Origin of the sequence: Arenibacter nanhaiticus (genome assembly GCF_900141935.1) — a bacterium.
GTDB classification, from domain to species: domain Bacteria; phylum Bacteroidota; class Bacteroidia; order Flavobacteriales; family Flavobacteriaceae; genus Arenibacter; species Arenibacter nanhaiticus.
The window spans coordinates 1-92,980 of record NZ_FQYX01000015.1 but is presented as its reverse complement, the minus strand read 5'-3'; the positions used below and the strand labels follow the sequence as shown (position 1 = coordinate 92,980).

Sequence of the window (92,980 nt, the reverse complement as noted above, 5' to 3'; positions counted from 1 at the left end):
GCAAAGGCATCCGTTCCCTCTGTCACCGTCACATTGGTATAGGTAAAGGCTATTCCGGTTCCTCCCACGGCATCGTCATCCAGGATATTCCCAGTAGCGGTGTTGGTGGCGTTCCCATCCACAAACCCTATTCCCAGGTTCGATTGTATGTTGGACAGTTCTACGGTAAATGCCTCGCTTGGCTCTATGATGGCATCGTCCATGATCGGCACCTGAATTTCGTAGGACTTTATCGTCGGGGTAAAGGTGATGGTGCTAGTAGTAGTTAAGTAATCACTAGGATCCAAGGCGGTTCCATCGATAGTGGTATAGTCCACGGAAACGTTTTCCGAAATATCCCCGGTCAAGGTCACTTCAAAGATGGCAAAGGCATCCGTTCCCTCGGTCACCGTCACATTGGTATTGGTAAATGCAATTCCGGTTCCGGCTATGGCATCATTGTCTATGATATTTCCTTTAGCTTGTGGGGTATTGATTCCTATGAGAGAGGTAGATAGATTACTTAATTTTACAAAAAAGTTTTCCGTCGGCTCAATCAAAAGATCATCAATGATGGGCACGGTAATGTCTTTTGTCTCTCCATCGTTTCCAACAAAGGTAAGTGTGTCATAGGTCAAGGTATAGTCATCTGGTTGAACGGCAGAACCATTATCAGTGGTATAATCTAGCGTAAATCCTCCTTGCACGTTTCCACTTAGTACAACTTTAAAGGTAGCAGTACCGGCATCTTCGTTTACGGTAATATCTGTATTTTTAAAGCTGACCCCTGTTCCTGCGGTTGCATCGTTGTCTTTAATAGTACCCCTTGCCTGGGCGGTATTTATACTAACAATAGCAGGATCTATATTGGAAAGGTTAACAACAAATGTTTCTGTAGGTTCTATCAGTGTATCGTCTATTATAGGAACTTCAATAGTATGAAATTCATTGTCATTACCTGCAAAATTTAATTTTCCCGATTCTGCAGTATAATCACTGCCGGCCATGGCAGTAACATTTTCGGTAGTATAGTCTAGTGTAAATCCGCCAAATACCTGTCCAGTAAGACGTACTGTGAAAATTGCGGTTCCGGCATCTTCGTTAACGATAACATTGGTGTTGTCAAAACTAATTCCCGTTCCTGTAATGGCATCGTTATCTATAATGTCAATATTGGCCTGATTGTCTAGAAAACTAATGTCGCCAAAACCGGAGATACTATTTAGGTTTACTAGGAAGTTTTCCGTGAATTCAATGATATTATCATCGATTACCTCTAAACTGATATTTTGCACCGTTCCGTTAGTTGAATTTGCGGGAAAAGTAATTTGTCCTATAGCTTCAACATAGTCGTCGACCTTTATTGCGGAACCATCGGCAGTACTGAAATTGATGGTAAAAGGATCTTGGGTTTTTCCAATTAAAGTTACTTGAATGTTGAAAATTCCGGTCCCTTCATTAATCTCCATATCGGTGATAGATATGGTTGCGCTGTCATTATCTATAATAGTACCCGTTCCGGTGGCTTTATTGATAGGGATTTCTGTGGTAGATAAATTTGAAAGGTCTATTGTAAAGGTTTCATCATCCTCTACAAACTGGTCTTCTTTTATAGATACAGAAATTGTCTTTTTTTCTCCATGGTTTCCTGAGAAGGACAAAGAAGTAATGCCTATAGCAGTAAAATCATTGGGAGCTATGGCAGTCTGGTTTACCGAATTATAGTCAACATTAAACCCTCCAGAGACCCTTCCGGTAAGCGTTACGGTAAAGACGGCGGTATTATCTGCTTCATCAACGGTCACATCATTTATCTTTAATCCGATCGGATCTCCATTTTCTGTCACATAGATATATTGCGTATGTACCGTTTCATTACCTGCGCAATCAGAGGCCGTCCAAGTTCTGACAATCGTATATGTAGTGCTTGTGCTGTCACCAATATAGGTTTCTACCAGCGTTACAGAAACATTGTCATCACAGTTATCATTGGCACTCAAGGTCGGAGGACTTGGAATATTGTCAAATGCCGCTGTAGAATCCTCGGGAAGAGGGGTGTTAAATGTTGGTAAGGTAGTATCTATAATTCTGAAATTTTGATAAGATACTGCAAATTCTTCCCCTGAATCAAGGGTGTTATTATTATTAAGGTCATCAAAAAGTGTATAGGTTCTATTGATTATTAAACCTCCAGTACATAAATTACCATTTAGGATGTCCGATTGATGCATAATTAAATTACCGCATGGATTTTCAGTGATGTCAGTAAAGACATTTTCCGGATCTGTGAAAGGTGAGGGTAAATCAGAAACATCGCATCCTTCTATATTTTGTTCTGATGAATCAAGGTTGGGAGTAGCAAAAAACTCACAACATTTAATTTTGGTAACGCTGGTATTAATGGAACATCCTTTTGAATCTGTAACGGTAACATCATAATTTCCGGGTAAAACCCCAAATAAATCTTCATCAGTAGAAGTAAATCCGTTAGGCCCCTTCCAATCATAAGTGTACGGAGCTGAACCACCAATAGCTTCTAGGTCAATGTAGTTTTCAGGAGTACAGAAAGCTTCCGCTATTGCATGTAATGGTGGTATGATAATTAAAGATCCTTCTTGAAATCCACATTTAGGGTGTGGACTTGCATCAGCTATAGGACAACCGCCATCTGGTGGTACAGTCCAAGCGACCAATATGTTATCGACTTCCAATTTGGAGCCACATATATAAGAAACTTGACCATATTTTATTGTTTGTATCCCATTTCCACCTTTATCCACAGGGATACCATTTAAAACCTTGTCTTTAGGAATGATTGGTCCACCACATTCAGTAAAAACTGAAGTAGTTGAACTACCGTCTGGAAGGGTTGTTGTAAGATCGCCAAAAACCGCCAAGGAGGGCCTAACACTATTTGTGTTGTGACGAACCGTAATGAGAAGATCTACTACGAGGATATCCCCAGGGGAACAGGTAGTACATTCTTCACTGCTTAACTGGGCGCTTATAAGCTGAACATCATTTGATGTACAATCTTGTCCCTCTGTGACATGGCTTCTTAAGTCTGCCTGTTGAGCAAAGCTTAGGGAAGTCAAAAGGAAAAATCCAAGAAAGAAGAGTTTTCCTAATGTTCCTGAACAACTTGATTTTTTAAAAGCGAATATTGAAATTGAATGTTCCATAGTTCAGACTGCTTTAATGCTGCTGAAGAAGATTATGAAACCTATTGACAAGGTATACGAAAAACTACAATGTGGTAGAGCGTAAAAGTTTTATCATAGGCTATACTTCTTCTGAATATTGTAATTAGCGTTAGTGGTTTAGGGTGTATTCGGATTAAATTTTAAACCAAAACAAGTTAAATGCATTAAGGAATGGAAAATTTTACGCTATGGGTTGGGCAAAAATCGTTAACGAACCTAAAAAACGATTAAAGTATGAAAATACAGGATTAATAGTAAGGTGTTGTTATTTAGGTGGTTGTGTATAGATGAAATGCCCTTTTTTATAGATGTAAGGCAAAAAGCGCACTTTTTTCTTAAAATCAGCATGGAATACTAACAAGAAACATTAGTTTCCCAAAATATATATGTTTTTGAGAAAATCATTACATTTGGTACTTAACAAGAAATCAAAAGATGAGTTCAAAAAAAGGAAAAATACAGGAGGCAATTGATGAGAAATTGTTAGACGAAAGAAAAGTGTTTTTATGGGGTATGGTCGATGATGATTCTGCAAAACACGTTATAGATCGTTTATTGTATTTAGATATGCAGAACGATAAAGAGATACAATTGTACATAAACAGCCCGGGAGGGTACGTAACCTCTGGCTTTGCCATGTACGATACCATTAAATCCCTAAAAAGTCCAGTTTCAACGATTTGCTCTGGTTTGGCTGCATCTATGGGGTCCATATTGTTATCGGTAGGGCAAAAAGGAAGACGTTTTATTCAGCCTCACGCCCAAGTAATGATACATCAGCCTAGTGGAGGTGCTAGAGGACAGGCATCGAATATTGAAATACAAGCTAGGGAAATTATAAAAACTAGAGAACTCAGCGCAAAAATCCTAGCAGAAAATTGTGGGCAGGATTTTGAAAAAGTGATGAAAGATTTCGATAGGGATTTCTGGATGAACGCAGAAGAATCTATTGCATATGGTATTGTAGACGGAGTCTTGGAATAAGATATTATAAAAAAGCACCACTTAATGAAAAATTTAAGTGGTGCTTTTTGAAAAATAATAAACTAAAGCCTTTTTCCTGTCGCTAGCCGATATAATAATCCAATAACCGCCAGGACTAGCAAAATGTGGATAAGATTGCCTACGGCTTCGCCGAATCCAATATAACCCACTAACCAACCAATAATTAACAATACAATAAGAATCGAAACGATATCTCTCATAATAGGGTGTGTTTTAGGTTCTTATAAATGTAAGAAAAATAAGGTGACATTTGCCTAAAAAGCAAAAAGTCCTTCACAGTATAAATGTGAAGGACTTTTTTATATATGGACGCCGAAGCGGTGTACAAGATATGTACGGACGAATCCTTGATTTTGGATGTTAACATTTAAAATATATTTTTCATGAAGATTGTGATGTTATGCTAGCTTTTCCTCGATGTTACTTAATTTTAGTACTTTTATGGCTTTAACCATAAGATTTCTCCTTTTCACATTATTATGACACAAACTCCCAAAACAATTGCCATTATCGGTTCCGGATTAGTTGGTTCTTTATTGGCAATTTATCTTCGGAAGCTAGGACACTCTATTACTGTATTTGATCGTAGACCAGACATCCGAAACGTAAAATTTTCTGGCCGTTCCATTAATTTGGCTATGAGTAATAGGGGTTGGAAGGCCTTGAGGGAGGTCGGTATAGAAGGTCAGATCAAGGAATTGGGGATACCCTTGGATAAACGTGCTATTCATGTTTTGGGACAAGAGGAATATTACCAAAAATACGGCAAAGAAGGAGAGGCTATCTGGTCTATCTCTAGAGGTGTATTAAACCGTAAAATGATCGAACTGGCCGAGAATGAAGGTGTGACGTTCCGATTTAACGAAAAGGTGTGGGACATTAACTTGCCAGAAGGAAAAATATATACGGGAGCGACAGAAAAAGGGGCCTGGGAAGAATATACCTATGATATCGTTTTTGGATGTGATGGGGCATTTTCGCGTGTGCGCCATAAAATGCAGCGCCGAAGCAGGTTCGATTATTCCCAAGATTTTATAGATGTTGGCTATAAAGAACTCACTATCCCCCCTAATGCGGACGGCTCACATAAATTAGAAAAGAATTCTTTTCATATTTGGCCTAGAGGAAAGTTCATGTTTATCGCAATGCCTAATTTAGACGGTAGTTTTACATGTACCCTGTTTTTGCCTTTCGAAGGTACGGAGTCTTTTGAGAGTATTAATACTAGGGAAAAGGCAGAAGAGTTCTTCGCTACCCACTTTCCTACTGCTGTTGATAAGATAGAGAATTTAGCCGAAGACTTTTTTGCGAATCCAACCAGTGCACTGGTCACGATGAAATGCTATCCATGGACCTATTGGGATAAAGTAGCCTTGGTGGGCGATTCGGCCCATGCCATAGTTCCTTTTTACGGACAAGGGATGAATGCAGGTTTCGAAGATATATTTGAGCTAAATAAGATTATAGCACGTTATGGGGACGATTGGGAAAAGATCTTTGAGGAGTACCAAAAGGAGCGGAAACCCAATGCCGATGCCATTGCTGAACTGAGTTATAGAAATTTTATGGAAATGAGCAGTAAAACGGCAGATCCCAATTTTTTACTACAGAAAAAAATCGAAAAGGCATTTGCGAATAAATATCCCGAAAAATGGATTCCATCCTATTCTAGGGTTACCTTTTCCGATCAGCCTTATGTTGATGCCCTAGCCATTGGGGATGCCCAAGAGGAAATTATGAAACAAGTGATGCAGCTGCCCAATATAGCCGATATTTGGGATAGTAAGGAGGTTGAAGATACTATTTTGAGACTGCTCTAGAAACATTAAATTAAAGGGTTGTAAAACAAAAAAGCCATCTTATTAAATAAGATGGCTTTTTTGTTTTAATGGGCTGATTTTTCTATAATTTAGAAAAGTAAGCCTGCATTTTTTCTTGCTCTTCTTCAGCTAAAACAGGGTCTACCAAAATTCTACCACTGTGTTCGTCACTGATTATTTTTTTGCGAGAAGCAATCTCTACTTGTACCTGAGGAGGAATAGTAAAGAAAGAACCTCCAGAAGCACCTCTTTCGATAGGAACTACTGCCAATCCGTTCTTTACATTATTACGGATTCTTTTGTAAGCTTTTACTAAACGATCTTCTATTTGCGTTTGAAATTCTTCAGATTTTTTTAGAAGCGCTATTTCTTCCTTTTCAGTTTCTGCCAAAATATTGTTCAATTCACTCTTCTTGTGTTTTAAGTGTGAATCTCTTTCGCTTAAACGTTCTTTAGTCGAAGAAATAATTTCTTTCTTTTGTTCTATTTGAGCCTTAAACTCCTTAATATTCTTCTCAGCTAATTGAATTTCCAATTCTTGAAATTCAACCTCTTTGGTTAAAGAGTTAAATTCCCTGCTGTTACGTACATTCTTTTGTTGTTCAGCATATTTTTTAATTAAAACCTTGGCCTCGTCTATAAGGTTCTTTTTGGCTGTAATTTCGAAGTTAATGGTCTCAACATCAGTTTTCAACTTATCGAGTCTTGTTTTAAGGCCAAGAACCTCGTCTTCTAAATCTTCTACCTCTAGGGGTAATTCCCCTCTAACGTTTCTTATCTCATCAACTCTAGAATCGATTAATTGCAAGTCATATAATGCTCTTAACTTTTCTTCTACCGTTGCTTCTGTCTTTGTTGCCATATTTAAAAATACTTGATGGGATTTGTTTTGCTCTCCGATAGAGAGATTGCAAAATTAGCAATTTTTTTTGTAAGAAAGTCAACTATGAGATTTTTTGTAAATTGCTCTGTTTCATAGTGGCCAATATCGGCCAATAGAATTTTGCCTTCTGCTTCGTAAAATTGGTGGTATTTTAGGTCCGCCGTAATGAAAATGTCAGCGTTTGTGGCCTTTGCCGCTGAAATGGCAAAAGAGCCGCTACCACCTAATACCGCAACTTTCCGTATATCCCTTCCTAGGAATTCTGAATGTCGGATGCAAGAAACATTCATTTTTTTCTTAATAAAAGCAAAAAAATCGGCTTCAGACATGGGTTTATCCAAGTATCCGACCATTCCCATGCCGATATTTTGGTTGATATTTTCTAATGTCTGAATTTCATAAGCGACTTCTTCATACGGATGATTGTTAAAAAGCGCCTTTAAAATTTTCGTTTCATTGGCCTTGGGGTAGGTGATGTTTATCTGTGACTCTTCTTCGTAATGTGTGGCCCCTATTTTTCCCTTTACAGGATTGGCATCCGAGTTCGGTTTGAAGCTTCCTACTCCTTGAGTAGCGAAACTACAATGACTATAGTTGCCAATATTACCGGCTCCAGCATCGAATAGAGCTTGTTTTAAGGCGTTTTCATTGGATTTGGGCACATAGGTAGTCAGTTTTTTTATGGTCCCTTTCCGGGGTATTAAAATGCTTGGGGTCTTTAGCCCTAGTATTTCACAAATTTTAGCGTTAACACCCCTGTGGCTGTTGTCCAATGCCGTATGCATACTGTAAATGGCAATGTTGTGCTGAATCGCTTTTATCACCACCCGTTCTACGTAATTGGCGCCGTTGAGTTTTTTTAAACCATTGAAAATAATGGGATGGAAACTTACGATTAGATTACACTTTTTAAGAATGGCCTCGTCTACTACCTTTTCCAAAGTGTCCAAGGTTACCAATACTCCGGAGACCTCGGTCTGCATGTCTCCAACCAATAATCCTACGTTGTCAAAATCTTCGGCATATGGTAAGGGAGCTAGCTCTTCAAGGATGTCAATAACTTCTTTTACGATCATTTTTCATTTTTATAGTATATCAAAGATAAAATATTATAATTTCGTTCTAATGCAGCTATTGAGAAAATTATTATTCCCCGTTTCGTTCGTCTATGCCATGGTGGTATACATCCGAAATTATCTTTACGATATAGGAGTTTTTACCTCCTCAAAATTTAAGGTCAAGACAATATGTGTTGGTAATCTGAGTGTTGGTGGTACCGGGAAAACCCCTATGATAGAGTTTTTGGTATCTCGTTTAAAACAATACCAAAAAGTAGCGGTGTTAAGCCGTGGGTACGGACGGAAATCTAAAGGTTTTGTATTGGCAAAGCCCGGTGTTTCCGTAGAGACTCTAGGTGATGAGCCCTTTCAGATCTTTAAAAACTTCCCGGAGATTGCACTAGCCGTTGATGCGGATAGATGCAACGGGATTTCTATTTTGGAAAAAACAATAGAAGTTGATGTTGTCTTATTGGATGATGCCTATCAACACAGGAAAGTAAGTTGTGATTCCTATATTTTGCTAACAGCCTATTCTAATTTATATGTAGACGATTGGTATATGCCTACAGGTAGTTTAAGGGATAGTAAGAGGGAGGCGAGGCGCGCCAATATAATAATAGTCACCAAATGTCCTAAGGATTTAAATACTGCCCAACAGCAGTCAATCGTGAAAAAATTGAATCCGAGAGAGCATCAAAATGTGGTGTTTAGTTATTTAGACTATAGCAACGACCTAAAAGGCGACAATGACATAATGCAGCTGGAGGATGTTAGAGGTAAGAAGATTACCTTGGTTACCGGTATTGCAAATCCGAAGCCATTGGTAACTTATTTGACCGAAAACAAAGTACAACTAGAGCATTTGGCTTTTAGGGATCACCATTTTTTTTCAGACAAGGAAATTGCCCTTATGAATACAAAAGACATGGTGCTTACAACCGAAAAAGATTATGTTCGGCTAAAAGGAAAAGTAACCAACCTTTATTATATCGGAGTTACCCATAAATTTATGAACAAGGGAGAACAACAGCTTTTAGAAGAAATCAGGAAACACTAGTATTGTTTTTAGTGTCAAAAATGTTCTCGCCAATTTTCTGATAGAATACCTCTGGCCTAAATGGCTTGGTGACAACATCATTAACACCAGCGGCAAAAAAACTTTCCAAACTATCGTCTAAAGAGATTGCGGTAAGGGCAATTATAGGAATTAATCGATTAAATTTTCTTATTTCAATCGTGGCTTCATCACCACTTATTCCAGGCATATGGATATCCATTAAAATACCGTCATAATAATTGTTTTTTACCATATCAATGGCTTCCATGCCGTTGTTGGCAATATCACAAGTAATTTCCTTCTTATGGAGCATTTTTTTGGTGATAACCTGGTTTATTTTGTTGTCTTCTACAATAAGCATGTGTAATCCTTTAAAATCATAATCTCTTGATACGTTTTCAAAGGGGGTGTTATCGTTTAGATCCTTGTTGCTCTTTAGCGCGATTTCAAAGAAAAAAGAACTTCCCTCTCCTAAATTGCTTTTAAGATGAATTTTACTGCCAAATTGCTTTAATAAGCTCTTAACAATAGTAAGCCCAAGTCCTGTACCTCCATATTCCCTGTTTATTTGAACGGAGCCTTGCTCGAAGCTTTCAAAAATCGTTTTCTGTCTATCCGGGGAAATTCCTATTCCATTGTCTTTTACCTCGAAATAAAGAATGGCTTCATCCTTTTCTTTCTTAACCAATTTGCTGATGACCTGCACCTCTCCATTTTTGGTAAACTTAATGGCATTCCCTATAAGGTTGATGAATACTTGAGATAATTTTAAAGGATCGCCTAAAAGATGGGAAGGTATATTATTGTCAAAATCTAATTTGATCACCGTGTTATTTTTCTTGGCGCTTTGTTGTAAAGAATTGATCACCTCCCACAATATTTTTTGAATGTTAAAATCAATTTTTAATGCTTCGGACTTTTGGGCGTCAATCTTATTTATTTGAAGTATATCATTTATAAAATTCAATAAGTAATCCCCAGAATATTTTAAGGACTTTAGGTGTTCTTTTTGACTGGGGCTTGGGTTTTCTTCCAATAACAAGTGGGTCAGTCCGGTGACAGCATATAGAGGAGTCCTTAATTCGTGACTTACGGTCGACAAAAAGTTGGTTTTGGCTTCCATGGCCTGAACGGCGGCATCGGTAGCAGCCTGTAATTCGCGGTTCTTGGTTTGCAAAAGATCGTTGGTCTTCACTTTTATCTGGTTATTTCGGTACAAGGATACCGCCAGTAATGAGATGATCGTTAAAAATGCCGAAGTTAAAATAGCAGTAATCTCCGATCGGTTGGCCGATTTGTTAAGATCTTCAATTTTGGCTTCCTGTTTTTTAATCTCCTCGTTCATGATCGTGAACTGTATCTTTTCGGCTGTTTTTTCCTCAGCTTTTATTTTTTCGATTGTTAAAACGGAATCCTTAATATTTACAATGTTGTTTGTGTGGGAGAGTGCGGTTTGAAAATTGCCGATATTTCGGTTCGCTTCACTTAAAAGCCTGTTGGCTTCTATCATTTCCTCATAAAATCCATGTTGTTTGGTTAAGGACAAGGCATTTTCTGCATTCTTGAGGCTTTCTTCAATTTGAGCTGTTGAGAAATAAACCTCGGCCAGTTTTAGATAGGAAATAGTGGTTAAGTAGTCTTTTTCATAAATATCCGAGTTGACAAGAAGGGAGTTGAAATTCTTTATGGCATCATCATATTTTTCCAATTTCATAAAAATGATCCCTTCCAAATAAAGAATATGATTCAATAGATTGCGGTCGTTGTTAAGCTTTTGTGCTTCGTACAACTTGGATTTGGCAAGGAAATTTTTTCCTAACCGATAAGACCTGATAGCTTCGATGTATTTGTGTACCGCATTCCCATAAGGATAAGCAATATCCTTTAAGAGCGATTGAGCTCTTTCCCAGTAAAATTTAGAAGTGTCATCTTTATTCATTTTTGAATAAAGAATGGCAAATTTATGGTAGCAATCTATTAATGATTTGGTATCCTCGTTTTCATTGGCAATAGTAATGGCTTTGTTAAGGCTTTCTAAAGCGAGGATTGTTTGGTTTCTATTTCCGTAGTCCCTTGCTTGATCAAAATAATATTCGATAGTATTGGTTTCCGTAGGCGGCATATCTTGAGAGTGGCCCATGCTTGGAAATAGCAGCACAGCCAATAATAGCATTGCACACGGTTTTATATGTTGAAATATTATTTTCAAAGGTATTTCTTCCTAATTAATAGGTTTATGATGTCTACGAGCCTACTGCTGTAACCAGACTCATTGTCGTACCAACCAATGATCTTTACCATTTTTCCAATCACCGAGGTCATCAAAGAATCAAACGTACAAGAATAATAACTATTGTTTATGTCAATAGAAACTATAGGATCTTTGGTGTAATATAGGATGTTTTTTAATTCCTTTTGTGAACTTTGGTAAAAAGCTTCGTTTATTTCTTCTATGGAAGCAGATTTTTTTACGTTAAAAGTGATATCTGTCAAGGAGCCATTTGGGACGGGTACTCTAATGCCACAGCCTCCAATTACATCGGACAATTCAGGGAAAATCCTTGTCAAAGCCTTGGCTGCACCTGTGGTCGTAGGGACTATAGATTGTGCCGCTGCTCTAGCGCGTCTTAGGTCCCTATGAGGCTGATCGTGCAAGCTTTGGTCGGTAGTATAGGAATGGATAGTAGTGATGTAGGCTTGCTCAATTCCGCATAAGTCCTTTATGACTTGTATCATTGGGGCAGCATTATTGGTAGTACAAGAAGCTGCCGATATAATATGATCTTCCTTATTTAAGGTGTCGTCATTTATACCGTATACAATCATTTTTAGGTCGTCTTCCTCAGGAGGAACGGAAAGGATCACTTTTTTGGCGCCATTGTCGAGGTGATACCGGAGAATATCCTTTTTCTTAAATTTCCCCGAACATTCCACAACAATATCTACTTGGTGATTAGACCAAGGGATGTCTTTTGGACTAGCAAAATTTAGAAGCGCAATGGGGTGGTCATCAATGATGATATGCCCCTTGTCGTGTGTTGTTTCCTTTTGGAAAACACCGTGTATGCTATCGTATTTTAATAGATGGGATAGGGTGTAGCTGTCCGCTACATCATTTATGGCAACCACGTTTAAATGTGGTTGGTTGCTAAGCAGTCTAAAAAGCGTACGTCCTATTCTACCAAAGCCGTTTATGCCTATGTTGATTTTCTTCATTTGACCAAGAGCCAATCCTTCTTTTCTTTAAAAGAGAAGCCGACTATAATTAAGACGTATAAATAAATTACTCAATATGCTTGTGAGCCTTATAGGACGACCGTACCAAAGCACCACTTTCTACATGCCTAAAACCTAATTTCAGACCTATTTCTTCATATTTTTTGAATTGCTCCGGCAATATAAATTCTTTTACCGGAAGGTGTCTTTTAGACGGTTGTAAATATTGCCCAATGGTCACCACATCTACATTGGCTCGTCTAAGGTCTTCCAAGGTTTCTATGACTTCTTCTTCCTTTTCTCCAAGCCCTAACATAATACCCGACTTGGTCCTGTTGGCACCATTGTCTTTTAGGTATTTTAACACCCCTAAACTTCGCTCGTATTTAGCCTGTATGCGTACTTCTCTAGTCAGTCGTTTTACTGTTTCCATGTTATGGGAAACAACTTCCGGAGCTACAGCTATTATACGGTCCAAATGCGTTTCTATGCCTTGGAAATCGGGGATTAAGGTTTCTAAGGTAGTCGTCGGGTTCATTCTTCTAATGGCCTTCACGGTTTCTGCCCACATAATAGAGCCCATGTCCTTTATATCATCGCGGTCTACAGAAGTAATAACGGCATGTTTAATGCTCATTAATTTTATAGATCTCGCAACTTTTTCGGGTTCTTCCCAATCTAGATCTTCTGGGCGACCTGTTTTAACTCCACAAAAACCACAAGAACGGGTACAGATATTTCCTAAAATCATAAATGTGGCCGTTCCTTCCCCCCAACACTCTCCCATATTGGGACAACTGCCAGAAGTACATATGGTGTGAAGGTCGTATTTATCTACCAGTCCCCTTAGTTGGGTGTATTTTTTGCCAGTTGGAAGTTTAACACGAAGCCATTTTGGCTTGCCCTTAGGAGGAATTACACTTTCAATCGTTTCAGTACTCATAGTGTGATTTTGTGCAAATATACAAAATGGTAAGAAGTAAAAATACGATTTGACGGCAAAGTATGGGAAAGCTTTCTCCTGTTACTTTTGGTTGGTAATTACTTCGGCCAATAATTTTTTGGCCCTTAGGAGTTTTACCTTGATATTGTTGATGGGTTCGCCCAATTTCTCGGCGATTTCAGCATAAGAAAGTTCGTGGAAATAGCGCAGGTTTATGACTTCCTGGTAATGGGGCTTTAATTTTTTTATATACCCCAGTAAAGCTGCTAAATTTTGTTCGGTAATAAGGCTGTCTTCAGCTGAAGGAGCATCGTCCAAAGCTTTTTGTACCACATCATTGTTCCGGCCTTCACTGCTTTCTAGAATATTCCGTTTCCTTTTTCGAATAAGGTCTACATGAAGGTTTTTGGAAATCGTTATCAGCCAAGTCTTAAACTCGTAAGAATCATCAAAGGAATGTATTTTGTCAAAAGCCTTTGAAAAGGTTTGTATGGTAATGTCTTCGGCATCATTCTCGTTTTTGGTTCGGATTAACTGAAACCCATAAACGTCGTTCCAAAAATAGTCCAATAGACTACTAAAGGCTATCTGATTTCCCTGTTTAGCTTTATCAATAAGTTTGTGAAGAGTTTCTTCGTTTTTATCCAAAATAAGGGTTTAGAGGAAACTGGAATTTAACGTATAATATCGGTTGCGTCGTCTTTTTTACAATCCTGTTCGGTGGGGAGTTTACCACAAAATCCACATGCTTCGCCTTCTTTGTTCAAAAACGGATTTTGGCTAGCACAGGTCCCGGCAAATTTACCGTCTTTTTTGGACCAAATTTTGATGGCGATACCTGCAAAAGCAAGTGCCAATAAGCCAACGGTCAAAAGTAATAATTTCATATCCTTGCAATTGTTTGTGCAAAGATATGAAATTTATAAGCTTCCAAAAAGGTTTGGGAATTCTTTAAGTGGATAGAATTTAGTAGTCAATATTGGCCACTATATTTTCTGTGGTAGGGGTAGAATTACCTCCGCTAGGCTCAATGGTAATGTATCCGATAGCGTTTTCGCCATAGGGGAGGGGCATAAGCTTCTCGCTGTCATTCGCTTCTTGAATGATTCCTAAATTGATCATTTGCCCATTGACTTCTGCCCACATTTGATAGCATTTGTTTTCTGGTAAATTAGGTAATTTACTTACGTTGATATACGATAGCTTCTTAACGGGGTTAACGTAGGCTACGGCCTTTAGTTCTTTTGCTTTTTCATTGCCGTGAACCTTAAGACGTTTGGTCCTGGGATTGTTGAGGACAATAAATTGGTTCCTTACCTCTTCCAACTGTAACCTCATGTTTTCCTCCAAGGTTTGAATCTTGTTGTTTACGATATGATTTTCTTCTTGTAGACTTTGATTTTGGTTCCAAAAGAAATAGGAAGCACCGGCAAATACCAAAGCCGAAAAACTTGCCGCTACGGCATATTGATAGAATTTTGTTCGTCTAACATTGTCGGATTTTACCCTGTTAAGAATTCTTTCTTTCAATCCTTCCGGGGGGGATATAGCATGCAGTTTGGCGAACATTTCAAGGTTTTCCTGAAGTTCATTGTAGGTTTTCCTAACCTCGGGGTGCATTGCAATATATCGTTCTACTTGCATGGACTCTTCTTGGGTAGTGTTGCCAAGTAGATACTTCTCTAGAAGGTCTGTGTCCAAAAATATTCGGATTTTTTCTTTCATTACTATTTTATTCTTGCCTTATTCTATCTGTAAATAAGCCCTGTAACTTGCGGGAACCTTTTCCCAACCTAACAGCGCAGTAAGTTTTATTGTGTTAGTAAACGCACAAGAAACGCCAAGGCGACCGAAGCTCCATATATTTTTCTTAATTCCCTTAATCCAATTTTCAATCTAGATTTTATAGTGCCCAAGGGTATGTTTAACTCTTCGCTGGCTTCTTGTTGGGTCATTCCTTGAAAAAATAAGGCATCTAATACTATTTGATACTTAAGGTCTATTTTTTCCAGATTTTCTTGAACGTCGATTAAATCGGGTTTTATGCCTTCACTTCCAAGACTATATACGTCGGAAATATCCATTTGGATCTCCTTTTCGGATTTTGTGTTGGCGCTTCTAAGTTTATCTATGGCAGTGTTACGGGTTATTCTAAAAAGCCAAGTAAAAAGTTTAGCCTTGGTGGGGTCGTAGGAGTCGGATTTTTTCCAAATTTTCACAAAACTTTCCTGCAAAATATCTTGGGCTAAGTCCTCATTGCGTACTACTTTGAAAGCTACCCCGTAAAGGGTGTCACCATAGTGTTCATACAGTAACGAAATGGCTTTTTCATTGCGTTCTTTGAGAAGTTCGGCAATATGGTTTTCAAGTAATATGCTCATACCTAGGGTGGTTTTACCAAAAGTTTAATTCCAATCATCCAATACGGAAATTTTACCGTATATAAAGGTGTGCTAAGCTTTTAGGCCAAGCTTGGCATCATAGGTTCACTCAATTAATCTACAGCTGGTAACTGTGTATTAATTTTTAGTTAGATTGGTTTGGTATAGCCCTTGTATGATAAAGTTCAGGGGCTATTTTATTATATTAACTTCTGGGTTGATACGTATTTTGAATCTTTCCATTACGGCTGTCATAATCTTGTTTGCCAAAGCTATTATTTCGCCTCCGCTAGCATTTCCATAATTGACTAAAACCAAGGCTTGGTTTTTATGAACTCCCGCATCGCCAAATTGTTTTCCCTTAAATCCACACTGCTCTATGAGCCAGCCGGCTGGGATCTTATATTGGTTTTGCGATACTTTATAAAAAGGCGCCTCAGGCCAATTTATTGTAAATTTATCAAATTCTTGTTTGTTAATTATCGGATTTTTAAAGAAACTTCCGCTGTTGCCCAGTTCTTTAGGGTCCGGTAACTTGCTTTTTCTTATCGCTATTACGGCATTTGATATATCCTTAATACTAGGATTGTCGATATTCCGTTGTCGAAGCTCGGACTCTATAGCACCATAAGCTACGTTTTTCTTATGGTTTCTTTTGGTGAGTTTAAAGCAAACAGAAGTAATGACAAACCGTCCTTTTCCTTCGTTTTTAAAATAAGAATCACGGTACCCAAATTGGCAAGCTTCCCTATCAAAGGTACTCAATTTTAAAGTGGCTATTTCTAAAGCTTCACAACTTATAAAGGAATCTTTTAATTCTACCCCATACGCTCCGATATTCTGTATGGGCGCAGTTCCGGTGTTGCCAGGTATCAGGGAAAGATTTTCTAGGCCGCCATAATTCTGGTCCAAGGTCCAAAGTACCATCTCGTGCCAATTTTCCCCAGCATTAACTTTTAGGATAACGTGGTCGTCATCTTCAGAGATAACCGAAATACCTTTAATATTGATATACAATACCACGGCATTTATATCTTGGGTAATCAATATGTTGCTGCCTCCGCCTAGGATGAAAATATCGTCATTCCGATATAATTGCAGGGCCTGTTGTAGTGCTTCCATAGAGGATACCTCAAGGAAGCACTTAGCTTTGACATCGATTCTAAAAGTATTGTACTCTTTTAAGGAAAAATCTTTTTGAACCCTCATTAAGACTTGTAGGCTTTTAACGCTTCTTTTATGATGTAAACGGCCCGTATTAATTCTTCTTTTTCCAATACATAGGCAATTCTTATTTGTTTGGTTCCCAGTCCTTCCGTTGCGTAGAATCCGGCTGCCGGGGCAACCATTACGGTTTCTCCGTCTACATTAAAATCTTCTAACAACCATTGAGCAAAAGTGTCTGAATTGTCTATGGGGAGTTCGGCAATACAATAAAAGGCGCCTTGCGGCTCTGCTACTTTAATACCTTCTATCTTCTTGAGCTCGGAGATCAAGACATTTCTGCGGGCCACATATTCCTTCTTTACGTCATCAAAATACTCCTGTGGGGTATCCAAAGCCGCTTCACTAGCAATTTGGGCGTAAGTAGGTGGCGATAATCTGGCTTGTGCAAATTTTAGCGCCGTTTTAACGAACTCCTTGTTTCTTGAAACCAAATACCCTATCCGGGCTCCACACATGCTATATCTTTTGGATACACTATCTACTATAATAGCATTCTCCTCAAGACCCTCTTCCTGTAAGATAGAATAGTGTTCCTTTCCGTCATAGGTGAACTCTCTGTATACCTCGTCGGCTATTAAAAATAAATTATGCTTTTTTACGATCTTGGCCAGTTTTTTTATCTCTTCTCTGCTGTAGAGGTAGCCAGTAGGGTTCCCTGGGTTGCATATTAGGATAGCCTTGGTATTTGGCGTAATTAATTTTTCAAACTCTTCAATGGGAGGGAGGGCGAAATTGCTTTCTATATGAGATACTACCGGTACTACCTTAATCCCGGCAGCGGTGGCAAAACCATTGTAGTTGGCATAAAAAGGTTCCGGAATAATAATCTCGTCTTCCGCATCGGCTATGGTGCCCATGGTAAAAGACAAAGCTTCGGAACCACCTGTGGTAACGATAATATCTTGTGCCAATACATGAATATCGTTCTTGGCGTAATATTGGGCTATTTTTTCTCTATAGGTGTCAGAACCTTCTGTGCGGCTATATGCTAAAATATCCATGTCACAATTCTTTATTGCATCTATGGCTATTTGCGGCGTTTTAATGTCTGGCTGACCAATGTTAAGGTGAATGACCTTAACGCCTCTTTTTTTAGCTCCTTCAGCAAAAGGTACTAATTTTCTTATGGGGGATTCGGGCATTAAAAGCCCTTTACGTGATATTGTAGGCATATGGGTTGGAATTTTAAGCAAAAATGGGAAATCGTCATGGACTATCCAATATATATCCTCCCTTTTTGATGTCGTAATTATTGTTAATGTTTGTGCTTACGCAAAAAATAGTTCGTAAATTTAAGATAATCAGTCGGTAAAAATAAAGCACACATGAATATTTTAAGGTATTTAATTTACCTTATTTGGTGTCTTCCCATACTGCTGCCGGCACAAGAATATAAATTGCCCCGTGGAGAAAGATATCAGAAGGTTAAATTCAAATTAGTGAATAACCTCATTGTCCTTCCCGTGGAAGTGAATGGGGCTAAGCTCTCGTTTATTCTTGATTCGGGGATTTATAAACCTATTCTTTTTAATATATCAGATAAAGATTCTGTTCAGATTAATAATGTATCCGAAGTAACCATTAGGGGACTTGGGGATGGAGAACCTATCAGTGCCCTAAAGTCTTCTAATAATGTCTTTAAAATAGGCAAGAGTGTTAATTGTGATCAATTGCTGTATGTAGTGATGGACAAGGATATTAATTTCTCGCCTAAACTAGGAATGGCTATTCACGGGATTATAGGATATGATCTTTTTCGGGATTTTGTGGTTAAAATTAATTATGGTGCGCAAACAATTAAATTGTACGATCCGGAAAGCTATACCTCTCAAAAAAAATCGAAAAGCGAAACGCTGCCCTTGGTCGTAGAAAATAATAAGGCATATATAAAGGGTACAGTATATGTAAAAGACAATAAACCTATTCCTGTTAAACTGTTAATAGATACTGGGAGTAGTGATGCTGTTTGGCTTTTTGAAAATGATAGTAAAGGTATGGGCCTGCCCGAAAACAGTTATGAAGACTTTTTGGGGCAAGGATTAAGCGGAAAAGTTTTCGGAAAAAGAACTAAGATCGAAGGACTATCTTTGGGAAGATTTCACTTAAAGGATGCCAAAGCGGCCTTTCCTAATATGCAATATTTTAGCATTCTTGGAGCCATGGGCGATAGGGATGGCAGTTTGGGAGGTGAGATTTTAAAAAGGTTTTCCGTAGTATTCGATTATCACAATCAACAAATAAGCCTAAAAAAGAACGGCTTTTTTAAAGCCCCCTTCGATTTTAATTTAAGTGGATTGGATATTCAGCATAACGGTGTTCGCTACATTGCAGAAAGTATTACCGATGGTAGAGGGGTGGTTATAAAGGATGAAGAGTCTTTCGGGGATGTACAGATATTGTTCGAAGGAAAAACCAGACTTAGTTTGGTGCCCGAAATTGTGGTTTCTGGGATAAGGGCCGGTAGTCCTGCCGAAGAAGCAGGGCTAAGAGAAGGAGATATCATCCTTTCCGTCAATGGTAAAAAAATCTATGATTACAAGCTTCAAGAAGTTATAAAAATGCTCAACAATAAGCAAGGGAAACGTGTTAAGGTGCTTATAGAACGGTATAATAAAGATCTGCTCTTTAGTTTTGTGTTAAGGGATATGTTTAAATAAAAAAAGCCCGTTTGTACTGTTACAATAACAGTATAAACGGGCTTTTAAAATAGATTTTGGATTATTTGCGGCTAGGTTCTTTAATGTCTCCTTTTATTTTTAATACAATTGTTGGAGTATCCGCATTCGAAATCACCGTAATGGCTTTTCTGATAGGGCCTACCCTGTTGGTGTCGTATTTTACTTGAATTTCACCTTTCTTTCCAGGTAAAATTGGAGCTTCCGGTTTTTTAGGAATGGTACATCCGCAGCTAGAACTTACTTTGCTTATGATTAAAGGAGCGTTTCCTGTATTAGTAAATTCGAACACCCGAACACCATCACTTCCTTTGGCAATCTCACCGTAATCAACGGTTTCAGTTTTAAATTTAATTTTAGCGCCATTTTCTTGGGCGGTAAGGCCAAATCCTAATAGCCCAATAAATAAAACTAGTACTATTTTCTTCATTATTTTTAGTTTTGGGTGAATTTCAAAAGTAAATGTTTTTAATGAACCCTCAAAATCCTTTTGTTATGTTATAACGTTACTTATTTTTGTTTCGTATTTCTAATTGGACAAAAACCATAAGGATTACCTCGAGTTTAACTTTTATATTGCAATCATTTTAGTAATCGCCCTGTTAGGGTAAACAAAAACTGTTCCAAACAATGGAAATTCCTTCAAAATACGAACCTCAAAAAGTTGAGTCCCAATGGTATGACTATTGGATAAAGCATAATTATTTTCATTCTACCCCAGATGAAAGGGAGCCTTATACCATCGTAATTCCGCCTCCAAATGTTACTGGAGTCCTTCATATGGGACATATGCTGAACAATACCATACAGGATGTTTTAATCCGTAGGGCGCGTTTGATGGGTAAAAATGCCTGTTGGGTACCCGGCACCGACCATGCTTCTATAGCCACTGAAGCCAAGGTTGTAGCAAAACTTAAAGAACAGGGAATTAATAAAGCAGATATTTCTAGAGAAGAATTTCTAGGACATGCATGGGATTGGACCCATGAGTATGGCGGCGTAATTTTGGAACAATTAAAAAAACTTGGCTGTTCTTGCGATTGGGATAGAACAACCTTTACCATGGACGACAATATGTCTGCTTCCGTGATAAAAGTTTTTGTCGATTTGTTTAATAAAGGCCAAATATATAGAGGGTACCGAATGGTGAACTGGGATCCAGAAGCCAAAACGACCCTGTCAGACGAAGAGGTCGTTTATGAAGAAAGACAGGGATTACTATATTATCTGTCATATAAAATAGAAGGCTCTGATGAGACGGTTACCATCGCAACGACCAGACCTGAGACCATTTTGGGAGATACTGCTATTTGTATAAACCCTAAGGATGAAAGATATGCCCATTTACGTGGCAAAAAAGCTATTGTACCAATTTGTAATAGGGTTATTCCGATTATCGAAGACGAATATGTGGATGTAGAGTTCGGAACCGGTTGTTTAAAAGTAACCCCGGCGCATGATATTAACGATAAAGCCTTAGGAGATAAACATCAATTAGAGACCGTTGATATCTTTAATGACGACGCAACCCTAAATAGTTTTGGTTTGCATTACGAAGGCCAGGACCGTTTTGTGGTTCGTAAGGCTATCAGTAAAGAACTAGAAGAAAAAGGCTATTTAGTAAAAACAGAACAACACCTTAACAAAGTAGGGACTTCGGAAAGAACAAAGGCTGTCATAGAGCCAAGATTGTCCGATCAGTGGTTCTTGAAAATGGAAGAATTGGCAAAACCTGCCATTAAAGCCGTTTTGGAAGATGGAGATGTAAAGTTGTTTCCTAAGAAGTTCGAAAATACTTACCGTCACTGGATGGAAAATATCCGTGATTGGAACATTTCTCGCCAATTGTGGTGGGGGCAACAAATACCAGCCTATTATTTTGGCGATGGTCAAGAAGATTTTGTGGTGGCAGAATCTAAGGAAGAAGCCTTGGAACTGGCCAGAAAGAAATCTGGAAATCCGACTTTAGCCGCTGATGAACTGCGACAAGATGAAGATGCCTTGGATACCTGGTTCTCTTCTTGGTTATGGCCAATTAGTGTTTTTAACGGTATCATGGAGCCCAATAATAAAGAAATAGAATACTATTATCCTACCAATGATTTGGTGACAGGACCGGATATTTTGTTTTTCTGGGTCGCTAGGATGATTGTTTCTGGTTATGAATATCGCGATGAAAAACCTTTCCAAAATGTTTACTTGACCGGACTGGTTCGGGATAAGCAAAGGAGAAAAATGTCTAAGTCGCTAGGGAACTCTCCAGACGCCTTAAAATTAATAGAGGATTATGGTGCCGATGGGGTGCGTGTGGGATTACTATTAAGTTCGGCAGCAGGAAACGATTTAATGTTCGATGAAGCCCTTTGTCAACAAGGAAAGAATTTTGCCAATAAAATATGGAACGGTTTCCGACTCCTAAAAGGATGGGAAGTTGCCGACCTTCCACAACCAGAGGCTTCGAAACTTGGTATTGAATGGTATCAAGCAAAGTTTAATAAGACCTTGGTTGAAATTGAAGATCACTTTAGCAAGTACAGGATTTCTGATGCGCTGATGGCGATTTACAAATTGGTCTGGGACGATTACAGTTCTTGGTTGTTGGAAATCATTAAACCAGCTTATCAGCAACCGATAGATAAGATTACTTTCGATGCCGTGATCGAAATTTTTGAAGGTAATTTAAAACTATTGCACCCGTTTATGCCTTTCTTGACGGAAGAGGTATGGCAACATATAGCTGAGCGTAGCCCTGAAGAGGCATTGGTAGTGGCAAAATGGCCCGCCCCAGAAGCTGTTGACGAACAACTGATAGCCGAATTTGAGCATTCAACAGAGGTTATTTCAGGGATCAGAACCATAAGAAAGGAAAAAAATATCCCAATGAAAGAGTCGCTAGAACTTTCCGTGTTGAACGAAGGGGACTTTACCAATCGATGGGATGTGGTGATCGCTAAATTGACCAATGTTTCTGAAATTACTTATGTTTCCGAAGCGGTAGATGGCGCCCTGTCTTTTAGGGCAAAATCTAATGAGTATTTTATACCTATGGTCGGAGCTATTGATGTAGAGGCCGAAATAGAAAAGATAAAAGAAGAATTAAAATATACGAAAGGCTTTTTAATGTCTGTGCAAAAGAAGCTTTCTAACGAGCGTTTCGTAAGTAATGCGCCAGAGCAGGTCATTACCTTAGAACGTCAGAAAGAAGCCGATGCCTTGGCTAAAATAGAAACTTTGGAAAAGAGTTTGGCAAGTTTAGAGCAAGCATAGCCTATAAAAGGAAGTCGTTGACAAGTAAATTGAAGCAGACTTGCTTCTTTTATTTAAGAAAGCGAGGCCCCTAATGAAGAACTATTGTTAAGGGGACTTACAAATTTATAAGCCTAGTTGCCAATTTTAAAAGCAACTAGGCTTAAATTTATCTAGTAATTTAATGCAGAACGGTTGTCCCTAGAAAAGGAGATCGAAGAATTTCAGCGGAAAAAGGAGAAGGAAAATGAATTTTTCAAGGAAAAACTAGCACAACGACTCAGTCAGGAAACCGAAAAAATTCAACTTCAGACCAAAGAGAGCTTTGAGCTCGAACGGAAGGCACTTCAGGAAGAAAGCTGAAAATAGACTGCTGAAAACTCAGGAATTAGACCTCCTAAAACGAGAAAACCAATTAAAAGAACAGGCCGAGGAATTACAGCTCAACATGCAAAAACAACTTCTAGAAAGACAAAAAGAGATAGAAGAGAAGGCTAGGACCAAGGAACGGGAATCTATGACCCTAAAATAAATAGAGTGCCAAAAGCAATTGGATGATCAGAAAAAACTGATCGATGAAATGAAACGAAAGGCCGAACAAGGTTCCATGCAAATGCAGGGAGAAATTCAGGAATTGGCCCTAGAAGAGCTCTTGCGTACAACCTATCCGTTCGATGAGATCGATGAGGTAGCTAAAGGGGTGCGTGGTACCGATTGCATTCAAACGGTGGTGAATTCTTTGCAGCAATCTTGTGGTACCATCGTATATGAAAGTAAAAGGACCAAAAATTTCTCTAACGATTGGACCGATAAGCTCAAGCAGGACCAAATAACATGCAAGGCCGATATAGCGGTTATTGTTACCGAAACCTTTCCCAACGGTATGGACCGATTTGGAGAGAAAAATGGGGTGTGGATCTGTGGTTTCCACGAAGTGAAGAGTGTTTCTTTCGTGTTACGGGAAATGTTGGTGAAAACGCAAGCGGTGAAATCATCCGATGAGAACAAAGGCGATAAAATGGAGTTGCTTTATACCTATTTGACCAGTAATGGGTTTGTTCAAAATATTACAAGGATTGTCGAGAATTACGACGGTATGACCAACCAGTTGAATTCGGAAAAAAAGGCGATGCACAAAATTTGGGCTTCTAGGGAAAAGCAGGTATGGGTAGTTCAAGAGAATATATCGGCACTCTTTGGCTCTATAAAGGGCATTGCCGGTAAAGAATTGGCTACTGCTTCGGTCTTGGAATTGCCAGATACATCCTTTGAGGAATAGGGAGTACAAGCTTTGCTAAACAAAACCCAGCGCACTGCAAGTACCTTTTATTGGGAGCTGACAAATGAAGAGGGAGAAGCGCATTTTTTCCCAATAATAGGTACCTGTAGCTGAGCTTGGGCATAATGGATTATTTAGAGCTTAGGGCTTCTTTTTCAAACGAAATGCCATCCCAACCAGTCACCATAAAATTGCGAATATTCTGGTGGTCGGTACCTGTTGGATTTTTTAAGACATCATTTCTGTAATAAGAACCAAAACAAGCCAAGGTTTCCTCTTTGCTTAATTTGTGATGGGCGCCAAAAGAAAATATCTTACAGGAACCAGAATTTTGGCCGGCTTCGTTCACTAAGGTGCCATTGGTAAAGGAGGTAGGTCTAAAATTAAAATACTTCTCAATTACTTCTAATGTGTCGCTAAAAACGATCTCTTCTGGATTCGTTTTTAGTTTGGTAATAAATTCATGAACCGTCATGGCTTAGTGGATTAAAATTTAACCGCTAAAATTAAGATATCCCGAACAATTTAAGCCTTGGTTCGAGAATTATTTATGCCCTTTATTGCGCTAGTTTTTCTATCTTTAAGAAAAACAGAGATCTATGAAAGCTTTATTGTTCAGTTGCTTGTTTTGTACTTTGATGCCTCTTACGGCTCAAGAAGTAAAAGTCGAAATTCTTCCTGCAGAAATTCAAATTAAAACCGCTGTATTGCCGGCTCCTGATGCCGATAAGGATGGGGCAATGGTGTATGGTTACAATGCCGAGGGAACCTTGGTGGTGCTCCGGAAAGGAAGCAATAACTTGGTTTGTATTGCCGATGATCCAAGGAAGGATGGTATCAACGTGGCTTGCTATTCTAAAAAATTAGAGCCCTTTATGGCCCGTGGCCGCGAATTGAACCTTCAGGGGAAATCTTCCGAAGAAAGGGAAGCAATTCGGGAAAAGGAAGTGGCACAGGGCAGCTTAAAAATGCCAGATGTACCTAGTATGTTGTATGTGTATTATGGAAAGTCGTGAGATTACGATAAAACTACCGGACATCTAAATAATGGCAACTTTAGATATGTGATATACACTCCTTTTGCAACGACGGAGTCTACCGGTTTGCCGGCAAAACCCCATGCTCCAGGCATGCCGTGGTTGATGGATCCAGGAACGTATAGGGCGCATATTATGGTAGGGCCTTTTAATTAGTTTTAGGTCAATTCTTGCTGAGGTGATGTGCGGCCTTGGCTAGATAGCCATGCTCAAAAGGCTAATGGTCGCTTTGGTGTGTGCTTTAAAGGACACTGGTAAATCCAACCAATATTAAGTGTACCTTTGCCGGGTTTTAAATTTACAGATAATCATAGGGATATGGGTAGTAACGACCTGAAAGAAGAGCTGACACAGCAGTCACAAAATATTAGCTCGGAAGAAATAGATCATTGTATTTTCATTTTAAATAAATTGGTAGCTACCGGCTATGAAATTTTAGAGCTTCCAGAAGAAAAAAGAGTGGCTTTGCTAACAGCTGCCGGAAAACTCTCCAGACCTAGTAAGCACGAGTTTAAGCAGCGCAAAAAAGATGCTGCCAAAGCTGCCAAGAGAAAAATGATAGAGCGCGATAAGCACGCTCGTAAAGAAACCGGAATAAGGAGTGCCAGAGAGGCAGCGGTTTTTGTGGCCCCTAAATTATTGACGGCCCCAACACCGGAACAATTGGAGGGACGCGAATTGGAATCCCCAAGAAATTGCTATGTCTGCAAGACGGTCTATACTAAGTTGCATCATTTTTATGATACCATGTGTCCCGAATGCGGCGATTTTAACTATGCCAAACGCTTTCAGACGGCCGACCTTACCGGACAGGTTGCCATAGTAACCGGTTCTAGGTTAAAAATAGGATATCATATCACTTTAATCTTGTTGCGTTCCGGGGCAACGGTGGTAGCTACTACCCGTTTTCCGGTAGATGCCGCCTTGCGCTTTTCGCGTGAAGAAGATTTTCACAAATGGGGACATCGGTTAAAAATCCATGGCCTCGATCTAAGGCATATTCCAAGTGTGGAAATCTTTTGTAATTTCATTGAACAGCAGTATGACCGATTGGATATATTGATCAATAACGCGGCACAAACCGTAAGAAGACCGGCAGGATTTTTTCAGCACTTGATGAAAAATGAAGAAATGCCCTATCAATCCTTGCCTAGTTTTGCCAAGGAGCTTTTGGCAGATCACAATTTTTGCCTGAATGAATTAAATGCCTTGACAAAGGATACGGCCAGTCCACAAAACAATGCCTTGCCTGTTACTTGGCATGCGCCAGAACCAGGGATTGGGATTAGGGCTTCGGCAAAATTGTCGCAGATACCGTATAGTTTCGATAGTTCGCTATCGGTAAAAGAGGTGTTCCCAGAAGGCCAATTGGATGCCGATCTGCAACAGGTAGATTTAAGGAAAACCAATAGCTGGCGCCTAAAGTTAGGGGAAATAGAAACCCCGGAAATGATAGAAGTGCAATTGGTGAATGCGATTGCTCCTTTTGTCCTTTGTAATAGGCTGTCTAAGCTGATGCGTAAGGAGAATACCGGGAAAAAACATATTATAAACGTATCGGCCATGGAAGGTAAATTTCACAGGTTCTTCAAGGAAGACCGCCATCCGCATACCAATATGGCCAAGGCGGCCCTGAATATGATGACGCATACCTCGGCCTTGGATTTTGCCAAAGACGGTGTGTTTATGAACGCCGTGGATACCGGATGGGTCACCGATGAGGATCCTGCGGAGTTGTCTAAAAGAAAAGTAGAAATCCACGATTTTCAACCGCCCTTGGATATCGTCGATGGTGCCGCAAGGGTGCTCGATCCTTTAATTGACGGAATCAACACCGGGAAACATTGGTGCGGAAAATTTCTAAAAGATTATATGCCAATAGATTGGTAGCCGTTGACTAGATTCTTTGAAGCTATTTTATTAAATTTGATACAATAGCTCACTGGATTATGGAAGCCTACGCAAAAGCCTTGTTATATGCCATACCTTTTTTTGTGCTTTTACTGAGCATGGAAATAGGGTATGGCTTTTTTGTTAAGAACCAGAAACACCGCCTTATGGATTCGGTTTCCAGTATTAGCGCTGGCCTGACCAATATTATAAAAGATTCTCTGGGATTGGCCGTCATTGTTATTTCCTACCCCTTTTTAGAATCACATTTGGCCCTCGTTACCGTAGAGGCTACATGGTTGGTGTGGGGCATTGCATTTCTGACCTTGGATTTTGCTGGTTATTGGAACCATCGGTTGAGCCATAGGGTGAATATATTTTGGAACCAACATGTAATTCATCATAGTAGTGAGGAATTTAATCTGGCCTGTGCCCTGAGGCAACCGGTATCTAATTTAATAGGATACTTTTCCTTATTCTTAATTCCAGCTGCCATTTTTGGCGTTCCATCTGTGGTTATTGCGGTGTTGGCGCCAATACATCTGTTTGCACAGTTTTGGTATCATACCCAACATATAGGTAAAATGGGGTGGGTAGAGTATGTCCTGGTGACGCCTTCCCAACATAGGGTACACCATGCTATTAATCCCGAATATATCGATAAGAATTTAGGACAGATACTCTGTATATGGGATAGGATGTTCGGTACATTTCAGGAAGAATTAAAGGAAGTTCCACCTCAATATGGGGTGTTAAAACCGGTAGCCACTTGGAATCCTTTCCGAATAAATTTTCAGCATTTTTGGCGACTCTCCCAAGATGCCTGGCACACCCGTAAGCTTTGGGACAAATGCCGGATATGGTTTATGCCTACCGGTTGGAGGCCTCTAGATGTTCAGGAAAAATATCCGGTGACCATTATTAATGACGTATACCGATTTAATAAATATCGGCCGGTGGCTTCTAACCTCCTAAAAGGGTATGCGGTTTTTCAGTTGTCCGTTGTTCTGTTGCTAATGATGTTTATGTTTTTTAACTACTCGGAAATTGGTTTTAACGGCCTTCTTTTATACGGTGGATTCCTGTTTTTTAGCATTTATGGGTATACCGCCCTAATGGATAGAGATAAATATGCGCTCGGCTTAGAGACTTTCCGCGCCGCGCTAGGAATTGGAATTGTTCTATATTCCGGGGATTGGTTTGGGATAAATACCCTTGTGCCTTCGGCGGCTTTGGCGGTGTTGGCTTATTTGGTGCTTACTGTGGTAGGGGCCGTTTATTTTACATACCTCGAAAAACATATCGGTTTGGATAGTTCTAAGGGGTAGTGGGGGGTGGAGTAATAGGTGGTATACTGCGTTCCTTACTGCAATAAACAAGAATAGCCTTGTGGCGCTTGTAATGTTCTTAAAATTAATGCCTTGGATTATTATTTTTTGGGCGTTCCCCTATAGGGTCGCTCTTTCCGCTGTATCTTTTTTAGAAGTCCTATGGCCTCCTAAAAAAGGATGCCGCTGCAATAGCTAACGCGGGGTGTCAATAAGCAATTGGGAATTATGTTCGTTTATAAAATAGGTTGACCATCCGAAAGCCATGTTCATACATAGATATTAAGGCTTTTTAAAGGTCATGTGTAATTCGCAAAATTGATTTTGTATGCGCAACTAGTTTTCGGACATGTTTATTTCAAATTCCATTCATCATGACTTTAAATCGTGCTTCCCCTTTCTCGTTGGCCATCCGCTACTTGTTACATTTTCCCATTGGTTCATTAAATACGCGTTAGGGACCGCGGCGGCATCCCCGAAGCGAAGCAAGGGATATAGCCAAGGGCCCGCCCGACGAAGGAGGGAACGCCCAAATTAATAGGCTGAATAGACATAGGGGAGGTAGTATGTAACTGCTGGAGTATGATAAACAGCACATAAAAAAAGCAAGAGTGGAGTTACTCTTGCTTCTTAATTTCTTTTTTGACCAGGAGAATGTATTTTTCCATAGCTTCTTCAATGCTGACGTTTTTAGCCTGAATTAAGGCATTTGCTTTAAAGGCATTGATCAAGGGTGTTTTACTTCCCGGGTGACTAGAATTTCGACTGGCAATTTTAAAATATGCGTACAATTTTAATAATAAGTCTGCTGGTAAAGGATCTGTGTAGCCATTGACAAAATTGACCGCTTCTAAAAACTCTTCTTGTAATTTATCAGTCTTCATTTTCCTTTTTAATCCTAGTAGTTGCTATACACGTTTTGGCGCCAATAACCTTCTGGTTTAACTTAACCGTAATGGCAGCGTCCAAAGGTAAGAACAAATCTACTCTTGAACCAAATTTAATAAACCCGGCATCGTCTCCTTGTTGAACACTTTCGCCTACTTCGGCATAGTTGACAATACGACGCGCCAAGGCACCGGCAATTTGGCGATAAAGGACATCTCCAAATTTAGGGGTATTAATAACGACTGTTGTTCTTTCGTTTTCCTCGCTGGCTTTTGGGTGCCAAGCCACTAAATACTTTCCAGGGTGGTATTTGGAGAATTTTATCTGTCCACTAGCAGCATATCTTGTGACATGTACATTAATAGGGGACATAAAGATAGAAACCTGAATACGCTTGTCTTTAAAATATTCGTTTTCCTCAACTTCTTCAATTACAACTACCTTGCCATCTACAGGAGCCAAAATGTCATCGAAGGACTTGACAGGCTTGCGGGTGGGGTTTCTAAAAAATTGTAGAATTAGAATTAAAATTACTAAAGCTAAAATTTGAACGCTCATTTGTAACCAGGGGAGGGTTATAAATTGGTTTGCCAACAATACAGTAACAGCCACTAACAAAAAGGTAGTGATAATAATTCTTTGGCCTTCTTTATGAAACATGGGTAAAAATAATTAAAGTTAAATATGCAAATGGTGCAGCAAACACCAAACTATCCAATCGGTCGAGCATTCCTCCGTGTCCCGGTAAAATAGCTCCGCTATCTTTTACTCCTGCGGCCCTTTTAAACTTAGATTCAATCAGATCGCCCAAACTACCCGTTAGCACAATGACAGAAGCGAGTATTAGCCATTGAATAAGAGAAATGTTGGTTTCGTACTTAGACATAAAATAGGCGCCAATCAGCGCAAATACAAAGCCCCCCACAGTGCCTTCTATAGTTTTCTTTGGGGAAATAGAGGGGAATAATTTATGTTTCCCTATGCTTTTTCCCACCAAGTAGGCAAAGGTATCGTTTATCCAAATAAGAATGAACACTCCCATGATTAAAAACTGGGCAAAATCATTATCCTTATAAGGTATCATCGTTAGGAAAATACAGCCTCCGCCAATATAAAATAGGCCAATGAAAAATTTTTGGATGTTTGTAAATAACTTGTCCTTACCAGAAAACAGGTAATACAATAGTATAAAGTTAACGCTAATTGTAGTCAGCATCAGTAGGTTGATCAGGATTTTGTCCTGAACAAGGTAGATGTAGGCCCACCATAGGGCTAAATATGCGACAAAAATATAGTAGCCTCTTAATTTAACCATCCGTTTATACTCGTACAAACAAATAAGGCCGAAGGTCATAAATAAAAAGTCAAATGCATCGGAGCTTAGGAATATAGCAGAAAGCAGTAAAAACACATATACTGCACCCGTAAGTAGGCGCCTTAAAATTTCTCTCATGTTATAGGTCTTCCAGAAGTAATAGATAAAGATTTTTAGAACTACTTCCGTAAGTTAAGAAATCATCTGAATTATCGGGCGTGGGCTGGAAATGTTTAATAGTCGTAATATTTGTTGGAATAGAATTCTTGTATTTCTTTTTTATAATCTTTAATCCTTCTCCAATGTTTTCTATCATTTGGCTGGTCGTAGCAAAGACAATTAAATTAGAAGGTAAATCGTTCAGTTTTCTTTCCCTTAATTGGTTTTCACTCACTAAAATAGAACCGTTTTGAGCTATTAAATGCTCGCAGGTTGTGAAAAATACATCGCTTTTATTAGGCTTATCGGTGAAATTAATATCTTGACTGGAAAATTTTTCTATCAATCTTGGATCCATTGAGAAGAATGTCTGGTCTTGCCATTCGTTCTCAATGATTATTTGGTCCAAGGTGCTATAAATTTCTTCAATAGAGTCGCAATAAATGAACTTTCCGCCGTTTTGTTTAAAATTCATAGTGAACTTTTCGTCAACTGGGATGTCCAATGCGGGCATATGCATGCCTCTAGTTTCCACAGTTTCTTTGGGAACTTTCTTTTTTCCTCCCCCGAAAAGCATATTATATAATTTCTTCAAAATTAAAAAGAGTTCTTATTAAGTACTCATAAACCATTAAAAACAAATAAATTACTGGTTTATTTTTCAGGTTCTGATTCAGTTTCCGATTCGGTTTCCGATTGCAATTGCTCTTGCTTGGATTTTTCTTCCAATTCTGCTTCAGCTTCCAATTGATCTTTTTCAAAAGGTCGTTTTCCGAAAATCTTTTCCAAATCGTCCTTAAATATAACTTCTTTTTCTAACAAACGCTCTGCTAGCTCTGTAAGTTTATCTTTATTGTTCGATAATAACTCTATAGCTCTTTTATATTGTTCTTCAATAAGCTTAGAAATTTCCTTATCAATGGTCAAAGCTGTCTGTTCACTATACGGTTTAGAAAAGCCATATTCGTTCTGACCTGAGGAATCGTAATAGGTTAAGTTTCCAATTTCATCATTCAGGCCATAAATGGTGACCATGGCTCTTGCTTGTTTGGTTACCTTTTCTAAATCGCTCAATGCTCCTGTAGAAATTTCGTCAAAAATCACTTTCTCTGCAGCTCTACCGCCCAAGGTAGCACACATTTCGTCCTTCATTTGATCTGGACGCACAATTAAGCGTTCTTCTGGTAAATACCAAGCGGCTCCTAAAGATTGGCCCCTAGGTACAATAGTAACTTTTACCAATGGAGCGGCGTGTTCCAGCATCCAGCTTACCGTAGCATGTCCTGCTTCATGGTAGGCGATGGTCTTTTTCTCTCTTGGTGTTATTATTTTGTTCTTTTTCTCTAATCCACCAACAATTCTGTCTACGGCATCCAAGAAGTCTTGTTTGCTAACAGCTTTCTTTTCTTTACGGGCCGCAATCAAAGCCGCTTCATTACAGACGTTGGCAATATCGGCACCAGAGAAGCCTGGAGTTTGTTTCGCCAAGAAATCTACATCTAGGGTTTCTGATGTTTTAATAGGTCTTAAATGAACCTCGAAGATCTCCTTGCGTTCTCTGATGTCTGGTAAGTCTACATAGATCTGTCTATCAAATCTACCAGCTCTCATCAAAGCCTTGTCCAAAACATCGGCACGGTTGGTGGCCGCCAATACAATAACATTGGTATTGGTACCAAAACCATCCATTTCTGTCAATAATTGGTTAAGGGTATTTTCTCTTTCATCGTTAGATCCGGTGAAATTGCTCTTTCCTCTAGCTCTACCGATGGCATCAATCTCATCGATAAAGATAATAGCAGGGGACTTGTCCTTTGCTTGTTTGAACAGGTCTCTTACCCTGGAAGCACCGACTCCTACGAACATCTCGACAAAATCTGAACCAGAAAGGGAAAAGAAAGGTACTTTAGCCTCGCCCGCAACAGCCTTGGCCAGTAAGGTTTTTCCTGTTCCCGGAGGGCCTACCAATAAAGCTCCTTTAGGAATTTTACCACCTAATGAGGTGTATTTATCTGGGTTCTTTAGGAACTCTACGATTTCTTCGATTTCTTCCTTTGCGCCTTCAAGACCCGCAACATCTTTAAAAGAAGTTCTGGTGTCTGTCTTTTCGTCAAAAAGTTTTGCTTTAGATTTACCTATGTTAAAGATCTGTCCGCCTGCACCACCACCGGCACCACCAGACATTCTACGCATAAGGTATAACCATATCCCAATAATAAGTACAAATGGCAATAGGGTGATAATAAAGTCAGTCAATAAGTTAGATTCTGACTCAAAAGTCACAACGGTTCCAGTTAGCTCATTGTCTTCCTTGATCTTATTGATCGTTTGTTCAAAAATGGCCTGATCCCCATAGTTGACAATATATTGTGGGGATGCCGTAGCGCTTAATGAAAAGGGCTGGCCAGAGACATCTTTATGTACATCTTTTGCCAAGGCTTCTTCCGTTAGGAAAATTTTTGCCTGATGGGTGTTTATGATCGCCTGGATCTTGCTAATATCCCCATTTCGAAGATATTCCTGAACTTCGGAAATACTAGCTTTTTTGGTGTTGGTGAAATTACCGCTACCAAAAAATTGAAAACCAATTAATAAAATTGCTATTAAACCATAAATCCACCAAGTGTTGAATTTTGGCTTATTTGGAGTTGAATTGTTGTCTTTTGCCATTATATGTTTTTACTGATTGAAACTACTTTCAATGGAGGTTACTTTGGCATCGCCCCAAAGTCCTTCAATGTCATAATAAGATCGCGCATGTTTTTGAAACACGTGCACGACGACATTTACATAGTCCATTAATATCCATTCGGCGTTATCGGATCCTTCAACATGCCAAGGCTTGTCATGGATAGCCTTGCTTACTGTTTTTTGGACGGAGCCTACTATGGCGTTTACGTGGGTGTTGGAAGTACCATTACAAATTATAAAGTAGTCACAAACCGTATTTTCAATTTCTCTTAGATCAAGTATATTTATATCGTGCCCTTTAACATCTTCTATTCCAGTTAAAATTAAAGCAATTAACTCATCTACACTACTTTTTCTATTTTGCATTCAAAAAATTTAATTTTTACAAAGTTATTGTTTTTTTGTTTTTTTAACTATTGTTTTTAACAATAGATTATAGAATTTTCCATAAGATTGTACATGCAATTAATCAAACTTAGTGCCACAGATTCGACAAACGCCTTTTTAAAGGAATTGTTGTCGGTACAAAAACAGGCCGATTTTACTGTAGTTACTACGGATGCCCAATTAAATGGCAGGGGGCAAATGGGCACAACTTGGGAGGCAGAGCCTGGTAAGAATTTAACTTTTAGTGTGTTAAAGAACCTTGAATCGCTAAAGGTTGCCGACCAGTTTAATTTAAACATAGCGGTTTCCATAGCTATTTATGAGGTGCTAGCGCAGTATCAGGTGCCAAATTTGAGGATAAAATGGCCTAACGACATTATGTCAGGTCATTCCAAAATATGTGGAATTCTTATAGAGAATATATTATCTGGCCACAATATACAGTCGGCTATTATCGGAATTGGTCTAAATGTAAATCAATTAGAATTTAATGCCCTGCCAAATGTGTCGTCCTTAAAGTTATTGATGGGGGTGAATTTTGATCTAGAAGAATTATTGTATGCCATTGTAGCAAAATTAAAGGCGCTTTTTATAGCTTTAGAACAAAAAGGAGGCGCTAAACTGAAGCCCTATTATGAAAGTCTATTGTTTAGAAAAGACAAGCCCTCGACCTTTAAGGATGAAAATGGGGAGCTGTTTATGGGCTTTATTAATGGAGTGTCCGATTCTGGAACGCTTATAATTCTTTTGGAGGACAATATAAAAAAGGAGTTTAATTTAAAAGAGGTAAGGCTTTTATATTAAACTCCTGAAATTACTTAAGAAATAGCTACGCTGTTTAAAGCTTGCTGAGATTGTCCGATAAAGTTCCTATGAAATTAGTGATAGGCGATTTAATCATCATAGCCATCATAGGGTTAAAATCGCCTTCAAAGCTAAGGGATACTTCGCTTTGGTTGGCATCGATCTCCTTAATGTCCGCAGTAAGGGTAAATGGCAGATTTTCGCTGGCCGCACCCAATACCACCTGGGAGTTTGGAGTTTCTTGTTTTTTTTGTAAAACAATCTCCGGCATCCCTTTTAAGGCAAAAAGAAATCTGTTTTCGTTCAAAATTTCAAATTTGCTAATATTTTCAGGCATCAATTTTTCGAAATTTTTAATATCACTAAGAAAATCAAAAACTTCTTTGCTGCTTTTTGATACCGTTTTAATGGGTGTTTCTAAATGCATAATGTTATTGTTTCCAGGTTGAAGGATTGCTTTTCCACTCTAAAAGAGTATTTAATTGCTCTTCCTTAATGTAGTTGGTGTCCGAAGCTTGTTGAATTAAATGCTCGTAATCGCTTAAAGTATGTAAGTCTAAATTGCTGTTTTTAAAGTTTTCGTTCGCAACATCAAAACCATAAGTAAATATGGCAATCATTCCTTTAACGTTGGCGCCACTGTTTTTTAGGGCTTCAACGGCGTTTAAACTGCTTTTTCCGGTACTGATCAAATCTTCTATGACCACTACGTTTTGGTTGGGCTCTAAATGCCCTTCTATTTGATTTTGACGACCATGGGATTTTGGTTCGGGCCTGACATATACAAAAGGCAAACCTAAGTATTCGGCTACCAACATCCCAATTCCGATAGCTCCCGTAGCAACTCCGGCGATGACATCGGGTTTTCCATATAGGTTTTCCAGCTGTTTTGCCATTTGCTCTCTTACGTAGTTTCTTATTATAGGATAAGAGAGAATAATCCTATTATCGCAATAAATTGGAGACCTCCATCCTGAAGCCCATGTAAATGGATTTTCAGGATTCAACTTTATTGCATTAATTTGTAGCAGAAGTTCTGCTGTTTTTTTCGCAGTGTCTTTATCTAAAATCATAACGCAAATGTATAAAGTTTTTGTTAATGAGTCACCTTTGATTTTAACAAATAAGCTGTCAGACGCTGCAAATAATAAATATTTTTTATTAAACGGGGCTGCTATTAATGAAGCCATAGATTCTTTGGTGAATAAAAAAATAGGTCAGGCTTTTGTTTATCATCCTAACCATGAGGAGATTTTGAAGAAATTTTCCAAGAAAATACCGATTGTAGTGGCTGCGGGAGGGGTGGTAACCAACAAAGAAGGCAAAGTTCTTTTTATCTATAGGAACAATAAATGGGACTTGCCCAAAGGAAAGCTCGATAAGGGTGAATCTATTGAGGAGTGTGCTATTAGGGAAGTTGAGGAAGAAACTGGCGTAAAAGGCCTGAAAATCGAGAATTTCCTTAGAACTACCTATCATTTGTTCAAACGCAATGGAGTATATAAGTTAAAAGAAGTTCATTGGTTTGCGATGAATACTACTTACAAAGGCGAACTTACCGGTCAGCTTGAAGAAGGGATCGAAAAAGTAAAATGGAAAGGACCTAAAAAAATAAAAAAGGCTTTGGAAAATTCCTATGCCAATATTAGGATTCTTTTCGAAGATTAAATTTTTATTCCTTTAAAATCCGGTATATAGGGTATTGCATATGTGCCGGTTCATAATATGGTGACTGTTTATATATCCAGTCTAGTTGGGAGTACCAGCTATTTGCAAAGAGGCTGTCATTTTCTTTCTTAGTGAAAAAAACCTCTTTTAGTTGTGGGTCTTCTTTTAAGAGCTCGGAGGCTACATCCTCGAATACATAAGGCGAAAATCCTTCCTTTTGTTGCAGGATGGCATCGAAGAAATTCCAATTAAAAAAAGAATCGGTTGCCTCTGGTTCTAGGGTTTCTAGTAAATAGCGCATCCCTTTTTGATTGGTCGGTACTATAATATCACCGGCAGAAAAGGTTATTTTTTTGCGGCTAGGGGTTATTTCGGTATTGTAATGTGGGTAGTGACCTTCGTAAGGCTGGTTGTAGGTATTATACTTTTTGATTTTATAAGCCTCAACGGTGATACTGCTGTCTTTTTTTAAGGTTTCAAAACTTATTTGGTTTACCCTAAATAGTTCAAGAATCTTATCCAGGCCCTTTTTTAGGATATAGGCCTTGGGGATTTTTACCGTCTTGGTAGGGGTGAAATAATTTTGATACTCGACTTCTTTTGTAAAAGGTTTGTCCCGGTTGTATTTAAGCCTGGGAAAACCGGTGACTTCGCTAGGGATGATATCGGCATCAAAACCTTTGAACCGAAGGGTGGTGCTTTTGGTGGTATCAATTGCCCATTGTAGCGGGTAGTCTTGTTTTTCTAGGTAAGCGTCAAAGGTTCTCTCCCTTAACCGTTTTATTTTATTAGTATCGCGATCCGCAATCTCCAACATCTTTGTCATCAGCACATAGGTGGCTTCTACTCTTTTGGGGTAAGGCTTAAGCATATGCGTCTCGACCATTAACCCTAGGGTATTCCACAGGCTTGTATAACCGGTAGAATATCGTGGGTAATCCATGAACTGCGAAAAGCCTTTTTCAGGTACTTCATTAAATACGTTGACGTAGGGTGTTATATCCCATTGCGCTTTAGCCAATGATTTTTCAAGGGAAGGCATCATCTCCTTGTGGATGTATTCGCCCAATACTCCGTCCAATTTATTGTGTTGAGTGAAAAGATGTGTGAGGGTATATTGGTAATCGGCGCCATTACTTACATGGTTGTCAATAAATATGTCGGGTTTTGTCATGTGAAAAATGGTAGCAAAACTGTGCATATTTTTGGTGTCCGTTTTGATAAAATCGCGATTCAGGTCGTAATTGTTGGTATTTCCCCTAAAGCCATAAGATTTGGGGCCGTTTTGGTTGGCCCTTGTAAAGGAGTTTCTCTTTAGTGCCCCACCAATATTGTAAATAGGAATGGTGACGACCACAGTATTTTTTGGAGAGGTGATTTTTTTTAGGGCCAAATCCCTGAAAAGCATCATAGTGGCATCAATACCATCACTCTCTCCGGGGTGTATGCCGTTATTGATTAAGATTACAGTTTTGGTTTTGCCTATTTTTTGGAAGTTAAACTCCGATTCTGGGTTAAAAGTCACCATATGTAGCGGTAAGCCGCTATCTGTACTTCCTACTGTCCGTATGCCAACTTGGGGAAATTCTTTCGCCAGCGCTTTATAAAAGGCTATGGTTTGGTCGTAAGTGGCCGTTTCTTCGCCCTTGCTTTGTTCAAAAACAGTTTTAAAAGTAGTGGTCTCCTTAGTGTCCTTTTCGTTGCAAGAGGAAAAATGAAAAAGTAAACATAGGGAAAGGAGGAGTCTCTTCAAAGGTGGGGTGTTTATGTGTTGGTATATCTAAATAGCTTTGGTGATTTCTTCAATTTCAGATCTTCGGATGGGTTTGCTATTAAAGGCAATGCGATGATGGGTCAAAGATTTAAAATTTTCCGATTTTTCTTTGTCGTACTGGTCAATAGAGGAAGTAACAATATTGATATTGATGTTTTTGGAGATAGGCAAGGAGATAAACGCCTCTAAAAACTCCCAACCGTCCATTACAGGCATATTAATGTCCAAGAAAATCAACTCTGGTAAATGGGAATTTTCAATGATTATTTTCCTGATTTCATCAATGGCAGTCTGACCGTTTTTAAACTCAAATATGTGATGACAAACTGCTACGGAATGTAATATTTTTTTTATTCCATACACGGTTATTGGGTCGTCATCAATAATGAAAATTGTATTAATGTTCTTCATTAAAGTATAAATTAAAGGTGGAGCCAATATCTATTTGGCTTTGTGCGTTAATTTTACCTCCCATGGCTTCTATTTGGTTTTTAACAATAAACAAACCTAGTCCTTTGGTACTGGTATTATTGTGGAATGTCTTGTACATGCCAAATAATTTATGGCCATTTTTTTTCATATCAATGCCCAAGCCATTATCTTCAATTTTAATCTGAGTATAATTTTGAACATAATTGACACTAATTTTAATAACTGGGGCTATATGTGGCTTTTTAAATCTAACGGCATTGGTTAAGAGGCTTAAGATTATGGAGTCAAAATAAGAAGGAACCACATTTATAAAAACACCATCTGGAATTTCACAGATCACAGTTGCTTTATTTTCATCCAATAAGGTAGAAATATTTTTTAAAATTGAATGAATCTTTTCGTTTATATTTATTTTTTTCTTTAACAAGATTTGCTCACTGCTAATAGTCACTATGTCATTCAGGTTGTGAAGGGTCTCCATTAGGTTGTCCGAAGATTCCCTTAGCATCTTCATGATTCTTGCCTTTTCTTCTTCATCTTCTTCATTGGTCAGGAAATCGAGCAACATGGAAAAATTTGCCGAATGGGACCTTAGGTTGTGAGAAACGATATGGGCAAAATTAATGAGTTTTTTATTTTGTTGGGTAGTGACGTGATTGAGGGTTTTTAGTTCCTTTTCCTTCTTTTTAAGGTCGGTAATATCCATATTAATGCCTACTAAACCGGTGATTTCACCATTTTCGCCCTTTAAGGGAATTTTAGATGTTAAAAAGGTCGAAAAGTTTCCGTCAGCATGCTTATGGACTAGTTCAGTATTCAAAGATGGGGTTTGGGATATCATGACCTCCAAATCGTGTTCACGATATTTTTGAGCCGTTTCTTTATCGAAAATATCAAAATCGGTTTTCCCGATAATATCAGAATCGCTATGAAATCCGCAAAATTCCAGTTCGGATTTATTGGCTAAAATTTTTCTGAATTTTGTGTCCTTGATATGAACTTGTATCGGAATATTATTGATTAAGGTCCTTAATAGACGTTCATTGGCTTTGGTTTTTTGTTCCTTGTGTACAAAGTCCGTAATATCTTGGGTTAACACGATCAATCCGGCATATTTTCCACTTTTGTAAAATGGCTTTCCGGAAACCATTACCCATTTTAAACACCCCTTTGCGGTGATAATCTGTAATTTTTCGTTCCAAGACGTTTTGTTTTCCGTCGCAGAATAGATGGCCATAGAAATGGTGTTCCTGTCGTATCCCGGCTTGAAAAAATCGATGATATTGTTCAGGTCTAATTCAAAATGTTCATCTATTTCCAAGATGTTTCTGAAGACCTGACAGCCAATGACCGTTTCTTGGTTTTTTATATACTCCCAATTTCCTATTTTTCCTGAAAGAGAGGTTTCTTGAAGCAGGAATTCTAACTTTTCCTTTTCTAACTCACTTTTTAGTCTTTGCCCCACATCTTCGGTTTGAACGATGGCGCCAATAGCATTCTCATGTTCATCGAACCAAGGGGAATAAGACCACTCAATATATCTTTCCTTAAAAGTATGGTCTGTGTATAGCTCTATGTTGGGTTGTGGCTGTTGGCCGCGAAAACATTCTTTTAAGGAGTTTAAGGTAGTGTCTTCTAATTTTTTAAAAAGTTCTTGAAGGGTTTTGTCAACAACTTCACCCTTGTTAAAATTTAATTCTTGAGTCCATTTGTCGGCCGCAAACACTACCTTAAAATCCTTGTTTATAAAGGCTGTTGGTGTAGGTAGTTGCCTGATTAATATGTTGTCATTGGCTTTGAGGGGGGATCTCAACATGATTAATGGTTTCTGTAAAATTAGTTAGAATTTATAAATAATTGGAATTCTTTGTTGTGAACTCAATATAATCAGTGGTTTAGTGATAAATTACACAAAAAGGGGTGTTTTTTTTAAAAAAAAACTTTATAGACAATAGCCCTGGTTCTAAAATTCATTTCCATCGTACTGAATCTGGGACCAGTCCGGTATAGTCGCCATTATTTCTAATAACATCCCTAACGATGGAAGAACTGATGTATGATTTTCCCGAGGAGGTCAGCAAAAATACGGTTTCTATTTCGGATAGTTTTCTGTTGGTGTGTGCGATGGCTTTCTCAAATTCGAAATCCGCAGGATTTCTCAATCCTCTGAGAATAAAGCCAGCATTGATTTTTTTACAAAAATCTACCGTTAAGCCCTCGTAGGTAAGGACCGATATTTTTGGTTCGTCCTTAAAAGCTTCGGTGATGAATTTTTTACGTTCTTCTAGGGTAAACATATATTTTTTATCCGAATTGATGCCGATGGCAATCACCAGTTCATCAAAAAGAGTAATGCCTCTTTGAATAATATCGGCATGTCCTAAGGTTAACGGATCAAAAGAACCTGGAAATACTGCACGTCTTATCATTGATTTTTCTTTTTAGGGCGAGCACCTGACACTGGAATTGAGCTTGGTGAAAGGTGGTCATACGCATTGTTCCAAATAATGAACAATGCGTATTGGTTTGGTTTTAATATCCTAAAGTTAATTATTTTGTTCCAAAGCTTCCCAAATAGCACTTTCAAAAAGCTCAGACATAGAAATACCGGCGGCCTGTGCCTGTTGTGGCAAGATACTTTCGGTGGTAAGGCCGGGGGTGGTATTCATTTCTAACATATAGGGTTCGTCCTCTACGAAAATAAATTCACTTCTGGAGAACCCGCGCATTTTTAAGCGCTCGTACGCTAATTTAGCTATGTTTGTCACTCGTAAGGCTTGTTGGTCGCTTATTCTTGCCGGGGTAATTTCCTGTGATTTCCCTTCATATTTGGCAGCGTAATCAAAAAAGTCGTTTTCCGATACAATCTCCGTGATAGGCAGCACTTTGGTCTGACCTTGGTATTTGATGACCCCTACGGACACCTCGGTGCCATTTAAAAAAGCTTCAATAATGATTTCGTTATCTTCGGCAAAGGCCTTTTCAATGGCTTTTGCCAGCGCTTCTTTTTCATAGACCTTGCTTATTCCAAAGCTACTGCCGGCCTTATTGGCCTTAACAAAGCACGGGAGGCCCACAGCTGCTATAATTTCGTCCTCCCTAATTTCATCTCCAAGATTTAAGTAGTAGGACGCGGCAGATTTTATTCCATATGGTTTTAAAACACTCAGCAAGTCTCGTTTGTTAAACGTTAGGGATGCTTGATAATAATCACATGAAGTTTGTTTGATGCCCAAAAGTTCAAAATATGCCTGCATGAGGCCATCTTCCCCGGGCGAACCGTGGATAGCATTAAAAACACAGTCGAATTTGATGGATTCAGTGGGGGTGTCTACCGAAAAATCGTCCTTGTTTACGGGGTGTTCGCGATCGTTCTCATCTACATACACCCACTTTTCCTTTAAAATATGGATTTTGAAGGCATTAAATTTTTCTTTGTTTAAATGGTCGTAAACAACCTGGCCGCTTATTAGGGAGATTTTGTACTCGCTAGAGTAGCCGCCCATTATGATCGCAACATTTATTTTCATAGTTCTGTTAAGGGTAAAATCAATAAACAAATATCATGTGTTCAAAGTAAAGAAAAAGCATTCGGTTTTCTATCTTTGCCAGACTATAAAATATAACATGGGAAATTTTTTTAAATTTTTATTTAGTAAATCATTTTTTGTGCAATTGGTGCTAGCCCTAATTGTAACGGTCGTTTTGGTGATAGGTGCCATGCAGTGGTTGAAAAATTCTACCAATCACGGGGAATTTGTGGAGGTCCCGGATCTATCCAAAATGTCGATCAGTGAAATGAGATCGGTAGTCGAAAAGGCAAAATTGAGATATGAAGTGTTGGATTCTGCTAACTATAATCCCGATTATCCGCGGTTTTCTATTATAGATCAAAATCCCCCTGCCGGGAACAAGGTCAAGGAAAACAGAAAACTATACATCACCGTAAACCCTTCGGGCTACCAAAAAGTAAGTATCCCCAATATTATTCAAGTTACCCAAAGGAACGCAAGCGCTATGCTAAAAGCAGTAGGATTGGAGGTAGAGCGGGTGAGCTATATTGATAAATTGGGAAAAGATATGGTGTACGAAATTAAATATAAAGGCAAGAGTATTTCTCCTGGGGATAAATTGCCCAAGACCTCAAAAATAGAATTGGTTTGTGGGAACGGTAATATTGCCGGAGATATCCCAGTAGAAACAGATTCACAATAGCATATGGATACATTAGATGATAGGGATTTAAATGAAGAAGAACTTTTTGAGCATTTTAGTTTTAGTGCCTCTAAAGGTCAGGAACCCCTAAGAGTAGATAAGTTTTTAATGAATTTTATTGAAAACGCTACAAGAAATAAAATTCAACAAGCGGCAAAAGATGGTAATATTTGGGTTAACGGATTAACCGTAAAACAAAATTACAAGGTAAAGGCTGGAGATAATGTACGGGTCATGTTTGCGCATCCTCCACACGAGATGTTGCTGGTGCCAGAAGACATCCCGATAGATATTGTTTATGAAGACGATGCTCTGATGGTGGTTAACAAACCAGCCGGAATGGTAGTGCATCCCGGACATGGCAACTACTCTGGTACATTGATCAATGCCTTGTTGTTTCACAGCGCCAATTTACCCAAGAACAGCGACGAACGCCCAGGTTTGGTGCATCGCATAGATAAAGATACTTCTGGGCTCTTGGTAGTGGCCAAGACAGAAATAGCCATGACACATCTGGCCAAGCAATTTTTCGATAAAAGTAGCGAACGCGAATATATTGCCTTGGTTTGGGGGAATGTAGAAGAAGATGAAGGTACTATAGAAGGACATATTGGCCGTAATCCAAAAAACAGGCTGCAAATGCAGGTGTTTTTGGAAGGAGAGCAAGGGAAAGAAGCGGTGACCCATTACAAGGTGGTAGAGCGATTGGGCTATGTAACCTTGATATCCTGTAGGTTAGAAACGGGAAGAACCCATCAGATCCGTGTTCACCTTAAGCATATAGGACACACCCTGTTCAACGATGAAAGATATGGAGGGGACAAGATCTTAAAGGGAACCACTTTTACAAAATATAAACAGTTTGTCGATAATGCCTTTAAAATTTTACCGCGACAGGCCCTGCATGCAAAAACCTTGGGGTTTGTGCATCCAGTAAGTGGGGAATATATGAGGTTCGATTCTGAAATTCCGGAAGATATGGTTAGTTGTATCGAAAAATGGAGACATTACGCCAAACACAGTCAATCAGAATAGATTTAATTGATTTCTGTATCGATAATTACAGTGGTGGTTTCTGGGAAATCTGAATTTTGAAAGTTATTTTTGGGTATCGTTTTGGATCAACAACGGTATATAAGATTTAATACAGTAGATAAGCATTAGAATGAAAATAGTAATTTCGCCTGCAAAGTCGTTAGATTTAAAAAGCACGGTACCCACAGAAGACTATTCCCTGCCAGTTTTTTTAGAACAAGCAGCAGAACTAAATAAGGTGCTTGCCAAAAAAAAGCCCAAAGATCTATCAGCTCTTATGGGGATTTCGGACAATTTGGCGCAATTGAACTGGGAAAGGAATCAAGAGTTTTCTACTCCCTTTACGCCAGAAAACGCTAGGGCAGCGGTATATGCTTTTAATGGAGATGTATACCAAGGATTGGATGCCTATAGTATACCGAGTTCGGCATTGGAAAGGCTACAGGGAACCCTTAGGATACTGTCGGGCTTGTACGGGGTGTTAAAACCTTTAGATTTAATACAGGCATATCGATTGGAAATGGGAACCCAATTAAAAGTAGGAAGGAAGAAGAATTTATACGAGTTTTGGAAAACACCGCTAACAGCCCAATTGAATTCCGAAATGGAAGAAGGAGAATTGTTGGTAAACTTGGCCAGTAACGAGTATTTTAGTGCCGTAGATACAAAGGCCTTACAAGCGACCGTCATAAGCCCGGTTTTTAAAGAGTGGAAAAACGATCACTTAAAGATTATTAGTTTTTATGCTAAAAAGGCACGGGGTACCATGGCAAGGTATATTTTAGATACCGAAGCCGCAACTTTGGATGATATACGTGCTTTTGACCGTGACGGCTATATGTTCAGTAAGGAACATACCTTAAAGGAGCATCAGCCCGTATTTATCAGGTAGTAACAAAATTTTATACATATTAGAATAAGCCTCTTCTCAGAGGCTTATTTTTTTTTGCCTACACTTATCTTTTCTTCTATAGAAGGCTTTCTTTTTAACTTTCGTTTTCGCCTTGTTCCATAGGTTTTATTAATAATCTTGCCTCTTTTCGATTTTTTATCGCCTTTTCCCATTTTTCGGTTTTTAAATTTTTCTTTAAGGTATAATTTTTAAAAGGCATTGTCAAGTTTTAAATCGATTCAAAAGAAGTTTTATGGTTTTTAGCCAATAGCGTCCTAAACGATTTGAGCCAATCTTTGCATACACTTTATATATCTGTATTTTAAAAGATTTTTGACGATATGGGGGTCTTTTTAAAGGTTTTATTTTTCTCTGGCCTATCGAAAATTTATCGTAAAATTTGAATGAGGATCGAACGTTAAGAAATAGTCCAGTGGACTATTTTAGTGAAGAGGCCAGCTTGCGCGTTGGCGATTTTAGGCTGTCTGAGCTAAACGAATTATCTTATTTAGCTGTTTTTCAAAAGCGAGTTCCTAAAATTTAGGTGCTGACAAAAAAATATTCTGAATGAATCATTTCGCAAGAAAGGCCAACGCTACGGCTGGCTCCTCCAGCCAAAGGTACACTGTACCTTTGGCTGGAGGAGCCTAGTTCGTTTTTTATTCATGGCTTGTCTATTGTTTTTTAAAGGAATTCCTGAATGCTCCGCATTTCATCAATGGAAAAAATGAACAGAATTAGTATTTAGGACAGAACTGGTTTTGAGCCATACCGATATTCTTAAGTAGGCGATAGATCGCCTTTTGTCGGGCATTAAAGAAGCTTGAACGTTGATATAAAACCTCTTAAATAAAAAAATGTAGCTTTAGAAAGGCTCTTGGTTGGATGAAAATGTATAAATTATAAATGTTTTTGGTCCTGCCCAGCAAAAACGGAATTTATAATAAAAACTTATAAGCGTGAATATCAAAAAGGTTTTAGTTGCAAACAGAGGAGAAATAGCTATTCGGATTTTTAGAGCTTGTGTAGAAATAGGAATAAAAACAGTGGGGGTATATACCTATGAAGACCGCTATTCACTGCATCGCTATAAGGCCGATGAAAGTTACCAAATAGGAGAGGATCATGAGCCATTAAAACCGTATTTGGATATGGACAACCTTATTCAAGTGGCAAAAGAAAATAAGGTAGATGCCATACATCCTGGATATGGGTTTTTGTCTGAAAACCCAAAATTTGCAGAAAAATGTGAGGACAATGGAATTATTTTTATAGGTCCTAAAGTAGCTGTTTTAAAGGCCTTGGGCGATAAAATAACGGCGAAAAAGGTAGCTGTAGACAAAAATATCCCCATCATTCGCAGCAGTGAACTTGAACTGATCAATATTGATGTCGCCCTCTTAGAAGCGTCAAAGATTGGTTATCCGCTGATGCTAAAAGCTGCATCGGGGGGCGGTGGACGCGGAATGAGGGTGATCCTTAGCGATAACGACCTTCGAAAAGAGTTCGATGTTGCCAGGCGAGAGTCGCTGAACGCCTTTGGGGATGATACGGTGTTCCTAGAAAAATTTGTAGCCAATCCAAAACATATAGAAATCCAAATAGTAGCCGATACCCATGGCAATATGGTGCATTTGTACGAACGAGATTGTTCCGTGCAGCGGCGGTATCAGAAAGTAATTGAATTTGCCCCGTCGGTAGGGCTGGAAGAAAAAACCAAAGAACAGCTATACCGCTATGCCATTGATATTTGTAAGGCAGTAGATTATAATAATATTGGAACGGTCGAATTTTTGCTCGATGATGACGGGAGTATTTATTTTATAGAAGTAAACCCCAGGATACAGGTAGAGCATACGGTAACGGAAATGATTACCAATATAGACCTGGTAAAGACCCAACTATTTATCGCTGGGGGATATAAACTGTCCGATAAGCAAATTAAAATCCAAGACCAGGCCTCGATCCGGGTAACTGGATTTGCCCTGCAATGCCGGATAACTACCGAAGACCCTTCCAACGATTTTAAGCCAGATTACGGGGTGGTCACTACCTACAGGAGCGCTTCAGGCTTAGGGATCCGACTAGATGCCGGAAGTATTTATCAGGGAGTGACTATTTCTCCCTTTTTCGATTCTATGCTTGTAAAGGTTTCTGCTATAAGTAGAACTTTGGATGGCTCTTGTAGAAAAATGCGCAGGGCCTTGGCCGAGTTCCGTATCCGAGGGGTAAAGACCAATATGGCATTTTTAGATAATATTCTGAAACATCCCACCTTTAGGGCAGGTAAGGTGACGGTGAATTTTATAAAAAACGAACCTAGCTTATTCGAGTTTGTCGAATCGAGGAATCGCGCCAATAAATTACTGGAATATTTGGGCGAAGTCATCGTAAACGGCAATCCTGATGTAAAAAAAATAACGCCCAACGTAGTATTTACCAAGCCTAAGGTACCAGCTTTTTCAAAAACGGAAGCCTACCCAAAAGGAACTAAAGATTTGTTGACGGAATTGGGGGCAGAGAATTTTTCCCAGTGGCTAAAAGCAGAGAAAAAGGTTCATTTTACAGATACTACCATGCGCGATGCCCACCAAAGTTTGTTGGCGACACGGATGAGAACGGCAGATATGATAAAAGTGGCCGAGGGGTATGCCAAGAATCATCCAGAAGTTTTTAGTATGGAAGTTTGGGGGGGAGCGACCTTCGATGTTTGTCTGCGGTTTTTACAAGAAAACCCATGGGAACGCTTAAGCTTGCTTCGAAAAGCTATTCCCAATATATTATTGCAAATGCTCATCAGAGGGTCTAACGGTGTCGGTTATACCGCATATCCCGATAACCTGATCCAGCGCTTTGTAGAAGAATCATGGAATGCCGGTATCGATGTTTTTCGGATTTTCGATTCGTTGAACTGGATGAAATCGATTGCCCCATGTATAGAATATGTCCGTACTAAAACAGACGGGCTGGCAGAAGGTTCCATTTGTTACACCGGCGATATTCTAGACCCCTCCAAATCTAAATACGATTTAAAGTATTACCTGCGCTTGGCCAAGGATATCGAAAATTCGGGAGCTCATATTTTGGGGGTCAAGGATATGGCAGGCCTGTTAAAACCATATGCGGCCTATGAATTGATATCGGCATTAAAAGCCGAAATAAATATTCCTATTCACTTGCATACCCACGATACCTCCTCCATACAATCGGCAACCTATTTAAAAGCAATAGAAGCAGGTGTCGATGTGGTCGATGTGGCCTTAGGAGGACTATCCGGATTAACGGCACAGCCAAATTTTAATTCTATGGTAGAAATGCTGAGGTTTCACGAGCGTGAAAATAGGTTCGATACCGATAAATTGGCAGAGTATTCTAATTATTGGGAAGCTGTTCGGAAGTATTACTACCCCTTTGAGTCTGGCTTAAAGGCGGGTACTGGAGAGGTGTATAAACATGAAATTCCAGGTGGCCAATATTCCAACCTAAAAGGACAGGCCATAGCCTTGGGGTTGGAAGACAAGTTTCCCGAAGTGACTAAAATGTATGGAGAAGTCAATACATTGTTCGGTAATATTATCAAAGTAACACCTAGCTCAAAAGTGGTCGGCGATATGGCCCAATACATGATCAGTAATAACTTAACGGTTGCCGATGTCTTGGAAAAGGGAGATGCTATTTCGTTTCCGCAATCGGTGATAGGATTCTTTAAAGGAGATTTGGGACAGCCCGTAGGCGGATTCCCGGAAAATATAAAAAAACTTGTCCTCAAAGATCAAAAGTCGTATTCCGAAAGGCCTAATGCACATTTAGAAGCCATCAATTTTGAAAAGGAATTTGCAGCCTTTAAGCGGAATTTTAATCACGGGATGGGACGCGAACTGATGATTACAGATTTTTTATCCTTTAAATTGTACCCCAAAGTTTTTACAGAAGCCTATAATAATCATTTAAAATATGGAAATGTAATTCGTATTCCTACCAAAAATTTCTTCTATGGGATGGATATAGGGGAGGAGATTATGGTAGAATTGGATAAGGGGAAAAATGTTTTGATATCCCTGATGTTAAAGGGAGAACCAGATGATTCTGGAAATGTAAATGTTTTCTTTAAGGTCAATGGGCAAATGCGTAACGTGGTCATAAGAGACCGCTCGGTAAAAGTATTAAAGATAGAGAATGCCAAAGCAGATACGTCCAATTCTAAAGAAGTTGGCGCCCCTTTACAAGGAATGCTTTCTTCGGTATTGGTAAAAAGGGGAGAAGAGGTGAAAAGAAATCAACCCTTATTTGTAATAGAAGCTATGAAAATGGAGACTACCGTAACGGCATCCGAAGCCGGAATAGTAGATAAAATACAGTTAAAAGGCGGGGCCTTGGTAAACTCCGAAGATTTGGTACTGGTCTTAAAATAAACTGAAAACTACCCATGGTTCCTTTTTTACATACCCATCCATATGAACCTTTTTTATTTAAAGAGGCGACTAAATTAATTGTAGGTACACTACCGCCACCAAGGTTTACCATCGGCGATTTAAAGGAAGGCGATGTCGATTTTTGTTACGGAAGTAGGGACGGGCAATTATGGCCTATATTAAATGGGATTTTTAAGCTGAATTTAAAGTTTGAAACAACTGAGGAAGCGGTTCAACAAAGGATCGATTTTTTGAGGCAACGTAAAATTGGAATCTGTGATATTGTAGCAAGCGCAGAAAGAACTAAGATGGGTTCCTCTGATGTTGGTATGGAAAACATCCAATTGCGGAATTTATTGGGGTACCTCCGAAAATATCCCAATGTAAATACCCTTTTATTTACTGGGGGGAATAGTAAAAATGGACCTGAATATTTCTTTAGAAGACATTTAAAAGAACATGGATTGCGATTAAGATTATTGTCTAATAATGTTCCCCGTATCCATGAATTCGACTTGCCAATTACAAATGCCTGGGATACCGGGAGTCCTAGGAAGCGACAACCATTGGTTTACCCTTTAACAGAAATTAATACGAGGCAAATTAAAACCGTGTCCTTGATAGCTCCGTCCGGAGCGGCCAATAGGGCAGTGGGGAGTTTAAAGGCGTATAAGGAAATGAAAAAACAACACCCGGAACTCAATACAATCGATTTCCGGGCGTTGCAGTACAAGGCCTTTTTCTAAATTATGAAGAGCAAGCTTGCACCCTTTGAAAATAGACCTTCTATCTATAATGGTACTCCCTATTTTTTGTTCTGTTGTTTTTTTATGGTGTCTTCATCGAAATTTATTTTATTGGTTTCAATGTTAGTCTTACCAGTAGGGTTTGTAGGATTCTCTTGTGTTACTTTTCTTTTAAATTTCCTGTTTTCTCTTATTATTCCCATATATTTTATGTTTTTAGGTTCATCTATAACGTAAAAAAAAACAGTCAATATTTCGGTTAATGATCTTTAAAACCTTTGTTAGAGAATGTTAAATAAGGTAAGTAGCAGCAAACTTCAATAGAAGCCCTTATTGTTTGACCGTTAGAATTCCCTCTATAAAATCTGGAATCTTTTCTACACCTTGGTTGGTGAGATGCTTGACAAAAGCCGAACCTATAATAGCCCCTTGGGATGTTTTGGTTGCTTGTTGAAAAGTTTCGGCATCACTGATTCCAAACCCGATAATCTGAGGGTTTTTTAATTGCATATCGGCAATTCTTTGGAAATACCGTTCTTGAGTGTTTCCAAAACCATCCTGTGATCCGGTAACGCTGGCAGAACTGACCATATAAATAAATCCGTCCGAGGCAGCATCTATTTTTAGAATACGCTCGTCACTGGTCTGTGGGGTTATTAGAAAGATATTGGCAAGGCCGTATTTTTTGAAAATATCCTGGTATTGGTCCTGATATACATCTAATGGCAAATCGGGTAAAATAAGTCCGTCTATCCCAATTTCCTGACATTTTTTACAGAAGGCTTCTACGCCGTATTGAAAAACAGGATTAAAATACCCCATGATGATCAAAGGAATACGAACCGATTTTCGGATGTCTTTAAGCTGTTCGAATAAAATAGCGGTAGTCATTCCGTTTGTTAAGGCTTGGGTAGAACTGGCCTGTATGGTTGGGCCATCGGCCAAAGGGTCGCTAAAGGGCAATCCTATCTCTATCATATCGACCCCGTTTTTTTCGAGATCTTGAATGATTTTTACGGTATCGTTTAAAGCAGGGTATCCAGCAGTAAAATATATAGACAATAATTTTTTGTCCTCTTGTAATTTTTGATTTATTCTGTTCATCTTTTTGGATATAGTATCGTTGGGGGATAATCAAAGAAATAAGCTTATTTCCCTGTTTATCCTTCCAATCTATAGTTTAAAATAATCGATATAGGTTCCTAAATCTTTATCGCCACGACCCGATAGGTTTATAACGACCACATCATCTGGTTTAAAATTTTTTGTTTCTAAAACAGCAAAGGCGTGCGATGATTCTATGGCTGGAATAATTCCTTCTAATTTGGAGAGTTGCATTCCGGCCTGCATCGCCTGATCATCGGTTACTGCAATAAATTCTGCCCGTCCTGTTTTGTACAAATGGGCATGCATTGGGCCAACTCCAGGATAGTCTAAGCCAGCAGAAATAGAATAAGGTTCCGTGATTTGACCATCTTGAGTCTGCATTAATAGGGTTTTACAACCGTGGATAATTCCTTCTTTGCCCAATACCGATGTGGCGGCACTTTCTCCAGTATCAACACCTTTTCCGGCCGCTTCAACTGCAATGATGCCAACTTCCTTTTCGTGTAAAAAATGATAGAAGGTACCGGCAGCATTACTACCACCACCAATACAGGCTACCACGTAATGCGGATTTTCCTTGCCTTCCTTTTCTTTTAACTGCCATTTTATTTCTTCGGAGATAATCGACTGAAACCTGGTCACCATATCGGGGTAGGGGTGCGGGCCAATGGCAGAACCTATAATGTAATGGGTGTCTACCGGATTATTGATCCAATCGCGAATGGCTTCATTGGTCGCATCCTTTAGGGTCCTGCTCCCAGAAAGTGCAGGCCGTACTTCGGCCCCCAACATTTTCATTCGAGCAACATTGGGGGCTTGGCGGGCAATATCAATTTCACCCATATACACGATACATGCCATTCCCATAAGGGCACAAACCGTAGCGGTGGCCACACCGTGCTGCCCGGCGCCGGTCTCTGCAATAATTCTGGTCTTGCCTAAACGTTTGGCCATTAATATCTGCCCAATGGTATTGTTTACCTTATGAGCCCCAGTATGGTTAAGGTCTTCGCGTTTTAAGTATATTTTGGTGTTGTATTTTTCCGAAAGGCGTTTGGCAAAATATAGGGGAGAAGGCCTGCCTACATAATCTTTTAATAGTTGGTCAAATTCAGCTATAAATGTAGGGTCTGCCATAACCTTTAAATACTGCTGTCTGAGGTTCTCTACATTGGGGTACAACATTTCGGGAATAAAGGCTCCGCCAAATTCACCGTAATATCCTTTCTCGTCTACGTTATAATTCATTCTTTAAAGTGTTTTATCCCTATACTTTATTAGCCAATAACGATGGCCAAAGCAGGGAGGTCTTTTTTATATTTTTTGCTTAAATGCTTTTAAAAGGGCTATGTCCTTTTCGCCAGGTTTAATTTCGAATTTGCTGTTTACGTCAATGGCGTAGCAATATTCAGATTCAGGCCGGTTTAGGAAATCGGCCACCTTGTCGGCTTCTTCTAGTCCAATACCACCACTTAAAAAGTAAGGTTTGGTCGAAGGGTAGTCTTGTAATACCTCCCAGCTAAAAGTATAACCGTTTCCCCCAGGAAGTTTCCCCTTGGTATCGAATAAAAAGTAATCGCATACCTTTTCGTAGGGAGTTAACATTTGAAAATCGAAATCGTCTTTAATAGAAAATACCTTTATGATTTCGATCCCCAGGGCTGTAGCGCTTAAAGCTTTACAAAAATCTGGCGATTCTTTCCCGTGCAACTGTACTGCCTGTAGGTCATAGGTTGCAATAGTTTTTCTAATATCGGCAAGGGAGGCGTCGACAAAAACACCTACTTTTTTAATATTGTCAGGGATCTTCGGCATGCTGCCATTAAAATAACGGGAAGAAGGTTCCCAAAATATATACCCCATGTAATCGGGCTGTAAATTTGCGACAGCCAACATATTATCATGGTATTTCATTCCGCATACTTTGAGTTTCATCACTTTAATTTATTTATAAAGTCAGTAGCACTTTGTCCAGGAGCATCGGTTTTCATAAAATTCTCCCCAATCAAAAAGCCTTGGTACCCATAAGGTTGTAATTCTTTAATGGCGGCTATATTGCTAATGCCGCTTTCGGAAACCCTTACAAAATCGTTGGGGATTAACCGAGAAAGTGTTTTGCTGGTTTCTAAACTAAGCTCAAAGGTCTTTAAGTTTCTATTATTTACCCCTAACATATCTATGCTAGGCATAATAGACTTGTAAAGTTCCTCCTCATTATGCACCTCTAACAATACGTCGAGCTGCAATTGCTTGGCCAATTCTGAATAGGCTTTTATTTCTTCCCTGCTCAGAATTGCGGCTATCAGTAAAATTACATCGGCCCCATAAGCCTTTGCTTCTATGATCTGATATTCGTCTATAATAAATTCTTTTCTAAGAAGAGGGAGTTGTACCGATGCTCGTGCAAGAAGCAAATCGTCCAAAGAACCTCCAAAGTACTTACCATCGGTTAATACCGACATGCCGCATACCCCGGCATGCTCGTAGCCTACGGCTACCTCGCTCACACTGCTGTTTTGGTTGATGACAGCTTTAGAGGGCGACCTGCGCTTGTGTTCTGCAATGATACCGCTGCTGCTGTTTCTTAGGGCTTGTGCCAAGGAAACGGTAGGACGATCAAAAAGCACGGAATTTTCCAATTGTGAAATAGGAATGATAGATTTTTTTAAGGCTACTTCCTTGCGTTTGTCAATGACTATTTTATCGAGTATATTCATTTTTTTAACCTTGAGGGGTAGTGTTTAAATTTATAGTGCGCTTAATGCCTGTAATTTTTTGAGAGATGCCAGTCCTTTACCGCTCTGTAAGGATTCCATCGCCTGTTCAAAACCTTGTAATGGACTCAAGCCTTTTACTGTAGCAATAGCCATCCCTGCATTGGCACAGACAACATTGTTTTGAGCTTCTGTACCTTTTCCTTCAAGCACCTTAAGGAATATTTGTGCCGATTTTTCGATGCTTCCGCCTCCTGTAATATCGTTTTGGGAGATGGTTGGCACCCCAAAATCGGAAGGTTTTAACATTCTCTCACTATGATTGGTGATGGTTTTGGTATCTCCGGTCAACGATATTTCATCATAACCGTCCAAGGCATGTAATACCGTAAATTTTATATCGGTCTTTCGATATAGATACCCGTACATTCTGGCCAATTCTAAATTAAACACCCCTACGGTCTGGTTTTTTGGGAAAGCCGGATTTACCATAGGCCCCAACATATTGAAGAAGGTTTTTACCCCTAGTTCTCGGCGAATAGGTGCTACATTTTTCATGGCAGGGTGAAACAAAGGTGCATGTAAAACACATATCCCAGCCTTATCGATGCATTTTTCTAAAAAACCAGGGTCATTGCTAAATTTAACCCCCAGGTACTCCATAACATTACTACTTCCACAAGAAGAAGATACCCCGTAATTACCATGCTTGCTTACTTTAACATCGGCCCCGGCAGTTACAAAACTGGCGAGTGTAGAGATGTTAAAAGTATCCTTGCCGTCGCCACCGGTACCACAGAGATCTATGGGGTTGTAAGCCGATAAATCGACCGCCAAACACAACTCCAATAAAGCATCTCTAAAACCTTCTAGTTCTTCAATAGTAACGCTACGCATCATATATACGGTTAAAAAAGCCGCAATCTGACTCGTGTTGTAATCTCCTTTTGCAATATTGACCAAAACTTCCTTGGCTACCTCCTTAGGAAGAACATCGTGATTGATTAGCCTGTTTAATATATCTTTCATTCTAATTCCTTTTTTATGCAAACGGTGCTGATGATTATAAATGTCAGTCCCCGGTTCGCTATTTTTTAATGGGATACTAATAGGTGTACTAGTCCTGTTAGATCTTTAAAGTCCGATTGTTACTTTTCGAGCCAATTCTTAAGCATGTCCTTTCCTTTTGGGGTTAGCACGGATTCTGGATGAAATTGTACGGCACACACATCATATAATTTGTGGCGTAAAGACATTACCTGTCCGTTTTCATCCAAGGAAGTGGCTTCCAAAACATCGGGCAATTCGGGGTGAACTACCCAAGAATGATAACGGCCAACTTCAATTTCCTTGGGCATTCCTTTAAATAGAACATCATCTTTAATAATATTTATACTGGTAGCAATACCGTGGTATACTTGGTCTATGTTTATGAGTGAGCCACCGAAGACCTCCGCAATGGCCTGCTGACCTAGACAAACGCCAAAAATGCTTTTGGTCGGAGCGTAGGTAGCAATAATTTCCTTTAATAGTCCAGCTTCGTCCGGAATACCTGGGCCTGGAGAAAGAACAATTTTATCAAAAGCGTCTACTTCTTCAAGGCGTAATTGATCGTTTCTTTTTACCGTTACCACACAACCTAAATCTTCTAGGTAATGTACAAGGTTATAGGTAAAACTATCGTAGTTGTCTATAACTAAAACTTCCAATGCTGATGGCTTTGAGGAAGAGGGATTAGATTCGGAATGTATGTTGTTGTTCATGTTTTTTATCTCTGTGTTTTATAGTTCCGCCAATAATGTATGATCGGATTATAGGGTCTCTGCTATTTCTAAGGCTTTGGTTAAAGCGCCCAGTTTGTTATAGGTTTCCTGTAATTCATCGGCAGGGTTAGAAGCAGCAACCAAACCAGCGCCGGCCTGGTAATGCAGCTGATGGTTCTTGCTCAAGAAAGTACGGATCATGATAGCGTGATTAAAATTGCCGTTAAAATCCATAAAACCAATGGCTCCACCATAATAACCTCTACTGGTTTTTTCGTATTTCTCTATCAATTGCATGGCCATATGTTTCGGGGCACCACTTAATGTTCCGGCAGGGAAGGTATCTGCTACGACTTTCATGGTCGAGATTTCTTTTTTGATTTTCCCGGAAACTTTTGAAACCAAGTGAATAACATGCGAGAAAAATTGTACCTCCCTATATTTTTCCACGGCTACCTCGCTGCCATTTCTACTGAGGTCGTTCCTGGCCAGATCTACCAACATAACATGCTCGCTATTTTCCTTGTCATCGGCCCGTAATTGTTTGGCAAGTTCTGCATCCTGCTCATCATTACCGGTTCTTTTAAAGGTACCTGCTATGGGGTGAATCTCGGCCTTGCCTTCCTTTACGATCAATTGGGCTTCTGGGGAACTTCCGAAAATTTTGAAATCGCCATAGTCGAAATAAAACAAATAAGGAGAAGGGTTTATGGAGCGCAAGGCCCTATACACATTAAATTCGTCTCCCTTAAAATCTTGGGAAAACCTTCTGGAGAGTACCAATTGAAAAACATCGCCGCGTTGACAGTGTTTTTTTGCCATTGCTACTTGGGCTATAAACTCCTCGTCTTTTAAGTTAGATACAGGAAGGCCTTCTTTAGAGAAATTATAGGAAGCGAAGGTTTTGGCACTTAAGATTTGTTGTATTTCAGAAATATTATTTTCCGATTTATAGCAATGGGCAAAAATATAAGCCTCGTTCTTAAAGTGGTTGATGGCGATGATATTTTGATAAACCGCATAATAGATATCCGGGATCTCCAAAGAATCCGGTTTTTTTGAAATTTCTAGGTCTTCATAATATCGCACCGCGTTATAGGACATATACCCGAACAAACCATTGTTGATAAATTTAAAATCGTTGGTGTCCGCTTCAAATTTTCGACTGAAATCGTGCAGTATCCTTGGAATATTGGTGTCCTTGTCTATGCGGATCTCTTCAGACCTGCCGTCGGGGAACTGTTGTATTACCAATTCGTTTTCTACCCTAATAGAAGCAATGGGGTTACAGCAGATGTATGAAAAACTATTGTCATTAGCATGGTAATCGCTACTTTCCAATAGAATACTATTGGGGAATCTGTCCCTTATTTTAAGATATACACTTACAGGGGTAATGGTGTCTGCAAGGATTTTTTTGTGATGAGAATGTAATGGGTACTTCATGTGTTGGTTTTATTCGATGTTATTGCTGTTGCTCTGTGATTTTATTTTTAAAACGAAAAAAGGCTTGTCGTGATGACAAGCCTTTTTCTATAGTTTAACTACAATGATGCTTTGCTCACGATGTTTGCCGTAAGTTAGTCCACCACCAAGTATTTGATATTCTGTTCTTCATTGCGTCAAATATAAGGATGAATTTCTTAATTACAAATCAATGTTATGTAATTAAATAAAAAACCTCACAAAAGTGAGGTTTAAAACATTCATATATAAGATGGTCTTAGAAAGCTAAATCTACAACCAAATCAAATTCGTCATAAATTGTTTTGTCTCCTAGGTTATCAAAGAAACTTCCAGAACCATATTGTACGTTGTACAAAGAACGGTCTACTTTTAAGCTTGCAGTAGCTTTGTTTCCGTAAACAGAGATATCGAAAGTTACAGGCTTGGTAATTCCTTTAATGGTTAAATCTCCAGTAACTTTATAGGAGTTTTTTCCACTAGCTTTTACTTTTTTAAAGATAAGTTTAGAAGTAGGGTTGTTCGCAACACCAAAGAAATCATCAGATTTTAAGTGACCTTCCAATTTAGTTCTATACTCACCTTCCAAGTCGGTAGCTATTAAAGTAGTCATATCTACTACGAATTCACCTCCGGTAAGTTTGTCGCCATCAAAAACCAAAGCACCTTTTTTCAAGGCTACGGTACCATAATGAGATCCGGTGACTTTGTATCCTTTCCAAGTTACAGTGCTCTCAGCGGTTTTAACTTCTTTTTTAACGCCGTCTATCGGTGTTGCTGCTGTTGCTGTGAAACCTGTTACAACGGCTAATACTAAGCTTAAGATACTTTTTTTCATAATTCTGATTTTTAATTTATTTGTGTTAAGGTTTATAGTAAGGTAATTAAATTTTCTTTTGATTTTCGTACTTTTTTATAATGTTGGGTCTCGTCTTCCTCAGAGCGGTAGCCAATAGTTGCTATAACTGCTGTGTTTAGATTTTTGGAGCTTAATCCCAAAATATCGTTGAACTCACTAGCATCGAAACCCTCCATGGGACAGGCGTCTATTTTTAAATCTGCTGCGGCAGAAAGTAAGTTTCCTAAGGCAATATAGGCCTGCTTTGCGGTCCATGTAGCCTTGTCTTCATCGGACATGGTTACTACTTTAGACTTCATAAAAGTCGCATAGCCTTCTAGGTTTTCGGACGGAATCCCACGGGTTTCGCTAACATTGTTCAAGTGGTCATCTACAAGTTCTTCTCCAAAATTTGTTAGGTTCGCAAGAACAATTAAATGAGAAGCATCAGTAATCTGAGATTGTCCCCAAGCCGCCGGCTGTAATTTCTTTCTAAGGTCTTGGTCTTCTATAATCAGAACCTTGTATGGCTGCAATCCATAAGAAGACGGACTTAAAGTTATTGCCTGGGTCAATAATTCTAAATCCTCAAAAGACACTTTTTTAGAAATATCGAATTTTTTGGTGGCATAACGCCAGTTTAAATTGTCTATGTAATTACTCATTATATTGTTGGTTTAAAATTTGTCTAAAAAGTTGTTTAATAAAACTAGGTCTTCGTTTGTGAAGTTTTTTAACAATTCTTTTTCCGCGGCCTTTATGGCAACATCCATTTCGGACAAGGCCTCTAGCCCTTCTGGGGTAATGTTTATTTCTATCTTCCGTCTGTTCGATTCACATACAGTACGATTGACAAAACCCTTTGTGATCAACTTATCGACCAATCTTGTAGTGTTGCTCATTTTGGTCACCATACGTTCGTTTAGGGTAGATAAGTTCGCCGGATTCCCTTTTTGGCCTCTTAATATCCTAAGGACATTAAATTGTTGGGGCGAAACATCATGTGGTTTTAAACTATTTATCATAACTTCATTGATCTTATTCTGAACTAGACTTATATGAATAAGTGTCCTGCCCTCCAAAGGAAGTTGTTTTTCTGTTTTTATTATTTGTTCTACATTCATGTCGATACAATAGTTGTATATACAAATGTATAGCGAATAAATGGATTGTAGGGGGGCTTTTGTGTATTTAACAATTATTTATGAATAAACGGTGGTAACTATTGTTTTACCAAGTCTTAACAGTAAATTAAAAGAGTGCTTTGATTTATCGCTTAAATATTGGATGTAGTTTTGGAAAAACTTAAATTTGACCTTTAAATTAAAAAAAGTAATGGCAGATTTATCCCAAGAAGAGTGGAGTTCGCAATTAGAGAGCGACAATAATGCATTGATATTGGATGTTAGGACCCAGGAGGAAGTAGAGGAAGGATATATTCCGAATTCTATCCATATCGATATTTATTTAGGACAAACATTTATTGACGAATTAGAGAAATTGGATAAGACCAAAAACTATTATGTGTATTGCAGGTCTGGTAACCGAAGCGGTCAGGCATGTGCTTTAATGAACCAATTAGGTTTTGAAAACGCCTTTAACTTAGAAGGTGGTTTTATGAACTGGCAGGGAGAAGTAGTAGAGTAGTTTTTAAAATATATAGAGGTTGCCCCATAAGGCAGCCTCTTTTTATTTTTAGTCGATCAAATAATCTTAATTTCCAGGAAAATGTATCTTGTATAATTTTTTTCCTTAATTTGGATTATGCGCGAAGACCTTTTGCATTTTATATGGAAATATAAAAAACTTCCTTTAGAGGAATTGTATACCTCCAAAAATGAAGAGGTTTCCATTGTGGATGTCGGCCTCCATAATATGCTATCCGGTCCCGATTTTTTCAATGCAAAAATTGAAATAGGCGGACAGCTTTGGGCTGGTACTGTAGAGATACACGTAAAATCTTCAGACTGGTACGCACACCATCATGAAGTAGACGATAATTATAACAATGTAATTTTACATGTGGTCTGGGAAGATGATATAGCTGTGTTCAGTAACAATAACACCGAGATTCCCACCCTGGTGCTGAAGGATTATATTTCGCCTAGTATTCTAGCGGCTTATCAAAAACTGTTTCACAATAAGGGGAATGGATTTATCAATTGCGAAAAGGCAATTGCCCAAATAGAAACCTTTGTTTTTGACCATTGGATAGAACGATTGTATTTTGAGAGACTAGAACAAAAATCCTTGCAGGTAATGGGGCTTCTAGAACAATCTAAGAATGATTGGGAAGCTATATTTTTTGCCTTGTTGGCCAAAAGTTTTGGATTGAAAATAAATGGGGATATATTTTTTAGAATTGGAAAAGAACTAGATTTTTCGATAATCAGGAAAATTCAGAACAACCCTTTGCAACTAGAGGCTCTCTTGTTGGGAAAGGCGGGATTGTTGTCTGAAGAAATTCAGGGAGACGAGTACTTGGAACTATTAAAAAAGGAATACCATTATATAGGACTAAAATTTAATATCTTGGAAGAGCCGTTTCAGAAGGCCGAGTTTTTTAAATTAAGGCCACATAATTTTCCCACTATTAGACTGTCACAGCTGACGGCGGTGTATGGGAAGCACCAAAATCTTTTTAGAAAAATTATAAACGCCTCCCATATAGAGGAGTTTTATACAATTTTTAATGTGTCGGCCAATGCGTACTGGGAGAACCATTATACTTTTGGAAAGCTGTCCAAAAAGAGTCCAAAAAGGCTTACGAAGCGATTTATAGATTTATTGGTAATCAATACTATCTTGCCGCTAAAACTGTCCTATGCCAAGTATTTGGGGCAGGAAGAAAATGATCAGATCCTCAGAATAATAACAGGAATAAAAGCAGAAAGCAATCATATAATTTCAAAGTTCCATGGCTTACAAATAACAGTGCCTTCGGCTAAGGAGAGTCAAGGAATATTAGAGTTATATAATAATTACTGTACAAAAAATAAATGTCTGCAATGTGCGGTAGGCAATCAATTAATGAACCGAAAACCTTAATTACTGAATATGAGTGTTTTTTATAAGTTATTATATTATTTTCAGAAACGCGGTTTTGAGGTGTGTCGTAGAATTTCCGAAAGGTTAGGGATGCGTACCAGAGTAGTCCGAACTACCTTTATCTACCTGACCTTTGTAACCTTGGGATTTGGATTTGCCTTGTACCTGTTCATAGCTTTTTGGTTAAAAATTAAAGATTTGATATATACCAAAAGGACCTCGGTTTTTGATCTGTAAATATGATAAAACTTTTTCGTTCCAAGATATATTTAGCACTGACATTATTAGTGCTGGTCTTATTGATCGGTGTTCTTGGGTATAGGTTTCTTTCCGGCTATACATGGGTAGATGCCTTTTATATGACCATTATCACGGTCACAACGGTTGGTTTTTCCGAAGTAAGGCCCTTGGACGTTTCTTCGAAACTTTTTACTGTATTACTAATCATTTCTAGTGTATTTATTTTTGCCTTCGCGATTTCGGTAATAACAGAGTATATCCTAAGTAAAAACACACTACAACTTTTAAAGAAAAAAAAAGTGAAAAACACTATTAATAGTTTGAGCAATCATGTGATCATTTGTGGGTTTGGAAGAAATGGGAATCAAGCGGCAGAAAAACTAAGGGCTTATAAGAGACCATTTGTGGTCATTGAAAGGGATAAAGAAGTAATTCTAAAGAACGAGAATGAAGTTTTATTTATCGAAGGCGATGCGAACGAGGATGAGGTGTTGATCGATGCCGGGATAAAAAGGGCTCAATTTCTAATTACAGCTATGCCCGAAGATGCTGACAACCTTTTTGTAGTGCTCTCTTCTAGGCAATTAAATAAGAAGTTGTTTATCATCAGTAGAGCTTCACAGACCTCTTCCCAAAATAAATTGATCTTGGCCGGGGCCGATAAGGTAATTATGCCCGATAAAATAGGGGGCGATCATATGGCTTCCCTGGTGGTGATGCCTAATTTGATCACCTTTATGGACAAGCTTTCTACCGAAGGGGAAGATACCACCAACTTAGAGGAAGTTGCCATAGAAAGTTTTACGGACAAAATAGAAAACAATTCCCTGCGCGACCTAGATTTGAGACGCAAGACAGGCTGTACCATAATCGGTTATGTAGAGCCTGATGGCAACTATATAATTAACCCCGGGGCTGATTTAAAACTACAGCCAAAAGGGAAAGTAATTGTGCTTGGGAGACCAGAACAAATAAAAAAATTAAATGAAATGTTTAAGATCTAATGGCTATCCTTAGGATTAATATTTGATTAGGAGTTATATTATTGTGATATTGTTAAAATTTATAAATAAAACCAACAAAACTTTAAAATTAATTATGAAGAAATACATGTCTTTCGTTTTTTTGCTTTTTTCCATAACCTTGTTTGCACAAGAGCTTAAAGTCAAGGAAACTATCTTAAACCCTTCCAATAAGATTAATGACGGAGTCATAAAGCTTGAAGTCGAGGGGGGCACACCTCCCTACCAATATAAATGGAGCAACCAGGCTACCTCCCTTAATTCTAATGAATCGGTAAATTTGGTCGAAGGCTTGCCTTATGAAGTCCTAATTTCAGATGCTAGTGGCGCACAACTTACCAAATCCTATAAGGTGCCCGCCAAAGCGATCACGGAAATATTCAATGGGGCTATGACTCCTGCCGTAAGTGCTCTAGGGGCGGTGCTGTTTTGGGATCCTTTTGCAGCTATTGGGATATATGATCCTGTGGTCTATGCCGATGTAAAAAGGGTGTCTATCCCTAATTGGACACCAGATGTAGAAGACAAGTACACCCTTAAGGAATGGTTGCGGCCAGAGGGAAGTAAAGTGAAAAAAGGAGAGCCTATCGCTATTATTGAAAACAAAAGCGGTGCTAAGGAGACTATTTTGGCTCCGGTTAATGGTGGGTTACAATATTTGGTCAAGGAAGGTGGTGTTATTTATAATTCCGAAAACATGGAACATGTTATCGAACAAGGCGCCAATTTTTTGGCCGCTATTTCCTATGATGAACCCGTAGCTGTAACACATCCTAACGGAGACCCTCAGGAAAAGGCTATTCCCTTTATCGTTATTTGGTTAGTGGTAGGGGCGTTGTTTTTTACCTTAAGAATGGGTTTTATAAATATAAGGGGCTTTGGACACGCTTTAGAGTTGGCAAAAGGAAAATACGACGACCCGGATGCACCGGGACAGGTGACTCACTTTCAGGCTTTGGCAACGGCAGTGTCGGGGACCGTTGGACTCGGGAATATCGCCGGAGTTGGGGTTGCAGTTTCCTTGGGAGGGGCCGGAGCAACCTTTTGGATGATTGTTTGTGGATTATTAGGGATGTCCTCTAAGTTTGTCGAGTGTACCCTAGGGGTTAAATATAGAGATATCCTTCCCGATGGTAGGGTGTTTGGCGGACCTATGAATTACTTGCGATATGGGCTCGAAAAAAGAAACTTAAAAGGATTGGGTAAAGTGCTAGCCGGTTTATTTGCAGTCTTGGCAGTAGGAGCTTCCTTCGGAGGAGGGAATATGTTTCAGGCAAACCAATCCTTTGAACAGCTTTCTGGCCAGTTTCCGGCATTGGAAGGAAACGGATTTTGGTTTGGGATCATTACAGCTATTCTTGTAGGAGTCGTAATTATTGGTGGAATCAATAGTATCGCACAGGTTACGGGAAGGGTGGTTCCGGTAATGGCTTCTATTTATATTGTAGCGGCCATGGCAGTAATTATCATTAATATTGAAAATATAGGGCCTGCATTTTCTGCTATCGTAGACGGTGCTTTTAGTCCTAGCGCCATTAAAGGTGGTGTGATAGGGGTGTTAATAGTTGGGTTTCAACGAGCAGCCTTTTCCAATGAAGCAGGAGTAGGATCGGCCGCTATTGCCCATAGTACCGCCAAAACAAATCACCCGCCATCGGAAGGGTTTGTTGCCTTGTTAGAGCCTTTTATAGATACGGTTGTGGTTTGTACCCTAACGGCCTTGGTGCTGATCTTCACAGGAATGCACGAGGTAGACGGATTGGCAGGAGCACAATTGACTTCGGATGCCTTTGGTAGTGTTATCTCTTGGTTCCCATATGTGTTGGCATTAGCCGTATTCTTGTTTGCGTTTTCTACCATGATTTCGTGGTCGTATTACGGGATGAGAGCTTGGACCTACCTCTTTGGGAAAAGTAAAAGAACCGAGTTTGTATATAAAATGTTGTTCTTGGTCTTTGTTGTTATAGGGGCTTCTGTAAGCTTGGGTGCCGTGTTGGATTTTTCGGATATGATGATTTTAGCCATGGCATTTCCTAATATAATCGGACTCTATATTATGTCCGGGGAAGTAAAAGTGGACTTAGAAGATTATTGGTCGAAACTGAAAGCCAATAAGCTGTTTAAAAAGCAAAAAGCTTAGAGGTTTTTCGTTAAGAATTATGTAAGGAATTCCGCTTATCATTGTGTTAAAAGCAACGTTGATAGGCGGAATTCTTATTTTATTGTGTGTTGTCTATCCAAATTTTACGATCTTGCGAAACTTTTATTAAAAAGTTATAATCAGTAGAATTTAAGAATGGCAAAATCAGCAGAATCATGGGGCTCACGTTTGGGACTCATATTGGCAATGGCGGGTAATGCAGTAGGTTTAGGAAATTTTTTGCGATTTCCTGTGCAAGCTGTTGAAAATGGAGGTGGAGCATTTATTATCCCATATCTAGTATGTTTCTTATTGATGGGAATCCCATTGCTTTTTATCGAATGGTCTTCTGGGCGATACGGTGGTAAGTTTGGAAACCATAGTACTCCTTATATTTTGGATACTATGATTAAAGGTAGGGTCTTTAAATATATTGGGGTCTTCGGGATTTTTACCAACTTGGCTATCGTGGCCTATTATGCCTATATAGAATCGTGGACCTTGTCCTATGTGTACCATTCCCTAAGGGGGACCTTTGAAGGGATGTCCCAAGGTGAAGTGGCCGGATTTTTTAACTCTTATGTCGATGTTACCCGTAGTTCTACGGGAATCCCATATGAAGCGATTGTTTTTTATGTCCTCTGTCTTGCCTTTAATACCTATATTTTGTCAAAGGGGATCAAAGGGGTAGAGAAAGTAGCTAAAATAGGAATGCCGTTATTAATTTTATTTGGCGTTGTTTTAGCGATAAGAGGGTATACCTTAGGTGATAGTGGGGCTTCGGCACTTTTCCCTGATGCCAACGCTTGGGATGGACTTAATTTTTTATGGACCCCGCAATACGATTCTTTATTGAATCCGAAGGTGTGGTTGGCGGCTGCAGGTCAAATATTCTTTACGCTCTCCGTCGGTATGGGTACCATCCATTGCTATGCCTCTTATGTGAAAAGCAAGGACGATATAGCTCTTAATTCGGTTTCTGCCGGATTTATGAACGGATTTGTAGAAGTGGTATTGGGTAGTGCTATCGTTATTCCAATTGCGGCCGGATATTTAGGGTTGGACTGGGTAATTAACAATGCCGGTTTTGGAATGGCTTTTCAAACAATGCCTTATTTGTTTCAGCAATGGGGGCCTGTATTGGCTGCTGTAGGCGGAGTTATGTGGTTTGGTCTCTTGTTCTTTTCAGGGATTACCAGTTCCTTGGCCATGGGGACTCCTTGGTTAGGGTTTATGAGAGATGAGTTTGGATGGACTACCAAGAAGGGAGCTTGGTCTTTTGGGGCCTTAGCCCTGTTTATGGGACTGCCTACAGTGTTCTTTTTCCAAAAAGGAGTATTCGATGATTACGATTATTGGGCCGGTACCGTGAGTTTGGTATTCTTTGCGTTTTTTGAAGTGATTACCTATTCGTGGGTTTTTGGTATGAATAAAGGATGGGAAGAAATTAATGCAGGGGCCGATATTAGAGTGCCGCTGGCATACAAGTATGTCATAAAGTTTGTGACCCCGGTATTGCTAGGTTGGGTGTTCTTGGCCAGTTTGCCCAGTATGCTCGATAAAATAACACATCAGGATACCTTTAATAGGGATTCCTTTGCGGAGGTTTATTATGCCGAAAATTTCGATAGGTCCGGAAATGCCCTAGGAACCGTAGAGGAAGTAAATCCGCAATACATTAAGTTTTCTTTCGAAAATACACGTAAACGATATGATAAGGAGAATCAAATATCCTTGGAAGAAAAGTTTATAGATTATAAGGAGTACCGTTTCGAGGAAGATCAGAAAACGACCGTTAGGGTAGGGGATCAAGTAAAACCTGGCGCGCAAATTGCTACAGGATCTTTTGTAAATGACGTATTTTATAAAAACATCGGTAGAGTTATGTTGATGGTGTTGTTTTTATTTATTTCATTATTAGTATATTTAGCATTCAACAAACGAAGAAAAGAAGGGAGGGAAACATTATGAATTCATCAGCTTTAATAATAATGTTATTGGCACAAGGGACCATGATATCTTTGGCGGGATATTTTTTTTATAGGGTATTGACTACCCCGCCAAAACAAGAGCCCGATTCCTATTATGAGAATGACGATATAGAGAACAGACAAAAAGAGTAGGTTTTGAATAAGAAGCTAGGTAAATCCCATTTCAGTTTTAATAGACAAGAACGAAGTGGGATTTTCTTTTTTCTTTTTATCATAGTGTTTATACAGCTCCTTTATTTCTTTGCGAAGACGTACTATGTGCCAGGGGACAAGCACAGCGTACAGGTAGATCATGAAATTCAGGTGCAGTTGGAAGAGCTAAAGAAACAGGCTGCCCTTCAGGATACTTTAAAGCCATTCCCTTTTAATCCTAATTTTATCACAGATTATAAAGGGTATGCCTTAGGGATGACGCCTGTTGAAATTGATAGATTGCACCGTTATAGGGAAAAGGGGGGCTTTGTAAACTCCGCCAAGGATTTTCAGGAGCTAACCTTAATTTCGGATTCCTTATTAAAGGAGATGGTTCCTTATTTTAAGTTTCCTAAATGGACACAAGGGTCAAGGGGCAAACCAGATAAGAAAGAAAAAAAAGTAATTGCTTCGGTCTATACTTATCAAGATATAAATTTAGCTAGTCCGGACGATCTTATGTCTATAAAAGGAGTAGGGGAGGTGCTGTCTCGACGAATTGTTAAGTTTAGGGATAGATTGGGTGGTTTTTTAACGGAAGAACAACTGTATCACGTGTATGGTTTGGAGAAGGAAGTGGTGAAAAAAATCTTAGAAAAGTATAAGGTGCTAAAGGTGCCAGAAGTACAAAAAATTAATATTAACAGTGCTACGGCCAGCGATATAGCAAAATTAGTGTACATTAACAAAGTCCTTGCGAAGGAAATTGTACGCTATAGGGAAGAGAACAGTTTAATTCATTCATTTGATGAATTAACGAAAATAGAAAATTTTCCAACCGAAAAAATAGCCGTAATTCAATTATATTTGGCGTTAAAATAAAAAACTTATTCAATGAACTTGAACTCAGGTGCGGAAATGAATTTTGATTATTCAGAAACTTTGGAAATGGTAGCTTCTTCTGCCAGAGAATTCGCAGAACAATATATTAGACCATATGTTATGGAATGGGATGAAGCACAAACCTTTCCTGTAGAAGTTTTTAAAAAAGCAGGAGAATTGGGCTTTATGGGAGTGTTAGTGCCTCAAGAGTTAGGGGGGTCCGATCTGGGGTATCACGAATATATTAAGGTAATTGAGGAGATTTCCATCGTAGATCCCTCAATAGGACTTTCTATCGCTGCACATAATTCTTTATGCACCAACCATATTCTGTCTTTTGGGAACGAAGCGCAGAAAAAGAAATGGCTCCCCAAGTTGGCTACGGCAGAATGGATAGGGGCCTGGGGCCTTACCGAACACAATACTGGTTCCGATGCGGCCGGTATGAGTACCACCGCTGTAAAGGATGGGGATTCTTGGGTAATCAATGGGGCAAAAAACTTTATAACCCATGGTAAAAGTGGCGATATAGCAGTTGTAATTGTCCGCACTGGAGAGAAAGGCGATAGTCATGGTATGACAGCTTTTGCCATAGAAAAGGGTACGCCAGGATTTACCAGTGGGAAAAAAGAGAATAAATTAGGGATGAGGGCCAGTGAAACGGCAGAATTGGTTTTTGATAACTGTCGCGTACCCGACGCTAACCGATTAGGCGAAGTAGGAGATGGTTTTATACAGTCCATGAAAATTTTAGACGGCGGTAGGATCTCTATCGGGGCATTGTCTTTGGGAATTGCCAAAGGTGCCTATGAGGCCGCTTTAAAATACTCCCAGGAAAGGGTTCAATTTGGGAAGCCAATTAGCAAGTTTCAGGCGATTTCCTTTAAATTGGCCGATATGGCAACAGAAATAGAAGCTTCCGAATTGTTGTTGCACAAGGCAGCCTTTTTGAAAAATGAAGGGCGCAATGTAACCAAATTAGGGGCTATGGCAAAAATGTACGCTTCCGAGGTTTGTGTAAGAGTTGCCAATGAAGCGGTACAGATTCACGGTGGCTATGGATATACCAAAGACTATCCTGTAGAGAAGTTTTATAGGGATTCTAAATTGTGTACCATCGGAGAGGGGACAACCGAAATTCAGAAAATTGTCATTGCAAGAAATATTTTAAAATAATTATTTGATTTCTAGTATTAATCTTTATATTTGCAGCCTTAATCATAAAAGAGAGGAGGTTATCGCCCATGTTAATTATACCAATAAAAGAAGGAGAGAATATCGATAGAGCTTTGAAGCGTTTCAAGCGTAAGTTCGACAAAACAGGTACAATGCGTCAGTTAAGAAGTCGTCAGCAGTTTAATAAGCCATCTGTGCTTAATAGAGCTAAGATTCAAAAAGCTGCCTATATCCAAGGACTAAGAGATCAAGAAGAAATCTAGATTTTAAAGTTTCTTAAAATAATTAATAAGACCGTCTAAATGTAAGTTTGGACGGTCTTGTTGTTTTTGGGCCTTTTTGGTGTTGCTGCTGTCTTTGTATTTGGGCATTGGGTTTTGTGTGGGGTCGGTGGAATGGATAAGATGGGCGTGCTGCGAGCTTGGGTGTAGCGTCCGGAATTGTGTTAAGGTTGGTAGGTGTTGTGTTGTATGGGCGTTCCCTTATCGGGTCGCTCTTTCCGCTATATCTTTTTTAGCTGGCCAGGCCAGCTAAAAAAGGATGCCGCTGCAATCCCTAACGCGACATCAGTGAGCAATTGATAATTTGTGCTGCCTTGGTTGAAGTTGACTTGTTTTATTAGATGTCAGTTTTATTATTAAGGGTAGTGGGTTTTGAGCTTCCTTGATTGGTGTTGACAGGGTTTGGATATTGATTTCATCATTAAAGATAACGAGTTTTTTTCTTGGATCACTGCAGGCTTTTTACCGATTGCTCTCGATGAACTTCCCTGATTAGCGTTGACCGTTTTTAGACATTAATTTGATTATTAAAGATAAGGAGGTTTTCTTTTCTCTGTTTTCTTTTCCCTGTTTCTTAATTGCTGGCGGGTTGGGGTTGGTTGAAATCTGCGTTAGGGATGGCGGCGGCATCCCCGCAGCAGCGCAAGGGATATAGCCAACAGCCCGCCCGACGAAGGAGGGAACGCCCAAATTATTATGATAAGGCCTATCGGGGTTTGGGATCGCTTGGTTTTAAATATCGTATTCCTTGTTATTTTAATAGAATGTGCTGTTTTCTTATCGGTAATAGAGGTCCTGTTTTTGAATAGAATAAGATGGGGTTCAAAAAGTTAGGGAATAGGCCGGGTATAATCTTCTTTTTGTAAAGATGGTTTAATTTGTAGTTGTTGATTATTACTGTAGTAAAAGTGCTGTTTTCTGCATATTGTTTCTTAATTTTATAAGGTTACCTATTCATTGTATTCAACCTTGTAGCTTCCGATATGGCCATCGATTCCTTTATAACTTATTTGTCCCTGGAGAAAATCTACTCTCCGCATACCTTGCTAGCTTACGAAAAGGATCTGGAAGAATTTAAGAGGTTTTGTAGGGTCGAGCTGGAGTTGGAAGATATCTCAACCGTATCATATAATATCATAAGAAATTGGATTGTTGCTTTGGTTGATTCGGGAGTGTCTAATAAAACCGTCAACCGAAAAATAGCATCCTTAAAAGCGTACTATAAATTTCTTTTGGGGATAGGAGAGATCGATGTGAATCCTTTGGCGAAACACAGGGCCTTAAAAACTGATAAAAAAGTTGAAATTCCATTTTCTGAAGCAGAAATGGTGAGGGTGTTTTCTGAGCTTTCTTTCGAAGATACTTTTGAAGGAAAAAGGGATAGGTTGATTATTGAGCTTTTTTATGTTACCGGAATTAGGAGGGCGGAACTGATGAGTCTTAGTTTAAAAAATCTAGATTTTGGGGTCAATACTATCAAGGTGATAGGGAAGAGAAATAAAGAGCGGGTGATTCCGATTTTGGAAATTACCAAAAAATTGTTTCTGGAGTACTTGGTGGAGCGTTCCAAATTGCCATTGATCGTGGATGCGGAATTTGTTTTTCTTACCAATAAAGGAGATAAAATGTACGATACCCTTGTGTATAGAATAATAAATAAGTATTTTAGTTTAGTGTCCTCTAAGGTGAAAAAAAGCCCACATGTTTTAAGGCATACTTTTGCAACGCATTTGCTTAATAACGGCGCTGAGTTAAATGCTGTAAAAGAATTATTGGGACATGCGAGTTTGGCTTCCACGCAAGTGTATACCCATAATAATATATCGGAATTAAAGAAGGTGCATTCCAGTGCTCATCCAAGGAGCAGGGAATAGTGCTAGAGAGAACAATTATATTGTATAACAAAATTAACACTTCATTCTATGAAAGTAAATGCACAATCAGTAAATTTCACGGCAAACGAACAATTAATAGGCTTTATTCAGACAAGGTTGGATAAGATGGAGCTCTTCTATGATAAGGTAATAAGTTCGGATGTGTATCTCAAGGTAGAGAACACCAGTGCCAAGGAGAATAAAATAGTGGAAATTAAAGTCCTTGTTCCCAAGGATAGTTTCATTGTAAAAAAACAATGCAAGTCTTTCGAGGAGGCTATTGATATGGCTTGCAGTTCTTTAGAGCGGAAATTGGTGAAGCGAAAAGAAAAAATGCGCCTAAATGCGTAAAAAAAATCAAAAATATTTTGCAGAACTGAAAAAACCTTCTACATTTGCACACCGTTAGCAATAGCGGTCTTCTTTTGAAGAGAAAGAAGAGCAAAAGCCGATGTAGCTCAGCTGGCTAGAGCAGCTGATTTGTAATCAGCAGGTCGTGGGTTCGAGTCCCTCTATCGGCTCAAAATATTGGAAATACCAATAGGTTTTTCAAGGTTCTTTTAAATATTAGTGTTGGGGAGATACTCAAGCGGCCAACGAGGGCAGACTGTAAATCTGCTGACTACGTCTTCGCAGGTTCGAATCCTGCTCTCCCCACAACGAATCGAAAGATTTGAGTACGAAAGTACGGCGAAATAATTTTTGAAATATTGAATATAATTTTTAGGTTTGCCTGGAAATTAGAATGCGGGAGTAGCTCAGTTGGTAGAGCGTCAGCCTTCCAAGCTGAATGTCGCCGGTTCGAACCCGGTCTCCCGCTCTATTTTAAAACAAAAGGCTCCTTCGTATGGGGCTTTATGTGATTATAATTAAAAGGGCTTGGCGTTGTAGTCGGGTTTTTTGCGCGGCCAAAAAGGTTTTTTTGGCCTGAAATTTTTGATCTTTGAGTAGGTGCTTATGAGTATAAGTCTCTCGGGTGTTAAGAGAAAAATGCCGGTGTAGCTCAGGGGTAGAGCGTTTCCTTGGTAAGGAAGAGGTCATGAGTTCAAATCTCATCATTGGCTCAATTAAGGCATAATTTGTACACTAATATAAACTAAGAATTAAATTTAACAAACATGGCAAAGGCAACATTTGATCGTTCCAAACCGCATTTAAATATAGGTACTATTGGACACGTGGATCACGGTAAAACTACATTGACTGCTGCGATTACTACGGTATTGGCTAACGCAGGTCTTTCTGAATTGAGAAGTTTTGACTCTATTGATAATGCTCCAGAAGAAAAAGAAAGAGGTATTACTATTAATACGTCTCACGTAGAGTATTCTACTGCGAATCGTCACTATGCACACGTAGATTGTCCAGGTCACGCGGATTACGTTAAGAATATGGTTACTGGTGCTGCTCAAATGGACGGTGCGATTTTAGTTGTTGCTGCTACGGATGGTCCTATGCCACAAACCCGTGAGCACATCCTTTTAGGTCGTCAGGTTGGTATTCCAAGAATCGTTGTTTTCTTGAACAAGGTTGACATGGTTGATGATGAGGAGTTGTTAGAGTTAGTAGAGATGGAAGTAAGAGAGTTGCTTTCTTTCTATGAGTATGACGGTGATAATGGTCCTGTTATTTCTGGTTCTGCTTTAGGTGCATTGAATGGTGAGCAAAAATGGGTTGATACAGTTATGTCTTTGATGGAGGCTGTTGATAGCTGGATTGAATTGCCACAGAGAGATGTTGATAAGAACTTCTTGATGCCTGTTGAAGATGTATTTACAATTACTGGTCGTGGAACTGTTGCTACAGGTCGTATCGAAACAGGGGTTGCTAACACTGGAGATCCAGTAGAGATCATCGGTATGGGTGCTGAGAAATTGACTTCAACTATTACAGGGGTAGAGATGTTCCGTAAGATATTGGATAGAGGTGAAGCTGGTGATAACGTAGGTCTTCTTTTGAGAGGTATTGATAAGACTCAAGTAAAAAGAGGAATGGTAATCTGTAAGCCAGGTTCTGTGAAGCCGCACGCTAAATTTGAAGCTGAGGTGTATATCCTTAAAAAAGAAGAAGGTGGACGTCACACTCCATTCCACAATAACTACCGTCCTCAGTTCTACGTAAGAACAACTGATGTTACTGGTACTATTAATCTTCCTGAAGGAGTAGAAATGGTTATGCCAGGTGATAACCTTACTATTATTGTAGATCTATTGTCTCCGATCGCTTTAAATGAAGGTTTGCGTTTCGCAATCCGTGAAGGTGGTAGAACGGTAGGTGCTGGTCAGGTAACTAAGATTATAGACTAATATTGAATATATTGCATGAAGGGTGTCTTGCTCTAGTGAGACACCTTTCCATGTAAATATAGACGGGCGTAGCTCAGTTGGTAGAGCACTGGTCTCCAAAACCAGGTGTCGGGAGTTCGAGTCTCTCCGCCCGTGCAAAACAAGATTGGTCAGTAGGTCGATTATAATGTTTTAAAGAAATTTTAGAAATAGGGCCCGTAAATTTTAAGCTTGTACGCTAAAATATACGTGCCCTATAATAGAAAGATAAGGTTATGAGTTTGTTCTGATCTGAGTCTTTCGTTTTTGGTTAAAATAAAAATATTTCGCGACATGTTAACATATATAAAGGAATCTATAGACGAACTTAAAAATAACGTGACTTTGCCTCCGAGAGAGGAATCTACCAATCTTATGGTGGTAGTTGCGGTATTTTCTATTATCTTTGCGCTTGCAACTTGGGGTGTTGATACTTTGTTGGGGGAATTAATACTGTTGTATTTTAATAGCATAATAAATTAAGAAGTGCCTTATGTCGGAAGTGTTGGATAAGAAGTGGTATGTTGTAAGGGCAGTTAGCGGTCAAGAAAATAAAATCAAAGGTTATATAGAAGCTGAAGTTGCTAGACTTGGTTTCGAAGATTATTTGGAAGAAGTATTGGTTCCTACTGAAAAGGTGGTTCAGATAAGAAACGGGAAGAAGATAAACAAAGAACGTGTTTATTTTCCTGGTTATATCATGATTAAGGCAAACCTTGGAGGGGAGATGGTGCATATTATTCGTTCTATTACGAATGTAATCGGATTTTTAGGGGAGACCAAAGGAGGAGATCCTGTGCCTCTAAGAAAATCGGAAGTGAATAGAATGTTAGGAAAAGTAGATGAGTTGGCGGTGAAGACCGACAGCGTTGCAATTCCGTTTGCGTTCGGCGAAACCGTGAAGGTTATCGACGGACCATTTAATGGCTTCAACGGAACAGTTGAAAAGATTAATGAGGAAAAGCGTAAACTTGAGGTAATGGTGAAGATTTTCGGGAGAAAAACACCGTTAGAGTTGAGTTATATGCAAGTAGAGAAGATTTAACAAGAACTGTTACATATATAGTTAAAAAGTGTTGTTGCTTCCAAAACAAACACACTTTAAATTCAATTTAAACAATGGCAAAAGAAGTAAGTAAAGTAGTTAAACTACAAGTTAGGGGAGGTGCTGCGAATCCATCGCCACCGGTCGGACCCGCTTTAGGTGCTGCCGGGGTCAACATTATGGAGTTCTGTAAGCAGTTTAATGCTCGTACGCAGGACAAAGCTGGTAAAGTTTTACCAGTAGCGATCACGGTTTATAAGGACAAATCATTTGAGTTTGTTGTAAAGACACCGCCAGCGGCAGTTCAATTAATGGAAGCGGCTAAGATTAAAAAAGGATCTGGCGAGCCTAACAGAAACAAGGTGGCAAGTGTATCTTGGGATCAGATCAAGTTAATTGCCGAGGACAAAATGGTAGATCTAAATGCTTTTACGGTTGAATCCGCTATGAGTATGGTAGCTGGTACAGCTAGATCTATGGGTTTAAAAGTTTCAGGTAATAGACCTTTTTAAAATCTTAAAAGCAATTTAGAATGGCAAAATTAACAAAAAAGCAAAAGGAAGCGCACGGTAAAATAGATAAGAATAAAAACTATTCTATTTTAGAAGCTTCTGCTTTAGTGAAAGAAATAACCAATGCAAATTTTGATGCGTCTGTAGATATCGCGGTACGGTTGGGTGTAGATCCAAGAAAAGCGAATCAAATGGTGCGTGGAGTTGTTACTCTTCCTCACGGAACCGGTAAGGACGTAAAAGTATTGGCATTGGTAACTCCAGATAAAGCAGCCGAAGCTACAGAAGCGGGAGCTGACTATGTAGGATTGGACGAGTACTTGGAAAAAATAAAAAGCGGTTGGACAGATGTTGATGTGATCATCACTATGCCTAGCGTAATGGGTAAATTAGGACCTTTGGGTAGAATTTTAGGGCCAAGAGGTTTGATGCCTAATCCAAAGACCGGTACCGTTACTATGGATGTTGCGAAAGCAGTAACAGAAGTGAAAGCTGGTAAGATTGATTTTAAGGTGGATAAGACAGGTATCGTGCATGCAGGAATTGGGAAAGTTTCTTTCTCTGCTGAGCAGATCTCAGAAAATGCAAAAGAGCTGTTAGAAACATTGGTAAAATTAAAGCCAACAGCGGCTAAAGGTGTATATGTAAAAACGATTTACATGTCCAGTACAATGAGTCCTAGTGTTGCATTAGATCCAAAAGTAGTTTAACTGGTAGTTTAAAGTTTTTAATATGACAAGAGAAGATAAATTAAACGTTATAGAGGATTTAACTGCGCAGTTAGCTGATAGTCCTTCTATATATTTGGCAGACATTTCTGGATTAAACGCGGATGCTACATCGGCTTTAAGAAAGGCTTGTTTTAAGGCAGATATTAGATTGGCCGTGGTTAAAAATACCTTGCTTGCAAAAGCAATGGAGGCTTCAGAAAAAGATTTCGGTGAGCTTCCAGAGGTGTTAAAGGGGAGTACTTCTTTAATGTTTTCAGAAACAGGAAACGCCCCTGCTAAGCTGATAAAAGCTTTTAGGAAAAAGGCAGAGAAGCCTTTGTTGAAAGGAGCTTATATTGCTGAAGCAATTTATATTGGTGATGATCAATTGGATGCTCTGGTAAGCATCAAGTCTAAAGAAGAAATGATTGGTGAGGTTATTGGATTGTTGCAGTCTCCAGCCAAGAATGTTATTTCTGGACTTAAATCTGGTGGTGGAAAAATCGCCGGAATTCTTAAGACATTATCAGAAAGATAATACGTACGCACTACAAACAATTATATTTTAAAAATTTTATTAAACGATAGAAAAATGGCAGAATTAAAAGATTTCGCAGAACAATTAGTTAACCTTACAGTAAAAGAAGTAAATGAGTTAGCTGCTATATTAAAAGAAGAGTACGGTATCGAGCCTGCTGCTGCTGCAGTTGCAGTTGCTGCTGGTGGAGCTGCTGACGGTGGTGATGCTGCTGCTGAGCAAACTGAATTTGATGTTATTTTGAAAGCTGCTGGAGCTTCTAAATTAGCTGTAGTTAAATTGGTTAAAGAATTAACTGGTTTAGGTTTGAAAGAAGCTAAAGATATCGTTGATAGCGCACCAAAAGCTATTAAAGAAGGTATCTCTAAGGATGAAGCTGAAGGTATTAAAAATTCTTTGGAAGAAGCTGGAGCTGAAGTTGAGCTTAAATAATAGCGACAACCATAATAATTTTGGTTTAGGTCTTTCTGCATTTTTGTAGCTAGACCTAAGCCTATTTATATATATCGTGTATAAAGGAGTACACAACCCAATTATAGTATTCACGATCAAAATTTTGTCCATAGATGTTCACAAATCAGACTGAAAGAATAAGTTTCGCATCCGCTAAGAACACGCCGAATTATCCGGATTTCTTGGACATTCAGATTAAATCATTTCAAGATTTTTTCCAACTTGAAACTAAATCTGACGAAAGGGGCAATGAGGGGTTGTACAACACCTTCATGGAAAACTTTCCAATTACAGACACCAGGAACCAGTTCGTATTAGAATTTTTAGACTATTTCATTGATCCACCGAGATACTCCATCCAAGAATGTATTGAACGTGGACTTACGTATAGTGTTCCATTAAAAGCAAGATTAAAATTATATTGTACAGATCCAGAACACGAGGATTTTGAAACCATTGTACAGGATGTTTACCTAGGAACTATTCCTTACATGACTCCAAGTGGTACCTTCGTTATCAATGGAGCTGAGCGTGTTGTAGTTTCTCAATTACACCGTTCCCCAGGGGTTTTCTTTGGCCAATCTTTTCACGCCAACGGAACCAAGTTGTATTCTGCAAGAGTAATACCTTTTAAAGGTTCTTGGATAGAATTTGCAACAGATATCAATGGCGTTATGTACGCTTATATTGATAGAAAGAAAAAATTACCAGTAACAACCTTATTTAGAGCTATTGGCTTTGAAAGAGATAAGGACATATTGGAAATCTTTGACCTTTCGGAAGAAATTAAAGTTTCTAACGCAGGGTTGAAAAAAGTGCTAGGCCGTAAACTGGCGGCAAGAGTATTGAATACTTGGCACGAAGATTTTGTGGATGAGGATACAGGTGAAGTGGTTTCTATTGAAAGGAACGAAATTATTCTTGATCGTGATACCGTTTTAGAAAAAGATCATATCGCAGAGATAATTGATGCCGATGTGAAAACTATTCTTTTACATAAAGAGAATAATGCACAAAGTGATTACGCAATTATTCATAATACCCTTCAAAAAGATCCAACAAACTCTGAAAAAGAAGCTGTTGAACACATCTATCGTCAATTGCGTAACGCAGAACCGCCAGATGAGGAAACTGCACGTGGTATTATAGATAAATTGTTCTTCTCAGATCAACGTTACAACTTAGGTGAAGTTGGTCGTTATAGAATGAACAAAAAACTTGGTTTGGATATTGGAATGGACAAACAAGTCTTAACCAAGGAAGATATCATTACCATTATAAAATATTTGATCGAGTTAATTAACTCTAAGGCCGAGATTGATGATATTGATCACCTTTCCAATCGTAGAGTTAGAACCGTAGGGGAGCAGTTGTCCCAACAATTCGGTGTGGGTCTTGCTCGTATGGCCAGAACTATTCGTGAGCGTATGAACGTTCGTGATAACGAGGTATTTACACCTATCGATTTGATTAATGCTAAGACCTTGTCTTCTGTAATTAATTCTTTCTTTGGTACCAACCAGTTATCTCAGTTCATGGATCAAACCAATCCATTGGCCGAAATTACTCATAAAAGAAGATTGTCCGCATTAGGGCCAGGAGGTCTTTCAAGGGAAAGAGCCGGTTTCGAAGTGCGTGATGTTCACTATACACACTACGGTAGACTTTGTCCTATCGAAACACCGGAAGGACCGAACATTGGTCTTATTTCTTCTTTATCTGTGTTTGCTAAAGTAGACCCAATGGGCTTCTTGGAAACACCATACCGTAAAGTAGAAAACGGGAAAGTGGATTTGGAAAATTATGCATACCTAAGTGCAGAGGAAGAAGAAGGAATGAAAATTGCCCAGGCAAACATTCCTATGGAAGAAGATGGTACTATTACTGCAGAAAAGGTTATTGCTAGAGATGAAGGGGATTTCCCAGTTTTAGATCCATCTGAAATTAATTATACCGATGTTGCTCCTAATCAAATTGCTTCGATTTCGGCTTCTTTAATTCCGTTCTTGGAGCATGATGATGCTAACCGTGCCCTGATGGGATCTAACATGATGCGTCAGGCCGTTCCCTTGTTAAAACCAGAATCGCCAATTGTCGGTACTGGATTGGAACGCCAGGTAGCTTCAGATTCAAGAGTATTGATCAACGCTGAAGGTAATGGGGTTATTGAATATGTAGATTCTCAGAAAATCACTATTAAATACGACCGTACCGAAGAAGAGCGTTTGGTAAGCTTTGAAGAAGATTCCAAGACCTACGATTTGGTGAAGTTTAGAAAAACGAACCAAGGGACCAGTATTAACCTTAAACCTATTGTTAGAAAAGGGGATAGAGTTAATAAAGGTCAAGTTCTTTGTGAAGGATATGCGACAGAAAAAGGCGAATTGGCCTTGGGAAGAAACTTAGTAGTGGCCTTTATGCCTTGGAAAGGGTATAACTTTGAGGATGCTATCGTAATTTCTGAAAAGGTTGTTCGCGAAGATATATTTACTTCTATCCACGTAGATGAGTACGCTTTGGAAGTTAGGGATACTAAATTGGGTGCTGAAGAGTTGACCAATGATATTCCAAACGTTTCCGAAGAAGCGACTAAAGATTTGGACGAATACGGGATGATCCGTATTGGGGCAGAAGTAAAACCTGGTGATATTTTAATTGGTAAGATTACTCCAAAAGGGGAATCAGACCCTACACCAGAGGAAAAATTATTACGTGCTATCTTCGGTGATAAGGCCGGTGATGTGAAGGATGCTTCTCTAAAAGCTTCTCCTTCTTTAAGAGGGGTTGTTATTGATAAGAAATTGTTCTCACGTTCTATAAAAGATAAGCGTAAGCGTTCTGAAGATAAAGAAGCTATTTCTAAATTGGAGTTGGAATACGAAGTAAAATTCCAACAACTAAAAGATGTATTGGTAGAGAAGTTATTTACCCTTATCAATGGTAAAACATCTCAAGGCGTTCTTAACGACCTTGGTGAAGAAGTTCTTCCAAAAGGTAAGAAATACAGTATGAAAATGCTTAACGCGGTAGACGATTTTGCCCATTTAGTTGGTGGAAGTTGGACTACGGATAAGGATTGTAATACTTTGGTAGCAGATCTATTACATAACTATAAGATAAAATTAAACGACCTTCAAGGGAACCTAAGAAGAGACAAGTTTACAATATCTGTAGGGGATGAATTGCCAGCTGGTATTATGAAATTGGCAAAAGTTTATATAGCTAAAAAGCGTAAACTAAAGGTTGGTGATAAAATGGCAGGACGTCACGGAAACAAAGGTATTGTTTCTAGAATTGTACGTCACGAGGATATGCCATTCTTGGCAGACGGAACACCTGTAGATATCGTATTGAATCCACTAGGGGTACCTTCTCGTATGAACATTGGTCAGATTTATGAAACTGTTCTTGGTTGGGCAGGTCTTAAATTAGGGAAGAAGTATGCAACGCCAATTTTTGACGGTGCTACCTTGGAAGAGATCAATAGCTATACCGATGAGGCCGGAATTCCTAGATTTGGCCATACATACCTCCACGATGGTGGTACTGGTCAACGTTTTGATCAGCCTGCAACCGTAGGAGTTATCTATATGCTGAAATTAGGGCATATGGTCGATGATAAGATGCACGCACGTTCTATAGGACCATACTCATTGATTACACAACAGCCATTGGGTGGTAAAGCCCAGTTTGGTGGTCAGCGTTTTGGAGAGATGGAAGTTTGGGCCTTGGAAGCATATGGTGCCTCGGCAACCCTAAGGGAAATATTGACGGTGAAGTCCGATGATGTTATTGGTAGAGCAAAAACATATGAGGCGATCGTTAAGGGAGAAACCATGCCAGAACCTGGTTTACCAGAATCTTTCAACGTATTAATGCACGAACTTAAAGGATTAGGTTTAGACATTAGATTGGAAGAATAACAAGAATAGGTTTTGAACACTATTCCTAACATATACAATTAAATTAGTATCAGAATATAGTTATGGCTAGACTAAAAGATAATAATACCATAAAAAGGTTTGATAAAATTTCCATCGGTTTGGCTTCTCCAGAATCTATTTTGGCAGAGTCAAGAGGTGAGGTTTTGAAACCTGAAACTATTAACTATAGAACGCACAAACCTGAGCGTGATGGTCTTTTTTGTGAGCGTATCTTTGGTCCTGTAAAGGATTATGAGTGTGCCTGTGGAAAATATAAGAGAATCCGATACCGTGGTATCGTTTGTGATCGTTGTGGGGTAGAGGTAACAGAGAAAAAGGTACGAAGAGATAGAGTAGGACACATTAATTTGGTGGTTCCTGTAGCTCATATCTGGTATTTCCGTTCCCTGCCAAATAAAATCGGTTACCTTTTAGGTTTGCCTTCCAAGAAATTGGATATGATTATTTACTACGAACGTTATGTAGTAATTCAGCCAGGTGTAGCCAAAGGTCCTGAAGGTGAAGAAATCCAGAAAATGGATTTCTTGACCGAAGAGGAGTACCTAAATATTTTAGAGACTATTCCTCAGGATAACCAGTATTTAGACGATACGGATCCTAATAAGTTTATTGCTAAAATGGGGGCAGAATGCCTTATCGATTTGTTGGCAAGAATAGACTTAAGCGACTTGTCTTACGAACTAAGACATAAAGCAAATACTGAAACGTCTAAACAACGTAAGACAGAGGCCTTAAAAAGACTTCAAGTAGTTGAAGCCTTAAGAGAGTCTCAAGAAAATAGAGAAAACAGACCAGATTGGATGATCATGAAAGTGATCCCTGTAATTCCACCAGAATTACGTCCTTTGGTACCATTAGATGGTGGTCGTTTCGCTACATCGGATTTAAATGACCTTTATAGAAGGGTTATTATCAGAAACAACCGTTTAAAACGATTGGTGGAGATAAAAGCTCCTGAAGTGATTCTTAGAAATGAGAAACGTATGCTTCAAGAAGCAGTGGATTCTCTTTTTGATAATACACGTAAAGCATCGGCAGTTAAAACCGAATCTAACAGACCTTTAAAGTCACTTTCAGATTCATTAAAAGGTAAACAAGGGCGTTTCCGTCAAAACCTTTTGGGTAAACGTGTAGATTATTCTGCCCGTTCGGTAATCGTCGTTGGACCTGAAATGAAATTGTTCGAATGTGGTTTGCCTAAAGATATGGCGGCTGAACTGTACAAACCTTTTGTGATCCGTAAGTTGATCGAAAGAGGAATTGTAAAAACGGTAAAGTCTGCTAAGAAAATCATAGACAAAAAAGAACCGGTAGTATGGGATATTTTAGAGAATGTTCTAAAAGGACATCCTGTATTGCTAAACCGTGCTCCTACTTTGCACCGTTTGGGTATCCAAGCGTTCCAGCCAAAACTTATTGAAGGAAAGGCGATTCGTTTACACCCATTGGTATGTACTGCATTTAACGCGGATTTTGATGGGGATCAGATGGCGGTTCACTTGCCATTGGGACCAGAGGCTATTTTGGAAGCACAACTTTTAATGTTGGCTTCTCATAATATCTTGAACCCTGCAAATGGATCTCCTATCACTGTACCTTCCCAGGATATGGTCTTGGGTCTGTACTATATGACCAAGGAAAGAAAGTCTACACCAGAAGTACCTGTTAGAGGTGAAGGCTTAACTTTTTATTCTCATGAAGAAGTAGTGATCGCCTTTAACGAAGGAAGACTACACCTGAACGCAGGAATAAAGGTAAGAGCAAAAGATTTTAACGAAGCAGGAGAGCTTGTGTACCAGGTGATACCTACAACCGTTGGTAGAGTGTTGTTCAACATGGTAGTGCCAGAGGAAGCAGGATATATCAACGATGTATTGAACAAGAAGTCCTTAAGAGATATTATTGGTAATATTTTAAATGTTACCGATGTTCCTACTACAGCAGAGTTTTTGGATAAAATTAAAACTATGGGGTACGAATTCGCTTTCAAAGGTGGATTGTCCTTTAGTTTAGGAGATATTATTATCCCGCCAGAAAAGCATGAAATGATCGCTGATGCTAACGGGCAGGTTGAAGGAATTATGGCCAACTATAACATGGGGCTTATTACCAACAACGAACGTTACAATCAGGTAATTGACGTTTGGACATCTACCAATGCAATGTTGACCGAGTTGGCTATGAAACGTATTCGTGAAGACCAACAAGGATTTAACTCGGTGTATATGATGTTGGATTCCGGTGCGAGGGGATCTAAAGAACAGATCCGTCAGCTTACCGGGATGCGTGGATTGATGGCGAAACCGAAAAAATCGACCGCAGGAGGTGGAGAAATTATTGAAAACCCGATTTTATCGAACTTTAAAGAGGGACTTTCAATTTTGGAATACTTTATCTCTACTCACGGTGCGCGTAAAGGGCTTGCAGATACGGCCTTAAAAACGGCCGATGCAGGATACCTAACCCGTAGATTGGTAGACGTTTCCCAAGATGTTATTATTAATACTGAAGACTGTGGTACCCTTAGAGGTATTCAGGTGGAAGCCCTTAGGAAGAATGAAGAAATTGTTGAATCTTTAGGGGAAAGAATATTAGGTAGGGTTTCTTTACATGATGTGTACGATCCGATTTCAGAAGAGTTATTGCTGAAAGCTGGTCAGGAAATCATGGAGAGCGATGTGAAGAAGATTACAGCTTCTCCTGTCGAAAAAATAGAAGTGCGCTCTGCATTGACCTGTGAGGCCTCTAAAGGTATCTGTGGTAAATGTTATGGTAGAAACCTTTCGACCAATAAAATGGTTCAAAGAGGGGAAGCCGTAGGGGTTGTGGCAGCACAATCAATTGGAGAACCAGGAACACAGTTGACATTGCGTACTTTCCACGTGGGAGGTATTGCAGGGAATATTTCCGAAGATAGCAAGCTAGAGGCTAAATTCTCAGGTATTGCAGAGATTGAAGATTTAAGGACCGTTACTAGCGTAGATGCAGAAGGTAACAATGCTGAAATCGTTATTTCTAGAACTTCTGAAATAAAAATTGTTGATGCGAAGACTGGAATTACCTTAAGTACAAATAACATTCCTTACGGTTCTCAATTGTTCATCAAAAATGGTGATAAAGTTGAAAAAGGGAAGGTAGTTTGTTCTTGGGATCCATATAACGGTGTAATCGTTTCAGAATTCCCTGGTAAAATTGCTTATGAAAATATTGAGCAAGGTGTTACTTATCAAGTTGAAATCGATGAGCAGACCGGATTCCAAGAGAAAGTAATTTCTGAATCAAGGAACAAGAAACTAATCCCTACATTATTGATTAAAAACAATAATGACGAGGTGTTGCGTTCCTACAACTTGCCTGTTGGTTCTCACATCATGGTTGATGATGGCGATAAAATTAAAGAAGGTAAAATTTTGGTTAAAATACCACGTAAATCTGCCAAGTCCGGAGATATTACAGGGGGTCTACCAAGAGTTACTGAATTGTTTGAAGCGCGTAACCCATCAAACCCAGCGGTGGTTTCTGAAATTGACGGTGTTGTTTCCTTCGGAAAAATTAAACGTGGTAACCGCGAAATCATTATCGAGTCTAAATTGGGCGAGGTTAAAAAGTATTTGGTGAAATTATCAAATCAAGTCCTTGTACAAGAAAATGATTATGTACGTGCAGGTATGCCATTATCCGATGGGTCTATTACGCCAGAGGATATCCTAAGAATTAAAGGGCCATCTGCTGTACAGCAGTACTTGGTAAATGAAGTACAGGAAGTATATCGTTTGCAAGGGGTGAAAATTAATGACAAACATTTCGAGGTTGTAGTACGTCAGATGATGCGTAAAGTACGTATTCAAGATCCGGGAGATACTATTTTCTTAGAGAATCAATTGATTCATAAAGACGATTTCATCAGAGAAAATGATGAGATGTTTGGTAAGAAAGTGGTCGAGGATGCTGGAGAGTCTACGAATCTTAAGCCAGGTCAAATTATCACTTCACGTGAATTGAGAGACGAGAACTCTATCTTGAAACGTTCCGATAAGAATTTGGTATCAGCTAGAGATGCAGTAGCAGCAACAGCAACACCAATTCTACAAGGTATTACACGTGCATCCTTACAGACGAAATCGTTTATATCGGCTGCATCGTTCCAAGAGACAACTAAAGTATTAAACGAAGCCGCAGTAAATGGTAAAGTAGATACTTTGGAAGGATTGAAAGAAAACGTAATCGTAGGACACAAAATACCAGCAGGTACTGGTATGAGAGAATATGATAATATCATTGTCGGTTCTAAAGAAGAATACGACGAGATAATGGCTCGTAAAGAGGAATTGAAATTCTAAATATTAAAGCCTCGGTGATCATCACCGAGGCTTTTTTTTATACCCATGCCATAATATTAAGGTTGTTTTAATATTTTAGTACCTTAAATTATTACGATGAGCGATAAAAAATCAGAACAACAACAGATCAATATCGAATTGGATGAGAAAACTGCCGAGGGAATTTATTCTAACTTGGCAATTATAAACCATTCGGTATCGGAATTTGTGGTAGACTTTATAAGTTTAATGCCCGGGGCCCCAAAGGCTAAGGTGAAGAGCAGAATAGTGCTCACTCCTCAACATGCCAAAAAGTTTTTAAAAGCGCTGAGCGATAACGTGCAACGTTTTGAGAATGCCCATGGCACCATAAAAGATTATGAACAACCTCCGATTCCAATGAATTTTGGCCCCACTGGTGAAGCATAATAAAAAGCCCCATGAATTAATATTCATGGGGCTTTTTACCTTTTGTGTCTGCCTTAATTAGGCAATCCAGAAACAGCTACTATTCAAATTCTGAGGTGAAATGTAGCGTTACATTCGGATATTTTTGTTGTGTCATTTGTAAAGAAAACTGAGAGTCGGCAAGAAATACCAATTGCTTTCTTTTGTCCATGGCTAAAAACTTTTGTTTTACCCTTTTAAACTCCTTAAACTCTTCGCTGTTTTTATCCTTAGCCTGTACCCAACAAGCCTTGTAAACAGGGAAATTCTCGTAGGTGCATTTGGCGCCATATTCGTGTTCCAATCGATATTGGATGACCTCGAACTGTAGGGCTCCCACCGTACCGATAACCTTTCTTCCGTTCATTTCTAGGGTAAATAACTGGGCAACACCTTCGTCCATAAGTTGGTCAATACCCTTGTAAAGCTGTTTGGATTTTAAAGGGTCGGCATTGTTTATATATCTAAAATGCTCTGGAGAGAAACTTGGAATTCCTTTGTAATTTAAAATTTCGCCCTCTGTAAGGGTATCGCCTATCTTAAAATTTCCAGTATCGTGTAATCCAACAATATCCCCAGGGTAAGAAATATCAACAATCTCCTTTTTCTCTGCAAAGAAGGCGTTTGGACTAGAGAACTTAAACTTTTTACCCTGGCGAACGTGTAAATACGGTTTGTTCCTTTCAAAAGTTCCCGATACAATCTTTATAAAAGCAAGTCTATCGCGGTGCTTTGGATCCATATTGGCGTGGATCTTAAATACAAATCCCGTCAATGCAGTTTCATTGGCCTGCACTGTGCGTTCCTCGGCCGCTTTGGCCCTTGGCGAAGGGGCTATGTCAATAAAACAATCCAAGAGCTCTCTAACACCAAAATTGTTTAGTGCTGAGCCAAAAAATACAGGTTGTTGCTTGGCTGCCAAATAACTTTCCTTATCAAAATCTGGGTAAACACCTTTTACCAATTCTATATTATCGCGTAGATCAGCGGCAGCTTTGGTTCCTATGATGTTTTCTAGTTCTGGGCTATCAATATCATCAAAAGCAATAGTTTCTTCAATATTCTTTTTACTGTCCCCACTAAAAAGATTTATATTTTTCTCGTAAATATTATATATCCCCTTAAAATCGTATCCCATGCCTATAGGAAAACTAAGAGGGCTTACAGATAAGCCTAGTTTTTGTTCTACTTCATCCAAAAGATCAAAGGCGTCCTTTCCTTCCCTATCTAGTTTGTTGATAAAAACAATCATGGGAATGTTACGCATGCGACAGACTTCCACTAGTTTTTCGGTTTGTTCCTCTACACCTTTGGCAACATCTATAACAACAATAACACTATCTACCGCGGTAAGCGTCCTAAAGGTATCTTCGGCAAAATCTTTGTGCCCGGGAGTATCTAGGATGTTAATTTTTTTGTCCTTATAAAGAAAAGCTAAAACAGAAGTAGCTACAGAGATCCCTCTTTGTCTCTCAATCTCCATAAAGTCACTGGTAGCTCCCTTTTTTATTTTATTATTTTTAACTGCACCAGCCTCCTGAATAGCACCTCCAAACAATAATAGTTTTTCGGTTAGGGTGGTTTTACCGGCATCTGGATGCGATATGATGCCGAAAGTTCTTCTTCTTTCTATTTCTGTCTTGAAACTCATTCATCAATGATTTCCGCAAAAATAATGTAAATAAAACTTCTTCAAGGCCCTAAATACTTTAAATATCACCAAATAATGGAATTTATACAGTTGTTAAAATAGCAGCAAAGGGAGATGTGAACATTTTTTAAGGGAGCACTAATCGGGCTGGCAAGGAAGCCTTTTACCGACCTTTAATATCTAAACCTTTAAATCAGTTGTATGGGAGGCTGATATTTGGTGCTTGTAAATAATCATATCCTTCGGCAATACTAAAGGGTGTTTTAGCGTTTAAAAGAATAAATGCCTGTTAGCCTGGTTTTTGCTGTCACTTTCTAAGTAAAATGAGAATGGCATGAAAATCACCTTGGTTCTTTTTAATAAACAATTTATGCTATTTTAAATGAGACATCAAAGGAGGTCCTTACTGTTGGTTTTATTGCTTTGTACCGCTTTTTCTGGGCTTTATGCACAACAAGATGCTCAATTTACCCAGTATATGTTTAATACTATGAGTATTAATCCTGCCTACGCTGGTTCAAGAGGCCAATTGAGCATTGCAGGGCTTTACCGTTCACAATGGGTGGGTGTTGAAGGAGCTCCGAAAACACAAACCTTAAACCTGCACGCTCCTATAAGGGACAGTAAGCTAGGATATGGAATATCTATTGTAAACGATGAAATAGGGAACGGAGTAGTGCAAGAGACTTATCTGGACGCTATGGTTTCGTATACCATAGAAGTGTCCTTAGAGGGCAAACTGTCCTTTGGATTAAAGGCAAGTGCCAATATTCTAAACCTAGATTTTAACGGATTGAAAAATTATGAGTCCGAAAATGTGCAAGGAGATAATATAGATAACAAGGTGTCGCCAAACTTTGGAGTTGGACTGTATTACCATACCGATAAATTCTATGCAGGGCTGTCTGCTCCAAATCTGATAGAGACCAAACATTTTGATAATTCCCAAAGAAATGCCAAGGACACTCAGTTCCTAGCGGCAGAACGAATCAATTTTTATATGATTACCGGCTATGTTTTTGACCTAGAACGTGGTTTTAAATTTAAACCAGCATTATTGACAAAGGTTGTTGGCGGTGCGCCTTTGCAAGTAGATGTTTCTGCCAATTTTCTGTATAATGAAAAGTTTAGCTTTGGTGCTGCCTATAGATGGGATGCGGCTGTAAGTGGCATGGTAGGATTTCAAATTAGCGACCAATTTACGATTGGTTTAGCATATGACAGAGAAACGACCGCCTTGGGAAATACCCAATTTAATGACGGGTCTTTTGAGGTGTTTTTAAGATTTGAAGTAGAGAAGTCTGTCCGAAGAATGAGATCAAGGCGTTTCTTTTAAAAGGATATCCATGTGACGCCTTTTTTATGGATATGGAAATAGCCAAATTTAATAATCTCCTCTTGTTATTTGGTATATACAAAACTCCCTTTGACTAGGGGATAGCGAACATTCACAACATTAAATTTTAATTGCTTTTGATATTGTATACTTTGGGGTATCAACCAAGTTGTTATAAGCTATTACGAAATCATAGTTCATAAGGAGCAGTAACTATAAAAAAAGTTTTTAGGGCCTATGTATTTAAGCCATAAATTAAAATGTTTAGTATTATTAATGTTCTCCTTTCTAGTTGCGCTGCCGCTATTTTCACAGGTTACCGGTGATTACAGATCCAAGGCAACCGGTAACTGGAATAGCCCCAGTACTTGGCAATTCTTTAATGGTACCTCATGGGTGAATGCCACTTCATATCCTGGTCAAAATAGTAATGTGGCTACCGTAACCATTGGGAGTGATAATGAGGTAACCTTAAATACCAATATAACAACTTATACCGTAAACCAACTTATTATTGGAGATGAATCAGGTGGCAAGGACACCTTATCATTGCCTGATAATGGGAATTTTACTGTCACTATTTTGTTGGTCGCCGTGCAAAGTGACGGTATTCTCACTTGGGTAAAGAATGCGGATCTTCATTTACCCCATGGGGCAATGATATACAATAACGGAGGAAAGATTACAACGAATAGCAATTGTAATGCTTCTCAAAACATCTTTATTGGAGACAGTAAATTCTCAAACTGTAACGGAAAAGGAGGTTCTGATTATTCTTTTAATGAAATAGAAGGGGCCTTGCCCCCTCCAAGCAGTAATGGCGATATTACCGAATGTGAAGAAAATCCCATCCAAACCTTAACGGCTTCCGCCACTCCTCCTTCGGGCGCCTATGTAGTGTGGTATACAGCAAGCAGTGGTGGGGCTTCTGTTTCCCCAACCTTAAATACCGTAGGAAATGTTACCTATTATGGAGAAAGTGTTGATAATTCAGATTCCAATCGAAGAAGTCTTTTTAGAACGCCGGTGAAACTTACCATTCATCCAAGGCCTATTATTACAGTTACTCGTTCTCCAAGCTGTAATTTGTTTTTTACGAATTACTCACTAGAGGTAACGGTGAGTTCAGGAACTGTAACCAGTACAGCAGGGACTGTGACCAATACCTCGGGAAATGTTTGGAATATTGCCAATGTGCCCTCGGGAACCAATATTGTAGTAACGGTGACCGATACCAATAGTTGTACTAATCAACTACCGGTAACCGCACCTAATTGCAACTGTCCTTTTGTAAATGACCCTAGTAGTGGTGGTGACCAATCCTATTGTGCCGGAGATCCCGTACCCTCCATTACTGCTTCGGTAAATTTTGGAGAGACAGTAGACTGGTATGATTCGGCCAGTGGTGGAAACTTACTGCTTTTGGGAAATACAACATACCAGCCAGCCGGATCTGAGACCTATTATGCCGAGGCAAGAAATACGATATCCAATTGTATTAGTGGGACCAGGACTGCTATTACAGTCATACAAAACGCTCCCTCCTCCGTTTCTATTAATGCCGATGAAACTGTTTTTGTGGGCGGGAATGCTATTTTTACTATAACTTCTACCAATGCAGATAGCTATCAATGGCAAGTCAGTACAGATGGGGGAACGGTCTTTAACAATATTAGTGATGGTACGGAATACGCCGGAACGCAGTCAACTGCCTTAACCGTCAAGACCGCCGGTGTAAATAAAAATGGATACAGGTACCGCGTTTTGGCTTCAAAGTTCGGATCTAGTTGCTCCCCTACAACTTCTGCTTCCGCTCTATTAACGGTAAATGTAGCAACGGTAATTACCAACAGAAGAATTAGCCATAGGGTCTTTATAAATAAATTGGGCTCGCTATAAGTTTTTGAGTAGCTATCAAACTTCTATATAGCAGATTTACGTGGCAAGGACTTACACTGATTTTTAATAAGGCTTATTCGTCACGGATATGACTAATATGTTGTTTACACTTCATAAAACAAGCTTTTTACAACAATTAATTTGCTGTGATCGTAGGTGGACTAACTTTGTATTTAATAATCATTAAATCATGGTGTTTAACCAATAGAACGCTTTTTATGTATTATTTTAAACGTAACATCTTTGTTTTTCTGATTGTATGGACTTTGTTTTTATCTATAAATCGAATTTTTGCCCAAATAGGAGTAGGTGCAAATTTTGGGATAGAAGCCGATGTGCATTCAGGAGATATTTTATCCGGACTCTCTACCGACGATTGGTTTTATAACGGAAGTTCCGGTGCAGGAGTTGTAGATGAAGCCACAGCTATCACAATGGGCTATAAAGCACAACTGATGGCTAACAATAATATTGCTTTCGATTTACGACAAAGTATCCCCAATTACGCTACAAATGGAGGGTATATCTGGTATAGTAGCCGATATGGACGGGATTACGTAAATATCTCATCTCCAGACCTTACAACGTTTATTGGAGGTAAGAACGGGGATAACCCCAATACATCATGGCCCATTGGTTCAGGACAGGTGCCCGATAAATCAGATATAGTAGATGCAGGGGTTCATATGAGAAGAAACGGAATAAATGTCACTGATGATCTATGGGTGAATTTAATGATATCTACTTTGTCATCTTCCGGTAGTCATTTTATAGATTTTGAGTTATTTGTATCCGAATTACAGACCACCAGTAATGGATTCACCAATTCGGGGGCACAAGAAGGACATACAGCGTGGGTTTTCGATACAAGTGGAAATGTAATCACCATAGGGGATATGATTATTGGGTTTTCTTTTGGAGGATCGGGTGTTTCTGGTTTAGAAGTAAGGCTTTGGGTAGATAGGACTGTCCATAAACCTGGAACTTCACCGGGAGGCACTTCTACCTTTACCTGGGGAAATAACATAGACGGAGGAAGTACCTACGGATACGCTCAAATTGTCGTTCCTCCTGGAGCCTTGTTGAGTAGTGTAAACAGCCTTCTTTCTAAAGACGGCCCTCCTTGGGGAACCGCAGATACAAAAGGTTATGTGGACGATTATGGGAAGGGAGTTTTTGCAGAAGTTGGTGTCAATTTTACCAAATTAGGATTTGATCCACGTGCCCTATTTGGAACTGGTGCGGCCTGTGATTCACCTTTTAGTGCAGTGTTGGCGAAATCTAGAACTTCGGAATCTTTTACTTCCGCTCTTAAAGATTTTGCCGGACCTTACGTGTTTTTGGGTTCCGCCGAAGGGACTCAGGTGAATACAACTATAGTCGATCCCGGAGATTTTGATTCCTGTATGACAGGAGAAACCTTAACCCTGAAGGCAGAGTTTATGTCAACTTCCTCGGAATATGTTTGGTACTCCCTTACACCGGGGGTGGTTTTTCCAGCCAATGGGCTTTCACAAATATCCGGGGTAGGAATGGACGAGGTAGTTATAGACACCATGGGAGACTATCAATTGGGGATAGCACCTTTGTTGGGGTGTACCCCGGCAACCGACCCAACAGATATTATTAGTATTCGCGCAAAACCATGTGCCTTTGCCGATAGTTATAATGTTACGGAAAATATCAGCTTAAATGTGGCAGCAAGTGGATTGATAGGAAATGATACCGATGACGATAGCAATGATACCCTAACCGTAACGACTATTCCTGTAGTAGATGTTTCTAATGGGACCCTTAACTTAGCCTCTGATGGTAGCTTTACCTACCTGCCAAACCCTGGATTTACAGGAATAGATACTTTTACATATCAGGTATGCGATTCTTTTGGTTTATGTGATACAGCAGCGGTTAGCCTTGTTGTGTTTGCAGATTTTGATGGAGATGGAATTATTGATGTTAATGATTTGGATGATGACAATGATGGGATTCTAGATACTACTGAGTCCAACGGTATAGATCCCAGTGCAGATCATGATAGTGATGGGATTCCTAATTATAGAGATCCTGACTTTTGTACTTTAAACATCCATGGTGTCTGTGAAAACCTGGATCCAAATGGAGATGGGATTCCTAATCACTTAGATTTGGACAGTGACGGCGATGGCTGTAACGACGTTACAGAAGCCGGATTTACAGATGCTAACGGTGATGGTATACTAGGAGATTTATCGACAATGGTCGATGCTAATGGACTAGTTGTAGGAACCAACGTTACAGATGGCTATACTACTCCTAAAGATGGAGATAACAATAGTATTTATGATTTCTTGGAAGTAGGACAAGCTGCTGTTATTACAATGCAACCATCTGATGTTACAGTACTAGTTGGAGCTAATACTTCTTTTTCAATGACTGCTACTTCGGCAATAACTTATCAATGGCAATTAAGTACCGATGGAGGCAGTTCTTTTTCTAATCTATCCAATGGGGGAAAATACTCGGGCAGCGATACTCCTACACTTCAAATAAACTCGGTTCAATTAGATATGAATGACTATCAGTATAGAGTAATTGTTTTTAATGATGCCTTTAATTGTGACACTACGGATACCACTGTCCCGGCATCCTTAAGAGTACTGGTTAGGTCGGTAATTACCAATAAAAGAATTACCCATAGGGTTAAAAAGAACTAGGCCTTGCCATCTATCTTAACGCCTGTGAAAAACACATTCTTATCATCCAATAACCATCTTGCGTTTACGATAAATAAAAGGGTAATCGACCAACGACCACTAAAAAAAGAAAGGTTTTTAAGAATGGTTACCCCTAAAAATATGCTCTTTACATAATGAATGGGCACTTACACAACATTTATTTTTAGGAGGATATAGTAAAGTTAATTTTGTTAATAGTTAATTCTTTGCTGCCTTGATGTTTATAAAGACGATGATCAAAAACCATCAAGAAACTAAGGTTTAGTAATGGTGAAATAACTGACCAATAAGTACCAAAATTTGAATACCGCATAAATCAACAACCATGGACAAAAGAATTCTGCTAATAATCTTTTTTCTCGTAACTGGAATTTCATTTTCTCAGACTACGGTTACTTTACAGGATCAATGTAATTGCGAGGTACTTAGTGGTACCCTAGTAGCTTCTCCTGGAACTACTTCTCCCGGAGGAGCAGATATAGGTGATATCTATGTTAATACCACAACTGGGACCATATATTTTTGGGACGGTGATTCTTGGGAATTAACCTCTTCCGATAATCAACAACTACAAAATTTTAGTTTTGATGCAACAACCAACCTGCTTTCCTTGACTTTGGAAAATGGAGGCAGTATGAGTGTAGATTTAGGAAGCCTGAAATTTGTGGAGACCCTGACTTCCATAGTAGAAAATGCCAATGGGACCTTTACCTATACGGATGAAGCGGGGAACCCTACTAGTATCGATATCACCAACCTGGAGACCTT

General features: G+C 39.1%; 86 protein-coding genes and 5 tRNA genes. 49 read left to right on the top strand and 42 right to left on the bottom strand.

From position 1 onward, the window contains the following. A partial coding sequence (locus BUA16_RS10640) for a Calx-beta domain-containing protein (RefSeq protein WP_317045393.1) occupies positions 1–3,161 on the bottom strand: 3,161 nt, incomplete at its 3' end. Positions 3,162–3,617: 456 nt separating this feature from the next. Here BUA16_RS10640 and BUA16_RS10635 point away from each other — a divergent pair. After that, the gene (locus BUA16_RS10635) at positions 3,618–4,166 is read left to right on the top strand and encodes a ClpP family protease (protein WP_072764731.1); all 549 of its coding nucleotides are present in this window, start codon (positions 3,618–3,620) and stop codon (positions 4,164–4,166) included. Between the two features lie 62 nt (positions 4,167–4,228). On the opposite strand, the gene BUA16_RS18395 is transcribed toward BUA16_RS10635, so the two are convergent. Continuing rightward, entirely contained in the window at positions 4,229–4,387 is a 159-nt protein-coding gene (locus BUA16_RS18395; protein WP_143150493.1) for a lmo0937 family membrane protein, read from the bottom strand. Positions 4,388–4,666: 279 nt separating this feature from the next. On the opposite strand from BUA16_RS18395, the gene BUA16_RS10630 reads away from it, so the two are divergent. Then, positions 4,667–6,007 (top strand): FAD-dependent oxidoreductase, encoded by a 1,341-nt coding sequence (locus tag BUA16_RS10630; protein ID WP_072764730.1) that lies wholly within the window; start codon positions 4,667–4,669, stop codon positions 6,005–6,007. An 82-nt stretch (positions 6,008–6,089) separates the two neighbouring features. Here the strand turns inward: BUA16_RS10630 and BUA16_RS10625 are convergent, their stop codons facing one another. Together BUA16_RS10625 and BUA16_RS10620 are read right to left on the bottom strand one after the other, a co-directional pair. After that, the gene (locus BUA16_RS10625) at positions 6,090–6,869 is read right to left on the bottom strand and encodes a zinc ribbon domain-containing protein (RefSeq protein ID WP_072764729.1); all 780 of its coding nucleotides are present in this window, start codon (positions 6,867–6,869) and stop codon (positions 6,090–6,092) included. Positions 6,870–6,871: 2 nt separating this feature from the next. After that, positions 6,872–7,966 (bottom strand): Nif3-like dinuclear metal center hexameric protein, encoded by a 1,095-nt coding sequence (locus tag BUA16_RS10620; RefSeq protein ID WP_072764728.1) that lies wholly within the window; start codon positions 7,964–7,966, stop codon positions 6,872–6,874. 49 nt (positions 7,967–8,015) lie between these two features. On the opposite strand from BUA16_RS10620, the gene lpxK reads away from it, so the two are divergent. Further along, positions 8,016–9,008, top strand: coding sequence for a tetraacyldisaccharide 4'-kinase (gene lpxK, locus BUA16_RS10615; RefSeq protein WP_072764727.1), 993 nt, complete (start codon positions 8,016–8,018; stop codon positions 9,006–9,008). Here the strand turns inward: lpxK and BUA16_RS10610 are convergent. The 9 genes from BUA16_RS10610 to BUA16_RS10570 all read right to left on the bottom strand — a co-directional run bounded on the left by BUA16_RS10610 (position 8,995) and on the right by BUA16_RS10570 (position 17,947). Then, a complete protein-coding gene (locus tag BUA16_RS10610) occupies positions 8,995–11,181 on the bottom strand; it encodes a tetratricopeptide repeat-containing hybrid sensor histidine kinase/response regulator (protein ID WP_072764726.1) in 2,187 nt (728 codons plus the stop codon). The genes lpxK and BUA16_RS10610 overlap by 14 nt on opposite strands. A 32-nt stretch (positions 11,182–11,213) precedes the next feature. After that, the gene (gene gap, locus BUA16_RS10605) at positions 11,214–12,224 is read right to left on the bottom strand and encodes a type I glyceraldehyde-3-phosphate dehydrogenase (RefSeq protein ID WP_072764725.1); all 1,011 of its coding nucleotides are present in this window, start codon (positions 12,222–12,224) and stop codon (positions 11,214–11,216) included. A 67-nt stretch (positions 12,225–12,291) separates the two neighbouring features. Further along, a complete protein-coding gene (lipA, locus tag BUA16_RS10600; RefSeq protein ID WP_072764724.1) occupies positions 12,292–13,167 on the bottom strand; it encodes a lipoyl synthase in 876 nt (291 codons plus the stop codon). Positions 13,168–13,248: 81 nt separating this feature from the next. Continuing rightward, complete coding sequence (locus BUA16_RS10595) at positions 13,249–13,815, bottom strand: RNA polymerase sigma factor (RefSeq protein WP_072764723.1); 567 nt, start codon at positions 13,813–13,815, stop codon at positions 13,249–13,251. Between the two features lie 26 nt (positions 13,816–13,841). Then, positions 13,842–14,054, bottom strand: coding sequence for a membrane or secreted protein (locus BUA16_RS10590; RefSeq protein ID WP_072764722.1), 213 nt, complete (start codon positions 14,052–14,054; stop codon positions 13,842–13,844). A gap of 79 nt (positions 14,055–14,133) precedes the next feature. Further along, a complete protein-coding gene (locus tag BUA16_RS10585) occupies positions 14,134–14,892 on the bottom strand; it encodes an anti-sigma factor (protein WP_072764721.1) in 759 nt (252 codons plus the stop codon). Between the two features lie 86 nt (positions 14,893–14,978). Further along, entirely contained in the window at positions 14,979–15,548 is a 570-nt protein-coding gene (locus BUA16_RS10580; RefSeq protein ID WP_072764720.1) for an RNA polymerase sigma factor, read from the bottom strand. A 192-nt stretch (positions 15,549–15,740) separates the two neighbouring features. Further along, on the bottom strand, positions 15,741–16,757 hold the full coding sequence (murB, locus tag BUA16_RS10575; RefSeq protein ID WP_072764719.1) for a UDP-N-acetylmuramate dehydrogenase: 1,017 nt from the start codon (positions 16,755–16,757) through the stop codon (positions 15,741–15,743). Continuing rightward, positions 16,757–17,947: a pyridoxal phosphate-dependent aminotransferase gene (locus BUA16_RS10570; protein WP_072764718.1), complete on the bottom strand. Its 1,191-nt coding sequence runs from the start codon at positions 17,945–17,947 to the stop codon at positions 16,757–16,759. Before BUA16_RS10570 ends, murB begins: the two co-directional genes overlap by 1 nt. Positions 17,948–18,100: 153 nt before the next feature. Here BUA16_RS10570 and BUA16_RS10565 point away from each other — a divergent pair, with 153 nt between their 5' ends. After that, positions 18,101–19,432: a PDZ domain-containing protein gene (locus tag BUA16_RS10565; RefSeq protein ID WP_072764717.1), complete on the top strand. Its 1,332-nt coding sequence runs from the start codon at positions 18,101–18,103 to the stop codon at positions 19,430–19,432. A gap of 61 nt (positions 19,433–19,493) precedes the next feature. On the opposite strand, the gene BUA16_RS10560 is transcribed toward BUA16_RS10565, so the two are convergent. Continuing rightward, positions 19,494–19,880, bottom strand: a complete 387-nt coding sequence (locus BUA16_RS10560) for a DUF1573 domain-containing protein (RefSeq protein ID WP_072764716.1) — start codon at positions 19,878–19,880, stop codon at positions 19,494–19,496. Positions 19,881–20,080: 200 nt separating this feature from the next. Here BUA16_RS10560 and BUA16_RS10555 point away from each other — a divergent pair, with 200 nt between their 5' ends. The 4 genes from BUA16_RS10555 (at position 20,081) to BUA16_RS10550 (ending at position 23,975) form a co-directional block, all read left to right on the top strand. Further along, positions 20,081–22,717: a valine--tRNA ligase gene (locus BUA16_RS10555; protein ID WP_072764715.1), complete on the top strand. Its 2,637-nt coding sequence runs from the start codon at positions 20,081–20,083 to the stop codon at positions 22,715–22,717. A gap of 174 nt (positions 22,718–22,891) precedes the next feature. Continuing rightward, a complete protein-coding gene (locus BUA16_RS18660) occupies positions 22,892–23,059 on the top strand; it encodes a hypothetical protein (protein WP_178338872.1) in 168 nt (55 codons plus the stop codon). Beyond that, positions 23,022–23,228 (top strand): hypothetical protein, encoded by a 207-nt coding sequence (locus BUA16_RS18390; protein ID WP_143150492.1) that lies wholly within the window; start codon positions 23,022–23,024, stop codon positions 23,226–23,228. The genes BUA16_RS18660 and BUA16_RS18390 overlap by 38 nt, the downstream gene beginning before the upstream one ends. Then, entirely contained in the window at positions 23,229–23,975 is a 747-nt protein-coding gene (locus BUA16_RS10550; RefSeq protein ID WP_317045394.1) for a DUF2130 domain-containing protein, read from the top strand. A 130-nt stretch (positions 23,976–24,105) separates the two neighbouring features. Here BUA16_RS10550 and BUA16_RS10545 read toward each other — a convergent pair whose 3' ends face one another. Further along, positions 24,106–24,450: a HopJ type III effector protein gene (locus BUA16_RS10545; RefSeq protein ID WP_072764713.1), complete on the bottom strand. Its 345-nt coding sequence runs from the start codon at positions 24,448–24,450 to the stop codon at positions 24,106–24,108. A gap of 124 nt (positions 24,451–24,574) precedes the next feature. On the opposite strand from BUA16_RS10545, the gene BUA16_RS10540 reads away from it, so the two are divergent. The 3 genes from BUA16_RS10540 (at position 24,575) to BUA16_RS10530 (ending at position 28,230) form a co-directional block, all read left to right on the top strand. Then, entirely contained in the window at positions 24,575–24,991 is a 417-nt protein-coding gene (locus tag BUA16_RS10540) for a hypothetical protein (RefSeq protein WP_245795549.1), read from the top strand. Between the two features lie 339 nt (positions 24,992–25,330). Continuing rightward, positions 25,331–26,902 (top strand): SDR family NAD(P)-dependent oxidoreductase, encoded by a 1,572-nt coding sequence (locus BUA16_RS10535; RefSeq protein WP_072764712.1) that lies wholly within the window; start codon positions 25,331–25,333, stop codon positions 26,900–26,902. Positions 26,903–26,961: 59 nt separating this feature from the next. Next, positions 26,962–28,230, top strand: a complete 1,269-nt coding sequence (locus BUA16_RS10530; protein WP_072764711.1) for a sterol desaturase family protein — start codon at positions 26,962–26,964, stop codon at positions 28,228–28,230. Between the two features lie 617 nt (positions 28,231–28,847). On the opposite strand, the gene BUA16_RS10525 is transcribed toward BUA16_RS10530, so the two are convergent. From BUA16_RS10525 to rsfS, 6 genes are all read right to left on the bottom strand, one after another. Further along, a complete protein-coding gene (locus BUA16_RS10525; RefSeq protein ID WP_072764710.1) occupies positions 28,848–29,114 on the bottom strand; it encodes an acyl-CoA-binding protein in 267 nt (88 codons plus the stop codon). Then, positions 29,104–29,778: a phosphatidylserine decarboxylase family protein gene (locus tag BUA16_RS10520; protein ID WP_072764709.1), complete on the bottom strand. Its 675-nt coding sequence runs from the start codon at positions 29,776–29,778 to the stop codon at positions 29,104–29,106. Before BUA16_RS10520 ends, BUA16_RS10525 begins: the two co-directional genes overlap by 11 nt. After that, positions 29,768–30,571, bottom strand: a complete 804-nt coding sequence (locus BUA16_RS10515; RefSeq protein WP_072764708.1) for a phosphatidate cytidylyltransferase — start codon at positions 30,569–30,571, stop codon at positions 29,768–29,770. Before BUA16_RS10515 ends, BUA16_RS10520 begins: the two co-directional genes overlap by 11 nt. A gap of 1 nt (position 30,572) precedes the next feature. After that, positions 30,573–31,169 (bottom strand): LUD domain-containing protein, encoded by a 597-nt coding sequence (locus tag BUA16_RS10510; RefSeq protein ID WP_072764707.1) that lies wholly within the window; start codon positions 31,167–31,169, stop codon positions 30,573–30,575. Positions 31,170–31,246: 77 nt separating this feature from the next. Next, positions 31,247–33,262, bottom strand: a complete 2,016-nt coding sequence (gene ftsH / locus BUA16_RS10505; RefSeq protein WP_072764706.1) for an ATP-dependent zinc metalloprotease FtsH — start codon at positions 33,260–33,262, stop codon at positions 31,247–31,249. Positions 33,263–33,271: 9 nt separating this feature from the next. After that, positions 33,272–33,649 carry a ribosome silencing factor gene (rsfS, locus tag BUA16_RS10500; RefSeq protein ID WP_072764705.1) on the bottom strand — a complete coding sequence of 126 codons (378 nt, stop codon included), beginning with the start codon at positions 33,647–33,649 and terminating at the stop codon, positions 33,272–33,274. A 93-nt stretch (positions 33,650–33,742) separates the two neighbouring features. Between rsfS and BUA16_RS10495 the strand changes: the two genes are divergently transcribed. After that, positions 33,743–34,474, top strand: coding sequence for a biotin--[acetyl-CoA-carboxylase] ligase (locus tag BUA16_RS10495; protein ID WP_072764704.1), 732 nt, complete (start codon positions 33,743–33,745; stop codon positions 34,472–34,474). 34 nt (positions 34,475–34,508) lie between these two features. On the opposite strand, the gene BUA16_RS10490 is transcribed toward BUA16_RS10495, so the two are convergent. Further along, entirely contained in the window at positions 34,509–34,901 is a 393-nt protein-coding gene (locus BUA16_RS10490; RefSeq protein WP_072764703.1) for an orotate phosphoribosyltransferase, read from the bottom strand. 4 nt (positions 34,902–34,905) lie between these two features. Beyond that, positions 34,906–35,547, bottom strand: a complete 642-nt coding sequence (gene pyrE, locus BUA16_RS10485; RefSeq protein WP_072764702.1) for an orotate phosphoribosyltransferase — start codon at positions 35,545–35,547, stop codon at positions 34,906–34,908. A gap of 7 nt (positions 35,548–35,554) precedes the next feature. Here pyrE and BUA16_RS10480 point away from each other — a divergent pair, with 7 nt between their 5' ends. Beyond that, a complete protein-coding gene (locus BUA16_RS10480; protein WP_072764701.1) occupies positions 35,555–36,142 on the top strand; it encodes an NUDIX hydrolase in 588 nt (195 codons plus the stop codon). A gap of 4 nt (positions 36,143–36,146) precedes the next feature. Here the strand turns inward: BUA16_RS10480 and BUA16_RS10475 are convergent, their stop codons facing one another. The 5 genes from BUA16_RS10475 to BUA16_RS10455 form a co-directional block, all read right to left on the bottom strand. Then, on the bottom strand, positions 36,147–37,895 hold the full coding sequence (locus BUA16_RS10475) for a M14 family metallopeptidase (RefSeq protein WP_072764700.1): 1,749 nt from the start codon (positions 37,893–37,895) through the stop codon (positions 36,147–36,149). Positions 37,896–37,922: 27 nt separating this feature from the next. Beyond that, a complete protein-coding gene (locus BUA16_RS10470) occupies positions 37,923–38,327 on the bottom strand; it encodes a response regulator (protein ID WP_072764699.1) in 405 nt (134 codons plus the stop codon). Continuing rightward, positions 38,314–40,164: a PAS domain-containing sensor histidine kinase gene (locus tag BUA16_RS10465; RefSeq protein WP_072764698.1), complete on the bottom strand. Its 1,851-nt coding sequence runs from the start codon at positions 40,162–40,164 to the stop codon at positions 38,314–38,316. Before BUA16_RS10465 ends, BUA16_RS10470 begins: the two co-directional genes overlap by 14 nt. A gap of 154 nt (positions 40,165–40,318) precedes the next feature. Then, on the bottom strand, positions 40,319–40,774 hold the full coding sequence (coaD, locus tag BUA16_RS10460; RefSeq protein ID WP_072764735.1) for a pantetheine-phosphate adenylyltransferase: 456 nt from the start codon (positions 40,772–40,774) through the stop codon (positions 40,319–40,321). Between the two features lie 120 nt (positions 40,775–40,894). Then, on the bottom strand, positions 40,895–41,878 hold the full coding sequence (locus tag BUA16_RS10455) for a D-alanine--D-alanine ligase (RefSeq protein WP_072764697.1): 984 nt from the start codon (positions 41,876–41,878) through the stop codon (positions 40,895–40,897). A gap of 97 nt (positions 41,879–41,975) precedes the next feature. On the opposite strand from BUA16_RS10455, the gene BUA16_RS10450 reads away from it, so the two are divergent. The 3 genes from BUA16_RS10450 to yaaA all read left to right on the top strand — a co-directional run bounded on the left by BUA16_RS10450 (position 41,976) and on the right by yaaA (position 44,490). Further along, a complete protein-coding gene (locus tag BUA16_RS10450; protein ID WP_072764696.1) occupies positions 41,976–42,563 on the top strand; it encodes a PASTA domain-containing protein in 588 nt (195 codons plus the stop codon). A gap of 3 nt (positions 42,564–42,566) precedes the next feature. Continuing rightward, positions 42,567–43,598 (top strand): RluA family pseudouridine synthase, encoded by a 1,032-nt coding sequence (locus BUA16_RS10445; protein ID WP_072764695.1) that lies wholly within the window; start codon positions 42,567–42,569, stop codon positions 43,596–43,598. 130 nt (positions 43,599–43,728) lie between these two features. Beyond that, a complete protein-coding gene (gene yaaA / locus BUA16_RS10440; RefSeq protein WP_072764694.1) occupies positions 43,729–44,490 on the top strand; it encodes a peroxide stress protein YaaA in 762 nt (253 codons plus the stop codon). Positions 44,491–44,534: 44 nt separating this feature from the next. Here the strand turns inward: yaaA and BUA16_RS10435 are convergent, their stop codons facing one another. Then, a complete protein-coding gene (locus BUA16_RS10435) occupies positions 44,535–44,663 on the bottom strand; it encodes a 30S ribosomal protein THX (RefSeq protein WP_072764693.1) in 129 nt (42 codons plus the stop codon). 786 nt (positions 44,664–45,449) lie between these two features. On the opposite strand from BUA16_RS10435, the gene BUA16_RS10430 reads away from it, so the two are divergent. Both BUA16_RS10430 and BUA16_RS10425 read left to right on the top strand, forming a co-directional pair. Then, positions 45,450–48,902, top strand: a complete 3,453-nt coding sequence (locus BUA16_RS10430) for a pyruvate carboxylase (RefSeq protein WP_072764692.1) — start codon at positions 45,450–45,452, stop codon at positions 48,900–48,902. A 14-nt stretch (positions 48,903–48,916) separates the two neighbouring features. Then, positions 48,917–49,648: a uracil-DNA glycosylase family protein gene (locus tag BUA16_RS10425; protein WP_072764691.1), complete on the top strand. Its 732-nt coding sequence runs from the start codon at positions 48,917–48,919 to the stop codon at positions 49,646–49,648. Positions 49,649–49,707: 59 nt separating this feature from the next. On the opposite strand, the gene BUA16_RS18655 is transcribed toward BUA16_RS10425, so the two are convergent. The 11 genes from BUA16_RS18655 to BUA16_RS10370 form a co-directional block, all read right to left on the bottom strand. Next, positions 49,708–49,851 carry a hypothetical protein gene (locus BUA16_RS18655; protein WP_178338871.1) on the bottom strand — a complete coding sequence of 48 codons (144 nt, stop codon included), beginning with the start codon at positions 49,849–49,851 and terminating at the stop codon, positions 49,708–49,710. Positions 49,852–49,978: 127 nt separating this feature from the next. Continuing rightward, positions 49,979–50,752, bottom strand: coding sequence for a tryptophan synthase subunit alpha (gene trpA / locus BUA16_RS10415; protein ID WP_072764689.1), 774 nt, complete (start codon positions 50,750–50,752; stop codon positions 49,979–49,981). 69 nt (positions 50,753–50,821) lie between these two features. Beyond that, a complete protein-coding gene (gene trpB / locus BUA16_RS10410; RefSeq protein ID WP_072764688.1) occupies positions 50,822–52,003 on the bottom strand; it encodes a tryptophan synthase subunit beta in 1,182 nt (393 codons plus the stop codon). A gap of 66 nt (positions 52,004–52,069) precedes the next feature. After that, positions 52,070–52,690 (bottom strand): phosphoribosylanthranilate isomerase, encoded by a 621-nt coding sequence (locus BUA16_RS10405; protein ID WP_072764687.1) that lies wholly within the window; start codon positions 52,688–52,690, stop codon positions 52,070–52,072. Further along, entirely contained in the window at positions 52,690–53,472 is a 783-nt protein-coding gene (gene trpC, locus BUA16_RS10400; RefSeq protein ID WP_072764686.1) for an indole-3-glycerol phosphate synthase TrpC, read from the bottom strand. The genes BUA16_RS10405 and trpC overlap by 1 nt, the downstream gene beginning before the upstream one ends. 30 nt (positions 53,473–53,502) lie before the next feature. Beyond that, positions 53,503–54,498, bottom strand: coding sequence for an anthranilate phosphoribosyltransferase (gene trpD, locus BUA16_RS10395; RefSeq protein ID WP_072764685.1), 996 nt, complete (start codon positions 54,496–54,498; stop codon positions 53,503–53,505). A 119-nt stretch (positions 54,499–54,617) separates the two neighbouring features. Continuing rightward, positions 54,618–55,232 carry an anthranilate synthase component II gene (locus tag BUA16_RS10390; RefSeq protein ID WP_072764684.1) on the bottom strand — a complete coding sequence of 205 codons (615 nt, stop codon included), beginning with the start codon at positions 55,230–55,232 and terminating at the stop codon, positions 54,618–54,620. A gap of 48 nt (positions 55,233–55,280) precedes the next feature. Further along, the gene (locus tag BUA16_RS10385; RefSeq protein ID WP_072764683.1) at positions 55,281–56,678 is read right to left on the bottom strand and encodes an anthranilate synthase component I family protein; all 1,398 of its coding nucleotides are present in this window, start codon (positions 56,676–56,678) and stop codon (positions 55,281–55,283) included. 277 nt (positions 56,679–56,955) lie between these two features. Then, positions 56,956–57,534, bottom strand: a complete 579-nt coding sequence (locus tag BUA16_RS10380) for a YceI family protein (protein ID WP_072764682.1) — start codon at positions 57,532–57,534, stop codon at positions 56,956–56,958. 32 nt (positions 57,535–57,566) lie between these two features. After that, complete coding sequence (locus tag BUA16_RS10375) at positions 57,567–58,199, bottom strand: NAD(P)H-dependent oxidoreductase (RefSeq protein WP_072764681.1); 633 nt, start codon at positions 58,197–58,199, stop codon at positions 57,567–57,569. Positions 58,200–58,211: 12 nt separating this feature from the next. After that, complete coding sequence (locus tag BUA16_RS10370; protein ID WP_072764680.1) at positions 58,212–58,658, bottom strand: MarR family winged helix-turn-helix transcriptional regulator; 447 nt, start codon at positions 58,656–58,658, stop codon at positions 58,212–58,214. A gap of 211 nt (positions 58,659–58,869) precedes the next feature. Here BUA16_RS10370 and BUA16_RS10365 point away from each other — a divergent pair, with 211 nt between their 5' ends. The 27 genes from BUA16_RS10365 (at position 58,870) to BUA16_RS10240 (ending at position 84,594) form a co-directional block, all read left to right on the top strand. Then, on the top strand, positions 58,870–59,181 hold the full coding sequence (locus BUA16_RS10365) for a rhodanese-like domain-containing protein (RefSeq protein ID WP_072764734.1): 312 nt from the start codon (positions 58,870–58,872) through the stop codon (positions 59,179–59,181). Between the two features lie 117 nt (positions 59,182–59,298). Then, entirely contained in the window at positions 59,299–60,582 is a 1,284-nt protein-coding gene (locus tag BUA16_RS10360) for a DUF2851 family protein (protein ID WP_072764679.1), read from the top strand. A gap of 9 nt (positions 60,583–60,591) precedes the next feature. Beyond that, positions 60,592–60,819 carry a PspC family transcriptional regulator gene (locus tag BUA16_RS10355; protein ID WP_072764678.1) on the top strand — a complete coding sequence of 76 codons (228 nt, stop codon included), beginning with the start codon at positions 60,592–60,594 and terminating at the stop codon, positions 60,817–60,819. 2 nt (positions 60,820–60,821) lie between these two features. Next, positions 60,822–61,826, top strand: coding sequence for a potassium channel family protein (locus BUA16_RS10350; protein ID WP_072764677.1), 1,005 nt, complete (start codon positions 60,822–60,824; stop codon positions 61,824–61,826). Positions 61,827–61,920: 94 nt separating this feature from the next. Further along, positions 61,921–63,984, top strand: coding sequence for an amino acid carrier protein (locus BUA16_RS10345; protein ID WP_072764733.1), 2,064 nt, complete (start codon positions 61,921–61,923; stop codon positions 63,982–63,984). Between the two features lie 156 nt (positions 63,985–64,140). Continuing rightward, complete coding sequence (locus BUA16_RS10340) at positions 64,141–65,955, top strand: SLC5/6 family protein (protein ID WP_072764676.1); 1,815 nt, start codon at positions 64,141–64,143, stop codon at positions 65,953–65,955. After that, positions 65,952–66,107, top strand: coding sequence for a hypothetical protein (locus tag BUA16_RS18650; protein WP_178338870.1), 156 nt, complete (start codon positions 65,952–65,954; stop codon positions 66,105–66,107). The genes BUA16_RS10340 and BUA16_RS18650 overlap by 4 nt, the downstream gene beginning before the upstream one ends. A gap of 3 nt (positions 66,108–66,110) precedes the next feature. Continuing rightward, entirely contained in the window at positions 66,111–66,989 is an 879-nt protein-coding gene (locus tag BUA16_RS10335; RefSeq protein ID WP_072764675.1) for a ComEA family DNA-binding protein, read from the top strand. A 36-nt stretch (positions 66,990–67,025) separates the two neighbouring features. Further along, positions 67,026–68,165 (top strand): acyl-CoA dehydrogenase family protein, encoded by a 1,140-nt coding sequence (locus BUA16_RS10330; RefSeq protein WP_072764732.1) that lies wholly within the window; start codon positions 67,026–67,028, stop codon positions 68,163–68,165. A 68-nt stretch (positions 68,166–68,233) separates the two neighbouring features. Beyond that, complete coding sequence (rpsU, locus tag BUA16_RS10325; RefSeq protein WP_072764674.1) at positions 68,234–68,428, top strand: 30S ribosomal protein S21; 195 nt, start codon at positions 68,234–68,236, stop codon at positions 68,426–68,428. 1,001 nt (positions 68,429–69,429) lie between these two features. Next, positions 69,430–70,320, top strand: a complete 891-nt coding sequence (locus tag BUA16_RS10320; protein WP_072764673.1) for a tyrosine-type recombinase/integrase — start codon at positions 69,430–69,432, stop codon at positions 70,318–70,320. Positions 70,321–70,368: 48 nt separating this feature from the next. After that, the gene (gene hpf, locus BUA16_RS10315; protein WP_072764672.1) at positions 70,369–70,671 is read left to right on the top strand and encodes a ribosome hibernation-promoting factor, HPF/YfiA family; all 303 of its coding nucleotides are present in this window, start codon (positions 70,369–70,371) and stop codon (positions 70,669–70,671) included. A gap of 96 nt (positions 70,672–70,767) precedes the next feature. Then, positions 70,768–70,841: transfer RNA gene (locus tag BUA16_RS10310), tRNA-Thr, on the top strand. 54 nt (positions 70,842–70,895) lie between these two features. Beyond that, positions 70,896–70,977, top strand: a tRNA-Tyr gene (locus BUA16_RS10305). A 90-nt stretch (positions 70,978–71,067) separates the two neighbouring features. Then, positions 71,068–71,140: transfer RNA gene (locus tag BUA16_RS10300), tRNA-Gly, on the top strand. A 172-nt stretch (positions 71,141–71,312) separates the two neighbouring features. After that, positions 71,313–71,384 (top strand) — tRNA-Thr (locus BUA16_RS10295). A 54-nt stretch (positions 71,385–71,438) separates the two neighbouring features. Further along, positions 71,439–72,626: an elongation factor Tu gene (gene tuf, locus BUA16_RS10290; protein ID WP_072764671.1), complete on the top strand. Its 1,188-nt coding sequence runs from the start codon at positions 71,439–71,441 to the stop codon at positions 72,624–72,626. Positions 72,627–72,688: 62 nt separating this feature from the next. Then, a tRNA-Trp gene (locus BUA16_RS10285) sits at positions 72,689–72,761 on the top strand. 177 nt (positions 72,762–72,938) lie between these two features. Beyond that, positions 72,939–73,127 (top strand): preprotein translocase subunit SecE, encoded by a 189-nt coding sequence (gene secE, locus BUA16_RS10280; RefSeq protein WP_072764670.1) that lies wholly within the window; start codon positions 72,939–72,941, stop codon positions 73,125–73,127. Positions 73,128–73,137: 10 nt separating this feature from the next. Then, the gene (nusG, locus tag BUA16_RS10275; RefSeq protein WP_072764669.1) at positions 73,138–73,689 is read left to right on the top strand and encodes a transcription termination/antitermination protein NusG; all 552 of its coding nucleotides are present in this window, start codon (positions 73,138–73,140) and stop codon (positions 73,687–73,689) included. Positions 73,690–73,763: 74 nt separating this feature from the next. Next, positions 73,764–74,201 carry a 50S ribosomal protein L11 gene (gene rplK / locus BUA16_RS10270; protein WP_072764668.1) on the top strand — a complete coding sequence of 146 codons (438 nt, stop codon included), beginning with the start codon at positions 73,764–73,766 and terminating at the stop codon, positions 74,199–74,201. A 20-nt stretch (positions 74,202–74,221) separates the two neighbouring features. After that, positions 74,222–74,911 carry a 50S ribosomal protein L1 gene (rplA, locus tag BUA16_RS10265; RefSeq protein WP_072764667.1) on the top strand — a complete coding sequence of 230 codons (690 nt, stop codon included), beginning with the start codon at positions 74,222–74,224 and terminating at the stop codon, positions 74,909–74,911. A gap of 22 nt (positions 74,912–74,933) precedes the next feature. Then, positions 74,934–75,449, top strand: a complete 516-nt coding sequence (gene rplJ, locus BUA16_RS10260; protein ID WP_072764666.1) for a 50S ribosomal protein L10 — start codon at positions 74,934–74,936, stop codon at positions 75,447–75,449. A 54-nt stretch (positions 75,450–75,503) separates the two neighbouring features. Then, complete coding sequence (rplL, locus tag BUA16_RS10255; RefSeq protein ID WP_072764665.1) at positions 75,504–75,881, top strand: 50S ribosomal protein L7/L12; 378 nt, start codon at positions 75,504–75,506, stop codon at positions 75,879–75,881. Between the two features lie 134 nt (positions 75,882–76,015). Continuing rightward, positions 76,016–79,825: a DNA-directed RNA polymerase subunit beta gene (rpoB, locus tag BUA16_RS10250; protein ID WP_072764664.1), complete on the top strand. Its 3,810-nt coding sequence runs from the start codon at positions 76,016–76,018 to the stop codon at positions 79,823–79,825. Between the two features lie 62 nt (positions 79,826–79,887). Next, entirely contained in the window at positions 79,888–84,186 is a 4,299-nt protein-coding gene (gene rpoC / locus BUA16_RS10245; protein ID WP_072764663.1) for a DNA-directed RNA polymerase subunit beta', read from the top strand. A gap of 96 nt (positions 84,187–84,282) precedes the next feature. Further along, a complete protein-coding gene (locus BUA16_RS10240; RefSeq protein ID WP_072764662.1) occupies positions 84,283–84,594 on the top strand; it encodes a DUF3467 domain-containing protein in 312 nt (103 codons plus the stop codon). A gap of 79 nt (positions 84,595–84,673) precedes the next feature. On the opposite strand, the gene BUA16_RS10235 is transcribed toward BUA16_RS10240, so the two are convergent. Next, the gene (locus tag BUA16_RS10235; RefSeq protein ID WP_072764661.1) at positions 84,674–86,263 is read right to left on the bottom strand and encodes a peptide chain release factor 3; all 1,590 of its coding nucleotides are present in this window, start codon (positions 86,261–86,263) and stop codon (positions 84,674–84,676) included. Between the two features lie 382 nt (positions 86,264–86,645). On the opposite strand from BUA16_RS10235, the gene BUA16_RS10230 reads away from it, so the two are divergent. From BUA16_RS10230 to BUA16_RS10220, 3 genes are all read left to right on the top strand, one after another. Further along, positions 86,646–87,599 carry a PorP/SprF family type IX secretion system membrane protein gene (locus BUA16_RS10230; protein WP_072764660.1) on the top strand — a complete coding sequence of 318 codons (954 nt, stop codon included), beginning with the start codon at positions 86,646–86,648 and terminating at the stop codon, positions 87,597–87,599. 276 nt (positions 87,600–87,875) lie between these two features. Continuing rightward, the gene (locus BUA16_RS10225; protein ID WP_072764659.1) at positions 87,876–89,498 is read left to right on the top strand and encodes an immunoglobulin domain-containing protein; all 1,623 of its coding nucleotides are present in this window, start codon (positions 87,876–87,878) and stop codon (positions 89,496–89,498) included. A 218-nt stretch (positions 89,499–89,716) separates the two neighbouring features. Further along, entirely contained in the window at positions 89,717–92,191 is a 2,475-nt protein-coding gene (locus BUA16_RS10220; RefSeq protein WP_072764658.1) for an Ig-like domain-containing protein, read from the top strand. Here the strand turns inward: BUA16_RS10220 and BUA16_RS18645 are convergent. Beyond that, positions 92,188–92,358, bottom strand: coding sequence for a hypothetical protein (locus BUA16_RS18645; RefSeq protein WP_178338869.1), 171 nt, complete (start codon positions 92,356–92,358; stop codon positions 92,188–92,190). The two genes, BUA16_RS10220 and BUA16_RS18645, sit on opposite strands and share 4 nt — an antisense overlap. 179 nt (positions 92,359–92,537) lie before the next feature. On the opposite strand from BUA16_RS18645, the gene BUA16_RS10215 reads away from it, so the two are divergent. Next, positions 92,538–92,980, top strand: a 443-nt coding sequence (locus tag BUA16_RS10215) for a hypothetical protein (RefSeq protein ID WP_143150491.1), incomplete at its 3' end; no start/stop codon positions are given.

Bases quoted from the DNA above. Each gene is read 5' to 3' on its own strand.
- rsfS (WP_072764705.1), bottom strand. From the start codon at position 33,649: ATGCAAAATAGAAAAAGTAGTGTAGATGAGTTAATTGCTTTAATTTTA.
- rpsU (WP_072764674.1), top strand. From the start codon at position 68,234: ATGTTAATTATACCAATAAAAGAAGGAGAGAATATCGATAGAGCTTTG.
- rplK (WP_072764668.1), top strand. From the start codon at position 73,764: ATGGCAAAAGAAGTAAGTAAAGTAGTTAAACTACAAGTTAGGGGAGGT.
- murB (WP_072764719.1), bottom strand. From the start codon at position 16,757: ATGAGGGTTCAAAAAGATTTTTCCTTAAAAGAGTACAATACTTTTAGA.
- lpxK (WP_072764727.1), top strand. From the start codon at position 8,016: ATGCAGCTATTGAGAAAATTATTATTCCCCGTTTCGTTCGTCTATGCC.
- yaaA (WP_072764694.1), top strand. From the start codon at position 43,729: ATGAAAATAGTAATTTCGCCTGCAAAGTCGTTAGATTTAAAAAGCACG.
- BUA16_RS18395 (WP_143150493.1), bottom strand. From the start codon at position 4,387: ATGAGAGATATCGTTTCGATTCTTATTGTATTGTTAATTATTGGTTGG.
- ftsH (WP_072764706.1), bottom strand. From the start codon at position 33,262: ATGGCAAAAGACAACAATTCAACTCCAAATAAGCCAAAATTCAACACT.
- BUA16_RS10455 (WP_072764697.1), bottom strand. From the start codon at position 41,878: ATGAAAATAAATGTTGCGATCATAATGGGCGGCTACTCTAGCGAGTAC.
- trpA (WP_072764689.1), bottom strand. From the start codon at position 50,752: ATGAACAGAATAAATCAAAAATTACAAGAGGACAAAAAATTATTGTCT.
- lipA (WP_072764724.1), bottom strand. From the start codon at position 13,167: ATGAGTACTGAAACGATTGAAAGTGTAATTCCTCCTAAGGGCAAGCCA.
- trpB (WP_072764688.1), bottom strand. From the start codon at position 52,003: ATGAATTATAACGTAGACGAGAAAGGATATTACGGTGAATTTGGCGGA.
- BUA16_RS10535 (WP_072764712.1), top strand. From the start codon at position 25,331: ATGGGTAGTAACGACCTGAAAGAAGAGCTGACACAGCAGTCACAAAAT.
- BUA16_RS10515 (WP_072764708.1), bottom strand. From the start codon at position 30,571: ATGAGAGAAATTTTAAGGCGCCTACTTACGGGTGCAGTATATGTGTTT.
- BUA16_RS10540 (WP_245795549.1), top strand. From the start codon at position 24,575: ATGAAAGCTTTATTGTTCAGTTGCTTGTTTTGTACTTTGATGCCTCTT.
- BUA16_RS18655 (WP_178338871.1), bottom strand. From the start codon at position 49,851: ATGGGAATAATAAGAGAAAACAGGAAATTTAAAAGAAAAGTAACACAA.
- BUA16_RS10545 (WP_072764713.1), bottom strand. From the start codon at position 24,450: ATGACGGTTCATGAATTTATTACCAAACTAAAAACGAATCCAGAAGAG.
- BUA16_RS10235 (WP_072764661.1), bottom strand. From the start codon at position 86,263: ATGAGTTTCAAGACAGAAATAGAAAGAAGAAGAACTTTCGGCATCATA.
- rpoC (WP_072764663.1), top strand. From the start codon at position 79,888: ATGGCTAGACTAAAAGATAATAATACCATAAAAAGGTTTGATAAAATT.
- BUA16_RS10630 (WP_072764730.1), top strand. From the start codon at position 4,667: ATGACACAAACTCCCAAAACAATTGCCATTATCGGTTCCGGATTAGTT.
- BUA16_RS10490 (WP_072764703.1), bottom strand. From the start codon at position 34,901: ATGCATTTAGAAACACCCATTAAAACGGTATCAAAAAGCAGCAAAGAA.
- BUA16_RS10390 (WP_072764684.1), bottom strand. From the start codon at position 55,232: ATGAACAACAACATACATTCCGAATCTAATCCCTCTTCCTCAAAGCCA.
- tuf (WP_072764671.1), top strand. From the start codon at position 71,439: ATGGCAAAGGCAACATTTGATCGTTCCAAACCGCATTTAAATATAGGT.
- BUA16_RS10580 (WP_072764720.1), bottom strand. From the start codon at position 15,548: ATGAGCATATTACTTGAAAACCATATTGCCGAACTTCTCAAAGAACGC.
- BUA16_RS10365 (WP_072764734.1), top strand. From the start codon at position 58,870: ATGGCAGATTTATCCCAAGAAGAGTGGAGTTCGCAATTAGAGAGCGAC.
- hpf (WP_072764672.1), top strand. From the start codon at position 70,369: ATGAAAGTAAATGCACAATCAGTAAATTTCACGGCAAACGAACAATTA.
- BUA16_RS10405 (WP_072764687.1), bottom strand. From the start codon at position 52,690: ATGAAACTCAAAGTATGCGGAATGAAATACCATGATAATATGTTGGCT.
- nusG (WP_072764669.1), top strand. From the start codon at position 73,138: ATGTCGGAAGTGTTGGATAAGAAGTGGTATGTTGTAAGGGCAGTTAGC.
- BUA16_RS10495 (WP_072764704.1), top strand. From the start codon at position 33,743: ATGCAATTAATCAAACTTAGTGCCACAGATTCGACAAACGCCTTTTTA.
- BUA16_RS10330 (WP_072764732.1), top strand. From the start codon at position 67,026: ATGAATTTTGATTATTCAGAAACTTTGGAAATGGTAGCTTCTTCTGCC.
- BUA16_RS10375 (WP_072764681.1), bottom strand. From the start codon at position 58,199: ATGAGTAATTACATAGACAATTTAAACTGGCGTTATGCCACCAAAAAA.
- BUA16_RS10320 (WP_072764673.1), top strand. From the start codon at position 69,430: ATGGCCATCGATTCCTTTATAACTTATTTGTCCCTGGAGAAAATCTAC.
- BUA16_RS10635 (WP_072764731.1), top strand. From the start codon at position 3,618: ATGAGTTCAAAAAAAGGAAAAATACAGGAGGCAATTGATGAGAAATTG.
- BUA16_RS10360 (WP_072764679.1), top strand. From the start codon at position 59,299: ATGCGCGAAGACCTTTTGCATTTTATATGGAAATATAAAAAACTTCCT.
- BUA16_RS10565 (WP_072764717.1), top strand. From the start codon at position 18,101: ATGAATATTTTAAGGTATTTAATTTACCTTATTTGGTGTCTTCCCATA.
- BUA16_RS10625 (WP_072764729.1), bottom strand. From the start codon at position 6,869: ATGGCAACAAAGACAGAAGCAACGGTAGAAGAAAAGTTAAGAGCATTA.
- BUA16_RS10555 (WP_072764715.1), top strand. From the start codon at position 20,081: ATGGAAATTCCTTCAAAATACGAACCTCAAAAAGTTGAGTCCCAATGG.
- BUA16_RS10520 (WP_072764709.1), bottom strand. From the start codon at position 29,778: ATGTTTCATAAAGAAGGCCAAAGAATTATTATCACTACCTTTTTGTTA.
- BUA16_RS10480 (WP_072764701.1), top strand. From the start codon at position 35,555: ATGTATAAAGTTTTTGTTAATGAGTCACCTTTGATTTTAACAAATAAG.
- BUA16_RS10570 (WP_072764718.1), bottom strand. From the start codon at position 17,947: ATGCCTACAATATCACGTAAAGGGCTTTTAATGCCCGAATCCCCCATA.
- gap (WP_072764725.1), bottom strand. From the start codon at position 12,224: ATGAAGAAAATCAACATAGGCATAAACGGCTTTGGTAGAATAGGACGT.
- BUA16_RS10510 (WP_072764707.1), bottom strand. From the start codon at position 31,169: ATGCTTTTCGGGGGAGGAAAAAAGAAAGTTCCCAAAGAAACTGTGGAA.
- BUA16_RS10450 (WP_072764696.1), top strand. From the start codon at position 41,976: ATGGGAAATTTTTTTAAATTTTTATTTAGTAAATCATTTTTTGTGCAA.
- BUA16_RS10470 (WP_072764699.1), bottom strand. From the start codon at position 38,327: ATGAAGAACATTAATACAATTTTCATTATTGATGACGACCCAATAACC.
- BUA16_RS10560 (WP_072764716.1), bottom strand. From the start codon at position 19,880: ATGAAGAAAATAGTACTAGTTTTATTTATTGGGCTATTAGGATTTGGC.
- BUA16_RS10465 (WP_072764698.1), bottom strand. From the start codon at position 40,164: ATGTTGAGATCCCCCCTCAAAGCCAATGACAACATATTAATCAGGCAA.
- BUA16_RS10445 (WP_072764695.1), top strand. From the start codon at position 42,567: ATGGATACATTAGATGATAGGGATTTAAATGAAGAAGAACTTTTTGAG.
- BUA16_RS10240 (WP_072764662.1), top strand. From the start codon at position 84,283: ATGAGCGATAAAAAATCAGAACAACAACAGATCAATATCGAATTGGAT.
- trpD (WP_072764685.1), bottom strand. From the start codon at position 54,498: ATGAAAGATATATTAAACAGGCTAATCAATCACGATGTTCTTCCTAAG.
- BUA16_RS10585 (WP_072764721.1), bottom strand. From the start codon at position 14,892: ATGAAAGAAAAAATCCGAATATTTTTGGACACAGACCTTCTAGAGAAG.
- BUA16_RS10225 (WP_072764659.1), top strand. From the start codon at position 87,876: ATGTTCTCCTTTCTAGTTGCGCTGCCGCTATTTTCACAGGTTACCGGT.
- BUA16_RS10230 (WP_072764660.1), top strand. From the start codon at position 86,646: ATGAGACATCAAAGGAGGTCCTTACTGTTGGTTTTATTGCTTTGTACC.
- rplA (WP_072764667.1), top strand. From the start codon at position 74,222: ATGGCAAAATTAACAAAAAAGCAAAAGGAAGCGCACGGTAAAATAGAT.
- rplJ (WP_072764666.1), top strand. From the start codon at position 74,934: ATGACAAGAGAAGATAAATTAAACGTTATAGAGGATTTAACTGCGCAG.
- BUA16_RS10350 (WP_072764677.1), top strand. From the start codon at position 60,822: ATGATAAAACTTTTTCGTTCCAAGATATATTTAGCACTGACATTATTA.
- BUA16_RS10525 (WP_072764710.1), bottom strand. From the start codon at position 29,114: ATGAAGACTGATAAATTACAAGAAGAGTTTTTAGAAGCGGTCAATTTT.
- BUA16_RS10425 (WP_072764691.1), top strand. From the start codon at position 48,917: ATGGTTCCTTTTTTACATACCCATCCATATGAACCTTTTTTATTTAAA.
- BUA16_RS10380 (WP_072764682.1), bottom strand. From the start codon at position 57,534: ATGAAAAAAAGTATCTTAAGCTTAGTATTAGCCGTTGTAACAGGTTTC.
- pyrE (WP_072764702.1), bottom strand. From the start codon at position 35,547: ATGATTTTAGATAAAGACACTGCGAAAAAAACAGCAGAACTTCTGCTA.
- BUA16_RS10530 (WP_072764711.1), top strand. From the start codon at position 26,962: ATGGAAGCCTACGCAAAAGCCTTGTTATATGCCATACCTTTTTTTGTG.
- BUA16_RS10340 (WP_072764676.1), top strand. From the start codon at position 64,141: ATGGCAAAATCAGCAGAATCATGGGGCTCACGTTTGGGACTCATATTG.
- BUA16_RS10590 (WP_072764722.1), bottom strand. From the start codon at position 14,054: ATGAAATTATTACTTTTGACCGTTGGCTTATTGGCACTTGCTTTTGCA.
- BUA16_RS10385 (WP_072764683.1), bottom strand. From the start codon at position 56,678: ATGAAGTACCCATTACATTCTCATCACAAAAAAATCCTTGCAGACACC.
- BUA16_RS10610 (WP_072764726.1), bottom strand. From the start codon at position 11,181: ATGCTATTATTGGCTGTGCTGCTATTTCCAAGCATGGGCCACTCTCAA.
- BUA16_RS10355 (WP_072764678.1), top strand. From the start codon at position 60,592: ATGAGTGTTTTTTATAAGTTATTATATTATTTTCAGAAACGCGGTTTT.
- trpC (WP_072764686.1), bottom strand. From the start codon at position 53,472: ATGAATATACTCGATAAAATAGTCATTGACAAACGCAAGGAAGTAGCC.
- rpoB (WP_072764664.1), top strand. From the start codon at position 76,016: ATGTTCACAAATCAGACTGAAAGAATAAGTTTCGCATCCGCTAAGAAC.
- BUA16_RS10220 (WP_072764658.1), top strand. From the start codon at position 89,717: ATGTATTATTTTAAACGTAACATCTTTGTTTTTCTGATTGTATGGACT.
- BUA16_RS10370 (WP_072764680.1), bottom strand. From the start codon at position 58,658: ATGAATGTAGAACAAATAATAAAAACAGAAAAACAACTTCCTTTGGAG.
- secE (WP_072764670.1), top strand. From the start codon at position 72,939: ATGTTAACATATATAAAGGAATCTATAGACGAACTTAAAAATAACGTG.
- BUA16_RS10345 (WP_072764733.1), top strand. From the start codon at position 61,921: ATGAAGAAATACATGTCTTTCGTTTTTTTGCTTTTTTCCATAACCTTG.
- BUA16_RS18650 (WP_178338870.1), top strand. From the start codon at position 65,952: ATGAATTCATCAGCTTTAATAATAATGTTATTGGCACAAGGGACCATG.
- rplL (WP_072764665.1), top strand. From the start codon at position 75,504: ATGGCAGAATTAAAAGATTTCGCAGAACAATTAGTTAACCTTACAGTA.
- BUA16_RS10620 (WP_072764728.1), bottom strand. From the start codon at position 7,966: ATGATCGTAAAAGAAGTTATTGACATCCTTGAAGAGCTAGCTCCCTTA.
- BUA16_RS10435 (WP_072764693.1), bottom strand. From the start codon at position 44,663: ATGGGAAAAGGCGATAAAAAATCGAAAAGAGGCAAGATTATTAATAAA.